Origin of the sequence: Pseudomonas sp. MWU12-2037, from assembly GCF_023242345.1 — a bacterium.
Classification (GTDB): Bacteria; Pseudomonadota; Gammaproteobacteria; order Pseudomonadales; family Pseudomonadaceae; genus Aquipseudomonas; species Aquipseudomonas gingeri_D.
This window is the reverse complement of record NZ_JALLIZ010000014.1, coordinates 1-112305: the sequence shown is the minus strand read 5'-3', so window position 1 is coordinate 112305 and position 112305 is coordinate 1. Positions and strand designations below refer to the sequence as shown.

The following is a 112305-nucleotide window of genomic DNA, read 5'->3' as shown; positions in this document are numbered from 1 at the left end:
CGTCGCCGGGCCAGTTGTCGACTTCGGTGGTGGTGGTCAATTGACCACCGGCTTGCAGGCCGGTAATGACCAAAGGCTTGAGGTTGGCGCGGGCGGCATAAACCGCCGCACTGTAACCGGCAGGGCCGGAACCCAGGATGATCAGGCGTGAATGCTTGGTTGCGCTCATAAAACACCTCATAAGCCTTTGTCACAAAAGAGAATGCGTGCTCAAATTGAACCGCGTGAAAAGTGCTGTCGGTTATGCTACACCCATGCGGTGACAGCGTGGCATCGGGCGGACAAATCCGTACAATGCCGGTTATGTAATGAAGCAGTGAATCATTTTGAAGAAATCCACCGCCACACCCTCTAAAGCAGTCGTTCCGCTCTGGCGGCAGCAGCTGCATTATCGCCTCAAGGAAGGTGCGCTGATTGCTATCGGCGCGTTGTGCCTGTTCCTGATGATGGCCTTGCTGACCTATGGCAAGGACGATCCCGGCTGGAGCCACAACAGCAAGATCGATAACGTGCAGAACTTCGGCGGTCCCGCCGGTTCCTACAGCGCCGACATCCTGTTCATGGTGCTGGGTTATTTCGCCTATGTATTCCCCTTGTTGCTGGCGATCAAGACCTACCAGATCTTCCGCCAGCGCCACGAACCCTGGCAATGGAGCGGCTGGCTGTTTTCCTGGCGGCTGATCGGCCTGGTGTTCCTGGTGCTGTCCGGTGCCGCGCTGGCCCATATCCATTTCCACCAGCCCTTCGGCCTGCCGGCAGGGGCGGGCGGTGCCCTGGGCGAAAGCCTCGGCAACCTGGCGAAAAACGCCCTGAATATCCAGGGCAGCACGCTGCTGTTCATCGCCTTGTTCCTGTTCGGCCTGACGGTGTTCACCGACCTGTCCTGGTTCAAGGTCATGGACGTCACCGGCAAGATCACCCTGGACCTGTTCGAACTGTTCCAGGGCGCGATGAATCGCTGGTGGTCGTCCCGGGTCGAACGCAAGCAGCTGGTGGCGCAACTGCGTGAGGTCGATGACCGCGTTCACGAAGTGGTGGCACCGAGCGTTCCCGACAAACGCGAGCAGGCCAAGGTCAAGGAGCGCCTGATCGAACGCGAGCAGGCCCTCAGTAAGCACATGTCCGAGCGCGAGAAGCAGATCCCGCCGGTGATTGCCCCGGCGCCGGTCAAACCGGTGCAGCAGAGCAAGCGCGTGGAGAAAGAGAAGCAGGCGCCGTTGTTTGTCGACAGCGCGGTGGAAGGCACCTTGCCGCCGATCTCGATCCTCGACCCGGCGGAAAAGAAGCAGCTCAACTACTCGCCGGAATCCCTGGCGGCCGTCGGCCATCTGCTGGAAATCAAGCTCAAGGAATTCGGCGTCGAAGTCTCGGTGGATTCCATCCATCCGGGGCCGGTGATTACCCGTTACGAAATCCAGCCGGCGGCGGGGGTCAAGGTCAGCCGGATCTCCAACCTGGCCAAGGACCTGGCGCGTTCGCTCGCGGTTACCAGCGTGCGGGTGGTGGAAGTCATCCCGGGCAAGACCACCGTGGGTATCGAGATCCCCAACGAGGACCGCCAGATCGTGCGTTTCTCCGAAGTGCTCTCGACCCCGGAATACGACGACGCGAAATCCCCGGTCACCCTGGCCCTGGGCCACGATATCGGCGGCAAGCCGGTCATCACCGACCTGGCGAAGATGCCGCATCTGCTGGTGGCCGGTACCACCGGTTCCGGTAAGTCGGTGGGTGTGAACGCGATGATTCTGTCGATCCTGTTCAAGTCCGGCCCGGAAGACGCCAAGCTGATCATGATCGACCCGAAAATGCTCGAGTTGTCGATCTACGAAGGCATTCCACACCTGCTTTGCCCAGTGGTCACCGACATGAAGGACGCCGCCAACGCCTTGCGCTGGAGCGTCGCCGAGATGGAGCGGCGCTACAAGCTGATGGCCAAGATGGGCGTGCGTAACCTGTCGGGCTTCAACCACAAGGTCAAGGAAGCCCAGGACGCCGGCACGCCGCTGAGCGACCCGCTGTACAACCGCGAAAGCATCCACGACGAAGCGCCGCTGCTGACCAAGCTGCCGACCATTGTCGTGGTGGTCGACGAATTCGCCGACATGATGATGATCGTCGGCAAGAAGGTCGAAGAACTGATCGCCCGTATCGCCCAGAAAGCCCGGGCCGCCGGTATCCACCTGATCCTCGCGACCCAGCGGCCGTCGGTGGACGTGATCACCGGCCTGATCAAGGCCAACATCCCGACGCGCATGGCGTTCCAGGTGTCGAGCAAGATCGACTCGCGGACCATCATCGACCAGGGTGGCGCCGAGCAATTGCTCGGTCACGGTGACATGCTCTACATGCCGCCGGGCACCAGCCTGCCGATCCGTGTGCATGGCGCCTTCGTGTCCGACGATGAGGTCCACCGGGTGGTGGAAGCCTGGAAACTGCGCGGCGCACCGGAATACAACGACGACATCCTCAATGGCGTCGAAGAGGCCGGCAGCGGCTTCGACGGCGGCAGCGGTGGTGGTGACGGCGACGACGCGGAAACCGACGCGCTCTACGACGAAGCCGTACAGTTCGTGCTGGAAAGCCGCCGGGCCTCGATTTCCGCGGTCCAGCGCAAGCTGAAGATCGGCTACAACCGCGCCGCCCGCATGATCGAGTCCATGGAAATGGCCGGGGTCGTGACCGCCATGAACACCAACGGCTCGCGTGAAGTACTCGCCCCCGGGCCGTCGCGCGACTGATCCGTGCCGCGTGGAGTCACGCGGCACGCCCTTTCAACGAGTTCAATGAGGATTCCCATGCGTTTTATCCGCATGCTGTTGCTGCCGGTTCTGGCCTTGACCACGCTGTCGGCCCACGCCGATCCGAAGGACGTGGCGCGTTTGACCCAATTGCTCGAAAAGTCCCAGACCCTGACCGCGCGTTTCTCGCAGTTGACCCTGGACGGCGGCGGTACCCAGTTGCAGGAAACCGCCGGCGAGATGACCCTCCAGCGCCCGGGCCTGTTCTACTGGCACACCGATGCGCCGCAGGAGCAGACCATGATCTCCGACGGCCAGAAGGTCACCCTCTGGGACCCGGACCTGGAACAGGTCACCATCAAGAAGCTCGACCTGCGCCTGACCCAGACCCCGGCCCTGCTGCTCTCCGGTGATGTCTCCAAGATCAGCGAAAGCTTCGATATCAGTGCCAAGGAAGCCGGCGGCGTGATCGACTTCGTCCTCAAGCCGAAAACCAAGGACACCCTGTTCGACAGCCTGCGCCTGTCGTTCCGCAACGGCCTGATCAATGACATGCAACTGGTCGACAGCGTCGGCCAGCGCACCAACCTGCTGTTCACCGGGGTCAAGGCCAATGAACCCATCGACGCCGCCAAGTTCAAGTTCGTCATCCCCAAGGGTGCGGACGTGATCCAGGAATAAGAGGTTTCAGACGCCCGCCATGGACCTGTTCAGCCGTGCCCCGATTGCCCAGCCCCTGGCCGCCCGTTTACGCGCGACCAACCTGGATGAGTACGTCGGCCAGGAGCACCTGCTGGCTCGTGGCAAGCCGTTGCGCGAAGCCCTGGAGCAGGGCGCGCTGCATTCGATGATCTTCTGGGGCCCGCCGGGGGTGGGCAAGACCACCCTGGCGCGGCTGCTGGCGGAAGTCTCGGACGCCCACTTCGAAACCGTTTCGGCGGTGCTGGCCGGGGTCAAGGAGATCCGCCAGGCGGTGGAAATCGCCAAGCAGCAGGCCGGGCAGTACGGCAAGCGCACCATCCTGTTCGTCGACGAAGTGCACCGCTTCAACAAGTCCCAGCAGGACGCTTTCCTGCCCTATGTGGAAGACGGCACCCTGATCTTTATCGGCGCCACCACCGAAAACCCCTCGTTTGAACTGAACAACGCCTTGCTCTCCCGGGCGCGGGTCTATGTGCTGAAAAGCCTCGACGAAGCGGCCCTGAACAAGCTGGTGCAGCGCGCCTTGAGCGAAGAGCGCGGCCTCGGCAAGCGCCAGCTGAGCCTGGGCGAGGAAGGCTTCAAGATGCTGCTGTCGGCGGCCGACGGCGATGGTCGGCGGTTGCTCAACCTGCTGGAAAACGCCTCGGACCTGGCTGAAGACGGCGAGGAAATCGGCGTCGAGCTGCTGCAAAGCCTGCTGGGGGATACCCGCCGGCGTTTCGACAAGGGCGGCGAGGCCTTCTACGACCAGATTTCCGCCTTGCACAAGTCGGTGCGCGGCTCCAATCCCGATGGCGCCCTGTACTGGTTCGCGCGCATGCTCGACGGCGGCTGCGACCCGCTGTACCTGGCCCGCCGGGTGGTGCGCATGGCCAGCGAGGATATCGGCAACGCCGATCCACGGGCCCTGAGCCTGTGCCTGGCGGCCTGGGATGTGCAGGAGCGACTAGGCAGCCCCGAAGGCGAATTGGCGGTGGCCCAGGCCATTACCTACCTGGCTTGCGCGCCGAAAAGCAACGCCGTCTATATGGGTTTCAAGGCCGCCATGCGCAGCGCCGCCGAGCATGGCTCGCTGGAAGTGCCGCTGCACCTGCGCAATGCGCCGACCAAGCTGATGAAACAGCTGGGCTACGGTGATGAATACCGCTACGCCCATGACGAACCCGATGCCTATGCGGCGGGCGAGGACTATTTCCCCGAGGAACTGGAGCCCCAGCCCTTCTACCGGCCGGTGCCACGGGGGCTGGAATTGAAGATCGGCGAAAAGCTCAACCACCTCGCGGCCCTTGACCGCAACAGCCCGAAACAACGGAGAAAGCCTTGATCCGCACCGTCCTTGCCGTCTCCTTCGCCGGGATTATCGGCACCCTGGTGCGCTTCGCCACCGGCAACCTGATCAACGCCAATTGGCCGCGGCACTTCTATACCGCGACATTGGCCGTTAATATCGTGGGCTGCCTGGTGATTGGCGTGCTCTACGGTCTGTTTTTGCTGCGTCCCGAGGTGCCGATTGAGATCCGCGCCGGCTTGATCGTGGGATTTGTCGGCGGCCTGACCACATTTTCATCCTTTTCACTGGATACGGTGCGCCTGCTGGAAAGCGGGCAGGTACTGATTGCCCTGGGCTATGCGGCCCTCAGCGTATTCGGCGGGCTGCTTGCGACCTGGGCCGGCCTGTCCTTGACCAAACTCTGATAACGAGAAACCGACATGCTCGATTCCAAACTGTTACGTAGCAACCTTCAGGACGTAGCGGATCGCCTGGCCTCCCGTGGCTTCAGCCTCGATGTCGCCCGCATCGAAGCGCTGGAAAACCAGCGCAAGGTGGTGCAGACCCGCACCGAACAATTGCAGGCCGAGCGCAATGCGGTTTCCAAGAGTATCGGTCAGGCCAAGCAGCGCGGCGAAGACATCGCGCCGTTGATGGCCAGTGTTGAAACCATGGGCTCCGAGCTGAGTGAAGGCAAGGTTGCGCTGGATGCGATCCAGGCGGATCTGGATGCGATCCTGCTGAGCCTGCCGAACCTGCCTCACGAGTCCGTGCCGGTCGGTGCGGACGAAGAAGGCAACGTCGAAGTGCGCCGTTGGGGCACGCCGACCGCTTTCGACTTCCCGATCCAGGACCACGTTGCCCTGGGCGAGAAGTTCGGCTGGCTGGATTTCGAAACCGCCGCCAAGCTGTCCGGTGCCCGTTTCGCCTTGCTGCGGGGCCCGATTGCCCGCCTGCACCGCGCCCTGGCGCAATTCATGATCAACCTGCACATCACCGAACACGGCTACGAAGAGGCCTACACGCCTTATCTGGTCCAGGCGCCGGCCTTGCAGGGTACCGGCCAGCTGCCGAAGTTCGAGGAAGACCTGTTCAAGATCAGCCGCGAAGGCGAAGCCGACCTGTACCTGATCCCGACCGCCGAAGTGTCGTTGACCAATATCGTTTCCGGCGAAATCGTCGATCCGAAACTGCTGCCGCTGAAGTTCGTCGCCCACACCCCGTGCTTCCGCAGTGAAGCCGGTGCGTCGGGTCGTGACACCCGCGGCATGATCCGCCAGCACCAGTTCGACAAGGTCGAGATGGTCCAGATCGTCGAGCCGTCGACCTCCATGCAAGCCCTGGAAGGCCTGACCGCCAACGCCGAGAAGGTCCTGCAATTGCTGGAGCTGCCGTACCGCGTTCTGGCGCTGTGCACCGGCGACATGGGGTTCAGCGCCGTGAAGACCTACGACCTGGAAGTCTGGGTGCCGAGCCAGGACAAATACCGTGAAATCTCGTCGTGCTCCAACTGCGGCGACTTCCAGGCCCGTCGCATGCAGGCGCGTTTCCGTAACCCGGAAACCGGCAAGCCCGAGCTGGTCCACACCCTGAACGGTTCCGGCCTGGCCGTGGGCCGTACGCTGGTGGCGGTGCTGGAAAACTACCAGCAGGCCGACGGTTCGATCCGTGTGCCGGAAGTGCTCAAGCCCTACATGGGCGGCATCGAGGTCATCGGCTAAATGGAATTTCTGCCGCTGTTCCACAACCTGCGTGGCCGCCTTGTGCTGGTGGTCGGCGGGGGGGAGATTGCCTTGCGCAAATCCCGCCTGCTGGCCGATGCCGGTGCGGTGCTGCGGGTTGTCGCGCCCGAGGTCGAGGGTCAGCTGGGCGAGCTGGTCAGTGGCAGCGGCGGCGAGTTGCTGTTGCGCGGTTACCTTGAGTCCGACCTCGACGGTTGCGGGCTGATCATAGCCGCCACCGACGACGAGCCGCTCAATGCCCAGGTCTCGGCGGATGCCCATCGGCGCTGCGTGCCGGTCAATGTGGTGGATGCGCCGGCCTTGTGCAGCGTGATCTTCCCGGCGATTGTCGACCGTTCGCCGTTGATTATCGCGGTGTCCAGCGGTGGCGATGCGCCGGTGCTGGCGCGTTTGATCCGGGCCAAGCTGGAAACCTGGATTCCTTCGACCTACGGCCAGTTGGCCGGTTTGGCGGCGCGTTTCCGCAGCCAGGTCAAAGGCCTGTTTCCGGCTGTGCAGCAGCGCCGGGCGTTCTGGGAAGAAGTGTTCCAGGGCCCGATTGCCGACCGGCAACTGGCCGGGCAAGGCGCTGAAGCCGAGCGCTTGCTGCTGGAGAAGATCAGCGGTGCGCCGCCGAATGCGCCGGGTGAGGTGTATCTGGTGGGCGCGGGGCCGGGTGATCCGGACCTGCTGACCTTCCGTGCCCTGCGTCTGATGCAACAGGCGGATGTGGTGCTGTATGACCGCCTGGTGGCGCCGGCGATTCTGGAACTGTGCCGCCGCGATGCGGATCGGATCTATGTCGGCAAGCGTCGCGCCGATCATGCCGTGCCCCAGGATCAGATCAACCAGCAGTTGGTGGATCTGGCGAAGCAGGGCAAGCGTGTGCTGCGATTGAAGGGCGGTGATCCGTTTATCTTCGGCCGTGGCGGCGAAGAGATCGAAGAGCTGGCGGCCCAGGGTATTCCGTTCCAGGTGGTGCCGGGGATCACGGCGGCCAGCGGCTGTTCGGCTTATGCCGGGATTCCGCTGACCCATCGCGATTACGCGCAGTCGGTGCGGTTTGTCACCGGGCACTTGAAGGATGGCTCCACGGACCTGCCCTGGGCGGATCTGGTGGCACCGGCGCAGACGTTGGTGTTCTACATGGGGTTGGTCGGGTTGCCGGTGATCTGTGAGCAGTTGATTGCCCATGGTCGTTCGGCGCAGACCCCGGCGGCGTTGATCCAGCAGGGCACTACATCGAATCAGCGGGTGTTTACCGGGACCTTGGCGAATCTGCCGCAGTTGGTGGCGGAGCATGAAGTGCATGCGCCGACGCTGGTGATTGTCGGGGAAGTGGTGCAGTTGCGCGAGAAACTGGCCTGGTTCGAAGGCGCGCAATCCCAGGTTTGATGCAAATCCCTACTGTGGGATCTGGGCCTGACGATATCTAAAGTGCGGTGTCGAGCACAATTTTGTGCGCGACATCAACCTGTAGGAGCATGGCTTGCCCGCGAAGAGGTCCTTGAGATCGCTAAAGGCTTCGCGGCGGTGCGGCGTCCCGACAAGCCACGCTCCTACAGTTTTGCGGTGTGTTAGAGGTCGCGCCAGACACCACGTCCAGCCAGTTTTTCCCGATCATGGCTTTCCATGAAATCCTGCTCCGGTCCCTTGGGCACAATCCCGGTCGGATTGATGGTCCGGTGACTGGCGTAGTAATGCCCCTTGATATGGGCAAAATCCACCGTCTCGGCCACGCCCGGCCATTGATACAGCTCCCGCAGCCAGTTCGACAGGCTCGGATAATCGGCAATCCGCCGCAGATTGCACTTGAAGTGTCCGTAGTACACCGCGTCAAAACGAATCAGCGTGGTGAACAGCCGTACATCCGCTTCCGTCAGGTATTCCCCCGCCAGATAACGGCTTTCCGCCAGATGCCGTTCCAACTGCTCCAACTCACCGAACACATCATCAAAGGCTGCTTCATAAGCTCCCTGTGACGTGGCAAACCCGGCGCGATAGACACCGTTGTTCACCGCCGGATAGATGCGTTCGTTCCAGCTGTCGATCTGCGGGTGCAAGGCTTGGGGATAGAAATCCAGCTGATTGCCGGTCAGTCCATTGAACGCGCTGTTGAACATCCGGATGATTTCCGACGATTCATTGCTGACAATGCGCTGCAATTGCTTGTCCCACAGCACCGGCACGGTCACGCGGCCGGTGTAGTCGGCGGTATCGGCGGTGTAGCGCTGGTGCATGAAGGTGTGGTTATCCAGCGCATCGCCGCTGGAGCCGTAGGCCTTGTCGAAGGTCCAGCCGTTTTCCAGCATCAACCAGCTGACCACGGACACATCGATCAGGCTTTCCAGGCCCTTGAGCTTGCGCAGGATCAGGGTGCGGTGGGCCCAGGGACAGGCCAGGGACACATAAAGGTGATAACGCCCGGCTTCGGCCTTGAACCCGCCTTCGCCGCTGGGACCGGGCCTGCCGTCGGCGGTCAGCCAGTTGCGGCGTTGCGCCTGTTCGCGCTGGAAGGCGCCGTCTTTGCTGCTTTCGTACCACTGGTCATGCCAGCGGCCGTCGATCAAAAGGCCCATCGGAAACTCCTCGGCAAGTGTGCAATGGAGTCCAGTCTAAAGGCCTTTGTTCGAAAAAATAGCGCAAACCCTGGGGGTTAATCATCGATCAGATCGATCTATCCCGTGCATCCCAGTAGCGCCGGGCCTGTTCGAAGGCCTCTTCGCGGGGCGTGCCGAGGCCGCGCAGGGCCAGGGCCATGGTCGAGATCAGGGCCAGTTGCGGGTAGCTGTCCTCGACGTCGCCGCGCCAGAGCGCCTTGAGGTGTTCGGGTTCCAGGGTCGCCGGTTTCACATGGCGTTGCTCGGACAGCGCCGGCCATTCCTCGTCCCAGCTTTCTCCGCCGGTGGTGCCGTAGAGATGGCTGCTGCTGTCCGGGTTGACCTCGATTTCGCCGCCGTCGCCCTTGATCACGATCACCGTGTCGCCCAGCAAGCCGCTGGCGTCGCGGTGCACTGCCTGGTAGCCGGGATGGAAGATGCTTTGCAGGCCACAGCGCGCGCCCAGCGGGTTGAGCAATCGCGCCAGGGAATGGATCGGCGAACGCAGGCCGAGGATGTTGCGCAGGTCGATCATCCGCTGCAAAGGCGCGGCCCAGTCGCCCAGGGGCATAAAGGCGATATTGCCCTGGCCGATCGCCTGCTCGACGGCCGGCCAGTCGCGGCACAATGGAATCTGCAGCGTCTCGAGCAATTGTTCGGTGTAGAGACGGCCCGCAGTATGGGCCCCGCCGCCGTGCATGAATATCTTGATGCCGTTCTGTGCCAGGCACTTGGCGGCCAGCAGGTACCAGGGCAGGTGACGCTTCTTGCCGGCGTAGCTTGGCCAGTCCAGGTCGATCGCCAGCTTGGGCGTTTGCAAACGCTCGCGCAGGGCTTCAGTGAAACCGGCCAGTTCCTCCGGGCTTTCTTCCTTGTGGCGTAACAGCATCAGGAAGGCACCGAGCTGGGTGTCCTCGACCTTGCCGTCCAGCAGCATGCCCATGGCCTCGCGGGCTTCTTCGCGGGTCAGGTTGCGGGCGCCACGCTTGCCCTTGCCGAGGATGCGGACAAACTGGGCAAACGGGTGCTCGGCGGGCGTTTCGATAATCAACGGCGTGTACTCGGTCATAAGCAGTTCGTCGGTTTGGGCAGGCCCGCCAGCTTGGCGGCGAGTTTGGCGGGGGTGCCTTTGAACAAACGGTTGAGGTGCAGGCTGTTGCCTTTCTCGGCGCCCAGCTTCAAGGCGGTGTACTTGATCAGCGGACGGGTCGCGGGGGAGAGCTCGAACTCGCGGTAGAAGCCGCGCAGCAATTCAAGGATTTCCCAGTGCTCGGGGCTCAGTTCGATTTCTTCGCGGGTGGCCAGGGCGGCCGCGACTTCCGGCGACCAGTCGCCCAGTTCGACCAGGTAGCCGTCCTTGTCCAGGGCGATGGCCTGTCCGTTTACCGTCAACGTGTTCATAGCCAGGTATTGACCTTGTCGTAACGGATCGACAGTTCGACAAATGCCGGGTAGTCGACGCTGGTGGCCCAGGTCGGGCACTCCAGGCCGCGGGCTTGCAAGTCTTCGTCAAGGAGGAACAGGCGCAGGTCATCAGCGCGTTCTTCCAGCGCTTCAAGCGGCAGGCTGCGCGGTTGCACGGCATGCACCGCGTCGCCACAGAGCAGCAGCGCATCCTCGCTGCCCAGCAGGCGCAGGCAACTGCCCAGGCGACTGTCGGTAAAAGGGGAGTGGGACAACACATGCAAGGTCGACATCAGAGGGTGATCACCTGGTCATAACGGTTAACAAGTGCACTGAGCTGTTCAGCGGTGAGCACCTCAAGGTCTTCGCCGGCGACCTGGGTCGGAAAAATCCCGCGGTCGGCCAGGCTGTCGGCGCAGGCGTACAGCTCGTCGATGCCGAACAGCGACAGGGCCTGGAGGTTGGCGGTCAGGTCTTTCTGTTGCAGGGCCTTGGCGTTCTGCCCGGGCATCAACTGGAAGACACCGTCGTCCATGAACAGCAGGCCGATGGGCAGATCGAACGCACCGCCGGCCAGCACGATATCCAGTGCTTCACGGGCGGCCGGGCCGGACCAGGGCGCCTGGCGGCTGATAATCAACAGGGACTTGGGCATTTCAAGGCCCTCCAAAGCAGATCAAGCGGTCGGCGGTTTGCACCGCATCGTGCAACTGGCCCAGGCCGGACAAGGCCCAGGGCGCGCTCAGATTGACCGCCGAGCGTTGATAGCGCTGGGCTTCTTCGTCGTTCAGCACGCCACGGCGCAAGGCCGCGGCGATGCAGACCACGCCGTCAAGTTGGTGTTCGTTGACGAAATCCGCCCATTGCCGGGGCAGGTCCTGCTCGTCCTGGGGCGTGACCACACTGCTCGACGCGCTGTGCACGCCGTCCTGATAAAAGAACAGCCGCACAATCTCATGCCCACCGGCGAGTACGGCCTGGGCGAACAGCAGGGCGCGGCGGGAGGAGGGCGCGTGGGGCGCGGAAAACAGCGCAATGGCAAACTTCATGGGGGACTCTGTCAGCAAACCTGCCGTCATGATAAAGCCAGAACCCCCAAGAAGCTAAATCGCGGGCAAGAAAAAGCCCGCCGAAGCGGGCTTTTTGCTTAACAGCTGCGATCAATCATCGCGGCCCATGATGCCGAAGATCTGCAACAGGCTGATAAACAGGTTGTAGATCGACACATACAGGTTGATGGTCGCCATGATGTAGTTACGTTCCCCGCCCTGGATGATGGCGCTGGTCTGGAACAGGATTATGGCCGAGGAGATCAGCACGAAACCGGCGCTGATCGCCAACTGCAGGCCACTGATGTGGAAGAAGATGCTGGCCAGCATCGCACCCAGCAGGACGAAAACGCCGACGGTGATGAAACCGCTGAGGAAGCTCATGTCCTTGCGGGTGATCAGCACGTAGGCCGACAGGCCGCCGAAGACCAGCGCGGTCATGGCGAAGGCCGAACTGACCACTTCGGAGCCGCCCTGCATACCCAGGTAGCGGTTGAGGATCGGGCCGAGCAGGTAGCCCATGAAGCCGGTCAGGGCGAAGGTGGAGACCAGGCCCCAGGCCGAGTCACGGAGTTTGTTGGTGAGGAAGAACAGCCCGTAGAAACCGATCAGCACCACGAATACGTTCGGGTAGCCGACGTGCATCTGCTGGGAGATATAGGCCGTCAGGCCACTGAAGGCGAGGGTGAGGGCCAGAAGGCTGTAGGTGTTGCGCAGGACGCGGCTAACTTCTAGCTGCTCAGCCTGCACGCTGTTAACGGCGTAATCCTGTTCGCGCATGGCGACACTCCTTCGGGTTTGAAATGTTCAGTCTCAAAGATCATACCAGAGGCTCTGTAACAAGCTATCACGAGAGTTTGACAGTGTGTTTCATTCCGGTATTATGGCGCCCGCAGTACATAGGAGGTGTGGCCGAGTGGTTTAAGGCAGCAGTCTTGAAAACTGCCGACTGTAACAGGTCCCAGAGTTCGAATCTCTGCGCCTCCGCCATATAGCGATACCTCAGAGCCCTGGATTCCGGGGCTTTGTCGTTTCTGGAGGGTGTCGATCGATACCCCGATCCAGGCCTTGGCCCGAGGCCGGATAATTCATTATCGGCCATCCCTGCGTCTCCGCCCGCTCGATAGGCACTCACTTCAGAGGGGGGCTGTTGGCGCGCAATCAGAGCGCAATCCAGGACTTTTCGTACGATATGTGCTCCCATATCCTATATATCCAACCGTCCACCAGGCATTAAGGTCCAAGTGTCGCTGAATCTCAGCGATACAGGATTGGCGTCCTGGCTGGTTCGGAAGACACAAAAGCCGCCATAGCGGCTTTTCGTGTCCTGCGTGTGGCTGTCTGTTATGGGCGGGCCGTATGTGGGCATCTTCGGATGCGCCGGGGTCCAACTAGCCGGTACGCCAACCCATACGGTTCCGCCCACCCTGATTGGCGTCAGACGGCGGTTTTAACGCTAGTTGGAGAACTCATCATGATCGAACATTTCGAACCTATCCGGTTTCCCCGTCACAACCGTTTTATCCATGGCCTGATGCTGGAGTCACAAGCCTGGTTCAGCGTAACCGACCTCGGCCGCATGATGGGCCGTGCGCTGGATGAACGTCTGACCCGTAAGCTTGATGCTGATCAGCAGCGGTATCTCTGGATGAACTACCACGGCAAAATCCAGAACACCCTGATGGTCAGCGAGTCCGGTATGTATGCGCTGCTGATTCATCACCATATCCCGGAAAACCAGCACCTGCGGCAGTGGCTTAGCCTCGAAGTCATACCCGCATTGCGCAATATGTCGTCCACCGTGGCAAACCACGGCCCCAGCCTCAGTTCCCTGCAGTGGGCTGGACATTCGGTGAGCCTGTTGCACTGGCAGAGCGAGCCTTGGATCAGATGGCGGGATATGCCGGTGCTGATGCCGTCGGTTGAGTGTGCTCCAACTCAGTGGCCGAACTGATCGTTGTGATTATCCGCTTGCTCTGAGCCTTACCATTGCCAAAGGAGGCAGTGGTACGGCCTTGATCTTTGGTAAGCCTGTTTTGTTGTCCCTTGTGTCCCATTCCCTTTGTCATTTGCCTTTTCAAGCTCTCAGACCAGTCGTAAATGGGGTAATGGAGCATTTAAATGGGGTATTTTATAAGGGTATTACCCTGTTTTGATTTGTGATTGCCTCATTTCGGAAAGGAGGGTTTACATTTTTATGCACTCAATTACTCCCGAGTACCTCGCCGCGCTTCGTTTCGATGGCAGGCAGGTCGCCACACTACGCTTGTTGGGTGAGTATCAGGGCAAGCAAAAGCTCTACGTGGCGTAGTCTCCTGAAGTTCTCAAGGGGCTGCGTCAGATTGCGGTGGTCGAGTCCACAGAGTCTTCGAACCGTTTGGAAGGCGTCGTCGTAGCTCCCTCACGGTTGAATTCCTTGGTCATTCGCAATGCCGCGCCAGAGAATCACTCTGAACAGGAGATTGCCGGCTACCGCGATGGCTTGTCGTTGATTCACGAGTCTGCTCCAGACATGCCCTTTATTGAAGGTCTGGTACTGCAATTGCACACCATCCTTTACCGTTACCTGCCGCAGGAGGGGGGGCGCTGGAAGGCGACCAACAACGACATTATCGAGCGCCACCCAGACGGCTCATCGCGTCTGCGTTTTCGACCGGTCGCTGCGCATCTGACGCCGATGGCGATAGCTGACTTGACCCAGAACTACGCCACCGCAGTGGACCAACACCTGGCTGATCCTTTGGTATTGGTGCCGCTGGTGATGCTCGACTTCCTGTGCATCCACCCATTCCCGGACGGCAACGGTCGTATGTCCCGGTTATTGACGCTGTTACTGCTTTACCACTTCGATTATGCCGTGGGTCGTTACATCAGCCTGGAGCGCATTTTTGAGGAAACCAAGGAGGGTTATTACGAAACACTGGAAGCCAGCTCGCAGGGTTGGCATCAAGGGCAGCACGACGTCAAACTCTGGCTTGACTACTTCTTGGGCGCTTTGTTGCGGGCGTTCCGGGAGTTCGAGGAGCGTGTCGGGACCATCGAGAGAGGTCGCACCAAGGGGGATCAGGTGCGTGCGGAGGTGCTGGCGCGTAGTCTGCCGTTTTCGATTTCAGAGATTGAGGAAGGATGCCCTGGCGTTAGTCGTGACATGGTGCGGCTGGTGTTGTGGGCAATGAAGTCGGAGGGACTGATCGAATCAACGGGCAAGGGGCGTAGTGCGAAGTGGAAGCGCATCTTGTTAGGCGACTTTGATCATGCAAATAGCGAATATCAGTAGCCTGTGCCACGAGGCGATGAGCGCTTTCGGTTGGATATCCCAGGACTGGAAGTCCCTGATGTGAAAATAGATCTGCCCCCCAAAGCCCACAAAATCGGGTGGAGATGCAAACAAAGGCTCCGCCCAAGCCTGCTGGAGGGGCTGAGGGGCTATTGGTAATTGTGCTGTGGTACCGCAGAGCGCGGGCGGATTTGGCTCGGTCAGGGAGGCGGCCAATGTTTGGGCAATGAATGAGCTGGAGCCGGTCCAGGCGCGTATGGGGCAGGGGAATGAGTGGCTGGGGGACGAAGTGATTCGATTCAGGCGTTCGCCCCAGCTAAGCCCTAAAGCTATTTTTAAGTGCCCCTCATGCACATTGTGTCCCGGTCGAAAAGCCCAGAGGCAGGGCCTCAGCAAGCGGGACACGCGTGGGGGAGTGGGCGCTGGCTCGTTATCCCGCTTGTTGTATTTACCTTCTGCGATTACAGAATTTCTTTTTGCGCAAAATATAAATATTTGTAAGGAGATTTTGCTCGTTTTAACGGTCTTAAGCCTGGATCAGCAGTGATTTTGAAGTTGCTGGTTACTCCCATTACTGTTGCGGCTACAGTCTGCGCAGTTATTCCAAGGTTCAATTCTCCTGCCGTTTTCCATCCAGCTACCGCAGCCTCTACGGATTTAGGTAGGCTGATATTTAATGAGAATTTGGCGTTGGCTAAGTGTACCGGAAATTGCCATTCACGTGTAACCTTGATGAGATTTGCACACGCCTGATCCAGATCCTGAAGCTTCTTTTTCAGCTCAGCTTGGCTATCCGAGCTTTCACTAATTTCTTTGGCCATTGCCTCGATGTACGCTCTGAACATCAACAGTTCTGGCCGTCTTTTCTGCTTAAATGCTAATATTTCTGCCAGAGGAACGTCAGCCGCTGGGACGGGAAGAGCTTTAAATAGCTCCATAGCAATAGCCGATTCAGAGGGTTGATCTTCTACTTGGATGGAGTTTTCTCCCGCCCCAAACTCCAAACACCCGGTTCAAGTCTCTCAAAATGATCAACAAATTTTCTTTGAATATCCAAAAGACCAGGCCCGACCGGGCCTTGGAAAGCTGCTGCGAATATCGGAGTGTTCAATACTCCAGCGGTTACGAGAAAGTCTTCATCTGGGCCATTACTGATGTGTATTGCATTATTTTTTGGCCAGGCGAGACGGTCCCAAAATAATAGTGAAGCTCTTAAGTCTTGGGGGTCTAGTCCAGTGCCGCTGGTATGGATCATATTGCCTTGAATCGTCATTGGGCTAGAAATAATTAAGCCACGTAACTTGTTTGAAAATTTTCCGTAATTGGGGTCTTCAGCCTTACGTTGTGATGCTTGACCCATTTTGCTTCTCCTTCGGTGGCCAAAATAGTAACGTCAGTGAAGATTAGCTTCCTATTTCATCGCAAGCTAGCAAAAAAAATGCACTCATTAGAGCTACCACTGACCCACGAGCGTGATTTGTTGCAGGCCGAGCGGGCGCACCTGCAGGAAGCTTGCTCAATACCGTCTACATTGCAGTGGGCAGATGCCCTGTTTGGGAAGGTGACCATGTTCAAATCTCACTCGTTTATTGCGTTGCTGACGTGTTTCGCTTTGGTAGCAGGCTCTGCTACCGCTTTGGCCGATCCAGGTAACGGGAAGGGGCAGGGAAACGGCAAGGGCTTCTCGGAGGACGTCCAGGACCAGGACAGTCAAGGCGGCCACGGCAAAGGAAAAAAATCAGGTGGCGGTGATTGGGGGCGCGGACCCAGTATCGATCGAGGACGCGTCCTCGGCGTCATTGGCGGGCACCGCGATTACTGGCGGCCCGGGCCGGCGTTGCCGCCGGGTATCCAGAAAAAACTGGCCCGTGGAAAACCTCTTCCGCCAGGCATCGCGAAAAAACTGGATGGTCGACTTCTAGGGCAACTTCCTCGCTACGACGGATATGAGTGGCAGCAGGCGGGGCCCGACTTGATTCTGGTGTCTATCGCGAGCGGGATCATTTACGAAGTGCTGAGTGGTGCTTTGAACGAGTGAGATCTTGCACCGATCCCGTGTGATATTGGCTTGCCTTACCGGACTATCCGGCAGGGAGTCAAAGTGAGCATTTCGCATTCACTTTATAAGCAGGCCTGGAGGCTTCCGTTGGTCGTCTGTCTTTGAACAACACGTAACAAAGTGTGTCGGAGATAACGCAAATACTCACTTTTACGGAAGCCATCATGCGTTTTAAAAAGAAAAGCCTAGTTGCCATCATGTCATGCGCCATGATGTTTGCCGCCGCGCCTTTATTGCCGGCTGAACTCTCTGTCATGGCTTCTGCCTATGCCAAAGAGGGAGGTGGCAACGGTGGTAATGGTGGTGCTGGCGGGCATAGTGGAGAGGGGAGTGGTCACGCCGGTACCGGTCACTCGGCCAGCTCCAAGAGCAATGGCCTCGCCGAAGGCCAGGAAACCGATCATGACGGCAAGGCTGTTCGTGATCATGGCGTGAATGGCAATCATATTGGGCGAGCCCACAAGACCGATCGTGGCCACGGGGTCGCAACGTCGAGTGTCGCTCATTCCAAAACAACGCGGGGCTTGTCGAAAGCCACGGCGATCTCGGCCACTACGCCGGGAGATCACAATGCCAAAGGCCTGAGCCAGGCCGGCAGCTCAACCGCACGGTAAAGGTGATTGGTTTCTTGATCAGATCTGGTGCCCGCACGGAATGAGGGCCGCCAGATCCGTGGCGCCGACATCGACACCCGCTTGTGACAACAAGGTGGTCACCATTCGTCGCCTCTAAAAACCTGGCGCGCAATGCACGACCCTCTCTGGCTTGCGGCTTGCAGAGGAGGGTCGTAGCAGCCCCGGAACGACGTAATTCTGACGCGGCAGCAATCCAATCAATGCTTCAGGACTCCAGCGATACGCTTGGTCAGTCACCGGGAGATGTACCGTGTCAACTCTCAATGAAATCGCAGCGAACCACGCGAGAATGGCCAGGGCAAAGGAAGAAGAGTCGACCGGACTGAGTGAGCTACACCTCCAGATAGTGTGTAGCTTCGAAATCCCATCCAGTGATGCTCAACAGCATATTCCGCTGCACCTCATCTCTGGAGTGCAGGACAATCAGCTCGGGCAAGCAGCCAGCGGCTTGCTCTGACTGCGCCAGGCCGAGCCAGCCGCCCGCCTGATCGAGCTGATCATTGAGATTGTCCGTCAGACCATTCGCAAATAGGGTAATGGAGCGTTTGTATGAGCATCAATTTAATAAATCGCAGCTTATCAGACTGATGCGGGTATTGGGGTCCCCCCCCACACACAGGCGTGGTCCAAATAAGAGGAAATAAAGTCTCTGTGCTCTAACGCAGCACAATGGATGGGTATTGACAAAAATGGCCATCATGTCCGGAGGTTCTATGCCAAATGGCGTCGAGAACCTTGGGCTTAAACCTGGTTTTTAGAAAGATCCTCCACTAAGGCCTGGAAAAATTAGAGCGAGCCGTTGACGCGCATTGATGAGGTGTGTCTAAATATTTGCATATGGAAAATTGCAGGAATGGCTCGTTGGTTTTATAGCCATTTCATGCTCAGGGAGTTGTGAGGTGATGATGTTGTTAAGCTGTAGTTCTTGCGCCTTCAATACCCCGCGCGCTTATCCTGTTCGAGGCGCATTGTTCGCCTCAAGCTTCGAATTGATCGTCGGTCCGCTACAGTTGCGCTGATGGGTTCGGCCAATATTGTTTGAGTCGATCAGCGGCTGTTCTCGAGTCGTTTTTTCTTGCCCGTTATTTCACGATTTTATGTGGCTCATGATAGGGGGGTGTATGGAAGCATAATCCTGGTAATCGCTAGTTTATTAGGTATGGTTGAAAAGTGATATTTCCTGGTCGGCGCGCTCAGCAGGCATCTGTCAGGAATAATGAATTAAAAACTCACATCAATATAGGGAAATATATGAAGCGTTTATTTTTGTTGCCTCTCATGGCTATGCTGCCTCTATCGTTTCAAGCATCGGCCTGCTTGACAATTAAGGATACCTACACTGGAACTATTCCTGCCAATGGGACAGTGATTGCTTACGGTCCATTCACGATTGGCTCGACCTGTACCACGGCTAACATCGCCTCTACTATCACAGCCTCTGGTGCAGGGAGTACCCCGCAGTTGTATATTGACAAGCAGACTGGGGGGAGTTGGGTGCAGGTTGCAGGTAATACCGGTACTACCGCTTCGTATTTGGGAGCGCTGGGTACGTACCGAGTAAGGCAAGTTAATAACACGGCCGCCGCAAAAACTTATGTCGGTACGACTTCTTACGGTCACTAGTTTTAGTGCGATTGTAAAGGCGCGTCAGGTGTAAGGCGTGACGCGCCTTTATCATTGATTAGGCTCGCTAATTTTCTGAAAGAGTGCAATAAGGGCAGGTGCTCTACTCCGGGACCATTTCCCACACCTCTTCGAAGATCTTCCGCGGCTCTACCATGAAAACCGTCACGTCCTGAACATCGTCGAAGGTGCAACCTGCCGGCTTACCGAGGCTTCATGGCAGACAAGACGATTGATTCAATCAGAGGCTGAGTGGCGACGTCTCTCTGCCCGTCTGGTGTATTCCATGAATTGTAGAGGACCGGGCCAGCATCGCTCATCAAAATATCGCCATCCTTCAGAATCCTGAACGCCCAGATTTCTGGCCATGCCTCTTTTCCCTGCTCATCCAGCGTGTGCTTGCGCAGCACCACGCGAGCGAATGTCCCGTTCCCCTCATTTGCATAGACCAGGTTGGCCCTGACCAGGCCAAAGTGGCCTTCAATCTGGAAGTAGCTCCCCGAGGGAATGGAAAAACTCACGCCAAACCGGCTCGCCGTTAATTCGAAAAGGCCGGAAAGACGGTTTCGCAACCCATTGGTGTGTTTGTTGACTTGCTCGATGTCCTGGACGACATGACCGATTCCGCTGAGGGATTCTTCGGTATAGGCAGAAAACAACATGGCCCGGCTCCTTGGATGATTGGAACCGCATTATGCCGCTCAGTCGGCGCCTTATTAATGTCCTGGCTCATTGGAAAGGCTTGACGCAGGTGAGGTCGAAAAGAAGGCGACTTTTCCAGCAGAAACGTATATCTGCTTGAAGTCCTGCCCGTCGCGTAACACGAACAAGGCATCCATGCCGCGCTCCTGAGCCAGGCGTGGACCTTCGTTTTCGCCCAGCACCATCAGGGCCGTGGCCCAGGCGTCGGCGAGCAGGCCGGTGGGTGCCACTACGGTGACGGCAGCAAGCTTGTTGCTCAGCGGTGCGCCGGTCGCCGGGTCCATGGTGTGGGCGTAGGATCGACCGGCCACATCGACCCACCGTCGGTAGTCGCCGGAGGTTGCGATGGCGGCATCGCTGAGCTCCATCACCCCCATCACTTCACGTACGCCTCGGTTGGGTTTTTCCAGGGCCACGGCCCAGGCCCTGCCGTCGGGTTTGGCGCCACGGGCGCGCATTTCGCCGTCGATACCCACCAGGTACTGTGTGATACCAACGTCTTCCAGGCTGCGGGCCAGTTCATCCACGCCGAAACCCTTGGCGATACCGTTCAAATCAAGGTTGAGCGCGGCGCGCTTGCGCACCTGATTGCGTCGTGTATCGACCACCAGGGCCGCGCTGGCCGACAGGCGGGCCGGTGGCGGGCTCGTCGCGGACGGCGGTTGTGTGACCGTCTGTTCGCCTGGGCCGAATCCCCAGGCCTGCACCCGATCACCAACGGCGATGTCAAAGGCGCCATTGGATTGCTGGTTGATTCGCAGCGCCGCGGACAACACCCCGATCATCTCCCTGGGTACCGGCACCCATTCCTGTTCGGGGGCGGCATTGAGGCGATTGAGGTCGGAGTCGGCCTTCCAGGTCGACATCTGCTGGTCCACCCGGCCCACGGCGTGCGCCAGGTCCTGGCCAATGGCATCGGTATCGATCCCCGCCGCGGCGTAGAACAAGGCGGTGTAGCGGGTGCCCATGGTTTCGCCACTCAAACTGTAGCGTTGCAGCTCAGTAGACATCTTCACGGTAGCGTCCTTGGGCTTTCAGGGTCATCACGCTGAGGTCGAGAGGCGCGAGTACTTCATCCAGCGCCTGCATCACCGCCCTGGCCATTTCGCGACGGCCACACACCAATACCTGGGCGCCTTTTTCAATCAGCCGGCGCAGGGACAGCGCATCGTTGATCAGTCGGTCCTGCACGTAGCTGCGCTCCTGGGTTTGGGAAAAAGCCGCGCGCAAGGCCGTGAGGCGTCGGTCAGCCAGATAGCGCTTGAGCTCCGGTTCGTAGAGAAAGTCCGAGGCCGGGTGGCGTCCACCCCAATACAGGTGCATCGCGTTACGCTCCTTGTTGTTACGGATAAAGCCGGCCAGGGGACCGATACCGGTCCCGGCCCCGATCAGGATCACCGGCTGGCTGCCGGATGCCGGACGGAATTGCGGGTTGGGCTGGATAAAGACGTCGATCTGCGCACCGATGTCCAGATCATGCAGAAACCCCGAGCACAGGCCGTCTTCATGTTTACGGACGCAGATTTCCAGCACGCCATCCTCCGAACGACTGGCCAGCGAGTAGACGCGAGGTACCGGGCTGCCCGGGGGGAGGATCCCTACCAGGTCACCGGCCTGGAAACTCGGTAACTCGCCGACCGCCTTGAAACGCAGTATCTGGGTTGGCGCATTCACTTGTTCGCCGTAGACGATGCGCCCCGTCAATCGCAGTGCCTGGGTGCGCGGGCGCTCGGGCGTGTGAGTCAGTGTCAGGTCCTGTCCCAGTACTCCTCCCAGTGCGTATCCCCAGCGGGCAAACTCTTGGGAGGATTGGCGGTTGATGGTTTCCAGTGCCAGCAACGCCGAGCCGCCGGCTTGCAGCATCGCGTCCTGGATCTGATGGGCAAACTGGCAGAACCGGGCAAACTGTCGATCACCAAAGCCCAGCACGGCAAAGGGCTGGCCGGGTTTGAGACCGGTCTCACGAAGCCGCGCCAGGAACTGCGAAGCCGAGGCGGGTGCATCGCCGTCGCCATGGGTCGCGGTGAGAATGAACAGACGCTTGGCACCAGGGTATTGGCCAGTCCATTCATTCATCGAGGTGCTGTGTACCTGATGGCCGGCCTGGTGCAAGGCTGTATGGAGAGCCTCGGCAAAGCCCCAGGTGCTGTTGTTTTCGCTGCCGACCAGAATCACGCTGTCGGCTGATTGTGCGTCGCTGTTGTGGCTCAGCTCCGGACCGGCCTGGCGGCGGCGCCACCACAGCAGGACGCCGGTCATGCTCATCAAGGGAACGCAGAGCGCACAGGCACCGAGTGGCAGACCCAGCCACCAGAGGCCTTCGCCCGTGTGCAACTGGTAAATCCATTCGTAAATCCTGAGCATCGCGTCATGGGGCTGATAGGACAGCCACTCGCCGCTGGCCGGATTCACGTAGCCGTCGCCCTGCGCCGTGCGCAGGGAAAACAGGTCCTGTGGGTTGTCGGGGCTGGGGTAAACCAGCTCGCGCAGATCATTCAGGTCGGTGGTTTGCAAGGCCCGCAGACTCGCCACGGGTAATGCCGGAGCAACATTGATCCCACTGGGGAAGGGCGGTTCATCCTGGCTGCCGTCGGCGATCAGTCCCAGGGTGCCGGCGGACATGTATAGCCCGCTCAGTGCCGACAGCAGCAGGCCGAGCAGGGCCAGGCGTCCGACTTCCGAATGCCAGCGCTGGCTGAACGTGCCCCGCAGCGGGCGCAGCAGATTGCGCCAGCCACCCAGGCGCCGCGCCAGCAATAGCGCACCGGAAACCGACAGCATCAGCATGAATAACGCGCCTGCGCCGGATACGGCATGGCCCGGTGTGCCGAGGAACAGTGAGCGATGCAGGTCTTTCACCCAGCGCGAAAAGGACGACGGTGCATAGGGCGCGAGGCCTTGGCCGGTCAATGGATCGACCGTTTCCATCGCGGCCTGATCGTTCTGGTTGTAGTAGACGATTACCGTTCCGGACGCGGTGCGGCGGATCTGCTCCACGCCTTGGAAATGCTCGGCAACGCGCCCGGCCAATTGCCCGACAGTGACCTGCCCGGTGGCACTCGGAACGCTGTGCAGGCGCTCGACGGCCGGGTCAATGGACAGCAGCGCGCCACTGATGGCCAGGAGCATAACCAGCAATGCAGCAATCAGGCCGGGCAGTGAGTGGAATTGGCGAAGCATGTTCAGCCTCCGGAAACAGCAGGTGTTACAGGTTGTAGGTAAAGGACTTGACGTAGGTATTACCGAGGGTTGTCTTGCCCGCCCCTTTGGCGGTCAGGGGCACGCTGACGTCGGCACGGCCTTCGCGTTGGTTCTCCACGGCGCTGTCGATACGGATTTGGAACCCGGCATCGATCAGCGTGTCCGCCAGCTCGACGCTGACCTTTAGGGTGTCGCCGCTGCCGACGCTGGCGCCGCTGATCCCATCAAATTCGGCGGGTCTTTGGCCGCTCCCCCGCGCCCAGTCGCTCAGATGCCGGTAATACTTGGCCTTGCGGCCGGCGACCCAGAGGGTTTTCTGGTACTGGCCGTTGCCGTCGGTGAGGTAGATCGCCAGATAGGCGTCGCTACCGCTGTAGTCCTTGAGCTGGGTGGTCAGGGTCACTTCACGGGCCTGTGCCAACTCCGGCAGGGCGAGGGCGCCGACGAGGCAGGTTGCGGCGATGAGGGTCTTCATGACGGTATCCTGTTTGAACGGTGTGGCAAGAGTCTGGACCTGCCGGCTGACAGCAACCTGAACCCTTGGAAACAGCTGCCGGATGAGGTCTGCGTGGCATACCCTGGAGCGCATTCCTGACAATCACCTGAATCTTCAGGTTCACGTCAGCAAAGGCGTTTAAGGTGTGCCACGACAACCATCACGAGAGGTGCCGCATGCGGGTTTTGCTGGTCGAGGACGCCGTAGGACTGGGGGATGCCGTACGCGAGCAGATCGCCGACGACGGCCACGCCGTGGATTGGGTGCAGAGCCTGGACCATGCACGCAGTAGCGTGCGCACCACGCCTTACGACCTGATCCTGCTCGACCTGATGCTGCCGGACGGTCGCGGGCTGGACTTCCTGCGTCAGCAGCGCACGGCGGGGGATGTGACACCAGTGATCATCCTGACCGCCCAGGACCAGATATCCGAACGTATAGCCGGCCTCAATGCCGGTGCCGACGACTACCTGGTCAAGCCGTTCGATCTGTTTGAACTCTCGGCCCGGGTTGCCGCCGTGGCCCGACGGTACAGCGGCAATCCCAACCCGCACATCAGACTCGGCGATCTGCAGGTCGATATGAGTGCCCGCACGGTGCAGCGCGGCGGCCTGATCGTGGACCTCACGGCCCGTGAGTGGGCGCTGTTCGAGGCGTTTGTCCAACGTCCCACGGCGCTGCTGTCCAAGTCACAGCTTGAGGAGCGGCTGTATGCCTTTGGCGCCGAAATCGAGAGCAATACCATCGAGGTCTATATCAGCCGCCTGCGTAAAAAGCTCGGCCGGGAGATGATTGAAACCGTGCGTGGCATGGGTTACCGGTTGATCTGCGAATGAAGCCGTCCGCAAGCCTGCAGAAACGCTTGGGCCTGGGCCTGACCCTGGGCCTGACCTTGCTGTGGTTGGGGGGCACTGTCGGCGCCTGGCTGGTGGTGCAGCATGAGCTGAACGAAGCGTTCGACAGTGCGTTGGAAGAAACCGCGCAACGCATCCTGCCGTTGGCGGTGCTGGAGATCGGCAGTCGTGACCGGGCGCCCGAGGCACAACACGTGCCCACCTTGAGAATGCACAAGGAATATCTGGCTTATCGGGTGCGCGATGCCGAGGGTGTAATCCTCATGCAGTCCCATGACGCCAGCCCGGAGATCTTCAGCAAACCGCCGAACGAAGGCTTTTCCACCACTGAAAAGTACCGCCTGTACGGCGCCAGTGCGCGGCATGGAGCGGTGTTCATCGAGATTGCCGAGCCCCTGAGCCATCGTCGTGAAGCCGCGCGCGAAGCGCTGTTTGCCTTGTTGTTGCCGTTGCTGGCGCTGATTCCCATCAGTCTGCTGGGTACCTGGCTGCTGGTGCGGATCAGCCTGCGCAGCGTATTGGCCTATCGCCGGGCCGTCGAGGTTCGTGGCGTCGGTGATCTGTCGCCGATCAAGGTGGCGCGCCTGCCGGCTGAAATCGATCCGCTGGCCGAGGCGGTCAATCACCTGCTGGAACGCTTGCGCAAGGCGTTGGAGACAGAACGCAGCTTCACCGCCAACAGTGCCCATGAACTGCGTACACCGCTGGCCGCGACCCTGGCGCAGACCCAGCGACTGCGCCACGAAGCTCCCGAGGGTCCGTTGCGCGTGCGTGCGACCAAGATCGAAAGCTCCTTGCGGGAGTTGATCCGGCTCTCGGAAAAGCTTATGCAACTGGCCAAGGCCGAAGGGGGCGGGCTGCTGTCCGAAACGCCCCAGGACCTGATTCCCTTGCTGGCCCATGTGGTTGATGAGTGGAACCAGAACAGCGGTCGGCGGATCAACTTGCAACTTCCGGCGCGGGCCAGTGTTTGTGCGGCAATCGATCCGGACGCCTTCGGCATCCTGTTGCGCAACCTGATCGAGAACGCGTTGAAGTACGGCGCTACGGATCAGCCGGTCGAGGTCAGTCTCACCAACCAGGGGCTACTGCGGGTGGTCAATGCTGGGATTGCGGTGCCGGAGCCGGTGTTGCAGCGCCTGACCGAGCGCTTTGTCAGGGGCAGTAGCGAGAGCAGTGGTTCGGGGCTGGGCCTGGCGATCGCAATGACCATTGTCCATGGGGTCAAGGCAAGCATGACGCTAGCCTCACCTGCGCCGGGCAGGACAGATGGTTTCGAAGTTGCCATCCAATTTCATCTCGCGCCGACGCTGTCCGGTTGAGCGCCGCCATTTGGCTTCAATCGCCAGCACTCAAGTTTGAGGATGGCGCTGCTTTTCTGATTTTGAGTCGGTAGACAAGCGTCATTCATGTGAGCGGGGTGGTTTGAACAAATCACCCATGTGCCAATAAAGCAAAGAGGTATGTCATGCCCCACGAAACAGTCGTCCAACGTTACGCAAAAATATCGATAATTTTGCATTGGCTAATGCTGGCGCTCTTTGTCGGTGTTTATGCCAGTATCGAAATCAAGGGGTTGATTCCTCGTGGTGATGCCTTGCGCGGTTTCTTTCTTGGTACCCATGCAGTGTTTGGTATGGCCATTTTCGCCTTGGTATGGGTGCGCCTGTTAGGACGCTTGAAAGCAAGTCCGCCGATCTTGCCCAAGCCACCTGCCTGGCAAACGCTGTTAGCCCACATCACTCATCTGGCGCTGTATGGGCTGATGATCGCTACCCCACTACTGGCCTGGTTGATGCTCAGTGCTGCTGGCAAGCCGATCCCGTACTTTGACTTTATGCTCCCCTCGCCAATAGCGCTCGATCCTGATATGGCAAAGCAATTCAAAAGTTGGCATGAGTGGGTTGGGAATGCGGGGTACTGGCTGATCGGATTACACGCCTGCGCAGGACTTTTCCACCATTATTGGGTCGGCGATAACACGATGGTGCGGATGATACCCAAACGTTTTCATTCCTGAGTCTGCAGTCATGCAATGAAGTGCTCTGGATAACGCTGGAAACGACCTGTGGTCCTGACCCAGGCTTCTCCGTGTTGCGGCTTGAAGGGGCTCAAGAATGAGCCCCCCATCAGCAGGTTATGGATTGCGTCGTTTAACGCGCTACTTCTTTAAGATAGAGATTGCGGGCCGCCAAGGCATTAGGCGTGAAATCGGTAAATACACCGTCAACACCGGCTCGGAAAAAGGCCAGGTATTCTGCCGCTGGATCCCCCTTATAGACACCTGCCAGGTATTTCGCCTCGTTGCGGAAGGTGAATATATGAACGAACAGATTGGCCTTGTGGGCGTCGCTGATCAGGCGGGTTGGCTTGAGGGTGTCGACCTTGTCCAAGCTGGGGTTGGACGACGAATCCTGAGCCGCGGCGACGGTGAGCGACATTGCTTGCGGCTTCCATGGACCAATGCCGTCGGCGTAGGTCTTGACCTCGGCCAATCCTGCCGGCGTCAGCATCGCACCGAAGGAGCGTGGATCACCTGCTACGGTCCAGCTATAGGGGCGGCCGCTGACGAACGTATTGGGTTTGTCAGTGATGAAAATGGTTTCGCCCGTCTGGAAGTTTATTCCGTTTCCATCGACCAACTGAACGGCTTTGGATTTCAGGCCGATAGAGCGCAGGTATTTCAAGCTGCCCGGATCAAAGCTTTGCACAAAGACCGGGGCTTCCTTGCGATTGAGGTCGTTGTCGTTGAGGGTTTTGAGGAACGCCTTCTCAAACGGATGACTGCCCGGTACGCCGCAACCATTGGCAATGGCTTGGGCATTGTTCCAGATCGGATTCTTGCTTTCTGGATAGACCGTAATGACGCGCCCTGTCGCTGCGCTTTTGGCTTTTGCAATGTCGATCACGTCCTGAAAACTCAGGATCGGCAACTTGCCGTTCAGTTCGGTTGGGCGCTGGTCGCGGGCATCGTAAGTGGTACCGCCTATCCATTGCCTGAGTTCGGCCATGGTGAAATCGCTGATTGACCAGTCGTTGGTGTGGTCTTCGCCATCAACGACCAGTGATTTCAATACTGATTTCGGATCGTTGGGGTTGGTCAAGTCACTCAGGTACTGTGCCGGACCATTTTCTGCCGTGGCGGGATATTTGACATTGACCAATACGCCTGGAGCGGTGCGTTTACGGCGTGCAACTTCGGCGTTGGTCTTCGCGACTTCGCTGATGTTGGTGTTGTCGCTCAACCAGGGATTGTGTCGAGCCACCAATACGCAGTCCTTGGTCATGTGCAGATCCAGTTCGAGCGAATCTGCGCCAGCATCGGCGGCATGCTCGTAAGAGGCCCGGGTTTCTTCCGGATACAATCCCGGCAGGCCGCGATGCCCGATAATCAAGGGTGGCTTACCGTCGAGGGTTTTGAGCGAAGCAGATGCGGTTGACTGTGCGTCAGGTAAACTCCCGTTAGTACCGTCACAAGCACTCACTAACAAGCTGCATCCGAGAGCGATAAAGCGGGCAAGAGGCAGACCTGGGCGAGTGTACATGTGCAGTCCTTCAAGATGGGAAGAGCGGTTATCAACCGATAGTAATCACGGACACATGACAAAATCATGGCTCATCGGGTCCGCTCCCGGGCAAACCGCCCACAGGCCGTAGGCACACTTATCGCCCGGATAAACTTCTATTTCTTCTTGGCCGCAGCCTCAGCGGCCAGGCACTCAAGGGCAAACTGCTCGGTGTACGTCATCTGGATAGGAGTGGTTTCTCCCTTGACGGTCCTTTCGCCATCGAGGATGTAACGAATGCGCTTGTCGGTCACGCCGATGCGTTTTGCGATCCAGGAGGGGGTTTGTCCGATGCGCGAAATCAGCTTGTCGGCATATTCGGTGGACGGGTTGTAATGTTCTGCGTTGGGTGTCATGTGACGTCCAGATAAAAGGTGGGTCTGTGATGCATTGGTGGGGTAGGGGACACGGTGCACCAATTATTGGACGGTGTCGCGGCTTCAATGAAGAAGCCCCGGAATCCGGGGCCTTGTCGTTTCTACAGTTTATCAGCCTGGTATCAACTTGCTTTCGGCTTATCGCCAATCGCATCCAGTTCGGCCAGCGTGTCCGGCGTGAGCTGCAACTGCCCGGCCTTCAGGTTTTCGCGCAGGTGCGCGACCGAGGACGTACCCGGAATCAGCAGGATGTTGGGCGAGCGGTGCAGCAACCAGGCCAGCGCCACTTGCATCGGCTGGGCTTGCAGGCGGGCCGCGATATCCGACAGCGCCGTTGACTGGATGGGTGTGAACCCACCCAGGGGGAAGAACGGCACGTAGGCGATACCCTGCGCCGCCAAGTCGTCGATCAACCCATCGTCCTCGCGGTGGACCAGGTTGTACTGGTTCTGCACGCAAACGATGTCGGCGATCGCCTGGGCTTCCTTTATCTGCTCGGCGGTTACGTTGCTCAGCCCGATATGGCGGATAAGCCCCTCCTGCTGTAACTGCGCCGTGGCCTCGACCAGATGGCCGATGCTGTCCTGAGTCAGGCCATGACCAAAGACACGCAGATTGACCACGTCCAGGGAGGCCAGGCCGAGATGGCGCAGGTTGTCCTCGACGGCGCTACGCAACTCTTGCGGGCTCTGGGCGGCCAGCCAGTCGCCCTTGTCGTTGCGGCGCGCGCCGATCTTGGTGACCAGGGTCAGGTTGTCGGGATACGGATGCAGGGCTTCGTGAATGATCTGGTTGGTGACGTGGGGGCCATAGAAGTCGGAGGTGTCGATATGGTCGACGCCGGCAGCAATGGCTTCGCGCAATACGGCGATACAGGCAGCTCGATCCTTCGGTGGCCCGAATACGTGCGGGCCGGCCAGTTGCATGGCGCCATAACCCATTCGCCGGACCTGGCGACCCGCGAAGCTGAAATGGGAGTGGAGGGCGGATGTGCTCATATGGGGTTTCCTCTATAGGTCGGTTTCGATACGAGCCGTAGGGCGTTCCGTGGCGGGTTTCGATGGACCGAATATAGTTCCAATTGCGCTGTTTGATAATCAGGCATAAAGTTTACGGGCTGTTTAAATTAGTGAACAATTGTCATGAAATTTAACGATATGGCGGCTTTTGTCGCTGTCGCACAGGCGGGTGGTTTTCGTGAGGCGGCACGCAGCGGTGGCGTTTCCGCCGCCAGCTTGAGCGTAGCCGTACAGCGTCTTGAGGCGCAGCTGGATTTGCGTCTGCTCAACCGCACCACGCGTAGCGTGGCTTTGACCGAAGCCGGGCAACACTTGTTAACCCGGCTGGAGCCACTGTTTTCTGAAATGGAAGCGTCATTGGATGTGCTCAATGGCTTTCGCAACAAGCCTTCCGGTACGCTGCGGCTCAATGTGCCCACCAGCGCCGCGCGTATCGTGCTGCCTGAGGTCATTGCCGGATTTCTCGGACGTTATCCGGATATCCGCATCAAGGTCGTGGTGGAAGACGGATTTGTCGACGTGCTTTCGGTGGGCTGCGATGCCGGCATCCGTTACGACGAAAGGCTGGAGCAGGACATGATCGCGATTCCCATCGGTCCGAGGGTGCAGCGCTTCGTCACGGCGGCGGCGCCCGGATATCTGGACCTGTATGGCCGACCGGCCCATCCACGCGAGTTGTTGACCCATTCCTGTCTGCGCTGTCAGTTCTCCGGCGGCAACAAACCCACCTGGAAATTCGAGCGCGATGGCGAGCAGATCGAGATTGATCCGCCCGAACGTCTGCTGGTGACGCCCAGTGGAGCCTTGGATCTCACGGTCAGCGCTGCCGTCTCCGGCCTGGGGGTGGTGCATCTGTTTGAAGATCTGCTGCGACCGCAACTGGACAGCGGCGAGCTCGAACCCATCCTGGAACCTTGGTGGCAGAAGTTTTCCGGCCCGTTCCTGTATTACCCTGGACGGCGCCATTTGCCGGCGCCGTTACGTGCTTTTGTCGACTACCTGCACGAACTGTCGTCGACGCTGCCCTTGCGAGCCTGAGTCTGATTACAATCAGTGACTCAGCAATACACCCAACAAGAGAGTGGCTAACACCACCGAGTGATTCAGACCTTGATCGAACGACGCCAATTCAGTGGAGGCATGAAGGGGAAAAACCTCCGCTATCTGAATGAAAACCCCGGTGCGCCCGCGCAAATGGCCCGGACAGGCTTTTTGTTGCTCGAGCATTTCTCCTTGCCGGCATTCACCCAGGCCCTGGATACGCTGGTCACGGCGAACCTCCTGCGTCCCGGGTTGTTCTCTTCGCGAACCTTCGGTCTGCATGAAGGGGAGGTGATCAGTGACCTGGGCCTGGTGATTCGCCCCGATGCCCGTATCGATTCGGCGGCCATTCAAAGCCTCGACCTGCTGGTCATCTGCGGTGGCTACCGGACCGAGCTGAAGGTCGACGATGAGCTCATCAGCCTGCTGAGAGCGGCGTCAGACCAGGGTGTCAGCCTGGCCGGGTTATGGAATGGCGCCTGGTTCCTGGGCAGTGCGGGTGTGCTCGATGGCTACCGTTGTGCGATTCATCCCGAACATCGGCCGGCGCTCGCGGAGATCTCCAAGGCGACCCATGTCACCAGCGAGGCCTATGTCATCGATCGCGACCGGCTCACCGCGTCCAGCCCCTCGGGGGCTTTCCATATGGCGTTGGACTGGATCAAGGGTTTGCACGATAAAGCCCTGGTCGAGGGTATCGAGGACATACTGGCATTCGAGGAGTCGCGCTATCGGCGTATCAAACCGGCGGAGAATGTGTGCGTGAGCGCACCACTGCGGGAGGTGGTCAAGCTGATGGACGCCAACCTCGAAGAGCCTCTGGAACTGGAGCAACTGGCGGCCTATGCCGGCCGTTCCCGCCGGCAACTCGAACGCCTGTTCAAGGAGCAATTGGGCACCACGCCGCAACGCTATTACCTGGAGCTGCGTATCACCGAGGCACGTCGGCTGCTGCAGCACACCGAGCTGTCCCAGGTCGATGTGCTGGTGGCTTGCGGGTTTGTCTCGCCGAGCCATTTCAGCAAATGCTACAGCGCGTATTTCGGCTACCGGCCTTCCAAGGAAACGCGCCTGGTTAAATAATATGAGTGGGGACAAGCTGTTGCTCTGAGCAGGAGAGGGGGCGCAGCATGCGTTATGCTTTGCCCGTGGCCATTAGTGCTCTGCCCAAAATAACGTGGAACAGGAATTCTAGAAGATGGCGCGTGTAACGGATGAAGAGTTCAATGCGGCTTTGCCGGTGATGCAAAAGCTGCTTTGGGCGGATCCGCAGGACAGGGCGCGGCTACAAGAGCACGGTCTTAATGTGATTCCTTCCAATTTTTACTCGAGCACGCCATCGCTCTCCGAGATCGCCAGTTCCTACGAATACACTGAGTCAGAAGCGCCTTATTTGAACTGCGGCCTGTTCGATCAGGAAAGGCTGCGGGCGGAGATCCTCGAACTGATTCCGTATGGGGGGGATTTCACGCCGGCTGAACTCGGCGATAAAGAAACCGCGACCTCGTATTTCTGGAAAAACGGCCAGTTTACATGCAGTGATGGCATGGCCTATTACGCCTATATCAGGCGCATCCGTCCCAAGACCATCGTTGAGATCGGCAGCGGGTTCTCATCGCTGATTGCCGTGGAAGCACTGCGCAAGAACGGCTCAGGCACGTTACATTGCATCGAGCCCTTTCCAAGGCCGTTCATCACCACCCTGGCCAGCCAAGGGGCACTTGAGCTGCAAGCGATGCGTGCCCAGGATCTGACCGCCGAGTGGTTGAACGCCACGCTGGAAGATGGCGATATCCTGTTTATCGATTCCACGCATACGGTAAAGACAGGGAGCGATTGCCTGCATATTTACCTGCGCCTGCTGCCGAAAATCACCAAGAAGATCTTTGTCCACGTGCATGATGTCTTTCTGCCCTTTGGCCTGCCGACGAAATGGCTGATTGATCATCAGATCTATTGGACGGAACAGTATCTGCTGCTGGCGCTGATGACGGATAACCCGCGGACGAAGCTGCTGTTTGGCAGCGCGTATCACGAACATTTCAATCATGATCTGTTGACCGCACTCATGCACGGTCGAGCCGAAAGTCACGGCGCCAGTTTCTGGTTCGAGTTTGATGGCCGGGGCAATGCCTAGTTTCTTCGGGCGCCAACCCTTGTAGTCCGCCAGCCAACACCAGCCCGCCAGCTTGGCGTGCTGGTTTTCCAGGCGCCCTGGGCGGCCCTTACAGGCCCGCCGAAGTCACTTCAAATACGAGCGCAGCGCCGACACCACGTCATCCACATCCTCGCGGCGCTGGGCCGGCGTGACATCGTCCGCGCCCAGGTGTTCGCGGATATGACCTTCCAGCACCTCGTTCATCAAACCATTGACCGCGCCACGGATCGCCGCGATCTGTTGCAGCACGGCGGTGCACTCGACTTCCATATTCAGCGCGTTTTCCAAGGCCTCGGCCTGGCCCTTGATGCGCCTGACACGGGTCAGCAGGCGCTTTTTATCCTTGATGGTATGCGGCATGGAATTGTCCCATTGTGTGTTATCTATACTGGGGTATAGTATGTTTCGACCTTGTCATCAGGACTGTAGCCCAATGTCTTCGCCCAATGCTACTCATCAGAACTGCCATTCGAAAATCCTCAACGATGGAAATCCCCTGGCGGAGACCAACACCCGGCGCGCCATGATCCTGACGGCCATCATGATGGTCGCCGAGATCGCCGGCGGCTGGTACTACAACTCGATGGCGCTGTTCGCCGACGGCTGGCACATGAGTTCCCATGCGTTGGCGCTGGGGTTGTCGGTGTTGGCCTATGGCGCTGCCCGGCGCCTGTCCAGTGACAACCGTTTTGCCTTCGGTACCTGGAAGATCGAAGTGCTGGGCGGCTACACCAGTGCGTTGTTCCTGGTGATGGTGGCGGGGCTGATGCTGTATCAGTCGGTTGAACGGCTGATTTCACCTGCGGCGATTCATTATGACGAAGCCATTGTCATCGGCATCGTCGGCTTGATGGTCAACATGGCCTGCGCCTGGCTGCTCAAGGACGGCCATGCCCACGATCACCACCACAACCATCATCATGACCACGGCCATGAACATGCCCACGATCTGAACCTGCGTTCCGCCTACCTGCATGTGGTGGCCGATGCGGCCACCTCGGTGCTGGCGATCCTGGCGCTGATCGGTGGCAAGGTCTGGGGCGCGGCGTGGCTCGACCCGCTGATGGGGATTGTCGGCGCGGGGCTGGTGGCGAGCTGGGCCTATGGGCTGATCCGCCAGACCAGCCGTATCTTGCTGGACGCGGAAATGGATGCGCCGGTGGTCGAGGAAATCCGCGAGGTCATTGCGGCCAGCCCGATTCCAGCCAGCATCAGCGACCTGCATGTCTGGCGGGTCGGCAAGGGCCAGTTCGCCTGCGTGCTAAGCCTGGTGACGCACTTGCCGGCCACGCCGGACTACTTCAAGGCGCAACTGGCGATCCATGAAGAGTTGGTGCACGTCACGGTTGAGCTTCATCTGCTGGCGTGACGCTGGCCGTCTGTTCACCGGGTAAAGGCCGGTAAACTCATGATGGGCCCATCACCCGGATATGGGTCTGCAGACACTCCACCAGCGCATCGAAGGTCGCCTTGCAACGGGGGCTGGTGCGCAGGTCCTCGTGCATGGTCACCCAGGTTTCCAGCTGGAAGGTGAACCGCTCCGGTAACAGCCGCACCAGTGCCGGCGTGCGGATCGCCAGGGCGCTCTGGCAGATGCCGATGCCGCAGCCGGCGCGGATCATCGCCAGTTGCGCCAGGGTGCTGTCGGTGCGCAGCGTGAAGGCCTCGCGATTCCAGCCGGGCACTTGTTTGCTGGCGGCACGGATAAAGGGGGTGGTGACATCGAAGCCGATCAAGGCATGGCTCGACAGATCGGCCATTGTGCTAGGCGTGCCGTGTCGTTGCAGATAGTCCACATGTGCATAAAGCCCCAGTTCCACCTGGCCGACACGTCGGGCGATCAGTTGATCCTGTTTCGGCGCGGTCATGCGCACTGCAATATCCGCCTCCCGTTGTAGCAGGTCATGCACCTTGTCGGTGGCCAGCAGCTCGATTTTGAGTTGCGGATGGTCCTGGCGCAGCAGTGCCAGTGCCGGAGGTAGTACCTCGATGGCAATGATTTCACTGGCGGAGATCCGCACCGTGCCGTTCACTGTCTGACCCTGTCCAGTGGCGGCACGCTCCAGCGCGGCGGCGGTGTGCTGCATGGCTTCGGCATAGCCGCGTAGCGCCAGGGCGGTCTCGGTGGGCAGCAAGCCGGTCTGCGAACGGGTGAACAGCGGTTGCTTGAATGACGCTTCCAGCGCGGCGATATGTCGGCCCACGGTGGGTTGGGCAATGCCCAGCGCCCGTGCGGCGCCCGAGAGCGAGCCCTCCGTCAGCACGGCAAGCAAGGTTCGGTACAGCTCCCAACTCATGATCTGGTCCATGCATAAATGTATGGCGGATAGCTTGTGCTAGGCAATTTATTTCCTGAAGGGGCAGGCCCAGACTCTGTTCATCGTTACCTTCCTGGAGAATTGACATGGCAGCACAGAGCAACAAGGTTTTGGTACTGGGCGCCGGCGGTGGCATTGGCGGCGAAGTGGCGCGGCAACTGCGCGATGGCGGCTGGCAGGTGCAGGCACTCAAGCGTGGCCTGGCGACAGCGGCCGAACAGCGCGACGGTATCCAGTGGTTGCGTGGCGACGCCCTCAACCGTGACGACGTGGTGCGGGCGGCGCGGGGTTGCAGCGTGATCGTGCATGGGGTCAACCCGCCGGGCTATCGGCACTGGGCCGAGCAGGTGCTGCCGATGATCGACAATACGATTGCGGCGGCGCGTATTGAAGGGGCGACCGTCGTGTTGCCGGGCACGGTCTACAACTACGGCCCGGATGCCTTTGCCGAATTGAATGAACAGGCGGTGCAACGTCCGTTGACGCGCAAGGGGCGTATCCGCGTCGAGCTTGAGCACCGATTGCAGGATGCGACGCGGGACGGGGTTCGAGCGATTGTCGTGCGGTCGGGCGACTTCTTCGGCCCGCAGGCTGGTAACAGTTGGTTTTCCCAGGGGATGATCAAGCCCGGGCAGGCGGTGAAAGTGATCAATCTGCCAAGCGATCCGGGCGTCGGTCATCAGTGGGCCTATCTGCCGGACGTGGCGCGGACCATGGTCGAACTGGTGGTGCGTCGAGGGGACTTGCCCCCCTTCGCGACCTTTCATATGGAGGGCTACTGGGACGCCGACGGCACCCAGATAGCAGCCGCTATCAGCCGCGTGGTCGAGCGCGCGGGCGGCCAGACCAGGCTGCGGCGCTTTCCCTGGTGGCTGGTAGGACTGGCCTCGCCGTTGGTGACCACCTTTCGGGAAATGCTGGAGATGCGTTACCTGTGGCGTACGCCGGTGCGGATGAATAATGCCTATCTGTTGAGCGTGCTGGGGGCCGAGCCGCATACGCCGCTGGATCAGGCGGTGGAAGTAACGCTGAAGGGCGTGGGCTGTTTGTAGGGGGATCAGGCGCTCGAACCCTGACAAGATCAGGGCACAAAGGCCAGCACGGAGGCAGGGGAGCCGGATCCGTCCTTGAGTTTCAGGATCCCGATGACCAGCGTGGTGCCGGTGGCGGGCAATTGATCCAGATGAGTCAGGCACTCCAGGATGATTCCATTTTTCGCCAGGACTTGGTGGTTGGTGGCAAATGCCGTGTTCTGACCAGGATCGACCCCGTGGGTGTCGATCCCGATCCCGGCGACCTCACGCTCTTCGACCAGCAGCCTTGCCGCATCGGCGCCGACCCCGGGGAAGTGCAGGCCACCTTGCTCGTCCTCATTGAAAAAGCGCTTGGGGTCGTTCCACAGCGCTTGCCAACCGGTATGGAAGAGCACGACGGAACCCTGGGCGATGCGACCATGAGCCTGCTCCCAGCGCTCGATATCTTGAGGATTGATCACATAGTCGGGATCGGCCTGTGCCTGCGCCCGCACATCGATTACCACGGCCGGTCGTACCAGCGACTCCGGGGTGTAGGCATCGATCCCGATGCCATCGGGGTGAAAACTGTTGGGCGCATTCATATGGGTGGCGCTGTGTTCGCCCATGCTGAAACTGCGCAGGTAGTAACCGTCCTGTGCCTGTGAGGCCACCCCACTGAACGCGACGGGAGGGTCGTGGGGCCAAAGAGGGATGGATGGCGTAATGACATGGCTCAGATCAATGATTCTTTGAAACTGGATGCTCTGCATTCCTTTGACTCCCGGGTCCTTGGCGAAAGGGTGGAGGATAGCGGCCCGTTTCCACAAGGCCTGTCGTTGCGGCGGCACGTTTTCCGGGTGTGATGAATGGAATCGGCGTCACAGCGCTGACATTTTTTCGACTGGGGCCCGGTGTTCGCAAGCAATAAAAATTTACTCCCGGTGAAAGAAATGCGAAAAGCTTCTCAGCCTTTTCCATGGACTCGGATCCCCTCATGCCTCGATCAAAGTTGTTCACCAAACTGTTTGTCGCGCTGCTGGTCGGCGCCGGGCTCTGGTACATGTGGGTGATTACCAGCGCCAAGCTGGAGTGGGGCGGGAGCAGCCCGGACAAGCAGCAGGTCGGCGCCGTGCAGGACACCCGTCAGCGCGCGATGACCCAGTACTGCACCGGTGTGGTGGTGACCCCGCAGGGCACCTGGCTGGTGGGGCGCCTGGAGGGGGACGCGAAACAGCTGCAGTCCACCGCCGACGTGGTGGACCTGGATGCCGTACTCCATGGCAAGCCGGTTGAGAATAAGGATCTGACGCCGGAAGACTCGGGGGCTTTCTCCGGCCTTCTCTCGGGCCGGGACAAGGAAACCTCCTTTATCTCGCGCCTGGACGCTCAAGGCCAGTTTCAAATGGTGGCCCATGTCAGCGACGCCGCCTGCCTGGTGGCCAGCCCGGATGGGGCCAGTGTTTTCCTGCTGACTGGGCTTGAGCGCCCCGAAGTCGCGGGCGCGAGCGGCGATGAGATCAGGCAGACCGTGATCTTTCGCAGCGACGATCAAGGCAAGCGCTGGACCTGGTTGAGCAAAGGCCTGTTCCCCAAGGCCGAGCAGTTGGCCTGGAACCTCAAGCCCTATTTTCATGGCCCGGATGAAGTCTGGGCCTGGGGCACCCCGAGCGGAACCGACAACGAGAGCGGCGAAGACAAGCCGGGTGCCATCTCCACCGGGGTGTTCTACTCCGCTGATCGCGGCGCGAGCAGCACCCCGATATTCGCGGCCGAGTCGCTGCTGGTGTCTACCGAGTATGCCCAGGGCAAGCGGCCTGACATTACTGAATGGCGCGACTCCGGTGCTTATGGGGAAATCCAGACCTATGTCACTCAGTTGGATGCGCAACGGGCGTTTATCTGGGTATCCCAGCGTTTCTGGGGGAGCAATCCCGACGGTGAAAGCGGCAGTCTGGCGATCAACGTCACGACCCGGGCACCACTGCAGCGCAAAGCAGGGAAGTGGCAGGTCGGGGCTGTGCAGCGCGAGGAGGGGCTGTTTATCGACGCACTGGTGGAGAATGGCAGCGGGCGGGTGATGGGCCTGATCGACCAGGGCGAGCATGGGCAAGATGTGGTGGCCGAGCTGGATACCGCCAAGCTGAGCTGGAAGCCGATGGGTGAGCTACCGAGTGTGTTCGCGCCGTTGGCGTCGGACAGCCAGTTGCGCGAGAAGAATTTCTGGGTGGGGCAGAACAGCCTGCTGATCAACACCTCAAGCGAACACCGGCCGCCGCGCTGGCTCTACTGGTGGTCGGATGCGCAAATTTCCGCGAACGGGGTGTTCTACTCCAAGGACTGGGGGCACTCCTGGCAACGGCTGGCGGTTGACGGTTACCTGGGGATCCTCGGTTTTCAAGGGGCGCAGGACCGGGTGATCTGGGCCAAGGGCAACTGGTACAACAGCAATGATGCTGGGGTTTATTCCTATGGTTTGCAGTGAGGGTTGGGTTGTCTTGTGCCTATCTTGCAAGACGGCTCGCTTTCCATTGATTGGACATCCCTGGAAATATCTACCCGGTTGCCCCTGCCCGAATAGGTGACTAACCTGCACCCCGTCACCGCAAAATCGGTGGTGCAGACGTGCAAGTCTGGAATTCTGTTAGGACGTACAGCGCCCTCTGTCTGGGTGCTTTTATAGTTCGCCAGGAGTTTCAGACATGCTCAAGATCACGCCCAACTCTCCGATTTCATCCAGCATCGAAAGCATCGATCCGCACATCGTCGACCGTGCGTTGGCGCATTACAATTTGCCGCCAGGCGCGAGTTCGAAGCGACGCGGCGCCAATTCAACCCGCAAAATCAGCGCCGAACCTGAAAGTCGTGAAGAAATCCTGGTCGACGCCAGTTCGATTCTGGAGTCAGCGGCGGCCACCGCCTACGAACATGCCGATAATCTCACGGGCCCCTTCGCTGCTGCGTCATCGCCCCTCATGTTGCCGCCGATAAGCCCCCGGCTGCACTCCAAGCGCTTTGGCAAAGGCCCGGGTAAACGCCGCAATCGACTGATACCCCACCGCCGCACACACCTGTTCCACGGTGTTATTGGCCCGCAGCAACTGACTGGCATGGCGCATCCGCAACGCCAGCAGCACCTGCCCCGGTGACTGCCCGGCCAGTTCGTTGAAGCGCTTGAAAAACGCCGAACGCGACATCCCGGTACAAGCCGCCATGCTCTCCAGCGACCAACTCTCCCCAGGCCGTTCGATCAACTGCTCCAGCAATGGCGCAAACCCCGGATGCCGGGCCAGTGCCACTAATCCACCCAGGCTCCGGTTCTCCGCCACCTGCTGGCGCAGCACATACAGAAACAACAAATGACTCAAGCGTTCCAGCAGCGCCGAGGAGGGCGCCGGTGGCCGTTCGCACTCGGCCAGGATCAACTCGAACAAGGCCCGCGCCGCGCTCAACGACGGATCGCCCGCCCGCAGCACAATCCAGTCCGGCAACCCGTCGATAATCAATGACGACAGCCCGGACTTGAAATGAAAGAACCCGCACACCAGCCCCACGCCATCCTGCGCAGCGCTGTCTAGCCCGGTCATCGCCTGGCGCGGCAAGCGTTGCGCCTCTACGCTGTTTTGAGCACTCGACAACCGATAATCCAGGTCCCGCAGCAAAAACACCGCATCCCCGGCCTCCAGCCGCAGGCTTTCTTGCTGTCCATCAATATGCAGCCAGCAGTGACCCTGCACGATCAGGTGGAAGCTCGCCCGCGCCAAGCCATGGGTGCTGGCGTGCCAGCCGCCGCAATAACGGCCCACATGGAACAGGCTCGCATCCAGTTCCAGGCTTTCTAATAACCAATCAACCAGCGGACTCGACGAAATCATCTAATGGAAACACTCAGAAGCAAGGAATCGCTACTTTTGAATATGGATAGGAATTCTTATAACCAACAGACTTGTCGGACTCACCCTACAACAGGAGTCCACTCCATGTCGCGCGTCACTCTCCATACACTGCAAAGCGCTCCCGAAGCGGCCAAGCCTTTCCTGGAAAACGCCCAGAAGAATTCCGGGTTTATCCCCAACCTGCTCGCCGTCCTCGCCAATGCACCGGCGGCGCTGGAAACCTACGTTACGGTATCGGCACTCAATGGCAAGGCCGAACTGAGCCTGGCCGAGCGCGAAGTGGTGCAACTGGTGGCCGCCACCACTCACGGCTGTGATTTCTGCGTTGCCGGGCACACGGCGGTGGCCTTGAACAAGGCCAAGTTGCCGGCCGAAGTGGTCGACGCCTTGCGCGGACAGGACAAACTGCCCGAGGAAAAGCTCGAAGTCCTCGCCGCCTTTGCCCGGGAAGTGATCGCCACCCGCGGCAATGTCAGCGACGCGGTGTTCAGTGAGTTCCTCGCCGCCGGCTACACCCAGGGCAACGCCCTGGAAGTGATCCTCGGGGTAAGCCTGGCCACACTGTGCAATTTCGCCAATGTCTTTGCCCGCACGCCGCTCAATCCTGAGCTGGCGAAATATCGTTGGCAGTCGACAGATCAATGATTCATCGGCGTCGGCTATTATTCGACGTTGTCTTCAAGGAGAAAACGACATGCTCAATCCGGCACTGAGTCAATGGCTCGACGTACAAGCCCAGGCTCTGGATCTGGGGCAGTGCGACCCACAGGATGTGATTTCCCGATTGGCGACGGCCAAGGTGCTGCGCATCGGTGTTCCAGAGGCCCAGGGCGGCAGCGGCGGCACGGTGGCCGATGCGGTGGAAAGCATCGCCCAGGTGGCCAGCCATTCCCTGTCGGCGGCCTTTGTGTTCTGGGGCCAACGGGCTTTTATCGAGTACCTGCTGCACAGTCCCAACACGGCATTGCGCGAGCATCTGCTGCCGTCGTTGCTCAGCGGTGAACTGGCCGGCGCCACCGGACTGTCGAATGCCATGAAGTTCCTCTCGGGCATCGAGTCGCTGCAACTGCGGGCCCGTGATCAAGGCGATGGCTGGTGCCTCGACGGTCGTCTGCACTGGGTGACCAATCTGCGCAAAAGCGGCTTTGTGGTGGCGGCCGCCATTGAGCGGGAGGAGGGCGGTACGCCCTTTGTGCTGGCAATCCCGGATGCGCTTAGCGGCCTGCAACGCTCGGACGACTTGCAACTGATGGGCCTGCAGTCGAGCAATACCGCCGCCCTGGACTTCAAGCGGGTGGAAGTCAGCCGCGACTGGTTGCTCCACGACGATGCCCGGGTCTTTCTGCCGGTGGTGCGCCCGGCTTTCCTCGGCCTGCAATGCGGCATGGCCATCGGCCTGGCGCGCCAGGCGCTGAAGGAAGTGGACGGCCATCTGCAAGACACCCGCTCGATTCTGCGCGAACCCTTGCTGGAACAGCGCCACGCTCTTGAGCAAACGGTGGAGGAACTCAAGAACGGTCTGCACGACGGGCGCTTCCTGGCCCAGCCGAGCGCCTTGTTCCAGATCCGCATCAGCCTGGCCGAGTCGGTCGCCCAGGCGGTGCAACTGGAGTTGCAGGCCAGCGGCGGCAAGGCCTATCTGAATGAATACGGCAGTGGCTTCGCCCGGCGTTGGCGCGAGTCGGCGTTTGTACCGATCGTCACCCCGAGCCTGGTGCAATTGCGCGCCGAGCTGCAACGCCAGGCCCGGGATACCGCGGCATGAGCGGGCCGTTGCTGGAGGCCCGGCAGATCAGCCTCGGTTACCCCCGCGAACAGGGCTGGCAAACGGTGCTGGAAGGTTTCGACCTGCAACTGCAAGCCGGCGAGGTGGTGTCGATCCTCGGCCCCAGCGGCGTCGGTAAATCCAGCCTGTTGCGGGTCCTGGCCGGTTTGCAGACGGCTCACGCAGGCCGCGTGCATTTCCTCGGCGACCCCCTGGACGGCCCGCACCCGCGGGTGGCGGTGGCCTTTCAGGACCCCAGCCTGCTGCCCTGGTTGAGCCTGGAAAAGAATGTCGCCTTCGGCCTCGACTTCGCCCGCCAGCCGCACCTGGATGCCCAGGAGCGCAAGGCGCGGATCGACCACGCGATTGCCGCCGTCGGCCTGCAACACGCCCGGGGCCAGTACCCGGCGCAGTTGTCCGGCGGCATGGCCCAGCGCACGGCGTTGGCCCGCTGTCTGGCCCGCCAGCCGCAGGTCTTGTTTCTCGACGAGCCTTTCGGCGCCCTGGATGAGGTGACCCGCGCCGATATGCAACAACTGCTGCTCAAGGTGATCGCCGAGCACAACACGGCGGCGGTGTTGATCACCCACGACATTGATGAAGCCCTGCAGCTCTCCGAGCGGATCCTGCTACTGGGCCACAGCCCGGCGCGGACCCTCGGCGAGTGGCGTATCGACCTGCCTCAGCCGCGTGCCGAGCTGGTGGAGGAACTGGGCACCCTGCGTATCGAGATTCTCAAGACCCTTCGGCGGGCCAGCCGCACCTCACCCCCTCATTCTTTGCTCGAAACGTCGGAGATGGCTCATGTGCCTGGATGACTTCACCCATACACGTCGTGACTTCCTCAAACTCAGCGCCTTGCTGACCGCCGGCGGTGCCTTGCCGCTGCTCAACAGCCTGCAGGCCCGTGCCGCGTCGGAGCCCAATGCGCCGGTGCGCATCGGCTACCTGCCGATCACCGATGCCACGCCGTTGCTGGTGGCCCATAACAACGGCCTGTTCGAGGCCGAAGGCATCCAGGCCGAGCGCCCGGTGCTGCTGCGCAGTTGGGCCCAGGTGATCGAGGCGTTTATTTCCGGGCAGGTCAACGTGATCCACCTGTTGTCGCCGATGACCGTCTGGGCGCGCTACGGCAGCAAGGTGCCGGCCAAGGTGGTGGCCTGGAACCATGTCGGCGGTTCGGGCCTGACCGTGGGGCCGGGTATCACCGAGGTCAAACAACTGGGCGGGCAGTCGGTGGCGATTCCGTTCTGGTACTCGATCCACAACGTGGTGGTCCAGCAACTGCTGCGCGACAACGGCCTGCAACCGGTGAGCAAGCCCACCAGCAGCGTGCTGGCCGCCAACGAGGTCAACCTGGTGGTGCTGCCGCCCTCGGATATGCCGCCGGCCCTGGCGAGCAAGCGCATTGCCGGCTATATCGTCGCCGAGCCGTTCAATGCCCTGGCCGAGGAACTGAAGGTCGGCCGGGTACAGCGCTTCACCGGCGATCTCTGGCGCAATCACGCCTGCTGCGTGGTGTTCATGCACGAGCAGGACCTGAACAACCGGCCCGAGTGGTCGCAGAAGGTGGTCAACGCCATCGTCAAGGCCCAGCTCTGGACCCGTGACAACCGCGCCGAGGCGGCCAAGTTACTGTCCAAGGACGGCGCCAATCGCTACACCCCCCACACTCCGCAGGTGCTCAATCGGGTGTTGGTGCCCAGTGCCGCCGATCGTGACGCCTACTTGGCCAGCGGGGCGATCCAGCACGGCAACTGGGACGAGCAGCGCATCGATTTCCAGCCGTACCCGTTCCCCAGCTATACCGAGGAACTGGTCAAGCGCCTGAAGAACACCCTGATCGAGGGCGACAAGGGTTTCCTCGCTGGCCTCGATCCGCAGCAGACCGCCCGTGATCTGGTGGACGACCGCTTCGTACGCAACAGCCTGGCGGCGGTGGGTGGGCTCAAGGCCTTCGGTTTGCCGGACAGCTTTGAACGCAGCGAGGAGTTCGGCATTTGATCGGCAAGCCTTCCTCATCGCTCCTGCATTGGGGGCTGGGCCTGGCGGGATTGTTCTGCCTGCTGCTGTTCTGGTGGCTGGGCGTGCACCTGTTCGGCAGCCCCGACGGGCTGTCGGCGCGCTTCTCGCCCGAAGCGACACTGACCAGCCTGGTGGAGCTGCTCGGCCGTGCCGAGCTCTATGAAAACGTGCTGGTCAGCCTCAAGCGCATTCTGATCGGGCTGTTGCTGGCCCTGTTGGTCGGCGTGCCGCTGGGGCTGCTGATCGGCAGCTATCGGCACCTGGAGGCGGCGACCACCCCGGCGTTCCAGTTTCTGCGGATGATCTCGCCGTTGTCCTGGATGCCGGTGGTGGTGATGCTGATGGGGGTCGGTGACCAGCCGATATATTTCCTGCTGGCCTTTGCCGCTGTCTGGCCGATCCTGCTCAATACCGTGGCCGGGGTGCGCCAGCTCGACCCGCGCTGGCTGCAACTGAGCCGCAGCCTCAGCGCGACCCGCTGGGAAACCCTGCGCCAGGTCATCCTGCCCGGTGTCCTCGGCCATGTGCTGACCGGCGTGCGGCTGTCCATCGGGATTCTCTGGATCGTGCTGGTGCCCTGCGAAATGCTCGGGGTCAGCGCCGGGCTCGGCTACTTTATCCTCGACACCCGTGACCGCCTGGCCTATTCGGAACTGATGGCCATGGTGCTGTTGATCGGCGTGCTGGGTTTTATGCTCGATGCCCTGGCGCGCGGCCTGCATCGGCGTTGGGCGCATTCCTGACGCTAACCTGACAAATTATGCGGAATATACATATCTGTAACATTTTGAAATGTATACTTCCGCCCTGAGCCATACCCCCCACGTTTCAACCGCCACCCCCAGGAGATTCGAACTTGGACCCTGCCCATTCTCGGTAGGCCACGTAGCGGGATTTACAAAGGGATACCGCCGGTGCGCAGCCGTCGCCCCGGTATCCAGTCTGTAGCGTTCAGTACGTGGCCTTGCCTCGACGATTTTCCAACCACTTCTTCAGAATGTGCTGTGCTTAGACTGCCGGCGCCGTAGCGCTTCGTGCGTTCATACCCTGAAGTTCGTGGGCCTGTATTTCAGAACGCTGCTGGAATCATTGACGATGAATAAAGTATTACGCCACTACATCCCGGCCAGCACGCGGCGCCTGTTGCCTAACCGCTGGGACCTGATAGCGCTGCCGCTGGTGGTGGGTTTCCTGCTGTTTTTCTCGATCGGCGCGCGGGAAACCTGGGCCCCGATCTCGACCCTGCAGAGCCAGGTGATCTCCCTCGATCCGGCCAACCTGCCGGAATATGCCATACGCACCACCCTGCGCATGCTCGCGGCTATGGTCGCGGCGTTGATCTTCACCTTTCTCTACGGGACCCTGGCGGCCAAGAGCAAACGCGCCGAGAAACTGCTGGTGCCGGTGCTGGATATCCTCCAGTCGGTGCCGGTGCTGGGTTATATCTCGTTCACCGTGACCTTCTTTCTCCTGCTGTTTCCAGGACGGGTGCTGGGCGCCGAGTGCGCGGCGATCTTTGCGATCTTCACCAGCCAGGCCTGGAACATGACGTTCAGCTTCTACCAGTCGCTGCGCATGCTGCCGCGGGACCTGACGGAGGTGTCCGAGAGCCTGCACCTGTCCGGCTGGCAGAAATTTTGGAAGCTTGACGTGCCATTCGCCATGCCCGGGCTGATCTGGAACATGATGATGAGCATGTCCGGCGGCTGGTTCTTCGTGGTGGCGTCGGAAGCGATTACCGTCGGCGACAAGACCATCACCCTACCGGGCATCGGTTCCTACCTGGCCACCGCCATCGAACAGCGTGACCTCACCGCCGTGGGTTATGTGATCCTGGCGATGGTGGTGGTGATCCTGGTCTACGACCAGTTCCTGTTCCGGCCGCTGGTGGCCTGGGCGGACAAGTTCCGCATGGAAGACACCGCGGCCCAGGGCGGCGCGCCGGAGTCCTGGGTGCTCAACCTGATCCAGCGGACCCGGATCATCCAGCGTCTGATCCGGCCGATTTCACGTTTCTTCACCCGCGTCGGCCATATGCGCCTGAGCCTGCCCCGGGTCAAGTCCCGGGCCAGCGCACCCAACCCCTCGACGTCGCGGGTGGTTGATTGGGTCTGGGGTGTGTTCATCACCTTGCTCGCGGCCTATGCGCTGTACCACATCGCTATGTATGTCAGCAGTGAAGTGACCCTCGCCGATGTCGGCGAAGTCATTGGCCTGGGGGCAATCACCCTGGTCCGGGTGACCTTGCTGATCGCCGTGGCTTCGCTGATCTGGGTGCCGCTGGGGGTGATGATCGGCCTGCGTCCGCACTTGGCCGAGAAGATCCAGCCCTTGGCGCAGTTCCTCGCGGCGTTCCCGGCGAACCTGCTGTTCCCGGTGTTCGTCATCGTGATCCTGCACTACAACCTGAACCCGGATATCTGGCTGAGCCCGCTGATCGTGCTCGGGACCCAGTGGTACATCCTGTTCAACGTGATTGCCGGGGCCAGCGCCTTCCCCAACGACTTCCGTGAAGCCGCCGCGAACTTCCATATCCGTGGCTGGCAGTGGTGGCGCAAGGTCATGTTGCCGGGGATCTTCCCGTATTACGTGACCGGTGCGATCACCGCTTCCGGTGGCGCGTGGAACGCCAGTATCGTTTCCGAGTTCGTTTCCTGGGGCCAGGACAAGGTCGTGGCCCATGGCCTGGGGGCTTATATCGCCCAGACCACGGCCGCCGGCGATTTTCCGAAAATCACCCTGGGCGTCGTGGTCATGTCGGTCTTTGTGGTGGCCTTCAACCGTCTGCTCTGGCGGCCGATGTACGCCATCGCCGAAAACAAACTTCGTCTGAATTAATCCGAGCCGCTCTTATGAACAGTCATATCGAATACACCAGCAGCGCCCGCGAAATCTACTCGCTCACCAATGTGAGCAAGGGCTTTGGCAACGGCAAGGATGAGCGTCAGGTACTCAGCGAAGTCGACCTGCACCTGCACGAAGGCGAAGTTGTCGGGTTGCTGGGGCGCTCGGGCTCCGGCAAGTCGACCTTGCTGCGGATCATTGCCGGCCTGATCCAGCCGACTTCCGGCGAAGTGCTCTACAACGGCGAAGCCCTGGACGGCCCGGCCAAGGGCGTGGCGATGGTGTTCCAGACCTTCGCCCTGTTTCCCTGGCTGACCGTGCTGGAAAACGTTGAAGCCGGCTTGCAGGCCTTGCAGGTCGAGCCCAAGGAAGCGCGCAAGCGCGCACTGGCGGCCATCGACCTGATCGGTCTCGACGGTTTCGAGAACGCCTATCCGCGCGAGCTGTCCGGTGGCATGCGCCAGCGCGTGGGTTTTGCCCGCGGCCTGGTGGTCAACCCGACCCTGCTGCTGATGGACGAGCCGTTTTCCGCCCTCGACGTGCTCACCGCGGAAAACCTGCGGACCGATCTGTTGGAGCTGTGGAGCGGCGGGCAGTTGCCGATCAAGTCGATCCTGATCGTGACCCACAACATCGAGGAAGCGGTGCTGATGTGCGACCGCATCCTGGTGCTGTCGTCCAACCCGGGACGCGTCGTGGCGCAGATCAAGGTGCCGTTCGCCCACCCGCGCAACCGCCTGGACCCGATCTTCCGCAAGATGGTCGACGATATCTATGCGCTGATGACCAACCGTCGCAGTGCCGACGAACGCACCGGCAAGGCCGAACTGCAACTGGGCAGCCGCCTGCCGGAAGTGCCGACCAACCTGATGGCCGGTCTGATCGAGGCCCTGGCGGCTGAGCCGTACCATGGTCATGCCGGTTTGCCGAACGTCGCCGAGCGCTTGCTGCTGGAAGTCGATGACCTGTTTCCGGTGGCCGAGATGCTCGAGCACCTGGGTTTTGCCGAACTGCGCGGGGCCGATATCAAGCTCACCGATGCGGGCAAGCGTTTTGCCGAAGACGGTACCCAGGAACGCAAGGTGATGTTTGCCGAGCATCTGCTGCGCACCGTGCCCCTGGCGGCGCGGATTCGCCAGGTGTTGCAGGAGCGTAACGGGCACTGGGCGCCGCGGGTGCGTTTCGAACAGGAACTGGAAGACTCCCTCAGTGAAGACTTCGTCGAGCAGACCCTGGAAAGCGTGATCAGCTGGGGGCGTTATGCCGAGATCTTCTCCTACAACGACACCACCGAAACCTTCAGCCTGGAAGACGTGGAAGGCGAGATCTGATAACGCAACCCCTGTAGGAGCTGGCTTGCAGCGATGAGGCCCTTGAGCCTTGCGCTGTCCATTCAGACGCCATCGCCGGCAAGCCGGCTCCCACAGGTTCCGCGGTGTGCAGGCCTGTTTGTACCTGACTGCAAACCCTTCGCAAATCCGGGATATACGAAGTTTTCACCTGACCGTAACGGATCGGGTACATGCCGAGGATCAATCTCTCCCTCGCCTCCGGTTGTTTCGCAGGCGGGCCAGTTTGAAGGGTCGAGACAGTAAGTAGTGAACCGTGCTCCGGTCCAAGTCATGGCCGGGCACGTCTGCTGATCCCAACTTAAGGAGAGTCCGATGTCCATCGGCGCAATTCCGGCTGCAAATCCAGTCTCTGTGCATATTGCCGGTCAGTCCCAGACGACCCCGACACCTGTACAGAAAACTTCCACTACCACCACCGCCAGCATCGTCGCCGACGCCTTGAAGGAAGCGACCGAAACTGCGGCACAAACCGCACAGGAAGCCAGTCATGGCGACCGCGTAGCGCAGAAGTTGGTGCAAAAGCAGCAACATCACACCGCCACGGCCACTGCCGCACCGAAAGCCGTTTCCAACGGCAGCGGTCAGCCGATCGGCGAAACCATCAGCACCAAGGCGTAAGCCGCGGTCATATGGCTTCATCAGTCAGCCCGGCCGGTACCGGGTTGACTGATGTCGGGCGTTACCGTTTCAGATATGTGCCGCGGCCAGGCCGCCTAGCACCACGCTGACACCCGCCGCGGTGTAGGCCAGGCGCTTGAGCCATTCCTTGCGGGTCAGCAAGGTGATCGCCGCCAGCGAAATGGCAATCTGGATCGCCGTCATCGCCTGGGCCCAGCGATGGTGCTGGTGCAGGACCTGCTCGGATTTGTCATCCCACTCGCGACTCTTGGCTTCCAGACCCTCGGCTTTCTGCCGCACGACTTCCTTTTCCTTCTTGTAGCGCTCGACCTCGGCTGTGTAGTGCGCGGCGTCCAGGCCCGGGATATGGCTGGCCATTTCCGAGAGGTTCTGCCGGCTGGACTTGGCCTGGTAGTAGTTCCACTGGTTGGCGGCTTCGGTCTTGAGGATCGCGGCGTTGTTCTTGTCCATCGCCGCTTCGCTTTCCGTGGAGCCCGCCTGGTAGCTGAGCATGGCGCCAATCGTGGCCATGATCGCGGTCATCACCGCGATCCGGCTGGCAAAGCCGTCTCCACGGGCATGGGCGTGTTCGGTGGTGTGTTCGACGTGTTTTTCGTGAGGGCTTGGGACTTCGAAGTTTTCGGTCATCGGGGATGGATCTTTGGGTGAAAAAGGGCGGGGACAAAGTGTAAAGCGAGTGCTGGCGGAAGGCTCTCTCTCATTGATGAATATTCGAATATACCGAGGCGGGGGAGGCGTTCGCCGCAGGATGCTCGTCTTGCATATGGATGGTTTGCAGGGGGATATCCAGGGTGAACAGGGCACCCCTGCCCGGGCCGTCACTGTGCACGTAGAGGCGGCCGTCCATCTCGATCGCCGCCAGGGCGCAGCTGTGCAGGCCGAAACCATGGCCGTCCTTGCGGGTGGTGAAACCATGGGTGAAGATCCGCGCGAGGTTTTCCGGCGCAATGCCTTCGCCTTCATCCTTGACGCTGATGCGCAGGGTCTTGCCGTCGACCACCCGCACGCCCAGGGTGATGTCCCGGTCGCGGTTGGTCAGGTCCGACACCGCGTACTTGGCGTTGCTGATCAGGTTGATCAGGATCAGCAGCAGCCGGTGCTTGTCGCCGAGAAAGGTCGGGACCGGGTGGTAGTCCTTGAGCACCGTGACCTTGTGCCGGTTCAGGGCCCCCGAGTTCATGCGCAGGGCATCTTCGAACAGGTCGGTGATGTTCACCGCTTCCAGCAGCTTGGCCGCGCCGGCATAGGATTGCTGGGTGGCGACGATTTCCTTGATGTGGTCGACGCTTTTACTCAGTTGCGCCAGTTCCTGGATGATCTCGGTCTGCTCGGTGGCGACGGCCGCGGCCAGCTGGTTGAGGTAGGCGGGCAGCAGCTTGCCTTTTTCGTCACGGCTGACAAAGTCCCCCAGGTCGTCGGCGTGCTCGTTCATCAACTGTACCGCCTTGGTCAGACCCTGGGCCTTGCTGGAGCGGATCTTGCGGGTCACCAGATCGGCGGAGATGTTCACGCTGTTGAGCACGTTGCCGACGTTATGCAGGACGTTGGTCGCGATTTCCGCCATGCCGGCCGTGCGCGCGGCGTCCATCAGCTCGCTCTGGGCTTCCTTGAGTTCGCGGGTGCGTTCTTCGACACGCTGTTCGAGGCGATCATTGGACAGCTGCAAGGCGCTGTTCATCTGATTGATCAGCGCATAGCTGCGCAACTGGCGAATGATCAGGTAGAACACCAGCACGGCCATCAGCGCCGCGCACACGCTGAGATAGATCAGGTACTGGCGGTCCTGGAGCTCGGCGCGGCGCTGGATTTCATTCAACAGTTCGTTGATGCCGTCGAGGCTGGCGGCCACCGGGATAAAGCCGATGCGGTCCAGCAGGTCATTGACCTGGGGTTGTTCACTGACCACCACATTGGCCTGGGCGATCAGCTTGTCGATGGACGGGCCCAGGGCCGCCGGCAGGCTGGTCTTTTGTGCCGCCAGGTGCTGGATCTGCCGTTCGATCTTGTCGGCTTTGCCATTGGACACGTGCTGCGCATATTCCAGGGCGCTCAAGGTCAGCTTCGAGGCGCTGTAGAGCACGCTCAGGGTTTCCACCGGGTGTTCGGCGCTGAAGGGTTCCAGGTCGGTCTGGACGGTGTCTTCGATCGCCGACAGGGTTTCCAGGTCATCGCGCAAGGCGGTGTTGTGGGCCTGGAACTGCTCGATCAGCTTGTTCTTTTCCGCCGTGGCGTCGAGGTAGGCCTTCTTGCGCGCCTGCCAGATGCTGGAGTTGTCCAGGGAGCTGTTCTGCGCGACCAACTGGTCCCAGCGTCGGCTGGAATCGGCGATGGGGATGGCGAGCAGGTTGTAATTGTATTCGTCGCTGATGCGGGTCTTGAGAATCTTCGCGTCGAGCCTGGCATCCAACTGCTTGAGCTGGCGGAGCAGGTCGCGGGACTCGAAATAGGTGGAGGTTTCCCGGGAAAAGGCCTTGATCAGCAGGAACGCCAGGAGGCTGACCAGAATGGCAAACAGGGTGACCAGCGCCGCACTTCTATATCGGCTCCATCGCATCATTGCGTACTTCCTGTGTCCGGTTGACGTGGCGGCTTCGGCTCTTTTCGCAAAGTGTAGTGCCGCTGGGTCTGCAAGTGCTGGAAAAGTGTCATTTCTTTGCATGGGCGGCGTTCCCGGGGCGAGTCTCCAGGGGTTTCATCAACTGCAACTGTTGGCGGTACTCGTCGGTGACCTGCCGGGCCTCGCTGTTGCCGGTGATCACTCGCGGGGTGATCAGCACGATCAGTTCCGAGCGGCCGTGCTGGCGCTGGGTATTGCCGAACAGCCATTGCAGGCCGGGGATCTTACCAAGGTAAGGGACGCTGTTGTCGGTGGCGCTTTGGTTCTGCTTGATCAGGCCGCCGAGCAGGATGGTCTGCCCGCTTTGCACCGCCACCTGGGTCGAGACCGCGCGGGTCGAGATGGTCGGGTTGCCGTTGGCATCGACGGTGGTGCTGGCATCGCTGACCTGTTGCTGGATCTCCATGTACACCAGGCCGCCGGGATTGATCCGCGGGATGACATCGAGGATCACCCCGGTCTGGATGTACTGCACCGAGCTGGTGCTGATGGTGGTGGTACTGGTGTTGATGGTGGTCTGGTTGATCGGAATGTTGTCGCCGACCTGGATCTGCGCCTGTTCGTTGTTCATCACCACCAGCGAGGGCGCCGACAGCACCCGGGTATTGCCGTTGGTTTCCAGGGCATGCAGGGCCACTTGCAGGTTGTTGCTGACAAACGAGTAGAACAACGAGTCCGTGGCGCCGAGGCCCGCGCCACCCTGGCCCAGGGCGCCCTGGCTGCCGGAGGCGTTGGCGATGCCGGCGGTCGTCGAGTTGCCGGCCAGGCGCCCCAGGTACCACTGCACGCCGAGATTCAGCGAGCCGGTCAGGCCGACTTCGAGAATCCGGGTTTCGATCTGCACCTGCAGGGGCGGGTTGTCGAGCCGTTGGATCGCCGACTGGATCTCGGCCCATTGGGTCGGCCGACTGCGCACCAGCAGTTGGTTGCTGCTTTTCTGCGCGGTGATGCGCACCGAGTTGGTCGGGTTGTTGGCATTGACCGGCGCGCGCGCGACATTCGCCTGGCCGGGCGGGGCGAGTTGCAAGTCGTTGGTCTTTTCCGGCGAGGTGCCCGCCGTGCTGCTGACGGGCGGTGGCAGGCCCTGGCCGTTGCCGGTGCCGCCGGACAACCCCGCGCTGCTGCCGGCGGTGCTGCCCAGGCCGTTGCCCAAACCACTGCCGAAACCGTTGCTGTTCAGGGTCACGGTACGCAGCCCCGGCGCGACCTGGGCCGCGCCTTCTTCGGTGACCGCTTCATCGCTGTAGATCTGGCGCAGGTAACGGGCCAGGTCCGTGGCCTTCATATTGCGCACGTCATACACATACATCTGTGGCTCGTCGCCACCGCCCTGGTCGATGGTGTCGATCCAGCGGCGTACGTCATTCAGGTACTCCGGCTGCGGCGAGATGGCGACAATCGCATTGGTCCGCTCGATGGGCAGAAAACGCAGCATGCCGGCCAGCGGCGTACCGCTCTGGGCACCGAACAGTCGCTCAAGCTCCGGCATCAATTGGCTGACATTGGCGCGCTTGAGGCCGAACACCCCGATGGACATGCCCTTGAGCCAGTTGACGTCGAAGGTGTTGATGGTCTGCTGGTAGTTGTTCAGTTCATCCGGCGTGCCGGCCATCACCAGGACATTGCGCGAGGTGTCGACAGCGAGGAAGGCACTCTCCCGGGCAAAGGGCTTGAGCAGTTTCTGCATTTCCAGCGGCGAAATGTACTCCAGCACAAAAAAGCGCGCGGTCAGGCCGCTGCCCGGTTCCGGAATCGACTGCCGGGGCGTGAGCTGGCCAGCGACCGCCTGGTTGGCCGGGAGAATCAGGTAGCGCTCGCCCTGGCGGATGATCGCGTTGTTGGTCCAGGACAGCAGGGTTTCGAGAATGGCAAACGCCTGGGCCTTGTCCACCGGCCTGGAGGTCGAGAAGGTCACCTCGCCGGTCACGCCCTGGCCGATGCTGTAGTTCTCCTTGAGTACATCGCCGAGGATGGTATTGATCACCGCCTGGATCGGCACGCCGGCAAAATTGAATATCGTGCCGTCATTGCCCTGGGACGTCGTCGGCGGCTTGAGCGGGGGGGCTCCGCGTGCCACCAGGCTCTGGCTGCCGCGGATGATCTGTGACCCCGAGGTCGTTGCCGCCAGGGGCGTGGCCGCAACGCCGGCGCGGGGCACGGTCGGCGCCAGGGGCGGGCGATCCGGCCCGGTGCCGGACAGGCCGTCGCGCAGCAGTTGGTCGTCATGCACTTCATCATTGTTCGCCGGTGCGATGCAGCCCGAGAGCAGGATGAAACTGATGAGGCAGGGGTAGACGGCACGTTCGATCACGGTGGTTCATCCTTGTGCGGCCCTTACGGCACCTGCGGTGCGGGGCACCGAGGTGGTCTTAATGCACGGCGCTGGCCGGCAGTTTCAAAACGGGAAGGCTCAGTTCCTGCTGGGTGGACTTGAAGCTCAGGGACACGGTTTGCGCGGTGATCCGTTCGATCCGCCAGCCATTGGGCAGGGTTTCGCCTTCCGCGACGCTCAGGTTCTTGCCCTCCCGGGTCTTGAACAGCGCCTTGCGCAACGCCGGGGAAACGGCAATGCCATTCAGGGAAAATCCGGCGAGCGATTGCGTGTCGTGTTCGTTTCTGCTCACCGGGTCGGGCTTGCGGTCACGGTTGAACAGCGAGCGCTCCCAGATCTCGGCATAGGCTGTCAGCGCCGGTGTGGCTTGCACCGTGGTCGGTGTGACAGACGAGGTCGGCAGGCTATGAACCTGGTCGGGGTACCACTCGATGCCCGCGCCCAGGCCCTCGAACAGGGCGAGACAGAGGACCGCCAGCGATACCACGCAGGCGCTCAGCCAAAACGTCGGCCTGCCCGGGTTTTTCATGTTTTTGGCTCCCCTTTACTGCCCGGGGGATTCTTCTCCGGCGGGTTGTTCAGGTAGGCGCCTATTTGCAGTTGCACCGCCAGGCGGTGATTGGCATCGGGGGCCGGCACCGGGTTGCGACGAATGCTCAGGGCTTCGACAAACAGCGCCACCGGCTGGTTTTCCAGTGCATAGAGCAGGCTCGCCAGGGGTTCGATGGCGCAGTCGAGGTTGATGCTGACCTTGACCTGGCGGTACGGCGCGCTGTCGACGACCGGGATCGGCATGCGATTGGTCATGCTGCAGTCCCCGCCCTCGGGGGCCAGGGCCTGGAGCTGTGTCGCCACCCGTTGCATCAGCTGGGCGGTGGCCGCGCCGGTATCGGCGTCCGGCAGCAGGCTGTCGTTGCTGCTCGGCGCGTTGCGGGCTTGTGCCAGTTGCGCTTCGAGGAGGGGACGCTGGAGCTCCAGGGCCTGGTAATGTTGGCGCTGGGCACGAAGGGTGTCCATGTCCTCGCTGATGGACTGCAAGGGCGCGGTGAACCACCAATGGATACCGATAAAGTAGGCCGCGATCAGCCCCAGCGCGGCCAGTAGCAGGGCCGCCCCGCGTTGGTCACGGCGTGTCAGGCGCAGGGGCATGGCGCTCCTCCGGGGAACCCAGGTGGGCAGTCAGGTTGAGTCGGTCCTGGCCGGTGCTGGCGTCGGCTTGAATCACCCCCTGGAACTGCAGGTTGCGCAGGTCCGTGCAGGTTTTCATTTTGCCGATCAGGTCACTGGCCTGGCTGCTTTGCGCGCTGAGGGTCAGGGTGCCCTGGGCATCGAGATCCAACTGTTCCAGCCAGGTGTCGCCAGGAATGCAGGCGGTCAGTTCCTGCAGCAGCGCGGTCCTGGACAGTGCCAAGGTCTTTTGCGTTTGCACGTAGCGCCCGGTGTCGAGCAGTTCGTTGAGCTGCTGGCGCAGCACCTGGATCTGCCGGGTGTCGTTGCGTAGCGCGGCGACCTCGGCGTTCATGGCGTCCAGGGCTTGCTGGCGGTTATGCACCCACATCAGCATGGCGAGCAGCAACAGGCCCGCACCGAGCCATATCAGCCTGAGTCGTAGTCGTCGGGCCGGATGCCGCTCCTGGGGACGGCGCTGGGCGGGCAGCAGGTTGACGTGCAGGCGTGCGCCGTTGCGATCCAGCGCGTCGATGGCATCGATGCGCAGGCCGTTGCGCGTCGCCTCATCGAGGATCGCATCGATCCGTTCGCGCAGGGCGACCACCAGGGTCAGTTCGAACACCGGCCGGGTGCGGTCTTCGCGCGGGTCGCGCAGCGTATCGAAATAGACCTGGGCGGCCTTGAACGGCGTGTACTTGTCCATCTCGAAGGCCAGCGCCTCATGGACCTGGGTGGCGGCCGCGAGGGGCAGTTGCACGCGGCTGAGCAGGACCTGTTCGCTGGGTAGCAGCAAGACCTGGCGTTGGGCCGGTGCCGACGCGACCGGCTCGGCATCCCCAGAGGTGTGATGCAGGGCGCCTTCGTGCCAGTACAGCAGGTGCTCCTGGTTCGATGATTCCAGGCGCTCGCGCCAGCGCCTGGGCAGGCAGGCAATCAGCTCCCGGCGCCACCAGCGCAGGAACACCGGTAGTCGGGAGGCTTGCCAATGCTGCGCCAGCCGTGTGGTGGTGGTTTGCAGTGGGCCGAGCCAGGGCCTTTGGAGTGCTTTCATTCCTGCCACCGCAGCACGCGATAGAGTTGCGTGCCCTCGGCTTGTGGGTTGAGGAGGAAGGTCACGTTCAGGTTGGCGGTAAAAGGCGCCACCAGCATGGCCTGTATCTGGGCGCTGTAGATCGGGCCGGCCGGGCTTTCGGCCACGGGCGCCGGCAGCTTGAGCGCGGCCTGCAAGGGAGCGGTGGCATAGGTCGGGTCCGGCTGGGGCAGGCCGGTCCAGAGCGTCAGGTTCGGCGCCAGTTGCCCATAGAGCGCCCGGTCCATGGCGGCGAACCCCTGCAGTTGCTCGAGGGTTCGTAGCGGGTCGTTGCCGCTGCGGCGAGCCAGCAGCTCCTGGGTCAGTTTGCGGCCCTGGGCGGGGCTGGCGCCCAGGTAACCCAGTATCTGGTTGAACGCTTCGGGGGTGACCTGATTGAGGTCGAGCTTGCCGCGTTCGCTGCGCAGTTCGACGGTCAGTTGCGCGTCTTCGAGGGTCAGGTGGTAGGTGCGGCCGTCGGCGACCATCCCCGGCACTTTGGCCACCAGGCTCTGCACCACCAGCGCCAGGCCGGACTCGGCGGCGAGCAGGGCGCGGGCGTGTTGCAGTGCATAGGCGCTCTGGCGGTTTTCCAGGCGCACCGTGCCGACCACCACGGCCATTATCAGGCTCAACAGCGCCAAGGCCCAGAGCGCCAGGACCAGGGCGGCCCCGCGTTGGCCGTTCATCGCGAGACCTGGGCTTCATCGAGGCCCAGGCTCAAGCGGATGACGACCACCAGCGGCGGCCAGGGAATGGGGCCGTGGGCCTGCAACTGGACGCGTATCGCCAGTGGCAGGCGCTCCGGCCAGGGCCAGCGGGGCAGCCAGTCGGTGGGCTGAGAACGTGGGTCCAGGCCACGGTAGCTCAATTGCCAGTTGTCCAGGTCGGGCAGCAGGATCTGCGGTTCGCCCCAGGCATGCAGGCCCTGGGAGTCGAACTGGAAGAACGCCACTTGCAGGTCCTTGGAACCGTGGCGGTTGTCCACCAGGGAGAACACGTGCAGTTGCAGGCCGCCAGCAAGTCGCGCGGGCAGCGGGGCGACGAAGCGCATCTGTTGTGCTTCGCCGTCGAACACCTTGGCGGTGTTGTTCGCGTCCCGTCGAAACACCGCCGGATAGGCCTGTTGCGCGGCGCTCCTGAGGAAGTCCTGGGCCGAGCGGACTTCGTCCAGGCGAGTGGAATAGCGTTCGCCGAGTTCCTGGGTGCGGTTGCTGGCGGTCAGGGCCGAGGCGATCAGCACCATCAACAGCCCGAGCAGGCTCAGGGCAACCAGCACTTCCAGCAAGGTGAACCCCCGCAGCCGCGATTTCATGGCGTGGCTCCCGGCATGATTCCTGGCGTGGCGCCCTGGGCGCGCCAGGTGACAAAGCGTTCCTGGCGGCTGCCCTGTTCCAGCACCAGTTCCAGTCGGTAAAGGTCCACCTGTGGGGTGCCCGGTTGCGGGGTAGCAGGCTGCGCGGTGGCGGTCAGTTGCCATTGCACCTGGGCCAGGTTGCCCTGCCAGTGTCCTGGCTTGAGCAGCTTGCGGCTCTGATCGTCGAACAGGGTCTTGGCCAGCAGCGCCATGCGCGTGCTCTGTTCGTCGCGCAGCAGGGCCTGGGTCGTGCTGGCCATGGCATTCAGGTAGACGGCGAAACCGATACTCAGCAGGACCACCGCCGCGAGCATTTCCAGAAGGGTGAAGCCGTCTTGGTTCGGTGTTTTCATGGGCCGGCACCGTCCTGCCAACTGACCTTGCCGGTCAGCCAGGCGACATCCACCCGCCAATGGCTCGGGCCGTGTTCCAGATAGACATTGCCGCCACTGGAACCGCCGTCGGGATAGAACTCGATCACCCCCTCGCGGGCCGATGACAGCTCGGCGGCGGTGGTCAGGCGCAGGTGCATGCCGGCGGGCAGCAAATGCTCTGCCTGGCCCGCGGCCCGATAGCTGTTGCGGATCAGGTCGAAGTGCAGGGCGGTCGGCTGGCTGGTCAGCACCGCCTGGCTGCGCACATTGCGCAATGCCAGGCTCAGCTCGCGCTTGGCCTGGCGGTCACGGGCGTTTTCCAGGCCGCCGGCGACGCTATGGGCGAGCAGGCTGGCGCCGACGGAGATGATCAGGATCACCACCAGCATTTCCAGCAGGGTGAACGCCCGGGCAGCGCGTGGCTTGGCCATGGCTATTCCCAGTTGCCCACGTCGGTGTTGTAGCCGTCGCCGCCGGGTTGCCCGTCCTTGCCATAGAAAATCAGGTCGAAGGGCCCGTGAACGCCGGGATAGCGATAACCGAACGGATGGCCGTAAGGGTCCAGCAGGTCGCTGGGTTTGGCGTAGGGGCCGTTCCAGTTGTGCACATTGGCGGGGGCGGTGGTCAGGTCGACCAGGTCCCTGGGCGGGGTCCCGACCTCCAGGGCGTAACCCTCGATCTTCATCGACAGGCTGGCCAGTTGCGCCTTGCCGGCGCCGTACTTGCCCTTGTCGACATTGGCCCCGACCTGGCGCACCACAATGGTCGCGATCACGCCGAGGAGAACGATCACCGCGAGCATTTCCAGCAGGGTGAAACCTTGGTGGCGGTAACGCGGCGGGCGACTGGCGGTCATGGCGGCTTCCTTTCAGAGGTTATTGGTCAGGCTCATCAGCGGCAGCATGATGGCCAGCATGATCAGCCCGACCAGGGCGGCCATCACCAGGGTCAGGGACGGCACCAGGGCGGCGAGCAGGCGGTCGATATGGCGCCTGGCCTCGGCGTCGAAAATGCTCGCGACCTTGAGCAGCAGGCGGTCGAGTTGCCCGGACTCTTCGCCGACCTGGATCATCTGCAACGCCAGTTCCGGGAAGGTCGCGGTGGTTTCCATGGCCGCCGACAGCCGGCTGCCGTCCTTGACCCGGACGATGGTCTGGTCCACCGCGTCGCGGACCACCTGGTTGCGGCAGACCTGGCGGGCGATATCGAAGGCGCTGATCAGCGCCACGCCCTGGCTCAGCAGGGTGCCGAGGGTATGGGCCAGGCGGGCGGTTTCCAGGCGCAGCAGCAATGGCCCGATCACCCGGGCGCGCAACATCAGGCAATCCCATTGCCGACGGCCTTGCGGCGTGCGCAGGCGCCGGGCCAGCCAGCCGACCAGCACGGCCATGGCTCCGAGCAGGTAGAGGATGTAGTTGCCGAGGAATTGGCCGAGGGCGAGGATCGCTTCGGTGATCAGCGGCACGGGCACACCGAGGCCACTGAAAATCGGCACGAATTGCGGCACCACATAGGCCAGCAGCAGGACCAGCGAGCCGAGCACGCCGACCAGCAGGAAAGCCGGGTAGATCAGTGCATTGACCACTTCGCCACGGACTTTCTGCGCCCGTTCCAGGTAGGCCGCCAGTTGCCCGAGGGTTTCGCCCAGGGCGCCGCCGGCTTCCCCGGCGCGCACCAGGCTGAGGTACAACGGCGTGAACGGTGGGCCTTCCAGGGCCATCGCCGCCGACAACGGTTGGCCACCCTTGACCCGGTCGCGGATGCGTTCGAGCAGGCGTTTGGCCTGGGGTTTGCCCGGCTGACGGACCAGGGTGTTCAAGGCCCGCTCCAACGGTTGGCCGGCGTCGAGCAAGGTGGCGAGTTGCTGGGTGAAGCGCTCCAGTTCATCGGCATTCAGCGGCGGGCGATTGAACCAACTGCCGCCCGGTGTGCTGCCGGCCGCTGCCGGTTCGATCTGCAACACCAGCAGGCCGCGTTCCTGCAACTGGCTGGCGGCGCCGTCCTCGCCCTCGGCGTCGAGGGCGCCGCTGACGGTACTGCCGGTGGGGTCCAGGGCGCGATAACGATAATGTTCCATGCTCAGTCGCCGCGCGTGACGCGCAGCACCTCTTCCAGGCTGGTGATCCCGGCCAGGGCCTGGCGCAAGCCGTCTTCGTAGAGGGTGCGCAGACCATTGGCCCGGGCGGCCTGCTCCAGCGTCGCGGCGTCGGCATGGCGCATCAGCAGCGAGCGCAGGGTCTCGTTCATCACCAGCAACTCGCTGAGGGCGCTGCGCCCGCGATAACCGTTGCCGGGGGCATTCGGCCGTGGGCGATAGAGACGGATTGGGCGCTCGTCGGTAAACCGCTCCAGTTGGTGCTCGGCCACCAGTTCCGCTGGCGCCTCGAAGCTTTCCCGCCATTCCGGGGCCAGCCGGCGCACCAGGCGCTGGGCGAGAATACCGTTGACCGTCGAGGCGATCAGGTAGCTTTCGACCCCCATGTCCAGCAGGCGGGTGATGCTCGCGGCGGCGCTGTTGGTGTGCAGGGTCGAGAGCACCAGATGGCCGGTCAGCGAGGACTGGATGGCGATCCGGCAGGTTTCCAGGTCGCGCATCTCACCGATCATGATCACATCCGGGTCCTGGCGCACGATGGAGCGCAGCACCCCGGCGAAGTCCAGGCCGATGGCCGGCTTGACCTGGATCTGGTTGATCCCCTCCAACTGGTATTCCACCGGGTCCTCGACGGTGATGATCTTGCGTTCGGCGGTGTTCAGCCGGGCGAGGGCGGTGTACAGCGTGGTGGTCTTGCCCGAGCCGGTCGGGCCGGTGACCAGCAGGATGCCGTGGGGGCGTTCGAGCACGTCGAGAAAGGCTTCGAGGCGGGCGCCGTCGAAGCCCAGGCTGGGGAAGTCGAAGGACAGGGTCTGGCGGTCGAGCAAACGCATGACCACCGACTCGCCGAAGCTGGTGGGCACGGTGGACACCCGCAGGTCGAGTTCCTTGCCCTGCACCCGCAGCATGATCCGGCCGTCCTGGGGCAGGCGGCGTTCGGCGATATCCAGGCGCGCCATGATCTTGATCCGCGAGATCACCGCCGCCGAGGAACTCACGGGCGGGGCCTCGGCCAGGTGCAACACGCCATCGACCCGGTAACGGACATTGAGCTGGTTCTCGAAGGGTTCGATATGGATATCCGACGCGCGCTGTTCCACCGCCCGTTGCAGCAGCAGGTTGACCAGGCGAATCACCGGTGCTTCCGAGGCGAGGTCCTTGAGGTGTTCGATATCGGTCTTCTGGTTGCCGTTGTCGTCTTCCAGGTTCTCGATCAGGGTGCCCATCGCCGTGCGGCCCTGGCCGTAGTAGCGCTCGATCAGTTGCTCGATATCGCTGCGCAGGCCGATGGACAGGCGCACCGGGCATTGGCAGGCGTACTCCAGCGCGTGCAGGGCGTGGGGTTGGTTCGGGTTGGCGATCAGCACGTGCAACTCGCTGTCGGGGGCCGACAGCGGCACCAGGCAATGCTGTTTGAGAAAGCGCGGCGCCAGCTCGGGCGGGTTTTCCAGCAGATCGGGCGCACTCGCCAGCGCCAGCAGGGGCGCGCCGAGCAGGGTCGACCAGGCTTGGGCGAGGTCCTGTTCCGAAACCAGGCCCAGACGCGTCAGCAACTCGGTCGAATCCTGTCGTGCACCGCCATCCTGCAGCTGCTGGGCCCGGTCGAGATCGGCGGGCTTCAGGCGGCCGGCGTCGACCAGCCAGTCGACGGCGAGCCTGCCCAGGTCATGGGACATCAGGGCGTTCATGGTGCTCTCTCCAGGCTCCATGCCTGTCGGAACAGCCTGAACCCGAAGCCCGGGGGCGGCTACTGTCAGAAATGACAGTTCTGCTGACCGTTGGTCGGGAAGACGCCTCGGCGAGCAGAGGTTAATGCCGATTCTGGCGCGGCGGCTGATGGGGGCCTTGAGCGAGTGATGGCTTTATGGAGTTGAAACTGGCGTCGCGGTGAGCGATAAGGCGGCCCGTTAATAGCGCAATTGTTTGATGGGATATGGGTAAGTGTAACTTTTGTTATATTTGACTGGGCCTGTCAAGTACGGGCGTCGGGGCGGAATCAATAGGCTATAAGCAGAGGGTTTTATAAAGTTTTATTTAAGAAAGTTAGTGATTTTCTTAATTCAAGGATAATCATTGGTTGAGAGTCTACGCAGGTGTTGTCTGCCCAGCGCGGCAGGTTGTTCCCTGTTTCTTATTTTGAGTGAATTACCATGAATATCTATACCAAGTGCCTGACTATTGGGTTGTTTATCTTTAGCGCCCAAGCCTTCGCCCTGGACAGGAAAGACATTGCCGAAGTTGTCCGCGTGGACTCCGACCCTTATGCCTGTGGCATCGTCGATGCGAAGATGACCTACAAGACGCCGAGCGGCGAGATCAGGGAGTATAAGTACAAGACCTGGGGGAATGGTTGTTCCGGAGATTGATGGATCGAGTGTAGTTCCCGCTGTTCGATAATCCGGTTGGATGATTGAAAACGCCACGCCCTCTGTGACCCGCGATGTGATCCATGACCTGTGATGTGACCTGTGGGAGCGGTGCTTGCCCGCGAGGAGGCCCTTGAGGCCAGCAAAAGCTTCGCGGGCAAGCGCCCCTCTTACAACACTATGGATTTGGGCCTGGTTGAAGGGCATCAGGACTTGCCGACCTAGAGTGCCTCCGAATCGGCATCGGCGATTTCGCCGGTGGTTTCGCTGATGCCCGCGGCGGTGTGCCCATCCGGCGACAGGGCGGTGCCGGCGCTGTTGACCCCGCCGCTCAGCGTGCCGTCGTCGATGACCGCCGTGCCGCCGGCCAGGACATGGCTCTGGTGCAGGCTGCCGGTAGCGGTTTCGCTGTTGACCAGGACTGTGTCGTTGTTGCCGATGGCCCGCGCGGCGTCGCGGACACCGCCGCTGATCGGGGCCAGGGCGGTGCCGGTGGTTGTGCTCGGATTCCAGAAGCAGGCCTCGGTTTCGCCGCTGGTGTTTCTGAAATTGCAGGCGATATGCCCGGAGGCGTTCATGTCGACGGCGCCATTGTGGGTACTGACCTGGGAGATACCACTGACCGCGACGGAGCTCATGACAGTCGGCGTGGCGCTGACACTCGACCAGAAGGTCGTTTGGCGGGTGCTGGTGGCAAAGGTGCAATCGCCGGCGATATTGCCGAGGACATTGACCTGGCCGACCTCACAATATTTGGCCCCGGTAGGGAGCGTGACGCTGACCGCGTTGCTGCTCAGGGAAGTCCAGACCAGCGGGATGGGTTTGCCGTGACCGCTGGCGCCCGATGGGCAGTTGGCCAGGACGACGGCCGGAGTGGTGTCGCTGATATCGCTGACGGCGCAATTGATCGGGTCGGTTGACAGCAGGCCCAGCAGGACCCGCACACCGGCCAGTTCCACGGCGCTGCTGGTGCCCGCCGCCCAGTAGACCGGTGTGTGGGTGCCGTTGCCGCTGATGCTGTCGCCGACGACGATACCGGCCAGGTTGACGCCGCTGGCGCTGGTGTTGACGTCCGCGCCCAGACCGAGCAAACCGGTCAGGGGGGCGAGCAGCCGCGGAGTGGTGCTCGGACTGCTGGCCTGCCAGGTAACGGCGTTCCAGACGCCGTAGGCATTCTGGCAACGGCCGACGATGATGGCGCTGGCCAGGGCCACATGGTTGATGGCCCCGGCCACGCAGGCGTAGCCGGTGACCAGGGGCGCCAGGTCCACTTCGTTGCCCGAAGTCGCGGCGATATAGGCGACGCTGGTGTTGGTGCTGCTGTCCGTGCAGGTGCCGACTTCCACGCCGGCATCATTGACCGAGGCGGGCGTGCAGTTATTGCCGCTGGCGCTGCCTTCATCGAGCAAGGCCGCCTGGGCCGTGGCGCTGAGTCCGGCGAGGGCCAGACAGAAAATGACGATATTGAAGACGGCTGTGATGGACGATTTATTCAGTTTCATGAACGTATCCTCATGATGTCTCGCCAGGCTCCATACCTGTGAGGAAAAGGCTGAGCCTTAATTGGCGAGGCGCCTACTGTCAGAAATGACAGTTCGCGTTACCGCTCGTCGTTTTTAAGGCGGCCTGTTGGATGGAGAGTGAATGGTCATTTCAGACGAACGGCTATACGAACTGTCATTTCTGACAGTAGGCGGCCTGAGGGTTTGGGGGCAGTCTGGTTTATGACGGCGGTTTTAAGTGCTGCGCGTGGATTTTCGAGGAGGCTGACATGAACGGATTATTCAATGAGCTGTTAAGGGTTGACGTTGTGACTGATAGTACGGCGGGCAGGTCTGTTTTGTTTGGGCGAAAGGCGGTTATGCTATTTTTGCTTATTATTGCGGTCTGCTTTGTTGGAGGGTTGACTACTCAGGCTCGGGCTCAAACAGTGCATGATCAAGGGACAGGTCTTACTGATGCAGTGTCTAGTCCAGGGGGAGGTGATTATTCAGCGCTGGATGATAGTGAAGGCATAATCAGTATACCGCAAGTTGGTTATGGTTCGTTCGTGGCTTTTGATGAGACTTCAAAGCCGGCTTCGCCAAGCCCTGTGTGCTCTTCGAGTAGTGCATTGAACAGAATAAAAAATAAACTGAGTAGTTGCTAAAGTTGAGTGAGCCACGCCTATTGAGTGGCCACTTTGACGCGGCCTTTTAGCTATCGTCATTTCTGGCGGTGGGCGAGCTGAGGGGGGCGCAGGCTGGTTCTCTGGGAGCGGCCTTTAAGTTCTAGGCTTGGAATGTCGAGGAGGTTGACATGAACGGATTATTCAATGAGCGGTTAATGGGTGACGTTGTGATTGATGGTGCCTCGGGTGGGCCTGTTTTTTGGGGGCGAAAAGTGTTTGTGCTGTTTTTACTGCTTATCGCGGTCTGCTTTGTCGGAGGGTTTGCGTCTAAGGCGCAGGCTCAACCAGTGCATGAGCAAGGGCCAGTGTCCAGCTCTGAAGGCGGGGATGAGGCGTTTAGTACTTTTGGTTTTGGGAGTAACACTCTCAGCGTTTCGATCACTTTTACATCTGAATATGCTACCAATTCTGGAACGGAGGATGAGCCACTTCCGCTACCCACGCCAGCCCCCAAGTGCTATCCGAATAAAGCATTGGGTAGAATCAAAGATAAATTGGGATGGTGCTAAAGCTGAGTGCGACACGTCTAACAAAACCTGAAGCCGTTGTTGTTCCTGAGATTGATGGCCTTGAATGCGTCGGCAAGCCGTTTGATCAGCAGCGGGTAGCCTGGATAAAGCAAGCGGGCTTGCTCGCGAAGCTAAGCCGGTGTTGATGGCCTCTTCGCGGGCAAGCCTGCTTTTCATGGGGTCTAACGGTCAGGGCTTACTGCGGTTTCCTACCAGATCGGGATCACATAACTCACGTAGAAGCGGTTTTCGTCCTGGATCGTCTGGCCGGTGATGTCCGGGCTTGCATGGGCATTCTGCCAGCGCACGCCGAGGCCTTTCAGTTGGCCGGTAGGGACGTTGTAGGCCAGGGAGATATCGCGTTCCCATTCCTTGGCATTCGGATCGGCCGGTGTACGGATCTGGTCGCCATGGACGTAGGTGGTGGCGAACACCAGGCCATTCACACCCAACTGGGCGAAGTCATATTTGTACTGCGCCAGCCAGCTGCGCTCACCCGCGTGCTGGAATTTGTTCAATTGCATATTGGTCAGTGCCGGGCTGTCGGCGCCCGAGCCCGGGCCCTGGAGTTCGGCACCGCTGTTCAGGCCGGAGTCCAGGTACGGGAAGTCGCTGTTGCCGCTGTTCTTCTGCACGCCGAGGCCGACGGTGTGGCCGGACAGGCTGTAGCTTTCCATCAGGCTGACGGTCGACTGGTTGATCCGGCCCTTGGTCAGGCCGTTGCCGTAGTAGCCGGCGGCCGAGTACTGGCTGTCGCCATCGGCGTTGCCGCCGGTGCCCAGGCTGCGGTAGGCGCGGAAGTCGCTGTCGATGGCGCCGACAGGCAGGGCGTCATGACGCTTGGCACCGAGGAAGGCCTGTTGGTAGTAGTCCGACAGGTTCGAGTACCAGGCGCTCAGGGTGGTGCCCGGGATACCGGCGTAGTCGGCACCGCCGTAGAGGAAGCGATCGCTTTTCTTGGTGCCGCCGGCGGTGATCATGCCGGTGTCGCCGGTTTCGTTGCGGATCTTGGTCTGGGTGATATCGCCGACGGTGAAAGTGAAGTTGTCCAGGTCCTTGGACACCAGTTGCGCACCGGTGTTGGTCTGGTGGTACAGACGGCCGTCGGTGTTGGCCAGCATCGGGTTGTTCTGGTACAGGGTACCGATGCGCAGTTCATCCTTGAGGAAACGTGCCTTGAACGTCGGGCTGATCACGCCGAACTGGTCGACGGACTTGCCGTTGTCCAGCGGGAACATACTGCCGGGGTAGCGGCCCTGGTGGGTTTTGTCGTCCAGGTCGCCGCCGGAGTCGAGCTTCAGGCCGTAGAACGCCTGCAGGTCCAGGCCCAGGCCGATGGTGCCGTCGGTGTAGCCGGACTTGAAGTCGAACTGGAAGCCCTGGCCCCAATCATGATAGCTCTTGGCCTTGGCCGTGCTGCCACTGACGCCTTGACCATCCTGGTTCAGGTAACGGTTAAGGAGGGTCACGTCGGCGTGACTGTCATCGATGAAATCCGCATGGGCGTAGATCGTGACACTCGCCAGGGCGGCGCCCACTAAGGGGCTCAACAGCTTGTTCATTGGGTTCGGATCCTAGTCACAGAATTGAAATAAGAGCAGCAAACTCTTGAAACAATTAAAGGGTCGGTATGTGACAGTTCCGAGTCAAAAGCCCCTTGCAGGACATGAACTTTAGTTTAATAAGAGCCTGATTTCGGTCAGGTTTTTTTCTGGCTGGAAGGCTCAAGACGGCGGCTTTCAAGACCGCCGCCGGTTTCGCTGATCAGGCTTTTTGTGCTTCTGGCAGGAACCAGTTCAGCAGCAGCGCACAGATGCCACCGGTGGCCACCCCGGACTCCAGCACGTTACGCAGCGCCGCCGGCATATGGGCGAGGAATTCCGGTACCTGGGAGACGCCAAGGCCCAGGGCCAGGGACACGGCGATGATCAGCAGCGCGCGGCGGTCCAGGTGGATGCTGGCGAGGATATTGATGCCCGAGGCCGTCACCGTGCCGAACATCACCATGGCCGCGCCACCGAGCACCGGCTCGGGCACCGCCTGGATCGCCCCGGCCACCGAGGGGAACAGGCCGAGCAGCACCAGCATCAGGGCGATCCATTTGCCGATATGCCGGCTGGCGATGCCGGTCAACTGAATCACCCCGTTGTTCTGGGCGAAGATCGAGCTGGGAAAGGTGTTGAACAGCCCCGCGAGCAAAGAGTTGGCGCCGTTGACCAGCACGCCGCCCTTGATCCGTTGCATCCACAGCGGGCCTTCCACCGGCTGGCGCGACACCTTGCTGGTGGCGGTGACGTCACCGATGGCTTCCAGGGAGGTCACCAGGTAGATCACCAGCATCGGAATGAACAGCGCCCAGGAGAAATCCAGGCCGAAATGCAGCGGCGTGGGGATCTGGAACAGCGCGGCCTCGTGCATGCCGGTGAAGTTCAGCCGACCCAGGTAGCCGGCCAGGGCATAGCCGACCGCCAGGGCGATAACGATGGCGCAGCTGCGCATCCACACCAGCGGGATGCGGTTGAGGACCACGATGATCGTCAGCACCACGCCGGACAGCAGCAGGTTCTCGCCGTTGGCGAAGGTGCCGTTGGCCATGGCGCTGAAACCACCACCCATGCTGATCAGGCCGACCTTGATCAGGGTCAGGCCGATCATCAGCACGACGATGCCGGTCACCAGCGGGGTGATCATGCGTTTGACGAAGGGCAGGATCCGCGAGATGCCCATCTCGACAAAGGAACCGGCGATGACCACGCCGAAGATCGCCGCCATCACCGCTTCCACCGGCGTGCCTTGCTTGACCATCAGCGCGCCGCCGGCAATCAGCGGGCCGACGAAGTTGAAGCTGGTGCCCTGGACGATCAACAGCCCGGCGCCGAAGGGGCCGAAGCGGCGGCACTGGACGAAGGTGGCGATACCGGAGATCACCAGGGACATCGAGACGATCAGGTTGGTGTCCCGCGCCGACACGCCCAGGGCCTGGCAGATCAGCAGGCCGGGGGTGACGATGGGCACGATGATCGCCAACAGATGTTGCAGCGCTGCCAGAAGGCCGATCAGCAGGCGGGGGCGGTCCTCGAGGCCGAGGATCAGTTCGCTGGCCTGGGGCTCGGCGGCGGGCGGAGTCTGGTGAGCGGTCATGGCGGGGCCCTGGAAAAAATGAGGTCGCGATTCTACTGGGCTTGGCGCGGGGCGCCCAGCTTCGGTGGGGCTTATTCGAGAATATCGAAACCACTGCTGCCCAGGCGCTCGCCATTGACCAGCAAATGCACGGCGTGATGACCGCTGTAGTGCTTGCGGGTAGTCAGTTCGCGGATGTGCTGGCGGCGGCTCAGGGTTTCACTGGCGCCGGCGGCCAGGTGCAGGGTCTTGAGCTTGAAAACCTTGCTCGAGGTGGCGCCCGAGGCCTTCACGTAGTCGATAGCGTAGTCGATCACCAGCTTCTGGCTGGCGGTAGCGCTAGAGGCCAGGGTGAAGGAGAGGGTGACGCTGTCGCCGAGGCGGATCACGGCGGGCGCGACCTTCAAGTCCAGCACCTCGACCTGGGCCTTGGCACCGGCGCCCATCAGCGTAAGGGCGCGCGGGTTGCCCTGTTTGATCAAGCTGCGCAGGGCGTGACGGGCAATCCAGGCGGTGCGCGGGTCGTCCAGCGACCAGCCTTCGATCAGTTCCAGCACCCAGTCGGGATGTTCCTTGGTGATGTCGTTGAGGTGGTTGGCTACCGATTTGCGCACGTAGAGGCTGTCGTCGGCTTTGAGCGTGTCGAGTATGTCGGCGGCGAGGCTTGGGTCGGCCTGGATCCTGGCCAGCCGGAAGGACCATGGCAGGCGCGGTCGCGAGCCTTCGCTGGCAAGACGGCGAACATGTTCGTTGGGGTCCCGGGACCAGGTTTTCATCACCGCCAGGGTGCGTTCGAAATCGTTGAGCAGAAAATGCCGTATGGCGAACTCCGAGGAGCCGAAGGCGGTGAAGTACTTCAGCGCGTCCATCGACAGTTCGAAATCCTTGGCCCCGTAACTCGCCACATAGTGCGGCAGGCACATGCTGACAAAGGCGCTGTTCAGGCGCGGGGCGAGCTGGTGCAGCAGCTTGAGGGACTGCTTGTAGCTCAGGGGCAGCACCGCGTGCAGGCTTTCGCTGACCCGCGCCAGACGCTGCATGATCGACAGCTCGTCCAGGCCCTCATGAGTGCGGCTGATAAAGCCGGCGCTGTCGAAGTCGGGGTACACCGCGCGCATTTCGTGGGCGATATGCTGCAGGCGTTCGCTGTTGAAGATTTCCTTCAGCGCCGGGGCGGCTTGTTCGGTGCTCATGACGGGACCTTGTGGGGTTAGAACGTGGGCGGGGTGATGACCCAGATGACCACGGCGTCGACCTCGCCGGGGTTGCCATAGCGGTGCGGTTCCTGGCTGGAGAAGCTGAAGCTGTCACCCTCGACCAGTTGGAAATGACGCTCACCGACCCACAGCTCGAAAATCCCGGACAGCAGGTAGCCGGCTTCCTCGCCTTCATGGCTGTAGCTTTGCTGGCTGTAGGTGCCCGGGGGGAAGCGCGAATGGAGCATTTCCAGCTGGCGGTTGGGTTGCGGGGTCAGCAGTTGGTCGACGATGCCGTCTTCGTAGTGCACGCTCAGGCGGCTGTTCTTGCGCACCACGTAGCCGTTGTCTTCGGGGGCGGTGATGGCTTCGCTGGCGAAGAACCACTGGATGGTCACGCCCAGGCTGCGGGCGATATTGAACAGGGCCGGGATCGACGGGTAGGCGAGGTTGCGCTCCAGCTGGCTGATATAACCGGCGGTGAGTTCGGCCTGGGTCGCCAGTTCGGTCAGGGTCATGCCACGCCGTTTGCGCAGGCCGCGAATGCGCGTGCCGAGAAACTGCGGGCCCGCGGCGGCGCTGTCACCGGCGGGCGTTGGGGCGTTGCTCATGGCCTGCTCCAATCCTTGAAAGGGCCGCAGTATAAGGCACTTGGCGAGTGCTGAGGATGTGACTGTCAGATCTCCCAGGCGACCTTCAGCCCTTCATAGATCGCTTCCTCCACCGTGCGCGGCGCCAGGCAGTCGCCGATCCGGCGGAACTCCACCAAGCCCTGCAATTCATCACCCAGGGTATCGACCGGTTGATGCCCCTGGCACAGCACCAGGGTGTCGACCTCTTCGAACAACATCGGCTCACCGCTGGCGGTATGTTGCAGGTACACAGTGCTGTCGTCGCAGCCATAGAGCCGGGCATACGGCGTGATGGGAATGCCCAGGCGATGCAGCTCGCCGGCCAGTTGATCGCGTACATACAGCGGCAGGCTCTCGCCGCAATGGGTGCCGTTGACCGCCAGTCGCACCTGATGCCCGGCCCGCACCAGACGCTCTGCGATGCCCGGCCCGATCCAGTCGCAACGCCAGTCGACCACCACCACCGAGCGGCCGATCTTCACTTCGTCACGCAGCACCTGCCAGGCATCCACCACCTGCAATTCACCTCCGCGCTCAAAGGCCGGCCAGTAAGGTTCGGCACCGGTGGCGACAATCACCAGATCCGGCTGCTCGCGTTCCACCAGCGCCCGGTCGACCCGGGTATTGCGCACCACCCGCACCCCGGCCAGTTCCATTTCCCGTTGCAGGTTGGTGCTGGCGCCGCCGAACTCGCTGCGCCGTGGCAGCAATTGCGCCAGCAACACCTGGCCGCCCAGCTGCGAACTGGCCTCGTACAGCGTCACCTCATGTCCACGCTGCGCCGCCACGGCCGCGGCTTTCATCCCGGCTGGGCCGCCACCGGCAATCATCACGCGCTTGCGCTTGGCCGTAGCAATCAACTGCCCGTACTGCAATTCGCGCCCGGTTTCCGGGTGCTGGATACAGCTGATCGGCAGGCCCTTGTGGAAATGTCCGATACAGGCCTGGTTGCAGGCAATACAGGCGCGAATATCTTCGCTATGGCCGCTATCGGTCTTGTTCGGCATCTGTGGGTCGCAGATCAGCGCCCGGGTCATGCCGCAGACATCGGCCTGGCCACGGGACAGGATCAACTCGGCTTCCTGGGGCTGGTTGATCCGCCCGGTGACGAACAGCGGAATCGACAGACTGGCCTTGAAGGTGCCGGCTTCCTTCGCCAGATAGGCGGCTTCGATGGCCATCGGCGGGACGATATGGATCGCGCCACCGAGGGATGCCGAGGTCCCGGCGACGATATGCACATAGTCCAGTTCGCCTTGCAGTTGCACCACGGCGGCCAGGGACTCGTCCTCGGTCAGGCCTTCGGCATCGCGCTCGTCGGCGGAAATCCGCAGGCCGATGATGAACTGCTCGTCAGTGGCCGCGCGCACGGCGGCGATCACTTCTCGAAGGAAACGCAGGCGCTGTTCCAGCTCACCGTTGTAGCCGTCGGTGCGGCGATTGACCCGTGGGTTGATGAACTGCGCCGGCAGGTAACCGTGACTGGCGACCACTTCCACGCCGTCGATCCCGGCCTGGTGCAAGCGCCGCGCCGCCGCCGCGTAACCGCCGACGATCTCGTCGATCATCGCCTGGTCCAGCGCCCGCGGCATGACCCGGAAGCGCTCGTTGGGCACGCAGGACGCCGAGTAGGCGACCGCCAGCAGGCCGTCGCTGGACTCCATGATTTCCCGGCCCGGATGGAAGATCTGCGACAGCACCAGGGTGCCGTGGGCATGACAGGTCTCGGCCAGCCGCCGATAGCCGCCGATGCAGGCATCGTCGGTGGCCATCAGCACATGGGAGGTATAACGCGCACTGTCGTGAACCCCCGCCACCTGCAACACGATCAGGCCGACACCGCCCTCGGCGCGGGCCCGGTGATAGGCGATCAACTGTTCGTTGACCAGGTTGTCGGTGGGCATGGAGGTGTCGTGTCCGCTGGACATGATGCGGTTCTTCAGGCGCTTGCCACGCAGCTGCAAGGGTTCGAACAAATGATGAAAGGCGTGCGGCGACGTCGACATGGCAAGGCTCCAGGCGGCCCGGGATCGAACGCGGGCGGTTGTTATTATTGTTCCATGAAAATTTACCTGTAGTAAAAAATCAACTTGTTTTTTTACTTTGCCTTGGGTTAGCTTCAAATCACGCCTGCTGACCGGGCGTACCTCATACAACAAAAAAATGGATCGCCAGGTGCTTCGGACCCGGGCGATACCGCACGAGGACTCATCGATGAAATCGAACACCCGCAAGTACGGTTTTTATCCCTTGCTCCTGACGCTGGCCATGGGCAGTGCCCAGGCCGGCCAGGACATGGTGGTGGTCGGCTATGGCGGCGCCGGGCAGAAAGCCCAGGACACGGCGTTCTTCCAGCCTTTCAGCACCAAGGACGGCAGCAAGCTGATCCAGAGCGAATACAACGGTGAAATGGCCAAGATCAAGGTCATGGTCGACACCGGCAGCGTGGACTGGGATGTGGTGCAGATCGAAGGACCGGATTTGATGCGCGGGTGTGACGAGGGCATGTATGAACGCCTCGATTGGAAGCAGATCGGCCATGCCGACCAACTGATCCCCGACGCCGCCCAGGAGTGCGGCTCGGCGGCGTTGGTGTGGAGCGTCGCCATCGCCTACGACACCGACAAGGTGGCGCGGCCGCCGACTTCCTGGGCCGACTTCTGGGATGTGAAGACCTTTCCCGGCAAGCGCGGCCTGCGCAAGCGCGCGGTGTACAACCTGGAGTTCGCGCTGATGGCGGACGGGGTGAAGGCCGAGGACGTGTATACGGTGTTGAGCACGCCCAAAGGGGTCGACCGGGCCTTTGCCAAGCTCGACCAGCTCAAGCCCTACATCCAGTGGTGGGAGGCGGGCGCCCAGCCGGCGCAGTGGCTGATGGCCGGCGATGTGGTCATGACTTCGACCTACAGCGGACGCGTGGCCGCCGCCGCGCAGCAGGGCAGCCATCTGGCGCTGGTCTGGCCGCAGAGCCTGTATGGCATGGATTACTGGGCGATCATCAAGGGCTCGAAACACGTCGACCAGGCCAAGCGTTTTATTGCTTTTGCCAACCAGGCCGATGCCCAGGTCAACTATGTGCGGCAGATTCCCTACGGCCCGACCAATACCGAGGCGGCCGCGCGGCTGGATCCGAGCCTGGCGAAGTGGGTGCCGACGGCACCGCAGAACCTCAAGGGCGCGTTGTCGATGAACGTGGCATTCTGGAACGATCACGGCGAGGAGCTTGAAGAACGTTTCAATGCCTGGGCAAGCAAGTAAAGTAGCGGCAGCCGGGCGCCTTTGAGCGTGCCGGCTGCCTGATTCGATCCATTCTGCCTGAGGGAGTGATCCGCTTGAACGACCTTCTGCACACCGCCGCCGCGCCGGCGGCCATCGAGCGTCAATTGCGCGAGCAACTGGCGGCCTGTTACCGGTTGATCGCGCACTTTCGCATGACCGACCTGATCTTCACCCATATCTCCCTGCGCTTGCCGGGGCCTGATCATCATTTCCTGATCAACCCCTATGGGCTGATGTTCGAGGAAATCACTGCGTCGAGTCTGGTGAAGATTGGTCTGGATGGGCGGGCGGTGGAGGACTCGCCGTATCCGGTGAACCCGGCCGGGTTTGTGATTCACAGTGCGATTCATGGTGCGCGCGAGGATGCGCAGTGTGTGTTGCACACTCATACCCGCGCGGGTTGCGCGGTGGCGGCGCTCAAGTGCGGGTTGTTGCCGGTCAACCAGATTTCCATGGAGTTCTTCGGGCGCACGGCTTATCACGACTATGAGGGCGTGGCGCTGGATCTGGATGAGCAGGCGCGGTTGGTGCAGGACCTGGGGGACAAGTCGGTGATGCTGTTGCGCAACCATGGTTTGCTGACGGTGGGCGAGAGCGTGGCCCAGGCGTTTTTCCGCATGTATTACCTGGAGAAGGCCTGCGAGATCCAGATTGCGGCCCAGGCGTGTGGGGAGTTGGTGTTACCGTCGGACGCGGTGTGCGCCCATACCGAGCGACAGTTCAATGACCCGGGCCGGCCGCTGGAGGAGGGGCAGTTGAGCGACCCGGATGCCATGGGGTTGGCGTGGGCGGCGATGTTGCGGTTGCTGGATCGGGTAGCGCCGGGGTATCGGGATTAACACTTAGGGAGTGTTGGACTCGTTTTTGTGGGAGCGGAGCTTGCCCGCGAAGAACGATAACGCGGTGTATCTGATACTCCGCGTGTTCTCGAGATTCGCGGGCAAGCTCCGCTCCCACAGTGTCCGTGTTCAGCCCATGGATCAGCGGTGTTTAGAGGTGCAACGCATGCCCCAACGCCCGCAGCGCTGCTTCCTGCACCGCTTCACCCAAGGTCGGATGGGCATGGATGGTCCCGGCGATATCTTCCAGACAGGCCCCCATTTCCAGGGACTGCCCGAACGCCGCCGCCAGTTCCGAAACCCCGGCACCCACCGCCTGCCAGCCGACAATCAGATGATTGTCACGCCGCGCCACCACCCGTACGAAACCGCTTTTCGATTCCAGGGTCATGGCCCGACCATTGGCCGCAAACGGGAAGCTCGACACCAGGCAATCCAGCCCGGCGGCCTTGGCTTCATCCGGCGTCTTACCGACCACCACCAACTCCGGATCGGTAAAGCACACCGCCGCAATCGCCGTCGGATTGAACTCGCGATGCTGGCCGGCAATCACCTCGGCGACCATCTCGCCCTGGGCCATGGCCCGGTGTGCGAGCATCGGTTCGCCGGTCAGGTCGCCGATGGCCCAGACATTGCGCATGCTGGTCTGGCAACGGTTGTCGATCTTGATCGCCGCGCCGTTCATCTCCAGTGCCAGGGCTTCAAGGTTCCAGCCCTGGGTACGCGGTTTGCGTCCCACGGCTACCAGCACCTGGTCGGTCACCAGTTGCAGGGTTTCCCCTTGGGGATCGCGCACCGACAGGGTGTTTGACGTCGCATCGAAACCTTCGACGCTATGCCCCAGATGCACGGTAATACCCAGGGCCTTGATCGACTCGGCCACCGGCTGGGTCAGTTCACGGTCATAGGTCGGCAGGATGCGGTCGCGAGCTTCCACGACCGTCACCTCGGCCCCCAGCTTGCGGTAGGCAATCCCCAGCTCCAGGCCGATATAGCCGGCGCCGACCACGGTCAGGCGCTTGGGTATCGAGGTCGGAGCCAGCGCTTCGGTAGACGAAATAATCGCCCCGCCAATCGGCAGCATCGGCAGGTTCACCGTCTGCGAACCGCTGGCCAGCAGCAGGTGTTCGCACTGGATACGCAAGCCATCGACCTCGACATGCTTGCCGTCGATCACCTTGGCCCAGCCATGGATCACCTTGACGCCATTCTTCTTCAGCAATGCCGCGACGCCGCTGGTCAGGCGGTCGACAATCCCGTCCTTCCATTCGACGCTCTTGCCGATATCCAGGGTTGGTGCCGACACCTTGATCCCCAGCGGCGAAGTGTCGCCACTGTAGCGCTGGGTGGTATGGAACTGCTCGGCGACATGGATCAGCGCCTTGGACGGAATGCAGCCGACGTTCAGGCAGGTGCCGCCCAGCGCCTGGCCTTCCACCAGCACGGTGGGAATGCCCAGCTGGCCGGCACGAATGGCCGCGACATAACCGCCGGGGCCGCCGCCGATGATCAACAGGGTGGTGTTTTGGGTCTGTTGCATGATCACTCCACAAACAGGCTGGCGGGTTGTTCGAGCAAGCCGCGAATGGCCTGGATGAATTGGGCCGCGTCCATGCCGTCGACCACCCGGTGATCGAAGGAACTGGACAGGTTCATCATCTTGCGGATGACGATCTGGCCCTTGATGACCACGGGCCGCTCGACAATGCGGTTGACCCCGACAATGGCCACTTCCGGCAGGTTCAGCACCGGTGTGCTGACAATCCCGCCCAATGCCCCGAGGCTGGTCAGGGTGATGGTCGAACCGGACATTTCATCGCGACTGGCCTTGCCGCTCCGGGCCGCCTGGGCCAGGCGGTTGATCTCGTCCGCGGTGCCCCATAGGTTGAGGCTCTCGGCGTGGCGCACCACCGGCACCATCAGGCCGCCGTCGGTCTGCGCGGCGACCCCGACATGCACCGCGCCATGGCGGGTGATGACCTGGGCTTCGTCGTCATAACGCACGTTGATCTGCGGGAAGTCCCGCAGGGCCACGACCATCGCCCGCACCAGGAAGGGCAGCAGGGTCAGCTTGCCGCGGCTGTCGCCGTACTTGTGATTCAGGTGGACGCGCAGCTCTTCGAGGGCGGTGACATCCACTTCCTCGACATAGCTGAAGTGGGCGGCGCGGCGCTTGGCATCCTGCATGCGCTGGGCGATCTTGCGGCGCAGGCCGATCACCGGGATCTGCTGTTCGTCGGTGCGCCTGGCATAGCTGGCAACGGCCGGGGCCGGTTGCTCGCTCTGGGCCAGGTAAGCGTCGAGGTCGTCGTGCAGGATGCGCCCGGCCGGGCCGCTGCCGTGGACAAAACGCAATTCGATCCCGGCATCCCAGGCGCGTTTGCGCACGGCCGGGGAGGCCAGCGGACGTTCATCGGCGGCACGGGCCACCGGGGCCGGGCGAGGCGCTGCGGCGCTGGTTGGCGCCGGTTTGGCGACGGGCTTGCTCGGCGCTTCAGCTTCGGCAACCGGCTTTTCCACGATGGCCACAGGTGCTGCTTTCGGCGCAGGCGCTTCAGTGCCTTCGCGCAGGTTGCCGGCGCCTTCCACTTCGATGCTGATCAGCACGCTGCCGACCGCCATGACTTCACCGGGCACACCGCCCAGGGCAATGACCTTGCCGTGGACAGGCGAGGGAATATCGACCATGGCCTTGTCGGTCATGACATCCGCCAGCACCTGGTCTTCGACCACCAGGTCACCGACCTGCACGTGCCACTGGGACAGTTCGACTTCTGCGATGCCTTCGCCAATGTCCGGCATCTTGATGATATGAGTACCCATTCAGACCTCCATGACCCGTTTCAAGGCCGCACCGACCCGTACCGGACCTGGGAAATAAGCCCATTCCTGTGCGTGGGGGTAAGGCGTGTCCCAGCCGGTGACGCGCTCGATCGGCGCTTCCAGGTAATGGAAGCAATGCTCCTGGACCAGGGCGATCAGCTCGGCACCGAAGCCGCAGGTGCGGGTGGCTTCGTGGACGACGACACAACGACGGGTTTTCTTCACGGAATTGACGATGGTTTCCAGGTCCAGCGGCCAGAGGCTGCGCAGGTCGATGACTTCGGCGTCGACCCCGGTTTCCTCGGCGGCGGCCTGGGCCACATAGACGGTGGTGCCGTAGGTGAGAATGGTCACTTCGCTGCCGGGGCGGACAATCGCCGCGCAGTCCAGCGGCACGGTGTAGTAGCCCTCGGGCACGGCACTGGCCGGGTGCTTGGACCACGGCGTTACCGGACGCTCGTGATGGCCGTCGAACGGACCGTTGTACAGGCGCTTGGGCTCAAGAAAGATCACCGGGTCATCGTTCTCGATAGCGGCGATCAGCAGGCCCTTGGCGTCATAGGGGTTGGACGGCATCACCGTGCGCAGGCCGCAGACCTGGGTGAACATCGCTTCCGGGCTCTGGCTGTGGGTCTGGCCGCCATAGATGCCGCCGCCGCAGGGCATGCGCAGGGTCATCGGTACGGTGAACTCGCCGGCGGAGCGATAGCGTATCCGCGCGGCTTCCGAGACGATCTGGTCGGAGGCGGGGTAGAAATAGTCGGCGAACTGGATTTCCGCCACCGGGCGCAGGCCATAGGCGCCCATGCCGACGGCGACGCCGACAATGCCGCTTTCCGAGATCGGCGCGTCAAACACCCGCGAGGTGCCGTACTTGCCCTGCAGGCCTTCTGTGCAGCGGAACACACCGCCGAAGTAGCCTACGTCCTGGCCGAACACCACCACGTTGTCGTCGCGCTCGAGCATCACATCCATGGCCGAGCGCAGGGCCTGGATCATGGTCATGGTGCTGGTGGCCACGGCGTTCTCCGTTTGCAGTTTGCTGTGATCGTTCATGGCTTATAACCCCAATTCCTGACGCTGCCGGCGCAAGTGCTCGGGCATGTCCTTGTAGACGTCCTCGAAGATGGTCGCGGCGCTGGGCATCTGCCCGCCGGCCAGGGTGCCGAAGCGTTCGGCTTCCTTCTGCGCGGCAATGATCTCGGCTTCCAGTTCGGCGCTGACGGCGGCGTGCTCTTCCTCGGACCATTGGCCGATGGCAATCAGATGCTGCTTGAGGCGCAGGATCGGGTCGCCCAGGGGGAAGTGGCTCCAGTCGTCGGCGGGACGGTACTTGGACGGATCGTCGGAGGTGGAGTGCGGGCCGGCGCGGTAGGTGACCCACTCGATCAGGGTCGGCCCGAGGTTGCGCCGGGCCCGTTCGGCGGCCCAGACGGAGGCCGCGTAGACGGCGATGAAGTCGTTGCCGTCGACCCGCAGCGAAGCGATGCCGCAGCCCACGCCACGCCCGGCGAAGGTGGTGGCTTCACCGCCGGCGATGGCCTGGAAGGTGGAGATCGCCCACTGGTTGTTGACCACGTTGAGGATTACCGGGGCGCGGTAGACGTGGGCGAAGGTCAGGGCGGTGTGGAAGTCCGACTCGGCGGTGGCGCCGTCGCCGATCCAGGCGGAAGCAATCTTGGTATCGCCCTTGATCGCCGACGCCATGCCCCAGCCGACGGCCTGGACGAACTGGGTGGCCAGGTTGCCGGAAATGGTGAAGAAACCATGGTCACGCACCGAGTACATGATCGGCAGTTGCCGGCCCTTGAGCGGATCGCGCTCGTTGGACAGCAGCTGGCAGATCATGTCCACCAGCGGTACGTCCCGGGCCATCAGGATGCTCTGCTGGCGGTAGGTGGGGAAGCACATGTCGTCGAGGTTCAAAGCCAGGGCCTGGGCGCTGCCGATGGCCTCCTCGCCGAGGCTCTGCATGTAGAACGACATTTTTTTCTGGCGCTGGGCAACCACCATGCGCGTGTCGAAGATCCGGGTCTTGAGCATGGCGCGCATGCCCTGGCGCAGGATCGCCACCGGCACGCCTTCGGCCCAGGGGCCAAGGGCCTGGCCCTGGTCGTCGAGCACGCGGATCAGGCCTTTGGCCAAATCGGCGGTGTCGGCGGGTTCGACGTCGATAGGGGGTTTGCGGACCTGGCCGGCATCGGTCAGGCGCAGGTAACTGAAGTCGGTCTTGCAACCCGGACGGCCTGAGGGTTCAGGAACGTGCAGGCGCAGCGGTGCGTACGCTGGGTTCATGGCTTTCTACGCTCTATCTTGTGAATTTCTTGTAGTGGGCGCGCGAGCTGGCAGTCATCCCCTGGGTAAGGGAAATCTTGTCCTACAACAATCATAGGCCGGTCGTGGGAGAATATTTCTCTCTGTTTCGTTGCGCTCAAGACGATTTGCAGATAAAAAATCTGCATAACCATAAAAAGCAGGTGTTTTTATCTCATGCGCAAACTGGATCGCACCGATATCGGGATTCTCAACAGCCTTCAGGAGAATGCCCGCATCACCAACGCCGACCTCGCCCGTTCGGTCAACCTGTCGCCCACGCCTTGCTTCAACCGGGTCAAGGCCATGGAGGAACTGGGGCTGATTCGCGAGCAGGTGACCTTGCTCGATCCGGAATTGCTCGGCCTGCACGTCAACGTGTTTATCCATGTCAGCCTGGAAAAACAGGTGGAAGAGGCGTTGCAGCATTTCGAGGCGGCGATTGCCGATCGGCCGGAAGTGATGGAGTGCTACCTGATGGCCGGGGACCCGGACTATCTGATCCGCGTGCTGGTGCCGACGATCCAGGCGCTGGAGCGCTTCATGATGGATTTTCTGACCAAGGTGCCGGGGGTGGCGAACATCCGCTCCAGTTTTGCCCTCAAGCAGGTGCGCTACAAGACGGCGCTGCCGTTGCCGGCGGGCGGTCTGATCCTGGGCAGTTGAGAAAACGGGGGAGGTTGAGCCAGTAGCGAGGAGAGGGGGGAGCTTTCGTCAGCCGCGGCCAATGGCAGGGCTGACGAGGGAGCGGGCTTGTTACTTTGGTTCTTTGTCTCCGGCAGACAGGCCGGCCTGGATGCGCTGGTAAATCTCTTCACGGTGCACGGCAACGTCTTTGGGAGCGTTGATGCCCACCCGGACTTGCTGGCCGCTAACGCCCAGAATCGTGATCGTGATGTTGTCACCGATGTTGATGCTTTCACCGACTTTGCGGGTGAGTATCAGCATGTCTTTCTCCTTGAATGTTACTAAGGTGCCTTTCTCAGGCATTCCTGGCTTAGGTCTTACACACAGAATACCGCTAAGTGCATTCGAACGGGTGGCTCATTACAGACGTCATTTCATTCTATTTAATTCCCCAGAGTCGGAAAATCGTCGGTAATTCAGCCTGATAAGACCGCCACAGCCAGTGGAACGAGGTTAAGACAGGCTGCAAGGTGATAAAATCACATTAACTGATCATTACGGGAGACGCTTTGTGCGCAGAATAGCAGTGATGATGGCACTCGTGGTGCTGGGCGGTTGTGGTGATGGCTCGGGAAACAAGGTTGAGCCGACGAAAGTGGCTTCGCCGGTGGTCGTGGCGGCGCCGCCGGTGGTCGGCGGTTGGGATCTGTTGATCAAGGATGACAAGACCAAGGCCCTCACCGATTGGACGGCGTGGCTGATCGAACACGGTTATCCGTTCAAGATCCTCGATGACGGCAAGGTCATTGCCGGGCCGTTCGCGAGCAAGGAAATTGCCGAGCAGAAAAAGGCGCAACTGGCCGACAAGCAGAACATGGATTCCGAGGTGGTGGAGCACAAGGCGCCCGCCGACAGCTCAGCACCCAATACCGCTGCGCCGGCGCCGGGCTACTGAGCCTGTAGCAGGGCTTGTCGCGGTCCCTGTGGGAGCTGAGCTTGCTCGCGAAGAGGCCCGTGGGAACGCTAAAAGCTTCGCGGGCGAGCACCGCTCCCACAGTGATCGTGTTCTCAAGAGGGCTTAGCCGCAGGCCTTGAGGTTCACAGGCCCGACAAAGCCGTTGCCGTGGCCCATGACGCAGGCCACGCTCTGGTTGCGTTGGCGTTCCCAGGCCTGGACCGGGTAGGTCTTGTTCCAGGCTTCGTACAGCTGACGGTCCTGCCTCGACAGGCGCAGGCCGTACTGCTTGCTCATGTAGAAATAGGTCCGCGCGATCATCCCGCGAATCGACGGGCGTGGCATGACCTTCTTGGCCTTGAAGTCGACCTGGGTCAGACAGGAACCGTACTGGCCCTTTTGCACCGGCAACCAGCCGAAGCTGAAGTTGCTGCGGTCGCCGTTGACCTCGCCGATGCTCGGCACCAGGTTGTGCAGATCGGCCTCGGCCTTTTTGTAGGTCGCGTCGTTCTGGCTGCAGTTCTTGCGTCCGCCCTGTTGCCAGCACTGGCGCTGATGGCCGATCTGCCAGGCCGGGACAATATGTTCCCACTCGATGCGTTCAGCCCGCTTGGCATTCTTGCGTGGTACATAGCCGCAGGCCGCGAGGTCGACCCGGTTGCCGTTGTACTTGCAGCCACAATAAAACTCCGTGGACTGCCGCGCGTAGAGCTTCCAGGCGACCTTCTTGGCTTCGGCAAAGGTGCGGGGTGCCTCGGCCTGGGCCGGTAAAACACAGAAAAAACACAGCAAAGCGATAAAGCGGACAATCATTGGTTCAGTCTTCCTTCGGCACAACCCAGAAAATCTGCACGCCACCGTCGTCGCGGTAGGCCAGCGTGACGTTGTCGTTCTCGGCAATTTCCTCGAGCAGTTGCTCCCACTCGTCCACCGGTTCGTCCGGCAGCCGAAAGAGCAGGGCGGCCTTGGCTTTTTGCGCGTTCGGCGAGTTGATGATTTTCTGGACGCGCAGGCCCATGCGTTCGTAGGTGCTGGGGGTTGCGGAGGCGGAAGTTGAGTTGGCCACGGAACAATCCTTAATTAGCTGTACGTGCATACAGTATTTAACTGTAAGCCATTTCGCAACTGTCAGGGAATGATGAGGTGCTTCTGACAACGCTTTTTGCGATTTGGTGCACGCCAATCAAGAAATTATTAGGTTTTACAGTGGGATGCGCAGTATGACGGTGAAAGCTGGGGGCCACCGCCAGGGAAATCCTCGCCCGACCCCGTCGAGGATGCGTTGTTTGTAAGATGGGCGACTATGCTGTGACAGACCGTTGACAAATCCTCGCAATATTCCCATAGTTGGATTACGCAAACGTTTGCGCGAACCGTTTCCAGGGCTGTGCACACGCATTTCCCGTCACGCTCCTGGCGTTGCTCACAACAATCATAAGATCCGGAGTAAACCCATGAAGTTGCCATTCGCTGGACGCCTTCTTGCTGTCGCCGTACTTGCTGCCGCCTCCGCTACCCTGCCGCTGTCCCAGGCCTTCGCTGCCGACGCCGCCGCCAAACCCAAAGTCGGCCTGGTGATGAAATCCCTCGCCAACGAGTTCTTCCGCACCATGGAAGACGGCGCCAAGGATTACCAGAAAGCCCACACCGCCGATTTCGACCTGATCTCCAACGGCATCAAGAACGAAACCGACACCACCGCGCAGATCGACATCGTCAACCAGATGATCGTCTCCAAGGTCAACGCCATCGTGATCGCCCCGGCCGACTCCAAGGCCATGGTCTCGGTGATCAAGAAAGCCAAGGATGCCGGGATCGTCGTCATCAACATCGACAACCAGCTCGACGCCGGCGTGCTGAAAAGCAAAGGCATCGAAGTGCCGTTCGTAGGGCCTGACAACCGCAAGGGCGCGCGCCTGGTCGGCGAGTACCTGGCCAAGCAACTGAAAGCCGGTGACGAAGTCGGCATCATCGAAGGGGTGTCCACCACCACCAACGCCCAGATGCGTACCGCCGGTTTCACCGATGCGATGAAAGCCGCGGACATGAAGATCGTCTCCGTGCAGTCCGGCGATTGGGAAATCGACAAGGGCAACGCAGTGGCCTCGGCGATGCTCAACGAATACCCGAACCTCAAGGCGCTGCTGGCCGGCAACGACAGTATGGCCCTGGGCGCGGTCTCCGCCGTCCGTTCGGCGGGCAAGGCCGGCAAGGTGCAGGTGGTCGGTTATGACAATATCAACGCCATCAAACCGATGCTCCAGGACGGTCGTGTGCTCGCCACCGCCGACCAGTTCGCTGCCCGCCAGGCGGTGTTCGGCATCGAAACCGCACTGAAAATCATCAAGGGCGAAAAAGTCGACAGCAAGGACGGCGTGATCGAAACCCCGGTCGAGCTGGTACTGAAGAAGTAAACCTCTCGCCGTTCAACGTGCCCGCTCGTCCTGAGCGGGCGCATGGAGACTCCCTATGTCATCTTCCGCTCCGAACGCTGTCCTGTCGGTCAGCGGTATCGGCAAGACCTATGCGCAACCTGTCCTCAGCAACATCGACCTGACGTTGCTGCGCGGCGAAGTGTTGGCGCTGACCGGTGAAAACGGTGCCGGTAAAAGCACGCTGTCGAAGATCATCGGCGGGCTGGTCACACCGACCACCGGGCAGATGCTGTTCAACGGTCGCGCCTATACCCCGGGCAGCCGGACCCAGGCTGAAGAGCTGGGTATCCGCATGGTCATGCAGGAACTCAATCTGCTGCCGACATTGTCCGTGGCGGAAAACCTGTTTCTCGACAACCTGCCCAGCCACGGTGGCTGGATCAGTCGCAAGCAGTTGCGCAGCGCCGCCATTGAAGCCATGGCCCAGGTCGGCCTGGATGCCATCGACCCGGACACCCTGGTGGGCGAGTTGGGCATCGGTCACCAGCAGATGGTGGAAATTGCCCGTAACCTGATCGGCGATTGCCATGTGCTGATTCTCGACGAGCCGACCGCGATGCTCACGGCCCGCGAAGTCGAAATGCTGTTCGACCAGATCACCCGCCTGCAAGCCCGTGGCGTGGCGATCATCTATATCTCCCACCGGCTCGAAGAACTGGCCCGGGTCGCCCAGCGCATTGCGGTGTTACGCGACGGCAACCTGGTCTGTGTCGAGCCGATGGCCAATTACAACAGCGAGCAACTGGTCAACCTGATGGTCGGCCGCGAGCTGGGCGAACATATGGACATGGGCGTGCGCAAGATTGGCGCGCCGGCCCTGACCGTCAAGGGCCTGAGCCGTGCGGACAAGGTGATCGACGTTTCCTTCGAGGTGCGCGCCGGTGAGATCTTCGGGATTTCCGGCCTGATCGGTGCCGGTCGTACCGAGCTGCTGCGGCTGATCTACGGCGCGGATATCGCCGACAGCGGCACGGTGGGCCTGGGCGCCTCGGCGCAGGTCGCGGACATTCGTTCGCCGGTCGACGCGGTGCGTCATGGCATCGCTTTGATCACTGAAGACCGCAAGGGTGAGGGACTGCTGCTGACGCAATCCATCAGCGCCAATATCGCCCTGGGCAATATGCCGGCGATTTCCAGCGGTGGCGTGGTCAACGGCCGTGACGAGACGGCGCTGGCACGGCGTCAGATCGATGCCATGCGCATTCGCAGTTCCAGCCCGGATCAACTGGTGTCCGAGCTGTCCGGCGGCAACCAGCAGAAGGTGGTGATCGGCCGCTGGCTGGAGCGCGACTGCGCGGTGCTGCTGTTCGATGAACCGACCCGCGGGATCGACGTCGGCGCCAAGTTCGATATCTATGCCTTGTTGGGCGAACTGACCCGCCAGGGCAAGGCCCTGGTGGTGGTGTCCAGCGACCTGCGCGAACTGATGCTGATCTGCGACCGCATCGGCGTGCTCTCGGCCGGACGCCTGATCGAGACCTTCGAGCGTGAGAGCTGGACCCAGGATGAGTTGCTTGCCGCCGCGTTCGCCGGCTACCAAAAACGTGATGCGTTGCTCAATGAAGCGGCGCCCAGGAATACCCTATGAAAAATGCACCTTCTGCCGGCAAGACCTCGCGTCACTTCTATGGCCTGGGCACCTACCTGGGCCTGGCGGGCGCGTTGCTCGCCATGATCATCCTGTTTTCCAGCCTGAGCAGTCATTTCCTCTCCTATGACACCTTCAGCACCCTGGCCAACCAGATTCCCGACCTGATGGTGCTGGCGGTGGGCATGACCTTCGTGCTGATCATCGGCGGCATCGACCTGTCGGTGGGCTCGGTCCTGGCCCTGGCGGCTTCGGCGGTCAGCGTGGCGATCCTCGGTTGGGGCTGGGGCGTGTTGCCGGCTTCCGTGCTGGGAATGGGGTGCGCGGCGTTGGCCGGCACCGTGACCGGTTCGATCACCGTGGCCTGGCGCATTCCGTCGTTTATCGTGTCCCTCGGCGTGCTGGAAATGGCCCGTGGTTTGGCCTACCAGATGACCGGCTCGCGCACCGCCTATATCGGCGACTCGTTCGCCTGGCTGTCGAATCCGGTGGCCTTTGGTATTTCGCCGTCGTTCATCATTGCCTTGCTGGTGATTGTCGTTGCCCAACTGGTGCTGACGCGGACCGTGTTCGGCCGTTACCTGATCGGCATCGGTACCAACGAGGAAGCCGTGCGCCTGGCGGGGATCAATCCCAAGCCCTACAAGATCCTGGTGTTCAGCCTGATGGGCCTGCTCGCCGGTGTCGCCGCGCTGTTCCAGATCTCGCGCCTGGAAGCGGCGGACCCGAATGCCGGTTCCGGCCTGGAGCTGCAAGTGATTGCCGCCGTGGTGATCGGCGGCACCAGCCTGATGGGCGGCCGTGGTTCGGTGATCAGCACCTTCTTCGGCGTACTGATCATCTCGGTGCTGGCGGCGGGGCTGGCGCAGATCGGTGCCACCGAGCCGACCAAACGCATCATCACCGGTGCGGTAATCGTGATCGCGGTGGTACTCGATACCTACCGCAGCCAACGCGCCCGTCGGCGGACCTGAGGCATGGCTACCATCAAGGATGTGGCCGCATTGGCCGGGATCTCCTACACCACGGTGTCCCATGTGCTGAACAAGACGCGGCCGGTGAGCGAGCAGGTGCGGCTCAAGGTCGAAGCGGCGATTGCCCAGCTCGACTATGTGCCCAGCGCCGTGGCGCGCTCGTTGAAAGCCAAGACCACCGCGACCATCGGCCTGCTGGTGCCCAACAGCCTCAACCCGTACTTCGCCGAGCTGGCGCGGGGCATCGAGGATTACTGTGAGCGCAACAACTACTGCGTGATCCTCTGCAACTCCGATGACGACCCGGACAAGCAGCGCAGCTACCTGCGGGTGCTGCTGGAGAAACGGGTCGACGGTTTGATCGTCACCTCCACCGGCGGCGATGACAGCTTTGCCGGCGGCTTGGCGGCGGTACGCACGCCCATGGTCATTGTCGACCGGGGCATTGCCGGGGTCGAAGTCGACCTGGTGCGTATCGACCACGAAGAGGGCGCTTATCTCGCGACCCGGCACCTGCTGGAACTGGGTCATCGGGCGATTGCCTTTATCGGTGGCCCGGCCGATACCAGCGTGGCGCAGATGCGTCTGGCCGGTTATCGGCGCGCCCTCGAACAGGCGTCCGTGCAAGTGCCCGAGCGTTGGGTGGTGGAAAGCGATTTCACCAGCACCGGCGGTTATCAGGCGGCGGCCGTGCTCCTGGAGCAGGACCGGCCCAGCGCGATCTTCGCCGGCAACGACATGCTCGGCATCGGCGTGTTGCGAGCGGCGGCGGAACGCAATATCCGCGTGCCCAGCGAGCTGTCGGTGATCGGTTTCGACGATATCCAGATGAGCCGTTATGTCTACCCGGCGCTGACCACGGTCGGCCAGTCGATTCTCCAATTGGGGGAAACGGCGGCCGAAATGCTCTTGAACCGGATCGCCACGCCGCTGCTGGCGGTTGACCGGCGGATCGTGACACCCAGTATTGTCCTGCGCGAATCGACGGCCGCGGTGCCGGGTGTGTTTGCGCAATACCGCTGAATCGAATTGATGGGTACTGATGTATGCAAGCAAAAGTAGTGGTGGTGGGCAGCCTCAATATGGACCTGGTCACCCGTGCCGAGCGCTTGCCGCGGGCCGGGGAGACCCTGGTGGGCCAGTCGTTCGCCACGGTGTCCGGCGGCAAGGGCGCGAACCAGGCCGTGGCGGCCGCGCGGTTGGGGGCCACGGTGTCGATGATCGGCTGCGTGGGTGACGATGCCTATGGTCCGCAACTGCGCGATGCGTTGTTGGCGGAGGGGATCGATTGCCAGGCCGTTACCGTGGCGCCGGGTGTGTCCAGTGGCGTCGCGCTGATCGTTGTCGATGACAACAGCCAGAACGCTATTGTGATTGTCGCCGGGGGCAACGGTTGTCTCTCCCCGGAGGTGCTCAAGGGGTTTGACGCGGTGCTGCAGGAGGCGGATGTGATCATCTGCCAACTGGAAGTGCCGATGGAAACCGTCGGCTACACGCTCAAGCGTGGGCGCGAACTGGGCAAGATCGTGATCCTCAATCCGGCACCGGCCAGTGCGCCGCTGCCGGCCGACTGGTACGCGTCCATCGACTACCTGATTCCCAATGAAAGCGAGGCTTCGGCCCTGAGCGGCCTGCCGGTGGACTCCCTGGCGAGTGCCCAGGCGGCCGCGACCCAACTGATGGCCGCCGGGGCAGGGAAGGTGATCGTCACCCTCGGTGCCCAGGGTTCGTTGTTCGCCGACGGCCAGGGCTTTGCGCATTTCCCGGCGCCGAAGGTCAAGGCCCTCGATACCACGGCGGCCGGCGACACCTTTGTCGGCGGCTTTGCGGCGGCACTGGCCCAAGGGCAAAGCGAGGCCGAGGCCATTCGCTTCGGCCAGGTCGCGGCGGCGCTCTCGGTCACCCGTGCCGGCGCCCAGCCGTCCATTCCCCACTTGTCCGACGTACAAGGTTTCAAATCGCCATGAAAAAAACACCTTTGCTCAATATTGCCCTGTCGCGCCTGATCGCTTCCCTTGGCCACGGCGACATGGTGGTGATCGGTGACGCCGGCCTGCCGGTCCCGCCGGGTGTGGAACTGATCGACCTGGCCCTGACCCACGGCATCCCCGATTTCGTCAGCACCCTGCGCACGATACTCAGCGAAATGCAGGTGGAGAGCCATGTGCTGGCCGAGGAAATCCTGCTCAAGCGCCCACCGGCGCTGGAACACCTCGACGCGCTGAACGCCGAGGGCGCCATGGGGCAGCGCCGGTTGCTCAGCCATGAAGAATTCAAAGTGCTCAACCGCAAGGCCAGGGCTGTGATCCGCACCGGTGAATGCCAGCCTTACTGCAATGTCGTGCTGGTGGCCGGCGTTACGTTCTAACTGTTCTTTCTCGCACAAGGAGTGCGCTATGCAACGCTATGCTCAGATCTTGCAACGCTGGTTTCGGAGTCTGCTGATTTTGTCCTTTCTCACGGCTACAGGCGCCCAGGCGGCGGAAAAGATCGACCTGATCATCGACACCGACCCGGGGGCCGATGATGTGGTGGCACTGCTGTTCGCCCTGGCCTCGCCGGAAGAGCTGCATATCCGTGCGCTGACCACCGTGGCCGGTAATGTGCGCCTGGACAAGACCTCGCGTAATGCCCGCCTGGCCCGCGAGTGGGCGGGGCGCGAAGACGTGCCGGTCTACGCCGGTGCGCCCAAGCCGCTGATGCGCACGCCGATCTATGCCGAGAATATCCACGGCAAGGAAGGCATCTCCGGGGTTGCCGTGCATGAACCCAAGGCGCCCCTGGCCAAGGGCAACGCGGTCAACTACCTGATCGAGACCCTGCGCGCGGCCAAGCCCCACAGCATCACCCTGGCCATGCTCGGGCCAGAAACCAACCTGGCCCTGGCCTTGATCCAGGACCCCGAGATCACCCAGGGCATCAAGGAAGTGGTGGTCATGGGCGGTGCGCACTTCAACGGCGGCAATATCACCCCGGTCGCCGAATTCAATATGTTCGCCGATCCCCAGGCCGCCGAAGTGGTACTCAAGAGTGGCGTCAAGCTGACCTACCTGCCCCTGGACGTGACCCACAAGATCCTCACCAGCGACGAGCGCCTGAAGCAAATCGCGGCACTGAACAACAACGCCAGCAAGGTGGTCAGTGATATCCTCAACGAATACGTCAAGGGCGACATGGAACACTACGGTATTCCTGGCGGCCCGGTACACGACGCCACCGTTATCGCCTATCTGCTCAAACCCGAGCTGTTCAGCGGACGTCAGGTCAACCTGGTGATCGACAGCCGTGAAGGCCCGACCTTCGGCCAGACCATCGTCGACTGGTACGACGGCCTGAAACAGCCCAAGAACGTGTTCTGGGTCGAGAATGGCGATGCCCAAGGCTTCTTCAACTTGCTGACAGAGCGTCTGGCACGCCTTAAGTGACTACATGCAAATCGATCTGAACAACCCCGACAACCTGACCCAGGACGCCGTGCGCCAGATGCTCGCGGCGGCCAGTGACGAGGTGCATACCCAGCTGCGCGTAACGCGCTCGGGTATGGCCTATATCTCCTCGGGGGTTGTCGGCGGTGCGCAGATCGACGACCTGCTGTTCCGCCTGGAAACCTGGGCGGCGGGCTCCGGCTACGTCGGCAAGGTCGCGGCCGCCGATGAGGTCTGGGTCATGCAGGTGTACAATGCCTTGAAGCAGAACTGGCCCAACCCGCCGTTCGATTACATCGATATCTACTGAGCGGCAGCGCTCGTTCATATTCAGTCACGATTCCCCGCAGAAGTCGTCCGACAGCTCAGGCAGACTTGTCAGCGGCGGCTGTCGGAATCGGATGATCTGACACCTTGCGTGCAACCAATGGTGCAAATCGCGGTCGCACGCACTCTACTTATTTTATTTGAAGGAGGCTTCATGCCTTGGAAGCTTGCATCCCTGGGGACGCTGTTCGCCCTGTCGGTACTGGCGGGTTGCTCCACCTCCGAGTCATCCGCGGCTAAAGAGTCTGCCAAGGACTCGGGCGCCCAGATCACTTACGATCGTTGTGAAGCCAAAGGCGCTGATTTCACCATCGGCCAGACGGCCACGGCCGCGCTGCTGCAACAGGCTCGTACCCGTAGCGGCGCGCAGAGCGCACGGGTCCTCGGCCCTAACGACATGGTGACCCTGGAGTACCGTTCGGACCGTCTGAATCTCAACACCGACAGCAGCGGCAAAATCATTCGCGCCAACTGCGGTTAAGGCTGCCGGGCTTTTGTAGCGCCCATAAAAAACCCCGTCGCATGGACGGGGTTTTTTCAGTTCGCGGAAACTTACTCCGGACGAACCTGTGCAGCTTGCATACCCTTTTGGCCTTTCTCAGCCACGAAGGAAACGGTCTGGCCTTCTTTCAGGCTTTTGAAACCGTCGCTTTCGATAGCTTTGAAGTGTACGAACAGGTCGTCACCGCCACCTTGAGGAGTGATGAAGCCGAAGCCTTTTTCATCGTTGAACCATTTTACGGTGCCGGTTTGGCGATTAGACATGGTGTATCTCCAAGAAACATATATTTTCAGTAGTACTGTGCTGCTCAGGCCAACTGGGCACACTGGGCTATCATAGTCGAAATGTTCGACTTGGGAGCCCCCCCCGGCAACGGATTGCCCATCCGTTGCCCTTTGTTTGGCCATTTTATTGGCTGGAGGCCCCGGTTTTAAAGGCTTTCACTGAAAACGACAGCCCCTAAAAAAACCCATAAAAGCTGCGTAAATATTGATAAAAATCACTTTTTCCGCTGTTTTTCACCCGGGTTGAAGCCCAAAAGCCCCGTGGCTGCGGGTTACTTCTGCACCTTGCAGACGGCGATTTCTTTCAAGGCGCGTTCGCGCAGGTCAGCTGGCGGCATGGTCTTGGAATTCATCAGTTGGGTGATTTCCTGGGGGGTGAATTTTGTCCCCAGGACATCGGCGCCGCAGGCGCAGTGCTGCTGGGCCACGGTCGGGTTGACGCTCTGGCTGGCCGCATCAACGCAGTCTTTCATGTAGCTGGCTTTGGCGTTACCGGCCGGCCAGGCGGCCTGCGCGCTCAGTGGCAACAGCAGGGCGAGCGGGGCGGCAAAGGCGAAAAGGTGGATCAGACGCATGTTCGGGTACTCCTTGGAGACGGGTGGATACGGTGCTGCATTCTAGGTATTTGAGGGTGAGAGCGTGGAGCAAGTTCAGCCCTGACACAAAACCCCGCGACTTTAGCAGTTTGTGAACGAGGCGATGACCGTTCATCTGTGCTAGCATCCCAGACTTGGTTATTTTTGGTATTGCAGTCGTGTCTCGCGCTCGATACCGAGCCATCAACCCTTTTTTTGAACTCCAGTCACTCTGGTTCGCTTCCGGTTGGCCTTACGGCTCCTGCCACTGTGCGGCAGGCGTTTTTCATTAAACGGCTGGACGAATCGCGTACTGGCTGCTCATCCCAACCCACGTGACCTTTGGTAGGGGTCACCACTAGGAGAGGAGGCGCCATGCCCACTATTACTCTTCCCGACGGCAGTCAACGTTCGTTCGACCATCCGGTTTCCGTAGCCGAGGTCGCCGCTTCCATTGGCGCCGGCCTGGCCAAGGCCACCGTGGCCGGCAAGGTCAACGGCAAACTGGTCGACGCCTGCGACCTGATCGACAGCGACGCGACCCTGCAAATCATCACGCCCAAGGACGAAGAGGGGCTGGAGATCATTCGCCACTCTTGCGCGCACCTGGTTGGCCACGCGGTCAAGCAGCTGTACCCGACGGCGAAAATGGTCATCGGTCCGGTCATCGATGAAGGCTTTTACTACGATATCGCCTACGAGCGTCCGTTCACCCCGGACGACCTGGCCGCGATCGAGCAGCGCATGCAACTGCTGATCGAAAAAGACTACGACGTGATCAAGAAGGTCACGCCGCGCGCCGAAGTCATCGACGTGTTCACCCAGCGCGGCGAAGACTACAAGCTGCGCCTGGTCGAAGACATGCCGAATGAACAGGCCATGGGTCTGTACTATCACGAAGAATACGTCGACATGTGCCGTGGTCCGCACGTGCCGAACACCCGCTTCCTGAAATCCTTCAAGCTGACCAAGCTGTCCGGCGCCTACTGGCGTGGTGATGCCAAGAACGAACAGCTGCAGCGCGTCTACGGCACGGCCTGGGCCGACAAGAAGCAACTGGCTGCTTACGTCCTGCGCATCGAAGAAGCGGAAAAACGCGACCATCGCAAGATCGGCAAGCGCTTGGGCCTGTTCCATACCCAGGAAGAAGCGCCGGGCATGGTGTTCTGGCACCCGAACGGCTGGACCCTGTACCAGGTGCTCGAGCAGTACATGCGCAAGGTGCAGCGTGACAACGGCTACCTGGAGATCAAGACCCCGCAAGTGGTCGATCGCTCCCTGTGGGAGAAATCCGGGCACTGGGCCAACTACGCCGAAAACATGTTCACCACCCAGTCGGAAAGCCGCGACTACGCCATCAAGCCGATGAACTGCCCGTGCCACGTACAGGTGTTCAACCAGGGCCTGAAGAGCTACCGCGAGCTGCCGATGCGCCTGGCCGAGTTCGGTGCCTGCCACCGTAACGAGCCGTCGGGTGCGCTGCACGGCATCATGCGCGTGCGGGCTTTCACCCAGGACGACGCCCACATCTTCTGCACCGAAGAGCAGATGCAGGCTGAATCCGCGGCGTTTATCAAGCTGACCATGGATGTCTACGCCGACTTCGGCTTCAAAGACATCGAAATGAAGCTGTCCACCCGCCCTGAAAAGCGCGTGGGTTCCGACGAATTGTGGGATCGCGCCGAAAGCGCACTGGCTGCCGCGCTCGACAGCGCCGGCCTGCCGTACGACCTGCAGCCGGGCGAAGGCGCCTTCTACGGTCCGAAAATCGAATTTTCGCTCAAGGACTGTCTCGGTCGTGTGTGGCAGTGTGGTACCCTGCAGCTCGATTTCAACCTGCCGATCCGTTTGGGCGCCGAATACGTGTCCGAAGACAACAGCCGTAAGCACCCGGTCATGCTGCACCGGGCGATCCTCGGCTCCTTCGAGCGTTTCGTCGGGATTCTGATCGAGCACTACGAGGGTGCGTTCCCTGCTTGGCTGGCGCCAACCCAGGCCGTGATCATGAATATCACGGACAAGCAGGCTGATTTTGCCCTCGAAGTCGAAAAAACTCTGGCCGAAAGCGGATTTCGTGCCAAGTCCGACTTGAGAAATGAAAAGATCGGCTTTAAAATCCGCGAGCATACTTTGCTCAAGGTTCCCTATCTTTTGGTTATCGGAGATCGGGAAGTCGAGATGCAGACTGTCGCTGTGCGTACTCGTGAAGGTGCTGACCTGGGCTCGATGCCCGTCGCCCAGTTCGCCGAGTTCCTCGCGCAAGCGGTTTCCCGGCGTGGTCGCCCAGATTCGGAGTAATTACTATTAAGCGTGAAATGAGACAAGATAAACGAGCTGCACCGAAGGCCCCGATCAACGAGAATATCTCGGCACGCGAGGTTCGGTTAATTGGCGCTGATGGCGAGCAGATTGGCATCGTCTCGATTGATGAAGCGCTTCGGATTGCCGAAGAAGCCAAACTGGATCTGGTGGAGATTTCCGCCGATGCAGTGCCACCCGTCTGCCGGGTGATGGACTACGGCAAGTCGATTTTCGAAAAGAAAAAGCAAATTGCTGCTGCGAAGAAAAACCAGAAGCAAGTGCAGGTTAAAGAAATCAAGTTTCGTCCAGGGACGGAGGAAGGGGATTACCAGGTAAAACTGCGCAACCTGGTACGTTTCCTGAGTGATGGGGACAGGGCCAAGGTTTCCTTGAGATTCCGCGGTCGTGAGATGGCCCACCAGGAGCTGGGGATGGAACTCCTCAAGCGGGTTGAAGGTGACCTGCTCGAGTACGGTTCGGTCGAACAGCATCCTAAGATGGAAGGACGCCAGCTTATTATGGTCATCGCCCCGAAAAAGAAGAAGTAACCACCAGGGCACGGCAGGCCTTGCGGTTATGTTTATCAACTGAATGCGGAGTATCCGAACATGCCAAAGATGAAAACTAAAAGTGGTGCTGCCAAGCGGTTTCTGAAAACTGCTAACGGCATCAAGCACAAGCACGCTTTCAAGAGCCACATCCTGACCAAAATGTCGACCAAGCGTAAGCGTCAACTGCGCGGTAGCAGCTTGCTGCATCCGTCTGACGTGGCAAAAGTCGAGCGCATGCTGCGCCTTCGTTAATTTTTGGTTGAATAGAGGAAGTAACTCATGGCTCGTGTAAAGCGTGGCGTCATTGCCCGTAAGCGTCACAAAAAGATTCTGAAACTTGCAAAAGGCTACTACGGCGCTCGCTCGCGCGTATTCCGTGTTGCCAAGCAAGCGGTCATCAAGGCAGGCCAATACGCCTACCGCGACCGTCGTCAGAAAAAACGTCAGTTCCGCGCTCTGTGGATCGCTCGTATCAACGCTGGTGCGCGTATCAACGGTCTGTCCTACAGCCGTTTCATCGCTGGCCTGAAAAAAGCGTCGATCGAAATCGACCGTAAGGTTCTGGCTGATCTGGCTGTGAACGAAAAAGCGGTGTTTGCTGCGATTGTCGAGAAAGCTAAAGCCACCTTGGCTTAAGTACCCCCCGACAATCACCGGGTTTCGTTTTTGCGGGGCTCGGTGTCAAACGTCATAAATAGGGGAAGAGCCTTTAAGCTCTTCCCCTATTTCGTATCTGGAGTCTGTACATGGAAAACCTGGACGCGCTGGTCTCTCAAGCTCTCGAGGCTGTGCAAAGCGCTGAAGATATCAATGCCCTGGAGCAAATCCGGGTTCAGTACCTTGGCAAGAAAGGTGAATTGACTCAGGTGATGAAGACCCTGGGCAGCTTGCCGGCAGAAGAGCGTCCGCAAGTCGGCGCGCTGATCAACGTCGCCAAGGAGCGTGTCACAGAGGTTCTCAATGCGCGCAAGGCGTCGTTCGAGGAGGCCGACCTGGCCACCAAGCTCGCGGCCGAGTCCATTGACGTGACCCTGCCTGGCCGCGGCCAGACTTCCGGTGGTTTGCATCCGGTCACCCGGACTCTGGAACGTGTCGAACAATTTTTCACCCACATCGGCTACGGCATCGCCGAAGGTCCCGAGGTGGAAGACGATTACCACAACTTCGAAGCGCTCAACATCCCAGGCCATCACCCGGCCCGGTCGATGCATGACACCTTCTATTTCAATGCCAACATGTTGCTGCGCACCCATACCTCGCCGGTACAGGTCCGCACCATGGAATCGAAAAAGCCGCCGATCCGCATCGTCTGCCCAGGCCGTGTGTACCGTAGCGACTCGGATATCACCCACTCGCCGATGTTCCACCAGGTCGAAGGCCTGCTGGTTGATCGCGACATCAACTTCGCCGACCTGAAAGGCACCATCGAAGAATTCCTGCGGGTGTTCTTCGAGAAGGAACTGGCGGTGCGTTTCCGTCCTTCCTACTTCCCGTTCACCGAGCCGTCCGCTGAAGTCGACATGGAATGCGTGATGTGCAGCGGTAAAGGCTGCCGCGTCTGCAAACAGACCGGCTGGCTGGAAGTCATGGGCTGCGGCATGGTTCACCCGAACGTGCTGCGCATGTCCGGGATCGACCCGGAAGAGTTCCAGGGCTTTGCCTTCGGCATGGGCGTTGAACGCCTGGCCATGCTGCGTTACGGCGTGAACGACTTGCGCCTGTTCTTCGACAACGACTTGCGGTTCCTCGCGCAATTTCGCTAGGTCACAGCCACGAATCTATTAGGAGAGCAGGATGAAATTCAGTGAACAATGGCTGCGTGGCTGGGTAAGCCCGCAAGTGAGCCGCGACGAGCTGGTCGCTCGTCTGTCCATGGCCGGTCTTGAGGTCGATAGCGTCACGCCGGCCGCCGGCGCGTTCAGTGGTGTGGTTGTCGGTGAAGTCCTCAGCACCGAACAGCACCCGGATGCCGACAAGCTGCGTGTGTGCCAGGTCAGCAATGGTTCGGAGACCTTCCAGGTGGTCTGCGGCGCGCCGAATGTGCGCCCGGGCCTGAAGATCCCGTTCGCGATGATCGGTGCCGAACTGCCGGGCGACTTCAAGATCAAGAAAGCCAAGCTGCGCGGCGTCGAGTCCAACGGCATGCTCTGCTCGCAAGCCGAGCTGCAGGTCGGTGAAGGCAATGACGGCCTGATGGAGTTGGCGGCCGATGCGCCGGTTGGCGAAGACATTCGTGTCTACCTGAGCCTGGACGATGCCAGCATCGAGGTCGACCTGACCCCGAACCGTGGCGACTGCCTGTCCCTGGCCGGCCTGGCCCGTGAAGTTGGCGCGCTGTATGCCGCTCCGGTCGTCCGTCCGGTAGTGCCGGCTGTACCTGCTGTACACGACGAAGTCCGTTCGATCGAAGTCCTGGCGCCGGCAGCCTGCCCGCGTTACCTGGGCCGTGTGATCCGTAACGTCGACCTGTCGAAGCCGACGCCACTGTGGATGGTTGAGCGCCTGCGTCGTTCCGACGTACGCAGCATCGACGCCGCCGTCGACATCACCAACTACGTGATGATCGAGCTGGGCCAGCCGCTGCACGCTTTCGATCTCTCCGAGATCAATGGCGGCATCCGCGTGCGCATGGCTGAAGAGGGCGAGAAGCTGGTGCTGCTCGATGGCCAGGAAGTCACCCTGCGTAGCGATACCCTGGTGATTGCCGACCACACCCGCGCCCTGGCGATTGCCGGCGTGATGGGGGGCGAGCACAGCGGCGTCAACACCGCGACTACCCGTGACATCTTCCTCGAAAGCGCGTTCTTCGATCAGATCGCCGTCGCTGGCAAGGCCCGTTCCTACGGCCTGCACACCGATGCCTCGCACCGCTACGAGCGTGGCGTGGACTGGCAACTGGCCCGTGAAGCCATGGAGCGCGCCACTGGCCTGCTGCTGGAAATCACCGGTGGCGAAGCCGGCCCGATCATCGAAACCGTCAGCGAAGCGCACCTGCCTTCCATTGCTCCGGTGACCCTGCGTGCCGAACGCATCACCCAGATGTTGGGCATGGAAATGGACGCACCGCAGGTCGAGCGCCTGTTGTCCGGCCTGGGCCTGGGTATTGTTGCCAGCGGAGCAGGGCAGTGGCAGGTAGAAGTGCCAAGCCATCGCTTCGATATCAGCCTGGAAGTCGACCTGATCGAAGAGCTGGCGCGCCTGTACGGCTACAACCGTCTGCCGGTTCGTTACCCGCAAGCTCGCCTGGCGCCACAAGCCAAGGCTGAAGCCCGTAGCGACCTGCCTGAGCTGCGTCGCCTGCTGGTGGCCCGTGGTTACCAGGAAGCGATCACCTACAGCTTCATCGATCCGAAGCAGTTCGAACTGTTCAACCCGGGCGTTGAGCCGTTGCTGTTGGCCAACCCGATCTCCAACGACATGGCGGCCATGCGCTCGTCCCTGTGGCCGGGTCTGGTCAAGGCGTTGCAGCACAACCTGAACCGTCAGCAGGATCGCGTGCGTCTGTTCGAAAGCGGCCTGCGTTTTGTCGGTCAGCTGGAAGGTTTGAAGCAAGAGCCGATGCTGGCTGGCGTGGTGTGCGGCAGCCGTCTGCCGGAAGGCTGGGCACAGGGTCGCGACACCGTCGACTTCTTCGACGTCAAGGCTGACGTGGAAGCGCTGCTGGGCTTTGCCGGTGCGCTGGATTCGTTCACGTTTGTGCCGGGCAAACACCCTGCGTTGCACCCGGGTCAGACCGCGCGCATCGAGCGGGAAGGGCGTCTGGTCGGTTTCATCGGCGCAATCCACCCCGAATTGTCGAAAACCCTCGGTCTCGACCGTCCGGTTTTCGTTTTCGAGCTGGTATTGGCTGAAGTGGCGTTGGGAAAAATGCCTAAATTCAGCGAGCTGTCGCGCTTTCCTGAAGTGCGTCGTGACCTGGCGTTGCTGGCGGACAAGGGTGTGGCCTCCAGTGCCGTGCTGGACGTAATCCGTGAAAATGCAGGCGAATGGCTCACAGAGCTCAGGCTCTTTGACGTCTATGAGGGTAAAGGCATTGATCCGCATAGAAAAAGCCTTGCAGTTGGCTTGACCTGGCAGCATCCATCGCGCACTCTTAATGACGATGAGGTGAATTCCACGACGCAAAATATCCTCACCTCGCTCGAAACCAGGTTGAACGCCACGTTAAGGAAGTGACGTATGGGGGCTCTGACGAAAGCTGAAATGGCGGAACGTCTCTACGAGGAGCTGGGTCTGAACAAACGGGAGGCCAAGGAATTGGTCGAACTGTTTTTTGAAGAAATCAGACACGCTCTCGAAGACAACGAGCAGGTCAAACTGTCGGGTTTCGGCAATTTTGACTTGCGGGACAAACGCCAGCGGCCTGGCCGCAATCCAAAAACGGGAGAAGAAATCCCGATCACGGCTCGCCGTGTGGTCACCTTTCGTCCAGGGCAGAAGTTGAAAGCCCGAGTTGAGGCCTATGCTGGAACCAAGTCATAACGACGAGCTTCCGCCGATCCCAGGCAAACGTTACTTCACCATTGGTGAAGTCAGCGAGCTGTGTGCGGTAAAACCGCACGTGCTGCGTTACTGGGAACAGGAGTTTCCTCAACTCAACCCCGCCAAGCGTGGTGGCAATCGCCGGTATTATCAGCGCCATGACGTGCTGATGATCCGGCAGATTCGCGCGTTGCTGTACGACCAGGGGTTCACCATCGGCGGGGCGCGTCTGCGTCTCTCCGGCGATGAGGCCAAGGATGACAGCACCCAGTACAAGCAACTGATCCGCCAGATGATCTCCGAGCTGGAGGATGTGCTGGTGGTGCTGAAGAAGTGATTCAAGGTTTTAAAATACTTTGACATTTCAAAAGCTTGCGGTATATTTCTCCTCGCTTCCACAAGAAGCAAAACCCAGTTTCACGCCTAGTCGGGGCGTAGCGCAGTCCGGTAGCGCACTAGCATGGGGTGCTAGGGGTCGAGTGTTCGAATCACTCCGTCCCGACCATATTTTTGAAAGAGCCCAATCTGTGAAGGTTGGGCTTTTTTATGTGCGTCACTTTTAACGCCCGCCCACCTGAAACATCTGTAGAGGGATCTATGCACATTGCCTGTCTGGCGCAGCTTCATGCCGTCTTTGTTGTATGCGAGGGGACAATCTCATGTTCCTGAAGCAAGTTCCGCTGTATGCCAGCCTGATACTGCTCACTGCCTGCGGCTCGCGGCCCTGGGTGCCTTATGTTGAGCCCGCCCCGGGTACTGACACTGCTCAGCTTCGCGTAATCACCAATGGTGAAGTGCGGGGCGGTGTGTACGACGGTTGTGTGGGGAATGAGCAGGGCCTGGCCAAGGCAGGGCGCTTTTATGGTGATCATCTGCCGGCAATCAATTATCCGCAGTCGCCCGTGGTACCGCCGAAGTTGGATATGCCCGCCCGCTTTGCGCCGAAGCTGAGTGACTACCTAGGCGCGACGAGCATGGCTGAAGGCAGTTATTCGGAGATGGTGGCCGAGTATCGGGTGCCTGCGGGCAAGCCATTTGTACTGGTGCTACAGACGCTGCAGGCGGGCAGCTATGGCAGTAGCTATATGCAGTGTTCGGAGCAGGCCGGTGTTTTTACCTTTGAAAAGGGCAAGAACTATGAGGTCTACCTCGGCATCAAGAACGTCACCTCCAGCGATGGCACGACTCAGGTGAAATGCCCTTTTGCGGTTTATGAGTTGGTGAGCTTTGGTAAGCAGGGCCTCGTGCTTCCTAGCCTGATTCAGGCTAAGGCGCCCTCGGGGCAAAAGTGCCCGGCTCGCTGATTGGCTCGGATCGAGTGACGAAATAAAGAAGTTATCTATTTTTTATTATTTTGGGGCGGGTGGTATGAAGTTTTTGTTCGCGTGGTTTGTTTTAGGAGGTTCTCGTGATCTGCTGAAGCCTTACGCCTATGTCGAAGGAGCCCATGGTCAAAAAAATATGTTGTGCCAATTGTTGGGAGACGACGGGGGATGTGGCCTTAATCATCATCTGTGGATGCTGGACGACCTACTGCAGGATGTTGTTGATGTCAGGAACAGAGTCTCAGATTCTTGTACATGGGAAGGAGAAGTCTGGAGAGCGGATATCTCTAGGGAAGCTGTGAAAATATACTATCAGCATGATGAATCCGATTTTGAGTATTTTGATTTCTCTACGCTTGAGGTCGTTCTTTCAGCATGGATTCCATTTTTGCGGTCGACTCCATCTGTTGAAAGTAAGGCTGAGGTGCTGGTGGTCTGATTGCTGGGTCTTCATCGTTTCAAGGCCCGCAGGCCTGGTTGTGTGATTCTGTTGCTGACACCAAGCTTTCTTTGTGTGTTGGGCTGTCCTTTTGGGGTGGCAGATTAGGTTCTGATGCTGTTTGGTGCTGGGGAGTATCAGGTGCTCGGCGGTTAGCATGAGATTGATTTGAGCTGATGGCTGGCTCTACAGATAAGTACAGTTGGCCGTGTAGAAAATGAGGAAAGAGAGGGCGGTCCGGGCGACAAATGGTAGGTGGTGTTTTGTTGGGTTGAGCTAAGCTATCAATACCATTTCTTTGAAAGGTATTCGCTATGATCCCTAGAACCCCAAGCAACAATGCCAAGATGGCCAAGGAAATGAAGTGGTCAGTTGAAGATGCTAGTCGGTTTGTAGTCGAGATTGTTGCGAAAGTCGATGATTCCGGATACTGGCTTCACATTCATCAGGACATGCGAGGCAGTCACCGGCTAAAACCTGACGGACTTGGTGATAAGTGGATAATTGAAACGGGGCCTATTGGATTTGATCTGGAATAGCTCTCGAGAGCAGGTCCGACTATCGCCCCTCAAACTCGCCTGAGGGGCTACCAATTCACGGACCGTCATCTTGGCCTTCTGGCATTCGGCCAGTAATAGGGATTTTAATAAAAAATTAATCGGAGGTTAGGCGTTTTTTCTGGTCTTCCCAGCCTGACCAGTCGCCTGCGATGTGCCAAGCGGGGTCTGCGCAATTCAAAATTTTTATATGCTTTTTTGCAAAGGTTGGTAGCTTGGGTTTTCGTATCACTTTGCTGTTGAGGGTGCTGATGCAATAAGTGGTGTAGTGCCTAAGTTGTTTGAGTTCAAGTGGTTTTATTTGCTTCGGGCATAATAGGAGTATGTCACCAAAAGAGAATAGTTGAAAAGCCTCAATTTCAATTTTATCTTTGGCTAGGTGGCGAGTTTTCCACATTTGTCCATCTAGATCTCGCAACTCAAACTCTTCTCTGAGAACGTAGCGATCAATGGAGGTTTGTCTGATTGCTAGGTTTTTAGCCGCGATATAGGTGATCTGCCCGATTGCACCTGGCATTACTACGGAGAATATACAAAACACTAAAATTGTAGCTGTGCAGCCATATAGTGTTCTCTTGTAGATATCTTCTTTGAGTCGGTAAAAAATGATTGCAGGTACGAGCGTGAGTGTTAATGTGAATATTGATATTCCTGCAATGTAGCTAGCGGCTTCTGGTGTCTCCTCTCCTAGGTATGCACGTATGGTAAGTAGCGTAGGAAAAACTGCGAAACTAACAGTGAGCGAAATGAAAAGTGATAAAAGTACTGCAAAAAAATACTCCTCATGAGATCGGAGCTTTCTTGGGTTTTGTTGGAGTTTGTTTTTTAGGAAGCAGCATAAGATTGTGAATAAATATTTTGAGTATTTCTTTTTAGCGTACCTTCTTTTTTTCTTGAGAATATTTAGGATGCGTTTTGGTGAATTTTTTATGCGACGTCTAAATTTGTATTTTTTTAAAGTATTTTTTTGATTTTGTATAGGTAGTGATGCTTTCTGAGACCTCGATTTACGGCTTAGGGTTAGGTTTTTCTTGATTAGGGTTTTAAGTACTGTAAACTTGTATGTCGCAAGGCAGGAAGTAAATGTGATTGCTAATAGTGCTAGGAACGAAATGTTAGAATTTAATAGGTCCGGTGAAAGGAATACGGTCCAGACAAAAGCACCAAAACCTATTATCGTTGGCACGAGTAGTATGAGTGATATTTTATGTTGGTCCTCTTGGTTGTACTTGAATAGTGATATTGAACATCCGTACATCCAAGTTGTGGCGCTGAAGACAAATATGTAAGATACAGTTAATATCATGACCATGATTGGCCAGACGATTAGTGCGGATTTGACATCGATTGCCGGCATAAAAAGGTCTGTGCGGCCTATTATGCGAGTGTAAGCATATAGTGTTAGGAATCCAAGGCTTGTTGCAAATAGCCCAAGTGTTACTGTGATTTGCGTCCAGTACGTCAGGATGCGTTTTATATTCTTCTCGATGATTTTTGAGAATTCGTGTCTTAGATTATTCTGCACGGTGTGACTCTCATGTAGTGTCGATAAAATGGTAAAGGCCCGAATTGCATTGGGGTAGAGTGTGTAAAGTATTTATTGTCTAAAATTTATTGGGTTACTAGCGGCCTAAAATTTTTTGGGTTTTGCCTGTCGATGGTCAAAATAATTCCATGACCAGCTTCGACACCTTTAAGTGTGTGTTCGGCTAGCTTTAGGTAGCGTTCTCCATCAAGTAGTAGCCAGTGTGAGCGCCGATCAAATGCAACGTGTTGCGGGCAGTTGGTAGTTAGCACAAGGCCGTTACCTTGCTGTTGTAATTGGATACTTAGTCCTTCGAAGATAGCGGGGCCGTCAGGATAGCGTTCTTCTAGTCGCTTAAGTTCCGCTTTGCTGGCTGATACTTCGCGCATGAGCTCTTCGAGTTTTGCCATGATCGGATTTTCGGTAGCATCGTGGGCGCTAGAGAGCTTTGGTTCTATATGCTCTCTGCCGATTGCCCCTCCCAGCCTTCGCAGAGAGTTGCCCACTGCGGTTCCAGGCCAGTCCGAGTTATGCCGCCCCATGTTTAGTACGGCTTGCTGATCGACCTTCTGCTCTACTAATACAAAACCTTGGAGTACTAGTAGGTGTCTAGCCATGCTTAATGACAGCGATTCAAGCCCGTTACCGTAGCCACCGCCAAGGTCACTGTGTGCGGCCGGTAACTGCACTTCGACGATCCGTTGGCCAGGAGCTGCGTCGGATTTGGCCGGTAGTGACAGTACTACCGGAAATGAGAGTCGCCGCTCATGCGTGGCGACAAAGTGGATGGAGTAGGCGGTAGAGGAGGGGATGCCCAGTTGCAGGTGATCTAACTGTCCAGTTGCTACAGTGTCAAACAACAGAGCAAAGCTACGGCCTCGATTGTAGAAATTATCAGTAGAGGACTCCTGTAGCAGCGGTTCGACCAGGTTCAGAAAATGCCGCGCAGAGGCTGCTCCCCTACTGAAACCGATGGCATAAACATGCGGTGTCTTACCTTCGTGTTGGATAAATGCTTGTAGGTCAGTAAATGCTTGCTCTGCTCGCTCTCGTGTACCACTGCCTGTAGCCCCCTCCCACCAGTGGCGTAGTTTCGATACCCGTGTTCCGACACCATGGTAGTACTTGACTTGAAGACCTTGGGTAGCAGTTTGGCTAGCTTCTAGCTCGCGTGACAGCACACCCGGCACGGTAATGGGGATATCGCTGTCGTCTCGATCGTTCCAAGTACCGTCGAATACGGCAACAAATACCGGTCTGACATCCATTGTGTCGATAACTAAAGGAACTGGTTGGTGCTCTAGCCTTGCGACGGCTGTATTCCATTCGTTCATGTCGAGGATCGAGAGTGGTTGGCGCCCACCCTGCAGACTGCTCCCACTATCCGGAATCACACGGTGTTGTTCGATATCACGAAGTAGCGCGAAATCATCGGTCTGCATAAGGCAACTGGAGAAGCCCTCTGTAGGAACCAGCTCTTCCTCGATATGTGATGCCGGAGCTAATTGAGACTCAGGTGTCGGTGTTGAGTTTGTAGAAGAATTGGAATTGCACGCTGTGATTGCGAGGACTACAAAGATGGCGAACAGAATGCGTACCACCAGAACACACGCGGAGGGTGAGTTGTTAACGTACAAGGGAAATTCCATTTTAAAGGGGGCGCTGATGTCATATTAGCATCATTGGGGGCTGCTTTGGTGACAGTGCGATTGCTTGATCCCGTTGTCGACACCCCGATGATTGTGACGTTGGACGAGCTACGGGCCTATGAATACGACCCCCACGTGAACCGCAACCCTCTGTATGACGAGATACGGGTGCGGCGATTCTCAATGACCTCTGGCAGGAAACCCGAGATGAGCGGTTCCTTCGTATTCACTGCTTGTTTCGCCCTTGGCCGGCTCGTGGGGGGATCGTCGCGCTGGCAGGGCATCTGACGGAGAACGGCCTGCACGGTGGGCTGGCCTTTATTGAGCGGGCTCTGGAGGTGGAGCGGCTGACTGCACGAACCACACCGCGTTGCGTTATCAGTATGTGCTGACAGTCGATACCGGTTCGGTACCGCGTCCTTCGTCGTTTCGTCTGGATCCGGATCTGCCCAGTGGCTTTGGTCAGCAGTCCAGCGCAGCGACTTACTCCAGTGTCAGCGTCTGGGATCGGGGGCACCTCGTGGCCTCCAATCACATGGATTACAACGAGAGCTACATTCGACGAGCCAACTACATGACCAATATTGTCCCGCAGGTGGGTACCTTCAACCGCGGTGTCTGGAAGCAGGCGGAGGAGGTTGCCGAGTGCTTCGGAACCTGGCGACGGTTCACGTCTATGGCGGTGTGGTGTACCTGCTTAAGGCTGCACACGCAAGGTAGGCATCGCTACTACAGTCTGGCGGATCTGCCTTCGCATCCTGCGTCACCGGTCGTGAAATAAATTACTCGCTTCCCCTTGAAGAAATTGGATCCATCCCAAAATTGACTGATAAGTAGTGGCCAATGGCTGCTTTTGGCTCTTGCAGTACCGGAGTTCCGGTGGGCACCCACAACAATTTAGGGCTGCGAAAGCTCAATGAAACAATACTCGGGGAGCGCGGCATGGCAGATAGCATTGAGATTGACTTTCTTCCGGTGGGGAAGGGCGAGCATAGCGGCGATGCGATTGCGATTCGCTGGCGAGAAAACGGCGGATATAAAGTGATGATTTATGACGGTGGTACGCAAGCTTATGGTGCGGAGCTGGTCAAGCATATCCAAGAGCACTTCCAAACCAGCTATGTCGACTATGTCGTCAATTCTCACCCGGATAATGACCATGCTGGAGGGCTGCTGCATATCTTGGAAACCCTCACGGTTGGAGAGCTGTGGATGCATCGCCCTTGGGAGTACAGCGATCAGATTCGAGAGTATTTCCACGACGGCAGAATGACCGATGAAAGCCTGGCACAGCGACTGAAACAGAAAATGTCGGCTGCCTACGCGTTGGAAGAGGCCGCATTGAAACGGGACATTACAATCCGGGAGCCGTTTGCGGGAGACCAGATCGGGATCTTCACAGTCCTGTCACCTGGGAAGTACCGATACGTGCATGACTTGGTTCCGGCATTCGAGAAGTCTCCAGAGCTCAAAGAAAACCAGAGTGCTGTGGCCTCTGTGTTCGATGCAGTCAAAGGCGTTGCAGGTTATGTAGCTGCGAAATGGGGTATCGAATATCTACCTGAAACGGTGATCACTTCAGCAGAAAACGAAAGTAGTGCGATCCTCTTCGCGGTGATCGGTGAAAAGGGGTATCTGCTCACTGGGGACGCAGGCATCGAATCGCTGCGGGCTGCTGCGACCTTTGCCTCTGAAAATGGCATTGATCTGCCAACACGTGTGACCTTCGCCCAGATCCCTCACCATGGAGGTCGCCATAATGTATCGACTGAAACATTGAACCTGCTGGTAGGCAAGCCGCTAGAAACAGCCCCCGAAAAACCTGTTCGTACGGCGTTTGTATCGGCGGGAGCTTTGGCACCACGTCATCCCAAGAAAGCCGTGACAAATGCATTTGTTAGTCGGGGTTTCAAGGTGGTTAAAACAAAAGGACAGCATATTTGTCACCGCTCTCATGGCGCGGTTAAGCGTGAAGGATGGGGGCCGGTTAGCTACGAGCCGTTCTATGAGGAAATCGAAGAATGAGTGAAGGAGCCAGCGTCTCAGGCTTTGCCAAAGCCATCAATCAGTTTTCTGACCCTTATGAACGCCAGGCCCGTCTTTACCCTGCTCTGCTGGCGCTGTCACCTATTATTGTGACGGCGATGGCACTGTACGGGGATAAGCTCGGACTGATTTCAGGAGTCATATCGCTGCTGGTTGCGTTCGGGCTACTTCACCTGCTTTCAGACTATGCCAGGAGCCGGGGAAAGGAAAACGAGCAGGCGTTGTGGGGGAAATGGGGCGGGGCGCCCAGTACTCAAGTATTGCGCCATCGCGACGGGACGTTCGAACTTGGTGAGCTACGAGGTTATCACGGCAAGCTTGCCACACTGATGGGTAAATCCTTCCCCTCAAGTGCTGATGAAGCATCAGACCCGCAAAGAGCCGATGCAGTTTATGCGGAGGCATGCGGGATGTTGCGTGGTGCCACGCGGGATACCAAAAAATTCAACCTATTGTTCAAGGACAACATCTCTTACGGGTTCCGCAGAAATGCTTTAGGGCTTCGAAATATTGCCGTTGCTTCGTGTATCGCCAGCTTGCTCTGGGTCGCGATTCGCCAAGGCCCTTCGATGTGGATATCTCGTTATCAAGCAGCAACGACCCCCGAATCGTTTTTTTCGGTTAACGAAGTCACGTCCATTGGGGCGTCGCTAGTCATGCTGCTGATCTGGACGACATTTATCACGGAAAAGTCGGTGAGAGCGGCAGCGTTTTCCTACGCCAGAATGCTTGTTTCGGCTTGTGAGGTTTTGGCTGTAAAGCCAAAGGCTGGTCGCGCGAAGAAAGAAAAGGTCAAGTGAGTCCACTCTGTTCCGTTTTTGGCGCGTGGAAATGCTTCGAGCTGTGAACGGATCGGTGCCTTCCGAGGCACCTTGGCGGCGATGTCTGGCCTGGTGGTATTGGCCGATATGGTGACCACGCGACGTGCCTTCGATCTTTGCTTTTTTTCGCGAAGGTTTGAGCACTGTTCTCCGAGTGACCTTGAAGAAACATCCCACAACAGCGTCATTCCCAGGCGTCCCTATAACTGCATACTCATCACAAAGCAGGAAGCTGCCATGTCGCACATTGAGATCGATTTCATCGGTGTAGAGACCTCGAAAAGTGGTGATGCAATCACCATACGTTACGAGAAAGATGGAGTTGCCGGCGTTCACGTAGTGGATGGAGGCTACATTGATACTGGAGCTCAGGTCATCGAGCAGCTCCGACAATTTTACGGTACTACCCGGATTGAAAACGTAGTCCTCACACACCCAGACCTTGACCATGCAAACGGTCTGCGGGCAGTACTGGAAGAGTGCGATGTCGGTACGCTCTGGATCAATCGGCCTTGGCTTTACGCCAGCGAATTGATAGACAGATTTGCCACTTACACGTCCGTAGATGCGCTTGAGCGCAAGCTTCGATCAGTGTACAGCGCCAGTGCAGCGTTAGAAGAGATCGCAATTCGCAAAGGCATACCTATTCAAAGTCCCTTTCAGGGAAGCACGATCGGAATTTTCCAGGTCTTAGCGCCGACCAAAGCTCGTTATCTCGACCTGATCGTGGAATCGGATAAAACACCCGAAGCGGAAGTTTCTGTTGCTGCAGAATCATTTGAGGCCATCGCCAAGGCGTTCCGGGCAATCGAAAATCTAGTTAAATCTGCGTGGGGCGACGAGTATTTTCCTTCTTCTGGAACAAGCACCGAAAATGAGATGAGTGTTGTTCAGTATGCGCAGGTGAATGGGAAGACCATCGTCCTGACAGGTGATGCCGGACGTGAAGCTCTGACCGAAGCGGCAGCCTATGCGCCTTATGCTGGCCTAAGTCTTCCAGGTATCGATATGTTCCAAGTCCCTCACCACGGAGGGCGACATAATGTCTCTAGCGAGTTGCTGGATCGTTGGCTTGGTATCAGACATGACGCCCCTGGAGCATACACTTGGGCTGCACTGTGCAGCTCCGCTAAAGCAGATGAAGATCACCCCAGAAAATCGGTTATGCGAGCGATTATGCATCGCGGCGGAGAGTTTGCTGCTACCGAAGGGCAAAACATTGCTTGGATGGAGGGTATTGGTCGTGAGGGCTGGGGCCCTGTGCCGCAGACTCCATACCCCGAAGAGCAGGAGAAATAGAGCTGATCAAAAACATGCCTGAGGATCGCTTTCTGCCGCATCAACACCGGAATCCGGAGAACATCAGCCCATAATCGAATCGGGCGACCGATTGGGATATCGTCTCATCCAAGCTGTGGGAGGCCAGGAAGCGGACGGGTTGAGCGGATAAGGCTTGGGCCTTAACGGCGCAGCGCAAATGCTGCAGCGTCCTCTGCGCCGTGAACCTCAGCGTCAAGCAGGCGCTCGTAGATCGTCATCGCACGAGTTTTGATCTCTATTGGTGAACGCTGAAGTGCAATCACAAGCCCTATAAATTCGCCGTCGTACAACCCTCCAACGGTCCTATCTGGCGATGTACGCGCAAGCTCAGTTGCAGCCTCTGCGATTTCAAGCACCAGCATTTCAAAGCCTGGATAAAGCAACAGGTGCTGAAGCGAGCGTACAAACAGCAGCCCCATCGATTCTCTGAGCAGATCAATATTTACTGCAACAGAAGCCAGCAGGGCTCGCGTCATCTCATCGGGAGGTAATCGCTCGCCACGATCTACAGCTGTAGATAGAGCATGAGCCTCGAACCCACTGACAATGCTGGCGACATAAATGAGGTAGGCATGCGAGCGGTTTCGAATATCGAGATCAAGTTCACCCCACCCCGCTGCAGCCGCAAATAACACGCCAGACCTGGCAGAAATATCATTCCCGGCCATCACCGCTTCGACTATCTCGCCCATCCCACAAGAAGCAGCGCTATCGACAATCACGCTAGCAGCAGAGAACTCACCACCAATCTGCCTAAGCTTATGATCGCTATGACTGAGCCAGAAGTTGACAATCTCCTGCTGTACGCTCGTATGCATGCGAACGCGCAGGCGCCACAACGACTGGACTACAGCTGCATCTTCAAATACCGCTGGAAACCTCCGCCAAATCGCCTCAATCAGTTCGCCCACTCTTGCCGCGTCCGCCCACCAAAGTTCATGCGACCTGAACATTAGGATCGCACTCCAAACCTCGGGATCTTCAGGATGAGTAACGTGTAGTTCCAACTCCGCGAGCCAACCATCACAATCCACGCCGTCACGATGGAGATATCCCGCTGCGATCGCTGACAGCAGCGTGAAATTGCGCTGAGGGAGAAAATGCATCCCGCCGCCCCGGCCGAATAGCATGGCCTCAGGGCGTTGATCTGGTTTCTCATTCCGCTCACGATTGGATTTGTTTAACTCGGCATGACGTACTGTTTCTGCGGCCAGCACATTGGGGTCGCGCTGCAGCCAGCCCTTGAGCAACTCGATGTCACGACCCTCAAGACCTTTCAGGCGTTTAGCTAGTACCTCCATGGCGCTGGCAACATCGTGGCGAAAGCTAGTCGACGAAAAGCCACGGGATTGGGCATCCCAAATCAAAGTTTTTTGTGTCTGAGCGTCAACTGCCTCAACCGCCGACAACTCCCTAATCGCGGCGCCCGTAACCTGCTCGTGCAGACCCGGTTGTAAACGCGGAATGATACGAAGAACACGATCTGGGAACAACTTCGCAAACGCGGCAAAAGCCCGAGACAACTCAGTAACACCGCCCTTCAGCCAGTGTTTCGGGTGCTCATGACGGCCAGTATGGTCGTTTACTGCAACGAACATTTTGATAATCGCATCGTCACTGGCTTTCGCCATCTGATCGTGGCTCATGGGTGATCCAACGAACTGCGCCATCCTCCGACCGCCACGCTTTGCTTTTAGCGTGGGCTGTTCGACCTGCCACTCCTCAACTTGCCTACGACGACGGGGCGTCAGCACGTGCACAGGTAGTTCGGCAAGTAAACGCAACCTCCGCTCATCAGACCAACGGAGCAATTGCCTTCTATGGGCAGGATCTTGCTCTTCCTGTAATTCTTCCCCCCAAGGCTCCCAAGCCTCGATGTAATCGCGAATCCGCTCAATATTAGCGAGAGAGAGGTAGGGAGTGATCTGGGCAATCAGTGTGCTTGACGACCAACCGCAGATCACGTGGCCGACACTTCTTTCATCGTCGAACGTGTCGCTACCTAGATGAAGACGCCGCTGATCGGCCAGGAGAAACGCGAGCGCATACTCAGCAAATACAGCCGAGTTCGCCGCCAGGGTATCGGCCACTAGCGACTGGACCTCGTCAATTTCTACAGCAACAACAGTAGCAAGCAAGGTGCGCACACCTGGCGGGTCAGAAACTGCTGACTCTTCGAGCACACTCCGCAGAAGCTGCGTCAAATGCCCCTCGCCAGAATCATATTTCCAATCGTATGGAACAGATATCGATTGCGGATACCGATGCCCGGGGCGCCCATCACCAACCTCTCGCGATGCCACCCCGACAAACCAAGGCAGGAGTCGTTCGGCACAATAGAGCGGTGCGGCTGCCGCAATCTTTTCAACACCATACACCTTGATGCCATTGTGCCGATCCGCAGGCTGCAACTCAGCCCAAAATGAGATGAGATCCAAAGCAACGCGGGTATTACCGTTCTCATGCAAAGTCATGGCGTAATGGGATATCGCCCAATCTGCCAACGTCGTTCGATTAAAGATCGTACGGACATGGGCGATTGCACGGTCGGTCGCAATACCAGAACGCTCAAAGAGACTAAACACGTCTCCGTCATGTGAAGTATCCGACCAATAGCGGTCGACCAGATCCATAACTTGGCTCGAGTCCTCAGCAACTTCTCGAACGAGCAACATGGTCGCATTCCTGCGATGCTTTTCGTCCTGTAGAAGAAAAGGAAGGAGCGGCAGCACCCCTGACCTCCAGCACGGCCATCTTATCGCTACCTGCCTGAATGCCCGATTCGCAAGTGCATGATCGTTACGCGCCATCCAATCGACCCAAGCAATATCACTTACGCTCGGATCATCAGCACTCGCCAAATAATCGGCCACAAGATGGCGCAGATGTCTGCGTGTCTTGGGGTTTGGTAGCAACAAGCGAATAGACACCTCATAGGAAGCCATATCAACCCTTCGCATATGCTCAAGGCCGCGCAAAACTGTTCCCCGCGCAAATAACCCTTCCTGGCGACTCCATGCGTAATCAGCCAACTCTTGTACGGTTCGGAGTGTCTTAGCTTGGAAATCATCGAGCCATGACTGATGACTGAATCCAATGCTGGCGTCTTCACGGATGACGATACCAATCGACTCGGCCCAACGCAGCATCTCGCTGTAGTCCGGGTCATAGTAAGCGGCCGGCCGCCAGAGGCTCTCATACTGCGTCATGTCAGCCGCGAGCTGGCGCAAGAACGCCAGACACGAAGCACGCGCGGGCCCTACAGGTAGTTTTTTGTCGAGCCATCGATCAAGTAAGTTTGCTGCCGTAAAATCCGCAGGATTCAAGCCAGATTTGGCAAGATCGACGTATATACCGAGAGCAAAAGGTGTACGCAGCGCCTCTTTGAGACTATCCGGCACGACAGTGGAGTCGATACCGAGCTCACCAAGCAGTGTGGATATCCGCTCGAACGGAGGAAGAGTAAGTAGTAACTCATCCGCATCAAGCAACCTAAATCGAGCGTCGAACTTCGCCTCAAATGGTCGCGAAGAAACGATGACATGAATGGGAAGTTTATTACCCTCTTGACTCTCTGCCTCCTGTAGCCGAGACGCAAGGCGAAGTAAGACCTGCATGCGCTGTGAACTCTGGTCCATCACTTCACTGACAGCGTCAAGCTGATCAATGATCAGCACAACCGGGGCTTCAACCGCCAGCGAGAGAAGCTCCTGTTCGATATCACCTGACATACCAAGATCGTGAGCGAGGTCGACGAAATTCACAATATTAGGGCTAAGCATGTCGGCCTTTATCGCTAGCACAATCTGGCCGCGGGCTTTGAGGGCACAATACAGCTCAGCGAGAAGTGCTGACTTCCCAGTCCCTGCTCCTCCCACGACCAGCGTGGAGCCTGCAGGATGCCGATTGATCCGCTGGATCAGATCGTCGAACTCTGGTCGCTCTATATGCTGCCCCCAAATCAGTTGAGGCCAGTCGGCCAGACCGCGCGACCCGCGCGTGATGTCTTCCTCAACATCAGCTCTGGTGAATGTTTGTTTGCTCTTTGAGACCAAGCCAACTGCAGCGAACCGAGCCTCAATCATGGCCTCGGCATCCTCCACAGCCACGACAAGTTGAACTTTGAAAAACCGCTGACGGACAGCAGGGATGCACTCCAGTAACGCGTCGAGGTCGACTGGTCTAAGAAGCTCATATTTCAGGTTCTTCAGAGCCGTCCTGATGCCTGGCATGACAGTTTCGATCTTCAGCATCGAGAATGCTTCATACTTTTTAATGACGTCGGTAGCCAGACCTAAAAGCTCTGTTTCATTGGCAGTTAGCCAAGTCTGTGGCGCATCGAAAAAATCGGTTGTAGTGCTGGCAGGATCCGAAGCAAGAGCAAGAATAAATCGGAAACCGGCCGGGTCCGGCATAAGCGCCGGCTCAAGCACGACATTTAGAAGGAACTTGATTACCTCACGGAGCGTGTCCGGCCGGGTGAAACCAGCCTTAACCTTTTTGCACTGAATAAGCCCAACTGGCCGCTCATCCTTCGTGAGCCAAACATCCCGCCCTTGATCAGCTCCTGTGACCATCAAGCGAGCATTGCTGTACCAAGACAACTCAGATGCACGCCCTCGATAGATGCTGTACAGGAGAAGTTCAAAATCAGCGTCCGTTAACGCAAGATAATTTGCTCTATCTGGTCCCACACGCCCTTCGTCTACTGCCCTGACGTGAGCGTACTCAACGTTAATCTCATCATCTGTGAGGACTTTCATACTGGTCTTCCGTATTTGACGATTTCCAGCTACCGACAAAGAGCTGCTGCCAACACAATGCGGCACCTTCAATAGCGAGACTAAGCGCCACTAGTGCTGGCATAAAAAACCGGCCAACGCCGGTTCTTTCATGCAGTCATGCAGCACTGCGGGGTTACTCCCATTTAATCATTATAAACTTCAAAAAACTTTAAAAGTAAGCGCCCCATAAACCCCACCTACCGCAAAA

Annotated in this window: 108 protein-coding genes, 2 tRNA genes and 4 pseudogenes (1 of these 114 only partly in view); 61 read left to right on the top strand and 53 right to left on the bottom strand. The window is 59.9% G+C overall.

From position 1 onward, the window contains the following. Positions 1-169: the 5' end (the start) of a thioredoxin-disulfide reductase gene (trxB, locus tag M5B42_RS23045; RefSeq protein ID WP_103498217.1), read on the bottom strand. It extends 782 nt beyond the left edge of the window; the window shows 169 of its 951 coding nt (coding positions 1-169); it begins with the start codon at positions 167-169; the stop codon falls past the left edge of the window. Positions 170-326: 157 nt separating this feature from the next. Between trxB and M5B42_RS23040 the strand changes: the two genes are divergently transcribed. The 6 genes from M5B42_RS23040 to cysG are packed head-to-tail and all read left to right on the top strand — an operon-like array spanning position 327 to position 7826. Beyond that, on the top strand, positions 327-2738 hold the full coding sequence (locus M5B42_RS23040; RefSeq protein WP_248747130.1) for a DNA translocase FtsK: 2412 nt from the start codon (positions 327-329) through the stop codon (positions 2736-2738). A 57-nt stretch (positions 2739-2795) separates the two neighbouring features. After that, positions 2796-3419, top strand: coding sequence for an outer membrane lipoprotein chaperone LolA (gene lolA / locus M5B42_RS23035; RefSeq protein ID WP_103498219.1), 624 nt, complete (start codon positions 2796-2798; stop codon positions 3417-3419). 19 nt (positions 3420-3438) lie between these two features. Next, a complete protein-coding gene (locus M5B42_RS23030) occupies positions 3439-4764 on the top strand; it encodes a replication-associated recombination protein A (RefSeq protein WP_248747129.1) in 1326 nt (441 codons plus the stop codon). Then, positions 4761-5135, top strand: a complete 375-nt coding sequence (crcB, locus tag M5B42_RS23025; protein ID WP_100940095.1) for a fluoride efflux transporter CrcB — start codon at positions 4761-4763, stop codon at positions 5133-5135. Before M5B42_RS23030 ends, crcB begins: the two co-directional genes overlap by 4 nt. 15 nt (positions 5136-5150) lie before the next feature. Beyond that, positions 5151-6431 carry a serine--tRNA ligase gene (gene serS, locus M5B42_RS23020; RefSeq protein ID WP_103498220.1) on the top strand — a complete coding sequence of 427 codons (1281 nt, stop codon included), beginning with the start codon at positions 5151-5153 and terminating at the stop codon, positions 6429-6431. Then, entirely contained in the window at positions 6432-7826 is a 1395-nt protein-coding gene (cysG, locus tag M5B42_RS23015; RefSeq protein ID WP_177104216.1) for a siroheme synthase CysG, read from the top strand. A 182-nt stretch (positions 7827-8008) separates the two neighbouring features. Here cysG and M5B42_RS23010 read toward each other — a convergent pair whose 3' ends face one another. The 7 genes from M5B42_RS23010 to M5B42_RS22980 all read right to left on the bottom strand — a co-directional run bounded on the left by M5B42_RS23010 (position 8009) and on the right by M5B42_RS22980 (position 12264). Then, entirely contained in the window at positions 8009-9010 is a 1002-nt protein-coding gene (locus tag M5B42_RS23010; protein WP_248747128.1) for a glutathione S-transferase family protein, read from the bottom strand. An 88-nt stretch (positions 9011-9098) separates the two neighbouring features. After that, the gene (locus M5B42_RS23005; RefSeq protein WP_248747127.1) at positions 9099-10100 is read right to left on the bottom strand and encodes a glycosyl transferase family protein; all 1002 of its coding nucleotides are present in this window, start codon (positions 10098-10100) and stop codon (positions 9099-9101) included. Next, positions 10097-10432: a TusE/DsrC/DsvC family sulfur relay protein gene (locus M5B42_RS23000; protein ID WP_248747126.1), complete on the bottom strand. Its 336-nt coding sequence runs from the start codon at positions 10430-10432 to the stop codon at positions 10097-10099. The genes M5B42_RS23005 and M5B42_RS23000 overlap by 4 nt, the downstream gene beginning before the upstream one ends. Next, positions 10429-10728 carry a sulfurtransferase complex subunit TusB gene (tusB, locus tag M5B42_RS22995; RefSeq protein ID WP_103498225.1) on the bottom strand — a complete coding sequence of 100 codons (300 nt, stop codon included), beginning with the start codon at positions 10726-10728 and terminating at the stop codon, positions 10429-10431. Before tusB ends, M5B42_RS23000 begins: the two co-directional genes overlap by 4 nt. Beyond that, positions 10728-11090: a sulfurtransferase complex subunit TusC gene (gene tusC / locus M5B42_RS22990; protein ID WP_248747125.1), complete on the bottom strand. Its 363-nt coding sequence runs from the start codon at positions 11088-11090 to the stop codon at positions 10728-10730. The genes tusB and tusC overlap by 1 nt, the downstream gene beginning before the upstream one ends. A gap of 1 nt (position 11091) precedes the next feature. Next, the gene (gene tusD, locus M5B42_RS22985; RefSeq protein ID WP_248747124.1) at positions 11092-11484 is read right to left on the bottom strand and encodes a sulfurtransferase complex subunit TusD; all 393 of its coding nucleotides are present in this window, start codon (positions 11482-11484) and stop codon (positions 11092-11094) included. Positions 11485-11595: 111 nt separating this feature from the next. Then, positions 11596-12264: a Bax inhibitor-1/YccA family protein gene (locus M5B42_RS22980; protein WP_248747123.1), complete on the bottom strand. Its 669-nt coding sequence runs from the start codon at positions 12262-12264 to the stop codon at positions 11596-11598. A gap of 122 nt (positions 12265-12386) precedes the next feature. Here M5B42_RS22980 and M5B42_RS22975 point away from each other — a divergent pair. The 4 genes and pseudogenes from M5B42_RS22975 to M5B42_RS22960 all read left to right on the top strand — a co-directional run. Next, a tRNA-Ser gene (locus tag M5B42_RS22975) sits at positions 12387-12474 on the top strand. Between the two features lie 484 nt (positions 12475-12958). Then, positions 12959-13438: a Bro-N domain-containing protein gene (locus M5B42_RS22970; protein ID WP_218226907.1), complete on the top strand. Its 480-nt coding sequence runs from the start codon at positions 12959-12961 to the stop codon at positions 13436-13438. A 243-nt stretch (positions 13439-13681) separates the two neighbouring features. Further along, positions 13682-14761, top strand: a pseudogene (locus M5B42_RS22965) (Fic family protein). 166 nt (positions 14762-14927) lie between these two features. Next, positions 14928-15065 (top strand): annotated as a pseudogene (locus M5B42_RS22960) (Presumed portal vertex protein); the annotation flags it as partial. Positions 15066-15222: 157 nt separating this feature from the next. Here M5B42_RS22960 and M5B42_RS22955 read toward each other — a convergent pair. Further along, complete coding sequence (locus tag M5B42_RS22955; protein WP_248747122.1) at positions 15223-15765, bottom strand: DUF6236 family protein; 543 nt, start codon at positions 15763-15765, stop codon at positions 15223-15225. Continuing rightward, positions 15729-16121, bottom strand: a complete 393-nt coding sequence (locus M5B42_RS22950) for a hypothetical protein (protein WP_248747121.1) — start codon at positions 16119-16121, stop codon at positions 15729-15731. Before M5B42_RS22950 ends, M5B42_RS22955 begins: the two co-directional genes overlap by 37 nt. Before the next feature lie 207 nt (positions 16122-16328). Here M5B42_RS22950 and M5B42_RS22945 point away from each other — a divergent pair, with 207 nt between their 5' ends. The 3 genes from M5B42_RS22945 (at position 16329) to M5B42_RS32200 (ending at position 17912) form a co-directional block, all read left to right on the top strand. Continuing rightward, a complete protein-coding gene (locus tag M5B42_RS22945) occupies positions 16329-16799 on the top strand; it encodes an anti-virulence regulator CigR family protein (protein ID WP_248747142.1) in 471 nt (156 codons plus the stop codon). 185 nt (positions 16800-16984) lie between these two features. Further along, positions 16985-17434, top strand: a complete 450-nt coding sequence (locus M5B42_RS22940) for a hypothetical protein (RefSeq protein ID WP_248747120.1) — start codon at positions 16985-16987, stop codon at positions 17432-17434. Between the two features lie 271 nt (positions 17435-17705). Further along, positions 17706-17912: a hypothetical protein gene (locus tag M5B42_RS32200; protein ID WP_248747119.1), complete on the top strand. Its 207-nt coding sequence runs from the start codon at positions 17706-17708 to the stop codon at positions 17910-17912. Positions 17913-19184: 1272 nt separating this feature from the next. On the opposite strand, the pseudogene M5B42_RS22930 reads toward M5B42_RS32200, so the two are convergent. The 5 genes and pseudogenes from M5B42_RS22930 to M5B42_RS22910 form a co-directional block, all read right to left on the bottom strand. Beyond that, positions 19185-19277 (bottom strand): annotated as a pseudogene (locus M5B42_RS22930) (RidA family protein); the annotation flags it as partial. 4 nt (positions 19278-19281) lie between these two features. Then, positions 19282-19740, bottom strand: coding sequence for a hypothetical protein (locus M5B42_RS22925; RefSeq protein WP_248747118.1), 459 nt, complete (start codon positions 19738-19740; stop codon positions 19282-19284). Positions 19741-19794: 54 nt separating this feature from the next. Beyond that, the gene (locus tag M5B42_RS22920; protein WP_248747141.1) at positions 19795-20790 is read right to left on the bottom strand and encodes an FAD:protein FMN transferase; all 996 of its coding nucleotides are present in this window, start codon (positions 20788-20790) and stop codon (positions 19795-19797) included. Continuing rightward, the gene (locus M5B42_RS22915) at positions 20780-22960 is read right to left on the bottom strand and encodes a PepSY domain-containing protein (protein ID WP_248747117.1); all 2181 of its coding nucleotides are present in this window, start codon (positions 22958-22960) and stop codon (positions 20780-20782) included. The genes M5B42_RS22920 and M5B42_RS22915 overlap by 11 nt, the downstream gene beginning before the upstream one ends. A 25-nt stretch (positions 22961-22985) precedes the next feature. Beyond that, positions 22986-23456, bottom strand: coding sequence for a DUF2271 domain-containing protein (locus M5B42_RS22910; protein ID WP_248747116.1), 471 nt, complete (start codon positions 23454-23456; stop codon positions 22986-22988). Positions 23457-23653: 197 nt separating this feature from the next. Here M5B42_RS22910 and M5B42_RS22905 point away from each other — a divergent pair, with 197 nt between their 5' ends. The 3 genes from M5B42_RS22905 to M5B42_RS22895 all read left to right on the top strand — a co-directional run bounded on the left by M5B42_RS22905 (position 23654) and on the right by M5B42_RS22895 (position 26351). Then, positions 23654-24313, top strand: coding sequence for a response regulator transcription factor (locus M5B42_RS22905; protein ID WP_248747115.1), 660 nt, complete (start codon positions 23654-23656; stop codon positions 24311-24313). Further along, entirely contained in the window at positions 24310-25653 is a 1344-nt protein-coding gene (locus M5B42_RS22900; protein ID WP_248747114.1) for an ATP-binding protein, read from the top strand. The genes M5B42_RS22905 and M5B42_RS22900 overlap by 4 nt, the downstream gene beginning before the upstream one ends. Positions 25654-25799: 146 nt before the next feature. After that, positions 25800-26351, top strand: a complete 552-nt coding sequence (locus M5B42_RS22895; RefSeq protein ID WP_103495281.1) for a cytochrome b — start codon at positions 25800-25802, stop codon at positions 26349-26351. A gap of 133 nt (positions 26352-26484) precedes the next feature. Here M5B42_RS22895 and M5B42_RS22890 read toward each other — a convergent pair whose 3' ends face one another. The 3 genes from M5B42_RS22890 to M5B42_RS22880 all read right to left on the bottom strand — a co-directional run bounded on the left by M5B42_RS22890 (position 26485) and on the right by M5B42_RS22880 (position 29272). Then, entirely contained in the window at positions 26485-27876 is a 1392-nt protein-coding gene (locus M5B42_RS22890) for a glycerophosphodiester phosphodiesterase family protein (protein ID WP_248747113.1), read from the bottom strand. A 137-nt stretch (positions 27877-28013) separates the two neighbouring features. Continuing rightward, positions 28014-28253, bottom strand: coding sequence for a hypothetical protein (locus M5B42_RS22885; RefSeq protein WP_100940111.1), 240 nt, complete (start codon positions 28251-28253; stop codon positions 28014-28016). Positions 28254-28396: 143 nt separating this feature from the next. After that, the gene (locus M5B42_RS22880) at positions 28397-29272 is read right to left on the bottom strand and encodes an aldo/keto reductase family oxidoreductase (protein WP_248747112.1); all 876 of its coding nucleotides are present in this window, start codon (positions 29270-29272) and stop codon (positions 28397-28399) included. 144 nt (positions 29273-29416) lie between these two features. Here M5B42_RS22880 and M5B42_RS22875 point away from each other — a divergent pair, with 144 nt between their 5' ends. The 3 genes from M5B42_RS22875 to M5B42_RS22865 all read left to right on the top strand — a co-directional run bounded on the left by M5B42_RS22875 (position 29417) and on the right by M5B42_RS22865 (position 32471). Beyond that, positions 29417-30331, top strand: a complete 915-nt coding sequence (locus M5B42_RS22875) for a LysR family transcriptional regulator (RefSeq protein ID WP_248747111.1) — start codon at positions 29417-29419, stop codon at positions 30329-30331. A 72-nt stretch (positions 30332-30403) separates the two neighbouring features. Further along, on the top strand, positions 30404-31417 hold the full coding sequence (locus tag M5B42_RS22870) for a GlxA family transcriptional regulator (RefSeq protein ID WP_247263377.1): 1014 nt from the start codon (positions 30404-30406) through the stop codon (positions 31415-31417). 115 nt (positions 31418-31532) lie between these two features. Beyond that, positions 31533-32471, top strand: a complete 939-nt coding sequence (locus M5B42_RS22865) for a class I SAM-dependent methyltransferase (protein WP_248747110.1) — start codon at positions 31533-31535, stop codon at positions 32469-32471. 105 nt (positions 32472-32576) lie between these two features. Here the strand turns inward: M5B42_RS22865 and M5B42_RS22860 are convergent, their stop codons facing one another. Next, positions 32577-32852, bottom strand: a complete 276-nt coding sequence (locus tag M5B42_RS22860; RefSeq protein ID WP_248747109.1) for a metal/formaldehyde-sensitive transcriptional repressor — start codon at positions 32850-32852, stop codon at positions 32577-32579. A gap of 73 nt (positions 32853-32925) precedes the next feature. On the opposite strand from M5B42_RS22860, the gene dmeF reads away from it, so the two are divergent. Next, complete coding sequence (gene dmeF / locus M5B42_RS22855) at positions 32926-33861, top strand: CDF family Co(II)/Ni(II) efflux transporter DmeF (RefSeq protein ID WP_248747108.1); 936 nt, start codon at positions 32926-32928, stop codon at positions 33859-33861. Between the two features lie 37 nt (positions 33862-33898). Here dmeF and M5B42_RS22850 read toward each other — a convergent pair whose 3' ends face one another. Then, the gene (locus M5B42_RS22850) at positions 33899-34801 is read right to left on the bottom strand and encodes a LysR family transcriptional regulator (RefSeq protein ID WP_248747107.1); all 903 of its coding nucleotides are present in this window, start codon (positions 34799-34801) and stop codon (positions 33899-33901) included. A gap of 95 nt (positions 34802-34896) precedes the next feature. Here M5B42_RS22850 and M5B42_RS22845 point away from each other — a divergent pair, with 95 nt between their 5' ends. Then, entirely contained in the window at positions 34897-35862 is a 966-nt protein-coding gene (locus tag M5B42_RS22845; RefSeq protein ID WP_248747106.1) for an NAD-dependent epimerase/dehydratase family protein, read from the top strand. 29 nt (positions 35863-35891) lie between these two features. On the opposite strand, the gene M5B42_RS22840 is transcribed toward M5B42_RS22845, so the two are convergent. After that, positions 35892-36596, bottom strand: coding sequence for a cyclase family protein (locus M5B42_RS22840; RefSeq protein ID WP_248747105.1), 705 nt, complete (start codon positions 36594-36596; stop codon positions 35892-35894). 224 nt (positions 36597-36820) lie between these two features. On the opposite strand from M5B42_RS22840, the gene M5B42_RS22835 reads away from it, so the two are divergent. After that, positions 36821-38308, top strand: a complete 1488-nt coding sequence (locus M5B42_RS22835; protein WP_248747104.1) for a hypothetical protein — start codon at positions 36821-36823, stop codon at positions 38306-38308. A 478-nt stretch (positions 38309-38786) separates the two neighbouring features. Here M5B42_RS22835 and M5B42_RS22830 read toward each other — a convergent pair whose 3' ends face one another. Further along, positions 38787-39698, bottom strand: coding sequence for an AraC family transcriptional regulator (locus M5B42_RS22830; protein WP_248747103.1), 912 nt, complete (start codon positions 39696-39698; stop codon positions 38787-38789). Positions 39699-39803: 105 nt separating this feature from the next. Here M5B42_RS22830 and M5B42_RS22825 point away from each other — a divergent pair, with 105 nt between their 5' ends. The 8 genes from M5B42_RS22825 to M5B42_RS22790 all read left to right on the top strand — a co-directional run bounded on the left by M5B42_RS22825 (position 39804) and on the right by M5B42_RS22790 (position 48323). Beyond that, on the top strand, positions 39804-40364 hold the full coding sequence (locus M5B42_RS22825; protein WP_248747102.1) for a carboxymuconolactone decarboxylase family protein: 561 nt from the start codon (positions 39804-39806) through the stop codon (positions 40362-40364). 49 nt (positions 40365-40413) lie between these two features. Next, positions 40414-41484: an acyl-CoA dehydrogenase family protein gene (locus tag M5B42_RS22820; protein ID WP_248747101.1), complete on the top strand. Its 1071-nt coding sequence runs from the start codon at positions 40414-40416 to the stop codon at positions 41482-41484. Further along, positions 41481-42302, top strand: coding sequence for an ABC transporter ATP-binding protein (locus M5B42_RS22815; RefSeq protein WP_248747100.1), 822 nt, complete (start codon positions 41481-41483; stop codon positions 42300-42302). The genes M5B42_RS22820 and M5B42_RS22815 overlap by 4 nt, the downstream gene beginning before the upstream one ends. Beyond that, the gene (locus tag M5B42_RS22810; protein WP_248747099.1) at positions 42289-43488 is read left to right on the top strand and encodes an ABC transporter substrate-binding protein; all 1200 of its coding nucleotides are present in this window, start codon (positions 42289-42291) and stop codon (positions 43486-43488) included. Before M5B42_RS22815 ends, M5B42_RS22810 begins: the two co-directional genes overlap by 14 nt. Continuing rightward, complete coding sequence (locus tag M5B42_RS22805) at positions 43488-44252, top strand: ABC transporter permease (RefSeq protein ID WP_248747140.1); 765 nt, start codon at positions 43488-43490, stop codon at positions 44250-44252. Before M5B42_RS22810 ends, M5B42_RS22805 begins: the two co-directional genes overlap by 1 nt. Positions 44253-44604: 352 nt before the next feature. Beyond that, the gene (locus M5B42_RS22800; protein WP_248747098.1) at positions 44605-46347 is read left to right on the top strand and encodes an ABC transporter permease subunit; all 1743 of its coding nucleotides are present in this window, start codon (positions 44605-44607) and stop codon (positions 46345-46347) included. A 14-nt stretch (positions 46348-46361) separates the two neighbouring features. Further along, positions 46362-47684, top strand: coding sequence for a nitrate/sulfonate/bicarbonate ABC transporter ATP-binding protein (locus M5B42_RS22795; protein WP_103495575.1), 1323 nt, complete (start codon positions 46362-46364; stop codon positions 47682-47684). 333 nt (positions 47685-48017) lie between these two features. Beyond that, the gene (locus M5B42_RS22790; RefSeq protein ID WP_248747097.1) at positions 48018-48323 is read left to right on the top strand and encodes a hypothetical protein; all 306 of its coding nucleotides are present in this window, start codon (positions 48018-48020) and stop codon (positions 48321-48323) included. A gap of 69 nt (positions 48324-48392) precedes the next feature. On the opposite strand, the gene M5B42_RS22785 is transcribed toward M5B42_RS22790, so the two are convergent. From M5B42_RS22785 to gspE, 13 genes are all read right to left on the bottom strand, one after another. Continuing rightward, positions 48393-48971: a DUF4337 domain-containing protein gene (locus tag M5B42_RS22785; protein ID WP_248747096.1), complete on the bottom strand. Its 579-nt coding sequence runs from the start codon at positions 48969-48971 to the stop codon at positions 48393-48395. A gap of 70 nt (positions 48972-49041) precedes the next feature. Beyond that, a complete protein-coding gene (locus M5B42_RS22780) occupies positions 49042-50901 on the bottom strand; it encodes a DAHL domain-containing protein (protein ID WP_248747095.1) in 1860 nt (619 codons plus the stop codon). 88 nt (positions 50902-50989) lie between these two features. Continuing rightward, complete coding sequence (gene gspD, locus M5B42_RS22775; protein WP_248747094.1) at positions 50990-53272, bottom strand: type II secretion system secretin GspD; 2283 nt, start codon at positions 53270-53272, stop codon at positions 50990-50992. 58 nt (positions 53273-53330) lie between these two features. Continuing rightward, positions 53331-53822, bottom strand: coding sequence for a general secretion pathway protein GspN (locus M5B42_RS22770; protein WP_248747093.1), 492 nt, complete (start codon positions 53820-53822; stop codon positions 53331-53333). Further along, a complete protein-coding gene (gene gspM / locus M5B42_RS22765; protein ID WP_248747092.1) occupies positions 53819-54442 on the bottom strand; it encodes a type II secretion system protein GspM in 624 nt (207 codons plus the stop codon). Before gspM ends, M5B42_RS22770 begins: the two co-directional genes overlap by 4 nt. Continuing rightward, positions 54417-55514: a PilN domain-containing protein gene (locus tag M5B42_RS22760; protein ID WP_248747091.1), complete on the bottom strand. Its 1098-nt coding sequence runs from the start codon at positions 55512-55514 to the stop codon at positions 54417-54419. The genes gspM and M5B42_RS22760 overlap by 26 nt, the downstream gene beginning before the upstream one ends. Next, entirely contained in the window at positions 55511-56221 is a 711-nt protein-coding gene (locus M5B42_RS22755) for a helix-hairpin-helix domain-containing protein (protein ID WP_248747090.1), read from the bottom strand. The genes M5B42_RS22760 and M5B42_RS22755 overlap by 4 nt, the downstream gene beginning before the upstream one ends. Next, positions 56218-56847 (bottom strand): prepilin-type N-terminal cleavage/methylation domain-containing protein, encoded by a 630-nt coding sequence (locus M5B42_RS22750; RefSeq protein WP_248747089.1) that lies wholly within the window; start codon positions 56845-56847, stop codon positions 56218-56220. The genes M5B42_RS22755 and M5B42_RS22750 overlap by 4 nt, the downstream gene beginning before the upstream one ends. After that, positions 56844-57242 (bottom strand): type II secretion system protein, encoded by a 399-nt coding sequence (locus M5B42_RS22745; protein ID WP_248747088.1) that lies wholly within the window; start codon positions 57240-57242, stop codon positions 56844-56846. The genes M5B42_RS22750 and M5B42_RS22745 overlap by 4 nt, the downstream gene beginning before the upstream one ends. After that, positions 57239-57694, bottom strand: coding sequence for a GspH/FimT family pseudopilin (locus tag M5B42_RS22740; RefSeq protein WP_248747087.1), 456 nt, complete (start codon positions 57692-57694; stop codon positions 57239-57241). Before M5B42_RS22740 ends, M5B42_RS22745 begins: the two co-directional genes overlap by 4 nt. A 2-nt stretch (positions 57695-57696) precedes the next feature. Next, a complete protein-coding gene (gene gspG, locus M5B42_RS22735; protein ID WP_248747086.1) occupies positions 57697-58119 on the bottom strand; it encodes a type II secretion system major pseudopilin GspG in 423 nt (140 codons plus the stop codon). A 12-nt stretch (positions 58120-58131) separates the two neighbouring features. After that, positions 58132-59340 carry a type II secretion system inner membrane protein GspF gene (gene gspF, locus M5B42_RS22730; protein ID WP_248747085.1) on the bottom strand — a complete coding sequence of 403 codons (1209 nt, stop codon included), beginning with the start codon at positions 59338-59340 and terminating at the stop codon, positions 58132-58134. Between the two features lie 2 nt (positions 59341-59342). Beyond that, entirely contained in the window at positions 59343-61034 is a 1692-nt protein-coding gene (gene gspE, locus M5B42_RS22725; protein ID WP_248747139.1) for a type II secretion system ATPase GspE, read from the bottom strand. A 474-nt stretch (positions 61035-61508) separates the two neighbouring features. Between gspE and M5B42_RS22720 the strand changes: the two genes are divergently transcribed. Then, entirely contained in the window at positions 61509-61724 is a 216-nt protein-coding gene (locus tag M5B42_RS22720; protein ID WP_248747084.1) for a DUF2790 domain-containing protein, read from the top strand. A 221-nt stretch (positions 61725-61945) separates the two neighbouring features. Here the strand turns inward: M5B42_RS22720 and M5B42_RS22715 are convergent, their stop codons facing one another. Further along, entirely contained in the window at positions 61946-63226 is a 1281-nt protein-coding gene (locus tag M5B42_RS22715) for a hypothetical protein (RefSeq protein ID WP_248747083.1), read from the bottom strand. Between the two features lie 269 nt (positions 63227-63495). On the opposite strand from M5B42_RS22715, the gene M5B42_RS22710 reads away from it, so the two are divergent. Together M5B42_RS22710 and M5B42_RS22705 are read left to right on the top strand one after the other, a co-directional pair. Next, complete coding sequence (locus M5B42_RS22710) at positions 63496-63873, top strand: hypothetical protein (protein ID WP_248747082.1); 378 nt, start codon at positions 63496-63498, stop codon at positions 63871-63873. Between the two features lie 149 nt (positions 63874-64022). Continuing rightward, entirely contained in the window at positions 64023-64403 is a 381-nt protein-coding gene (locus tag M5B42_RS22705; protein ID WP_248747081.1) for a hypothetical protein, read from the top strand. Positions 64404-64612: 209 nt separating this feature from the next. Here M5B42_RS22705 and M5B42_RS22700 read toward each other — a convergent pair whose 3' ends face one another. From M5B42_RS22700 to M5B42_RS22680, 5 genes are all read right to left on the bottom strand, one after another. Then, a complete protein-coding gene (locus M5B42_RS22700) occupies positions 64613-65965 on the bottom strand; it encodes an OprD family outer membrane porin (RefSeq protein ID WP_103495569.1) in 1353 nt (450 codons plus the stop codon). Positions 65966-66167: 202 nt separating this feature from the next. Beyond that, positions 66168-67544, bottom strand: a complete 1377-nt coding sequence (locus M5B42_RS22695; protein ID WP_248747080.1) for a nucleobase:cation symporter-2 family protein — start codon at positions 67542-67544, stop codon at positions 66168-66170. A 71-nt stretch (positions 67545-67615) separates the two neighbouring features. After that, positions 67616-68716 carry a DNA alkylation repair protein gene (locus M5B42_RS22690; protein ID WP_177103649.1) on the bottom strand — a complete coding sequence of 367 codons (1101 nt, stop codon included), beginning with the start codon at positions 68714-68716 and terminating at the stop codon, positions 67616-67618. 17 nt (positions 68717-68733) lie between these two features. Next, positions 68734-69330 (bottom strand): cupin domain-containing protein, encoded by a 597-nt coding sequence (locus M5B42_RS22685; protein ID WP_177103647.1) that lies wholly within the window; start codon positions 69328-69330, stop codon positions 68734-68736. A gap of 65 nt (positions 69331-69395) precedes the next feature. Continuing rightward, entirely contained in the window at positions 69396-71357 is a 1962-nt protein-coding gene (locus M5B42_RS22680) for an FAD-dependent oxidoreductase (RefSeq protein ID WP_248747079.1), read from the bottom strand. A gap of 208 nt (positions 71358-71565) precedes the next feature. Here M5B42_RS22680 and M5B42_RS22675 point away from each other — a divergent pair, with 208 nt between their 5' ends. Together M5B42_RS22675 and M5B42_RS22670 are read left to right on the top strand one after the other, a co-directional pair. After that, positions 71566-72609 (top strand): ABC transporter substrate-binding protein, encoded by a 1044-nt coding sequence (locus M5B42_RS22675; protein WP_248747078.1) that lies wholly within the window; start codon positions 71566-71568, stop codon positions 72607-72609. 74 nt (positions 72610-72683) lie between these two features. Further along, positions 72684-73469, top strand: a complete 786-nt coding sequence (locus M5B42_RS22670; RefSeq protein ID WP_103495563.1) for a class II aldolase/adducin family protein — start codon at positions 72684-72686, stop codon at positions 73467-73469. Positions 73470-73620: 151 nt separating this feature from the next. Here M5B42_RS22670 and lpdA read toward each other — a convergent pair whose 3' ends face one another. Genes lpdA through M5B42_RS22650 form a run of 4 tightly spaced genes read right to left on the bottom strand, consistent with a single transcriptional unit; the run spans position 73621 to position 78587 of the window. Further along, a complete protein-coding gene (lpdA, locus tag M5B42_RS22665) occupies positions 73621-75009 on the bottom strand; it encodes a dihydrolipoyl dehydrogenase (RefSeq protein ID WP_177103643.1) in 1389 nt (462 codons plus the stop codon). Positions 75010-75011: 2 nt separating this feature from the next. Continuing rightward, positions 75012-76292, bottom strand: a complete 1281-nt coding sequence (locus tag M5B42_RS22660) for a dihydrolipoamide acetyltransferase family protein (RefSeq protein ID WP_248747077.1) — start codon at positions 76290-76292, stop codon at positions 75012-75014. Next, entirely contained in the window at positions 76293-77348 is a 1056-nt protein-coding gene (locus tag M5B42_RS22655) for an alpha-ketoacid dehydrogenase subunit beta (RefSeq protein ID WP_100940157.1), read from the bottom strand. It abuts the gene before it with no gap. Positions 77349-77351: 3 nt separating this feature from the next. Further along, on the bottom strand, positions 77352-78587 hold the full coding sequence (locus M5B42_RS22650) for a 3-methyl-2-oxobutanoate dehydrogenase (2-methylpropanoyl-transferring) subunit alpha (protein ID WP_103496451.1): 1236 nt from the start codon (positions 78585-78587) through the stop codon (positions 77352-77354). 195 nt (positions 78588-78782) lie between these two features. Between M5B42_RS22650 and bkdR the strand changes: the two genes are divergently transcribed. Further along, positions 78783-79271 (top strand): Bkd operon transcriptional regulator BkdR, encoded by a 489-nt coding sequence (bkdR, locus tag M5B42_RS22645; RefSeq protein WP_103496452.1) that lies wholly within the window; start codon positions 78783-78785, stop codon positions 79269-79271. A gap of 90 nt (positions 79272-79361) precedes the next feature. Here bkdR and csrA read toward each other — a convergent pair whose 3' ends face one another. After that, a complete protein-coding gene (gene csrA, locus M5B42_RS22640) occupies positions 79362-79553 on the bottom strand; it encodes a carbon storage regulator CsrA (RefSeq protein ID WP_100940160.1) in 192 nt (63 codons plus the stop codon). A gap of 250 nt (positions 79554-79803) precedes the next feature. Between csrA and M5B42_RS22635 the strand changes: the two genes are divergently transcribed. Then, on the top strand, positions 79804-80187 hold the full coding sequence (locus tag M5B42_RS22635) for a hypothetical protein (RefSeq protein WP_247263383.1): 384 nt from the start codon (positions 79804-79806) through the stop codon (positions 80185-80187). 123 nt (positions 80188-80310) lie between these two features. On the opposite strand, the gene M5B42_RS22630 is transcribed toward M5B42_RS22635, so the two are convergent. Together M5B42_RS22630 and M5B42_RS22625 are read right to left on the bottom strand one after the other, a co-directional pair. After that, positions 80311-81000, bottom strand: a complete 690-nt coding sequence (locus M5B42_RS22630) for an endonuclease I family protein (protein ID WP_103496454.1) — start codon at positions 80998-81000, stop codon at positions 80311-80313. A gap of 4 nt (positions 81001-81004) precedes the next feature. Beyond that, on the bottom strand, positions 81005-81283 hold the full coding sequence (locus M5B42_RS22625) for a DUF1654 domain-containing protein (RefSeq protein WP_100940163.1): 279 nt from the start codon (positions 81281-81283) through the stop codon (positions 81005-81007). Between the two features lie 358 nt (positions 81284-81641). On the opposite strand from M5B42_RS22625, the gene M5B42_RS22620 reads away from it, so the two are divergent. From M5B42_RS22620 to M5B42_RS22580, 9 genes are all read left to right on the top strand, one after another. Then, positions 81642-82601, top strand: a complete 960-nt coding sequence (locus M5B42_RS22620) for a sugar ABC transporter substrate-binding protein (RefSeq protein ID WP_152739917.1) — start codon at positions 81642-81644, stop codon at positions 82599-82601. A 55-nt stretch (positions 82602-82656) separates the two neighbouring features. Next, complete coding sequence (locus tag M5B42_RS22615) at positions 82657-84210, top strand: sugar ABC transporter ATP-binding protein (RefSeq protein WP_103496456.1); 1554 nt, start codon at positions 82657-82659, stop codon at positions 84208-84210. Next, positions 84207-85184 (top strand): ABC transporter permease, encoded by a 978-nt coding sequence (locus tag M5B42_RS22610; RefSeq protein ID WP_177103639.1) that lies wholly within the window; start codon positions 84207-84209, stop codon positions 85182-85184. Before M5B42_RS22615 ends, M5B42_RS22610 begins: the two co-directional genes overlap by 4 nt. 3 nt (positions 85185-85187) lie before the next feature. Then, entirely contained in the window at positions 85188-86207 is a 1020-nt protein-coding gene (locus tag M5B42_RS22605) for a LacI family DNA-binding transcriptional regulator (protein ID WP_248747076.1), read from the top strand. A 23-nt stretch (positions 86208-86230) separates the two neighbouring features. After that, positions 86231-87151 (top strand): ribokinase, encoded by a 921-nt coding sequence (rbsK, locus tag M5B42_RS22600; RefSeq protein WP_248747075.1) that lies wholly within the window; start codon positions 86231-86233, stop codon positions 87149-87151. Next, positions 87148-87552 carry a D-ribose pyranase gene (rbsD, locus tag M5B42_RS22595; RefSeq protein WP_103496460.1) on the top strand — a complete coding sequence of 135 codons (405 nt, stop codon included), beginning with the start codon at positions 87148-87150 and terminating at the stop codon, positions 87550-87552. Before rbsK ends, rbsD begins: the two co-directional genes overlap by 4 nt. Before the next feature lie 28 nt (positions 87553-87580). Continuing rightward, positions 87581-88609 carry a nucleoside hydrolase gene (locus M5B42_RS22590; protein WP_103496461.1) on the top strand — a complete coding sequence of 343 codons (1029 nt, stop codon included), beginning with the start codon at positions 87581-87583 and terminating at the stop codon, positions 88607-88609. A gap of 4 nt (positions 88610-88613) precedes the next feature. Next, positions 88614-88919 carry a hypothetical protein gene (locus M5B42_RS22585; protein ID WP_103496462.1) on the top strand — a complete coding sequence of 102 codons (306 nt, stop codon included), beginning with the start codon at positions 88614-88616 and terminating at the stop codon, positions 88917-88919. Positions 88920-89090: 171 nt separating this feature from the next. Next, a complete protein-coding gene (locus tag M5B42_RS22580; protein ID WP_103496463.1) occupies positions 89091-89417 on the top strand; it encodes an I78 family peptidase inhibitor in 327 nt (108 codons plus the stop codon). Between the two features lie 71 nt (positions 89418-89488). On the opposite strand, the gene M5B42_RS22575 is transcribed toward M5B42_RS22580, so the two are convergent. Further along, on the bottom strand, positions 89489-89701 hold the full coding sequence (locus M5B42_RS22575) for a cold-shock protein (protein ID WP_003179963.1): 213 nt from the start codon (positions 89699-89701) through the stop codon (positions 89489-89491). Between the two features lie 293 nt (positions 89702-89994). Further along, entirely contained in the window at positions 89995-90297 is a 303-nt protein-coding gene (locus tag M5B42_RS22570; protein WP_248747074.1) for a hypothetical protein, read from the bottom strand. Between the two features lie 375 nt (positions 90298-90672). Between M5B42_RS22570 and thrS the strand changes: the two genes are divergently transcribed. The 11 genes from thrS (at position 90673) to M5B42_RS22515 (ending at position 99395) form a co-directional block, all read left to right on the top strand. Further along, positions 90673-92595: a threonine--tRNA ligase gene (gene thrS, locus M5B42_RS22565; RefSeq protein WP_103496465.1), complete on the top strand. Its 1923-nt coding sequence runs from the start codon at positions 90673-90675 to the stop codon at positions 92593-92595. Continuing rightward, positions 92595-93146 carry a translation initiation factor IF-3 gene (gene infC, locus M5B42_RS22560; protein ID WP_177103717.1) on the top strand — a complete coding sequence of 184 codons (552 nt, stop codon included), beginning with the start codon at positions 92595-92597 and terminating at the stop codon, positions 93144-93146. The genes thrS and infC overlap by 1 nt, the downstream gene beginning before the upstream one ends. 60 nt (positions 93147-93206) lie before the next feature. Further along, a complete protein-coding gene (gene rpmI, locus M5B42_RS22555; RefSeq protein ID WP_002553160.1) occupies positions 93207-93401 on the top strand; it encodes a 50S ribosomal protein L35 in 195 nt (64 codons plus the stop codon). Between the two features lie 27 nt (positions 93402-93428). After that, complete coding sequence (gene rplT / locus M5B42_RS22550) at positions 93429-93785, top strand: 50S ribosomal protein L20 (RefSeq protein WP_100940175.1); 357 nt, start codon at positions 93429-93431, stop codon at positions 93783-93785. Positions 93786-93895: 110 nt separating this feature from the next. After that, positions 93896-94912, top strand: a complete 1017-nt coding sequence (pheS, locus tag M5B42_RS22545; protein WP_103496466.1) for a phenylalanine--tRNA ligase subunit alpha — start codon at positions 93896-93898, stop codon at positions 94910-94912. A 31-nt stretch (positions 94913-94943) separates the two neighbouring features. Further along, positions 94944-97325: a phenylalanine--tRNA ligase subunit beta gene (gene pheT, locus M5B42_RS22540; RefSeq protein WP_103496467.1), complete on the top strand. Its 2382-nt coding sequence runs from the start codon at positions 94944-94946 to the stop codon at positions 97323-97325. A 3-nt stretch (positions 97326-97328) separates the two neighbouring features. After that, a complete protein-coding gene (gene ihfA / locus M5B42_RS22535; RefSeq protein ID WP_002553164.1) occupies positions 97329-97631 on the top strand; it encodes an integration host factor subunit alpha in 303 nt (100 codons plus the stop codon). Continuing rightward, positions 97612-97968 (top strand): MerR family transcriptional regulator, encoded by a 357-nt coding sequence (locus tag M5B42_RS22530; protein ID WP_017128239.1) that lies wholly within the window; start codon positions 97612-97614, stop codon positions 97966-97968. The genes ihfA and M5B42_RS22530 overlap by 20 nt, the downstream gene beginning before the upstream one ends. A gap of 91 nt (positions 97969-98059) precedes the next feature. Then, positions 98060-98136, top strand: a tRNA-Pro gene (locus M5B42_RS22525). Positions 98137-98290: 154 nt separating this feature from the next. Next, a complete protein-coding gene (locus M5B42_RS22520) occupies positions 98291-98935 on the top strand; it encodes an amidase (RefSeq protein WP_248747073.1) in 645 nt (214 codons plus the stop codon). Between the two features lie 64 nt (positions 98936-98999). Beyond that, a complete protein-coding gene (locus tag M5B42_RS22515; protein ID WP_248747072.1) occupies positions 99000-99395 on the top strand; it encodes a hypothetical protein in 396 nt (131 codons plus the stop codon). Between the two features lie 654 nt (positions 99396-100049). Here M5B42_RS22515 and M5B42_RS22510 read toward each other — a convergent pair. Beyond that, positions 100050-101477, bottom strand: a complete 1428-nt coding sequence (locus tag M5B42_RS22510) for a hypothetical protein (RefSeq protein ID WP_248747071.1) — start codon at positions 101475-101477, stop codon at positions 100050-100052. A gap of 86 nt (positions 101478-101563) precedes the next feature. Further along, the gene (locus M5B42_RS22505; RefSeq protein WP_248747070.1) at positions 101564-103114 is read right to left on the bottom strand and encodes a DUF2235 domain-containing protein; all 1551 of its coding nucleotides are present in this window, start codon (positions 103112-103114) and stop codon (positions 101564-101566) included. 72 nt (positions 103115-103186) lie between these two features. On the opposite strand from M5B42_RS22505, the pseudogene M5B42_RS22500 reads away from it, so the two are divergent. From M5B42_RS22500 to M5B42_RS22485, 4 genes and pseudogenes are all read left to right on the top strand, one after another. Then, a pseudogene (locus M5B42_RS22500) lies at positions 103187-103473 on the top strand (hypothetical protein); the annotation flags it as partial. A 532-nt stretch (positions 103474-104005) separates the two neighbouring features. Then, complete coding sequence (locus tag M5B42_RS22495) at positions 104006-105151, top strand: MBL fold metallo-hydrolase (RefSeq protein WP_248747069.1); 1146 nt, start codon at positions 104006-104008, stop codon at positions 105149-105151. Further along, a complete protein-coding gene (locus tag M5B42_RS22490) occupies positions 105148-105972 on the top strand; it encodes a hypothetical protein (protein WP_248747068.1) in 825 nt (274 codons plus the stop codon). Before M5B42_RS22495 ends, M5B42_RS22490 begins: the two co-directional genes overlap by 4 nt. Before the next feature lie 258 nt (positions 105973-106230). Continuing rightward, positions 106231-107292 (top strand): MBL fold metallo-hydrolase, encoded by a 1062-nt coding sequence (locus M5B42_RS22485; RefSeq protein ID WP_248747067.1) that lies wholly within the window; start codon positions 106231-106233, stop codon positions 107290-107292. Positions 107293-107453: 161 nt separating this feature from the next. Here M5B42_RS22485 and M5B42_RS22480 read toward each other — a convergent pair whose 3' ends face one another. After that, a complete protein-coding gene (locus M5B42_RS22480; RefSeq protein ID WP_248747066.1) occupies positions 107454-112076 on the bottom strand; it encodes an ATP-binding protein in 4623 nt (1540 codons plus the stop codon). Positions 112077-112305 lie beyond the last annotated feature (229 nt).

Excerpts from the sequence above, each read along its gene's own strand:
- M5B42_RS22945 (WP_248747142.1), top strand. The coding sequence starts at position 16,329 with ATGTTCAAATCTCACTCGTTTATTGCGTTGCTGACGTGTTTCGCTTTG.
- gspM (WP_248747092.1), bottom strand. The coding sequence starts at position 54,442 with ATGCCCCTGCGCCTGACACGCCGTGACCAACGCGGGGCGGCCCTGCTA.
- M5B42_RS22520 (WP_248747073.1), top strand. The coding sequence starts at position 98,291 with ATGTTCCTGAAGCAAGTTCCGCTGTATGCCAGCCTGATACTGCTCACT.
- M5B42_RS22875 (WP_248747111.1), top strand. The coding sequence starts at position 29,417 with ATGAAATTTAACGATATGGCGGCTTTTGTCGCTGTCGCACAGGCGGGT.
- M5B42_RS22790 (WP_248747097.1), top strand. The coding sequence starts at position 48,018 with ATGTCCATCGGCGCAATTCCGGCTGCAAATCCAGTCTCTGTGCATATT.
- M5B42_RS22760 (WP_248747091.1), bottom strand. The coding sequence starts at position 55,514 with ATGAAAGCACTCCAAAGGCCCTGGCTCGGCCCACTGCAAACCACCACC.
- pheT (WP_103496467.1), top strand. The coding sequence starts at position 94,944 with ATGAAATTCAGTGAACAATGGCTGCGTGGCTGGGTAAGCCCGCAAGTG.
- pheS (WP_103496466.1), top strand. The coding sequence starts at position 93,896 with ATGGAAAACCTGGACGCGCTGGTCTCTCAAGCTCTCGAGGCTGTGCAA.
- M5B42_RS23005 (WP_248747127.1), bottom strand. The coding sequence starts at position 10,100 with ATGACCGAGTACACGCCGTTGATTATCGAAACGCCCGCCGAGCACCCG.
- M5B42_RS22720 (WP_248747084.1), top strand. The coding sequence starts at position 61,509 with ATGAATATCTATACCAAGTGCCTGACTATTGGGTTGTTTATCTTTAGC.
- M5B42_RS22680 (WP_248747079.1), bottom strand. The coding sequence starts at position 71,357 with ATGTCGACGTCGCCGCACGCCTTTCATCATTTGTTCGAACCCTTGCAG.
- M5B42_RS22820 (WP_248747101.1), top strand. The coding sequence starts at position 40,414 with ATGCTCAATCCGGCACTGAGTCAATGGCTCGACGTACAAGCCCAGGCT.
- M5B42_RS23000 (WP_248747126.1), bottom strand. The coding sequence starts at position 10,432 with ATGAACACGTTGACGGTAAACGGACAGGCCATCGCCCTGGACAAGGAC.
- M5B42_RS22905 (WP_248747115.1), top strand. The coding sequence starts at position 23,654 with ATGCGGGTTTTGCTGGTCGAGGACGCCGTAGGACTGGGGGATGCCGTA.
- M5B42_RS22915 (WP_248747117.1), bottom strand. The coding sequence starts at position 22,960 with ATGCTTCGCCAATTCCACTCACTGCCCGGCCTGATTGCTGCATTGCTG.
- lpdA (WP_177103643.1), bottom strand. The coding sequence starts at position 75,009 with ATGCAACAGACCCAAAACACCACCCTGTTGATCATCGGCGGCGGCCCC.
- M5B42_RS23010 (WP_248747128.1), bottom strand. The coding sequence starts at position 9,010 with ATGGGCCTTTTGATCGACGGCCGCTGGCATGACCAGTGGTACGAAAGC.
- M5B42_RS22835 (WP_248747104.1), top strand. The coding sequence starts at position 36,821 with ATGCCTCGATCAAAGTTGTTCACCAAACTGTTTGTCGCGCTGCTGGTC.
- M5B42_RS22490 (WP_248747068.1), top strand. The coding sequence starts at position 105,148 with ATGAGTGAAGGAGCCAGCGTCTCAGGCTTTGCCAAAGCCATCAATCAG.
- M5B42_RS22865 (WP_248747110.1), top strand. The coding sequence starts at position 31,533 with ATGGCGCGTGTAACGGATGAAGAGTTCAATGCGGCTTTGCCGGTGATG.
- ihfA (WP_002553164.1), top strand. The coding sequence starts at position 97,329 with ATGGGGGCTCTGACGAAAGCTGAAATGGCGGAACGTCTCTACGAGGAG.
- M5B42_RS22780 (WP_248747095.1), bottom strand. The coding sequence starts at position 50,901 with ATGATGCGATGGAGCCGATATAGAAGTGCGGCGCTGGTCACCCTGTTT.
- M5B42_RS22590 (WP_103496461.1), top strand. The coding sequence starts at position 87,581 with ATGCAACGCTATGCTCAGATCTTGCAACGCTGGTTTCGGAGTCTGCTG.
- M5B42_RS22920 (WP_248747141.1), bottom strand. The coding sequence starts at position 20,790 with ATGTCTACTGAGCTGCAACGCTACAGTTTGAGTGGCGAAACCATGGGC.
- M5B42_RS22785 (WP_248747096.1), bottom strand. The coding sequence starts at position 48,971 with ATGACCGAAAACTTCGAAGTCCCAAGCCCTCACGAAAAACACGTCGAA.
- bkdR (WP_103496452.1), top strand. The coding sequence starts at position 78,783 with ATGCGCAAACTGGATCGCACCGATATCGGGATTCTCAACAGCCTTCAG.
- M5B42_RS22705 (WP_248747081.1), top strand. The coding sequence starts at position 64,023 with ATGAACGGATTATTCAATGAGCGGTTAATGGGTGACGTTGTGATTGAT.
- M5B42_RS22605 (WP_248747076.1), top strand. The coding sequence starts at position 85,188 with ATGGCTACCATCAAGGATGTGGCCGCATTGGCCGGGATCTCCTACACC.
- M5B42_RS22675 (WP_248747078.1), top strand. The coding sequence starts at position 71,566 with ATGAAATCGAACACCCGCAAGTACGGTTTTTATCCCTTGCTCCTGACG.
- M5B42_RS22610 (WP_177103639.1), top strand. The coding sequence starts at position 84,207 with ATGAAAAATGCACCTTCTGCCGGCAAGACCTCGCGTCACTTCTATGGC.
- rbsK (WP_248747075.1), top strand. The coding sequence starts at position 86,231 with ATGCAAGCAAAAGTAGTGGTGGTGGGCAGCCTCAATATGGACCTGGTC.
- M5B42_RS22655 (WP_100940157.1), bottom strand. The coding sequence starts at position 77,348 with ATGAACGATCACAGCAAACTGCAAACGGAGAACGCCGTGGCCACCAGC.
- M5B42_RS22885 (WP_100940111.1), bottom strand. The coding sequence starts at position 28,253 with ATGACACCCAACGCAGAACATTACAACCCGTCCACCGAATATGCCGAC.
- M5B42_RS22770 (WP_248747093.1), bottom strand. The coding sequence starts at position 53,822 with ATGAAAAACCCGGGCAGGCCGACGTTTTGGCTGAGCGCCTGCGTGGTA.
- M5B42_RS22980 (WP_248747123.1), bottom strand. The coding sequence starts at position 12,264 with ATGCGCGAACAGGATTACGCCGTTAACAGCGTGCAGGCTGAGCAGCTA.
- serS (WP_103498220.1), top strand. The coding sequence starts at position 5,151 with ATGCTCGATTCCAAACTGTTACGTAGCAACCTTCAGGACGTAGCGGAT.
- M5B42_RS22480 (WP_248747066.1), bottom strand. The coding sequence starts at position 112,076 with ATGAAAGTCCTCACAGATGATGAGATTAACGTTGAGTACGCTCACGTC.
- M5B42_RS22800 (WP_248747098.1), top strand. The coding sequence starts at position 44,605 with ATGAATAAAGTATTACGCCACTACATCCCGGCCAGCACGCGGCGCCTG.
- M5B42_RS22840 (WP_248747105.1), bottom strand. The coding sequence starts at position 36,596 with ATGCAGAGCATCCAGTTTCAAAGAATCATTGATCTGAGCCATGTCATT.
- rpmI (WP_002553160.1), top strand. The coding sequence starts at position 93,207 with ATGCCAAAGATGAAAACTAAAAGTGGTGCTGCCAAGCGGTTTCTGAAA.
- M5B42_RS22810 (WP_248747099.1), top strand. The coding sequence starts at position 42,289 with ATGTGCCTGGATGACTTCACCCATACACGTCGTGACTTCCTCAAACTC.
- M5B42_RS22515 (WP_248747072.1), top strand. The coding sequence starts at position 99,000 with ATGAAGTTTTTGTTCGCGTGGTTTGTTTTAGGAGGTTCTCGTGATCTG.
- M5B42_RS22970 (WP_218226907.1), top strand. The coding sequence starts at position 12,959 with ATGATCGAACATTTCGAACCTATCCGGTTTCCCCGTCACAACCGTTTT.
- thrS (WP_103496465.1), top strand. The coding sequence starts at position 90,673 with ATGCCCACTATTACTCTTCCCGACGGCAGTCAACGTTCGTTCGACCAT.
- M5B42_RS22580 (WP_103496463.1), top strand. The coding sequence starts at position 89,091 with ATGCCTTGGAAGCTTGCATCCCTGGGGACGCTGTTCGCCCTGTCGGTA.
- M5B42_RS22530 (WP_017128239.1), top strand. The coding sequence starts at position 97,612 with ATGCTGGAACCAAGTCATAACGACGAGCTTCCGCCGATCCCAGGCAAA.
- csrA (WP_100940160.1), bottom strand. The coding sequence starts at position 79,553 with ATGCTGATACTCACCCGCAAAGTCGGTGAAAGCATCAACATCGGTGAC.
- gspF (WP_248747085.1), bottom strand. The coding sequence starts at position 59,340 with ATGGAACATTATCGTTATCGCGCCCTGGACCCCACCGGCAGTACCGTC.
- dmeF (WP_248747108.1), top strand. The coding sequence starts at position 32,926 with ATGTCTTCGCCCAATGCTACTCATCAGAACTGCCATTCGAAAATCCTC.
- cysG (WP_177104216.1), top strand. The coding sequence starts at position 6,432 with ATGGAATTTCTGCCGCTGTTCCACAACCTGCGTGGCCGCCTTGTGCTG.
- M5B42_RS22585 (WP_103496462.1), top strand. The coding sequence starts at position 88,614 with ATGCAAATCGATCTGAACAACCCCGACAACCTGACCCAGGACGCCGTG.
- M5B42_RS22660 (WP_248747077.1), bottom strand. The coding sequence starts at position 76,292 with ATGGGTACTCATATCATCAAGATGCCGGACATTGGCGAAGGCATCGCA.
- M5B42_RS22890 (WP_248747113.1), bottom strand. The coding sequence starts at position 27,876 with ATGTACACTCGCCCAGGTCTGCCTCTTGCCCGCTTTATCGCTCTCGGA.
- gspG (WP_248747086.1), bottom strand. The coding sequence starts at position 58,119 with ATGACCGCCAGTCGCCCGCCGCGTTACCGCCACCAAGGTTTCACCCTG.
- gspE (WP_248747139.1), bottom strand. The coding sequence starts at position 61,034 with ATGTCCCATGACCTGGGCAGGCTCGCCGTCGACTGGCTGGTCGACGCC.
- M5B42_RS22740 (WP_248747087.1), bottom strand. The coding sequence starts at position 57,694 with ATGGCCAAGCCACGCGCTGCCCGGGCGTTCACCCTGCTGGAAATGCTG.
- M5B42_RS22690 (WP_177103649.1), bottom strand. The coding sequence starts at position 68,716 with ATGAGCACCGAACAAGCCGCCCCGGCGCTGAAGGAAATCTTCAACAGC.
- M5B42_RS22650 (WP_103496451.1), bottom strand. The coding sequence starts at position 78,587 with ATGAACCCAGCGTACGCACCGCTGCGCCTGCACGTTCCTGAACCCTCA.
- M5B42_RS22950 (WP_248747121.1), bottom strand. The coding sequence starts at position 16,121 with ATGGGTCAAGCATCACAACGTAAGGCTGAAGACCCCAATTACGGAAAA.
- M5B42_RS22715 (WP_248747083.1), bottom strand. The coding sequence starts at position 63,226 with ATGAAACTGAATAAATCGTCCATCACAGCCGTCTTCAATATCGTCATT.
- M5B42_RS22625 (WP_100940163.1), bottom strand. The coding sequence starts at position 81,283 with ATGCACGTACAGCTAATTAAGGATTGTTCCGTGGCCAACTCAACTTCC.
- M5B42_RS22695 (WP_248747080.1), bottom strand. The coding sequence starts at position 67,544 with ATGACCGCTCACCAGACTCCGCCCGCCGCCGAGCCCCAGGCCAGCGAA.
- M5B42_RS22620 (WP_152739917.1), top strand. The coding sequence starts at position 81,642 with ATGAAGTTGCCATTCGCTGGACGCCTTCTTGCTGTCGCCGTACTTGCT.
- M5B42_RS22700 (WP_103495569.1), bottom strand. The coding sequence starts at position 65,965 with ATGAACAAGCTGTTGAGCCCCTTAGTGGGCGCCGCCCTGGCGAGTGTC.
- rplT (WP_100940175.1), top strand. The coding sequence starts at position 93,429 with ATGGCTCGTGTAAAGCGTGGCGTCATTGCCCGTAAGCGTCACAAAAAG.
- M5B42_RS22710 (WP_248747082.1), top strand. The coding sequence starts at position 63,496 with ATGAACGGATTATTCAATGAGCTGTTAAGGGTTGACGTTGTGACTGAT.
- tusB (WP_103498225.1), bottom strand. The coding sequence starts at position 10,728 with ATGTCGACCTTGCATGTGTTGTCCCACTCCCCTTTTACCGACAGTCGC.
- M5B42_RS22615 (WP_103496456.1), top strand. The coding sequence starts at position 82,657 with ATGTCATCTTCCGCTCCGAACGCTGTCCTGTCGGTCAGCGGTATCGGC.
- M5B42_RS22575 (WP_003179963.1), bottom strand. The coding sequence starts at position 89,701 with ATGTCTAATCGCCAAACCGGCACCGTAAAATGGTTCAACGATGAAAAA.
- M5B42_RS22860 (WP_248747109.1), bottom strand. The coding sequence starts at position 32,852 with ATGCCGCATACCATCAAGGATAAAAAGCGCCTGCTGACCCGTGTCAGG.
- M5B42_RS22745 (WP_248747088.1), bottom strand. The coding sequence starts at position 57,242 with ATGAAAACACCGAACCAAGACGGCTTCACCCTTCTGGAAATGCTCGCG.
- rbsD (WP_103496460.1), top strand. The coding sequence starts at position 87,148 with ATGAAAAAAACACCTTTGCTCAATATTGCCCTGTCGCGCCTGATCGCT.
- M5B42_RS22925 (WP_248747118.1), bottom strand. The coding sequence starts at position 19,740 with ATGTTGTTTTCTGCCTATACCGAAGAATCCCTCAGCGGAATCGGTCAT.
- M5B42_RS22850 (WP_248747107.1), bottom strand. The coding sequence starts at position 34,801 with ATGGACCAGATCATGAGTTGGGAGCTGTACCGAACCTTGCTTGCCGTG.
- M5B42_RS22485 (WP_248747067.1), top strand. The coding sequence starts at position 106,231 with ATGTCGCACATTGAGATCGATTTCATCGGTGTAGAGACCTCGAAAAGT.
- M5B42_RS22795 (WP_103495575.1), top strand. The coding sequence starts at position 46,362 with ATGAACAGTCATATCGAATACACCAGCAGCGCCCGCGAAATCTACTCG.
- lolA (WP_103498219.1), top strand. The coding sequence starts at position 2,796 with ATGCGTTTTATCCGCATGCTGTTGCTGCCGGTTCTGGCCTTGACCACG.
- M5B42_RS22755 (WP_248747090.1), bottom strand. The coding sequence starts at position 56,221 with ATGAACGGCCAACGCGGGGCCGCCCTGGTCCTGGCGCTCTGGGCCTTG.
- M5B42_RS23030 (WP_248747129.1), top strand. The coding sequence starts at position 3,439 with ATGGACCTGTTCAGCCGTGCCCCGATTGCCCAGCCCCTGGCCGCCCGT.
- M5B42_RS22845 (WP_248747106.1), top strand. The coding sequence starts at position 34,897 with ATGGCAGCACAGAGCAACAAGGTTTTGGTACTGGGCGCCGGCGGTGGC.
- M5B42_RS22895 (WP_103495281.1), top strand. The coding sequence starts at position 25,800 with ATGCCCCACGAAACAGTCGTCCAACGTTACGCAAAAATATCGATAATT.
- M5B42_RS22940 (WP_248747120.1), top strand. The coding sequence starts at position 16,985 with ATGCGTTTTAAAAAGAAAAGCCTAGTTGCCATCATGTCATGCGCCATG.
- M5B42_RS22685 (WP_177103647.1), bottom strand. The coding sequence starts at position 69,330 with ATGAGCAACGCCCCAACGCCCGCCGGTGACAGCGCCGCCGCGGGCCCG.
- M5B42_RS22825 (WP_248747102.1), top strand. The coding sequence starts at position 39,804 with ATGTCGCGCGTCACTCTCCATACACTGCAAAGCGCTCCCGAAGCGGCC.
- M5B42_RS22910 (WP_248747116.1), bottom strand. The coding sequence starts at position 23,456 with ATGAAGACCCTCATCGCCGCAACCTGCCTCGTCGGCGCCCTCGCCCTG.
- M5B42_RS22570 (WP_248747074.1), bottom strand. The coding sequence starts at position 90,297 with ATGCGTCTGATCCACCTTTTCGCCTTTGCCGCCCCGCTCGCCCTGCTG.
- M5B42_RS22880 (WP_248747112.1), bottom strand. The coding sequence starts at position 29,272 with ATGAGCACATCCGCCCTCCACTCCCATTTCAGCTTCGCGGGTCGCCAG.
- M5B42_RS22750 (WP_248747089.1), bottom strand. The coding sequence starts at position 56,847 with ATGAAATCGCGGCTGCGGGGGTTCACCTTGCTGGAAGTGCTGGTTGCC.
- M5B42_RS22830 (WP_248747103.1), bottom strand. The coding sequence starts at position 39,698 with ATGATTTCGTCGAGTCCGCTGGTTGATTGGTTATTAGAAAGCCTGGAA.
- M5B42_RS22630 (WP_103496454.1), bottom strand. The coding sequence starts at position 81,000 with ATGATTGTCCGCTTTATCGCTTTGCTGTGTTTTTTCTGTGTTTTACCG.
- M5B42_RS22815 (WP_248747100.1), top strand. The coding sequence starts at position 41,481 with ATGAGCGGGCCGTTGCTGGAGGCCCGGCAGATCAGCCTCGGTTACCCC.
- tusC (WP_248747125.1), bottom strand. The coding sequence starts at position 11,090 with ATGCCCAAGTCCCTGTTGATTATCAGCCGCCAGGCGCCCTGGTCCGGC.
- M5B42_RS22900 (WP_248747114.1), top strand. The coding sequence starts at position 24,310 with ATGAAGCCGTCCGCAAGCCTGCAGAAACGCTTGGGCCTGGGCCTGACC.
- tusD (WP_248747124.1), bottom strand. The coding sequence starts at position 11,484 with ATGAAGTTTGCCATTGCGCTGTTTTCCGCGCCCCACGCGCCCTCCTCC.